This is a genomic window from Arthrobacter sp. 05L421, from assembly GCF_056397785.1.
Genome location: NZ_JBFTOC010000006.1, coordinates 1 through 111740, shown reverse-complemented (window position 1 = coordinate 111740; position 111740 = coordinate 1). Strand labels below are relative to the sequence as shown.

104 protein-coding genes and 3 pseudogenes (1 of these 107 running past the window's edge) are annotated in these 111740 nt (G+C 65.0%); 55 read left to right on the top strand and 52 right to left on the bottom strand.

Annotated features, from left to right (window positions below):
* Nucleotides 1–1173 carry the 5' portion of an MFS transporter gene (locus tag AC1DKQ_RS09570; RefSeq protein ID WP_476883658.1) on the bottom strand. It extends 102 nt beyond the left edge of the window, so 1173 of the gene's 1275 nt are visible here — the first part of the coding sequence; the start codon lies at nucleotides 1171–1173; the stop codon falls past the left edge of the window.
* An 87-nt stretch (nucleotides 1174–1260) separates the two neighbouring features.
* Nucleotides 1261–1566 carry a hypothetical protein gene (locus AC1DKQ_RS09565; protein WP_476918855.1) on the bottom strand — a complete coding sequence of 102 codons (306 nt, stop codon included), beginning with the start codon at nucleotides 1564–1566 and terminating at the stop codon, nucleotides 1261–1263.
* Nucleotides 1567–1745: 179 nt separating this feature from the next.
* Between AC1DKQ_RS09565 and AC1DKQ_RS09560 the strand changes: the two genes are divergently transcribed.
* Nucleotides 1746–2603 carry an alpha/beta fold hydrolase gene (locus tag AC1DKQ_RS09560; RefSeq protein WP_476918854.1) on the top strand — a complete coding sequence of 286 codons (858 nt, stop codon included), beginning with the start codon at nucleotides 1746–1748 and terminating at the stop codon, nucleotides 2601–2603.
* A gap of 39 nt (nucleotides 2604–2642) precedes the next feature.
* Here AC1DKQ_RS09560 and AC1DKQ_RS09555 read toward each other — a convergent pair whose 3' ends face one another.
* The 8 genes from AC1DKQ_RS09555 to AC1DKQ_RS09520 all read right to left on the bottom strand — a co-directional run bounded on the left by AC1DKQ_RS09555 (nucleotide 2643) and on the right by AC1DKQ_RS09520 (nucleotide 12228).
* Complete coding sequence (locus AC1DKQ_RS09555; RefSeq protein WP_476918853.1) at nucleotides 2643–3731, bottom strand: DUF3616 domain-containing protein; 1089 nt, start codon at nucleotides 3729–3731, stop codon at nucleotides 2643–2645.
* Nucleotides 3732–3887: 156 nt separating this feature from the next.
* The gene (ggt, locus tag AC1DKQ_RS09550; RefSeq protein WP_476918852.1) at nucleotides 3888–5714 is read right to left on the bottom strand and encodes a gamma-glutamyltransferase; all 1827 of its coding nucleotides are present in this window, start codon (nucleotides 5712–5714) and stop codon (nucleotides 3888–3890) included.
* A 368-nt stretch (nucleotides 5715–6082) separates the two neighbouring features.
* Nucleotides 6083–6955, bottom strand: coding sequence for a Rieske (2Fe-2S) protein (locus AC1DKQ_RS09545; protein WP_476918851.1), 873 nt, complete (start codon nucleotides 6953–6955; stop codon nucleotides 6083–6085).
* Nucleotides 6956–7085: 130 nt separating this feature from the next.
* A complete protein-coding gene (locus tag AC1DKQ_RS09540; protein ID WP_476918850.1) occupies nucleotides 7086–9059 on the bottom strand; it encodes an aconitate hydratase in 1974 nt (657 codons plus the stop codon).
* Between the two features lie 160 nt (nucleotides 9060–9219).
* Nucleotides 9220–10281: a hypothetical protein gene (locus tag AC1DKQ_RS09535; RefSeq protein ID WP_476918849.1), complete on the bottom strand. Its 1062-nt coding sequence runs from the start codon at nucleotides 10279–10281 to the stop codon at nucleotides 9220–9222.
* Between the two features lie 167 nt (nucleotides 10282–10448).
* The gene (locus AC1DKQ_RS09530; RefSeq protein WP_476918848.1) at nucleotides 10449–11111 is read right to left on the bottom strand and encodes a DUF2182 domain-containing protein; all 663 of its coding nucleotides are present in this window, start codon (nucleotides 11109–11111) and stop codon (nucleotides 10449–10451) included.
* 105 nt (nucleotides 11112–11216) lie between these two features.
* Nucleotides 11217–11822 (bottom strand): DUF1326 domain-containing protein, encoded by a 606-nt coding sequence (locus AC1DKQ_RS09525; RefSeq protein ID WP_476918847.1) that lies wholly within the window; start codon nucleotides 11820–11822, stop codon nucleotides 11217–11219.
* Nucleotides 11823–12024: 202 nt separating this feature from the next.
* A complete protein-coding gene (locus AC1DKQ_RS09520; protein WP_476883548.1) occupies nucleotides 12025–12228 on the bottom strand; it encodes a hypothetical protein in 204 nt (67 codons plus the stop codon).
* Nucleotides 12229–12328: 100 nt separating this feature from the next.
* Between AC1DKQ_RS09520 and AC1DKQ_RS09515 the strand changes: the two genes are divergently transcribed.
* Nucleotides 12329–12643: a hypothetical protein gene (locus tag AC1DKQ_RS09515; protein WP_476883547.1), complete on the top strand. Its 315-nt coding sequence runs from the start codon at nucleotides 12329–12331 to the stop codon at nucleotides 12641–12643.
* 148 nt (nucleotides 12644–12791) lie between these two features.
* Nucleotides 12792–13604, top strand: coding sequence for an IclR family transcriptional regulator (locus AC1DKQ_RS09510; RefSeq protein WP_476883546.1), 813 nt, complete (start codon nucleotides 12792–12794; stop codon nucleotides 13602–13604).
* Nucleotides 13605–13676: 72 nt separating this feature from the next.
* Here AC1DKQ_RS09510 and AC1DKQ_RS09505 read toward each other — a convergent pair whose 3' ends face one another.
* Together AC1DKQ_RS09505 and AC1DKQ_RS09500 are read right to left on the bottom strand one after the other, a co-directional pair.
* Nucleotides 13677–14816 carry an aromatic ring-hydroxylating oxygenase subunit alpha gene (locus AC1DKQ_RS09505; RefSeq protein ID WP_476918846.1) on the bottom strand — a complete coding sequence of 380 codons (1140 nt, stop codon included), beginning with the start codon at nucleotides 14814–14816 and terminating at the stop codon, nucleotides 13677–13679.
* Nucleotides 14817–14886: 70 nt separating this feature from the next.
* A complete protein-coding gene (locus AC1DKQ_RS09500) occupies nucleotides 14887–16122 on the bottom strand; it encodes an NAD(P)/FAD-dependent oxidoreductase (protein ID WP_476918845.1) in 1236 nt (411 codons plus the stop codon).
* 240 nt (nucleotides 16123–16362) lie between these two features.
* Between AC1DKQ_RS09500 and AC1DKQ_RS09495 the strand changes: the two genes are divergently transcribed.
* The 8 genes from AC1DKQ_RS09495 to AC1DKQ_RS09460 all read left to right on the top strand — a co-directional run bounded on the left by AC1DKQ_RS09495 (nucleotide 16363) and on the right by AC1DKQ_RS09460 (nucleotide 27722).
* Nucleotides 16363–16713, top strand: a complete 351-nt coding sequence (locus AC1DKQ_RS09495; protein ID WP_476918844.1) for a bifunctional 3-phenylpropionate/cinnamic acid dioxygenase ferredoxin subunit — start codon at nucleotides 16363–16365, stop codon at nucleotides 16711–16713.
* A gap of 134 nt (nucleotides 16714–16847) precedes the next feature.
* Entirely contained in the window at nucleotides 16848–17732 is an 885-nt protein-coding gene (gene purU, locus AC1DKQ_RS09490; RefSeq protein ID WP_476918904.1) for a formyltetrahydrofolate deformylase, read from the top strand.
* A 70-nt stretch (nucleotides 17733–17802) separates the two neighbouring features.
* Nucleotides 17803–20310, top strand: coding sequence for a GcvT family protein (locus AC1DKQ_RS09485; protein WP_476918843.1), 2508 nt, complete (start codon nucleotides 17803–17805; stop codon nucleotides 20308–20310).
* A 58-nt stretch (nucleotides 20311–20368) separates the two neighbouring features.
* Nucleotides 20369–22066, top strand: coding sequence for a choline dehydrogenase (betA, locus tag AC1DKQ_RS09480; protein ID WP_476918842.1), 1698 nt, complete (start codon nucleotides 20369–20371; stop codon nucleotides 22064–22066).
* Nucleotides 22063–23616 (top strand): aldehyde dehydrogenase family protein, encoded by a 1554-nt coding sequence (locus AC1DKQ_RS09475; RefSeq protein WP_476918841.1) that lies wholly within the window; start codon nucleotides 22063–22065, stop codon nucleotides 23614–23616. The genes betA and AC1DKQ_RS09475 overlap by 4 nt, the downstream gene beginning before the upstream one ends.
* Complete coding sequence (locus AC1DKQ_RS09470; RefSeq protein ID WP_476918840.1) at nucleotides 23613–24647, top strand: quaternary amine ABC transporter ATP-binding protein; 1035 nt, start codon at nucleotides 23613–23615, stop codon at nucleotides 24645–24647. The genes AC1DKQ_RS09475 and AC1DKQ_RS09470 overlap by 4 nt, the downstream gene beginning before the upstream one ends.
* The gene (locus AC1DKQ_RS09465) at nucleotides 24647–26680 is read left to right on the top strand and encodes an ABC transporter permease (protein ID WP_476918839.1); all 2034 of its coding nucleotides are present in this window, start codon (nucleotides 24647–24649) and stop codon (nucleotides 26678–26680) included. Before AC1DKQ_RS09470 ends, AC1DKQ_RS09465 begins: the two co-directional genes overlap by 1 nt.
* 64 nt (nucleotides 26681–26744) lie before the next feature.
* On the top strand, nucleotides 26745–27722 hold the full coding sequence (locus tag AC1DKQ_RS09460) for an ABC transporter substrate-binding protein (protein WP_476918838.1): 978 nt from the start codon (nucleotides 26745–26747) through the stop codon (nucleotides 27720–27722).
* Between the two features lie 100 nt (nucleotides 27723–27822).
* Here the strand turns inward: AC1DKQ_RS09460 and AC1DKQ_RS09455 are convergent, their stop codons facing one another.
* From AC1DKQ_RS09455 to AC1DKQ_RS09440, 4 genes and pseudogenes are all read right to left on the bottom strand, one after another.
* Entirely contained in the window at nucleotides 27823–27978 is a 156-nt protein-coding gene (locus AC1DKQ_RS09455; protein WP_476918837.1) for a hypothetical protein, read from the bottom strand.
* 60 nt (nucleotides 27979–28038) lie between these two features.
* Nucleotides 28039–28221, bottom strand: a pseudogene (locus AC1DKQ_RS09450) (hypothetical protein); the annotation flags it as partial.
* Nucleotides 28218–28838 (bottom strand): MBL fold metallo-hydrolase, encoded by a 621-nt coding sequence (locus AC1DKQ_RS09445; RefSeq protein WP_476883534.1) that lies wholly within the window; start codon nucleotides 28836–28838, stop codon nucleotides 28218–28220. The gene AC1DKQ_RS09445 and the pseudogene AC1DKQ_RS09450, both read right to left, overlap by 4 nt.
* The gene (locus AC1DKQ_RS09440; RefSeq protein WP_476918836.1) at nucleotides 28835–29959 is read right to left on the bottom strand and encodes an S-(hydroxymethyl)mycothiol dehydrogenase; all 1125 of its coding nucleotides are present in this window, start codon (nucleotides 29957–29959) and stop codon (nucleotides 28835–28837) included. The genes AC1DKQ_RS09445 and AC1DKQ_RS09440 overlap by 4 nt, the downstream gene beginning before the upstream one ends.
* A 400-nt stretch (nucleotides 29960–30359) precedes the next feature.
* On the opposite strand from AC1DKQ_RS09440, the gene AC1DKQ_RS09435 reads away from it, so the two are divergent.
* Nucleotides 30360–31094 (top strand): HAD family hydrolase, encoded by a 735-nt coding sequence (locus AC1DKQ_RS09435; protein WP_476918835.1) that lies wholly within the window; start codon nucleotides 30360–30362, stop codon nucleotides 31092–31094.
* Between the two features lie 24 nt (nucleotides 31095–31118).
* Here the strand turns inward: AC1DKQ_RS09435 and AC1DKQ_RS09430 are convergent, their stop codons facing one another.
* From AC1DKQ_RS09430 to AC1DKQ_RS09420, 3 genes are all read right to left on the bottom strand, one after another.
* Nucleotides 31119–31538 (bottom strand): hypothetical protein, encoded by a 420-nt coding sequence (locus tag AC1DKQ_RS09430; protein WP_476918834.1) that lies wholly within the window; start codon nucleotides 31536–31538, stop codon nucleotides 31119–31121.
* Nucleotides 31539–31781: 243 nt separating this feature from the next.
* Nucleotides 31782–34187, bottom strand: a complete 2406-nt coding sequence (gene ppsA / locus AC1DKQ_RS09425; RefSeq protein WP_476918833.1) for a phosphoenolpyruvate synthase — start codon at nucleotides 34185–34187, stop codon at nucleotides 31782–31784.
* A 149-nt stretch (nucleotides 34188–34336) separates the two neighbouring features.
* A complete protein-coding gene (locus tag AC1DKQ_RS09420) occupies nucleotides 34337–35155 on the bottom strand; it encodes a pyruvate, water dikinase regulatory protein (protein ID WP_476918832.1) in 819 nt (272 codons plus the stop codon).
* A 125-nt stretch (nucleotides 35156–35280) separates the two neighbouring features.
* On the opposite strand from AC1DKQ_RS09420, the gene AC1DKQ_RS09415 reads away from it, so the two are divergent.
* Nucleotides 35281–35619 (top strand): hypothetical protein, encoded by a 339-nt coding sequence (locus AC1DKQ_RS09415; RefSeq protein WP_476883528.1) that lies wholly within the window; start codon nucleotides 35281–35283, stop codon nucleotides 35617–35619.
* On the opposite strand, the gene AC1DKQ_RS09410 is transcribed toward AC1DKQ_RS09415, so the two are convergent.
* Nucleotides 35598–36551, bottom strand: coding sequence for an EamA family transporter (locus AC1DKQ_RS09410; protein WP_476918831.1), 954 nt, complete (start codon nucleotides 36549–36551; stop codon nucleotides 35598–35600). The genes AC1DKQ_RS09415 and AC1DKQ_RS09410 overlap by 22 nt on opposite strands.
* Nucleotides 36552–36626: 75 nt before the next feature.
* Here AC1DKQ_RS09410 and AC1DKQ_RS09405 point away from each other — a divergent pair, with 75 nt between their 5' ends.
* Entirely contained in the window at nucleotides 36627–37508 is an 882-nt protein-coding gene (locus tag AC1DKQ_RS09405) for a LysR family transcriptional regulator (RefSeq protein WP_476918830.1), read from the top strand.
* 65 nt (nucleotides 37509–37573) lie between these two features.
* Here AC1DKQ_RS09405 and AC1DKQ_RS09400 read toward each other — a convergent pair whose 3' ends face one another.
* The 4 genes from AC1DKQ_RS09400 to AC1DKQ_RS09385 form a co-directional block, all read right to left on the bottom strand.
* Entirely contained in the window at nucleotides 37574–37807 is a 234-nt protein-coding gene (locus AC1DKQ_RS09400; RefSeq protein WP_476883525.1) for a DUF6480 family protein, read from the bottom strand.
* Nucleotides 37808–38023: 216 nt separating this feature from the next.
* Nucleotides 38024–38545 carry a hypothetical protein gene (locus AC1DKQ_RS09395; protein WP_476918829.1) on the bottom strand — a complete coding sequence of 174 codons (522 nt, stop codon included), beginning with the start codon at nucleotides 38543–38545 and terminating at the stop codon, nucleotides 38024–38026.
* 53 nt (nucleotides 38546–38598) lie between these two features.
* On the bottom strand, nucleotides 38599–40293 hold the full coding sequence (gene mctP, locus AC1DKQ_RS09390) for a monocarboxylate uptake permease MctP (protein WP_476883523.1): 1695 nt from the start codon (nucleotides 40291–40293) through the stop codon (nucleotides 38599–38601).
* Nucleotides 40290–40658 carry a DUF3311 domain-containing protein gene (locus AC1DKQ_RS09385; protein WP_476918828.1) on the bottom strand — a complete coding sequence of 123 codons (369 nt, stop codon included), beginning with the start codon at nucleotides 40656–40658 and terminating at the stop codon, nucleotides 40290–40292. The genes mctP and AC1DKQ_RS09385 overlap by 4 nt, the downstream gene beginning before the upstream one ends.
* Nucleotides 40659–40997: 339 nt before the next feature.
* On the opposite strand from AC1DKQ_RS09385, the gene AC1DKQ_RS09380 reads away from it, so the two are divergent.
* The 3 genes from AC1DKQ_RS09380 to AC1DKQ_RS09370 all read left to right on the top strand — a co-directional run bounded on the left by AC1DKQ_RS09380 (nucleotide 40998) and on the right by AC1DKQ_RS09370 (nucleotide 44028).
* A complete protein-coding gene (locus tag AC1DKQ_RS09380; RefSeq protein WP_476918827.1) occupies nucleotides 40998–41264 on the top strand; it encodes a GlsB/YeaQ/YmgE family stress response membrane protein in 267 nt (88 codons plus the stop codon).
* Between the two features lie 239 nt (nucleotides 41265–41503).
* Complete coding sequence (locus AC1DKQ_RS09375) at nucleotides 41504–42844, top strand: PRC and DUF2382 domain-containing protein (RefSeq protein WP_476918826.1); 1341 nt, start codon at nucleotides 41504–41506, stop codon at nucleotides 42842–42844.
* A gap of 386 nt (nucleotides 42845–43230) precedes the next feature.
* Entirely contained in the window at nucleotides 43231–44028 is a 798-nt protein-coding gene (locus tag AC1DKQ_RS09370; RefSeq protein ID WP_476918825.1) for a hypothetical protein, read from the top strand.
* A gap of 71 nt (nucleotides 44029–44099) precedes the next feature.
* Here the strand turns inward: AC1DKQ_RS09370 and AC1DKQ_RS09365 are convergent, their stop codons facing one another.
* Entirely contained in the window at nucleotides 44100–44375 is a 276-nt protein-coding gene (locus AC1DKQ_RS09365) for a hypothetical protein (RefSeq protein WP_476883519.1), read from the bottom strand.
* Between the two features lie 400 nt (nucleotides 44376–44775).
* Here AC1DKQ_RS09365 and AC1DKQ_RS09360 point away from each other — a divergent pair, with 400 nt between their 5' ends.
* Together AC1DKQ_RS09360 and AC1DKQ_RS09355 are read left to right on the top strand one after the other, a co-directional pair.
* Complete coding sequence (locus AC1DKQ_RS09360) at nucleotides 44776–46464, top strand: FAD-dependent oxidoreductase (protein ID WP_476918824.1); 1689 nt, start codon at nucleotides 44776–44778, stop codon at nucleotides 46462–46464.
* Nucleotides 46461–47708 carry a cytochrome P450 gene (locus tag AC1DKQ_RS09355; protein ID WP_476918823.1) on the top strand — a complete coding sequence of 416 codons (1248 nt, stop codon included), beginning with the start codon at nucleotides 46461–46463 and terminating at the stop codon, nucleotides 47706–47708. The genes AC1DKQ_RS09360 and AC1DKQ_RS09355 overlap by 4 nt, the downstream gene beginning before the upstream one ends.
* 78 nt (nucleotides 47709–47786) lie before the next feature.
* On the opposite strand, the gene AC1DKQ_RS09350 is transcribed toward AC1DKQ_RS09355, so the two are convergent.
* On the bottom strand, nucleotides 47787–48029 hold the full coding sequence (locus AC1DKQ_RS09350) for a hypothetical protein (protein ID WP_476918822.1): 243 nt from the start codon (nucleotides 48027–48029) through the stop codon (nucleotides 47787–47789).
* A gap of 62 nt (nucleotides 48030–48091) precedes the next feature.
* On the bottom strand, nucleotides 48092–48346 hold the full coding sequence (locus AC1DKQ_RS09345; RefSeq protein ID WP_476918821.1) for a Gfo/Idh/MocA family protein: 255 nt from the start codon (nucleotides 48344–48346) through the stop codon (nucleotides 48092–48094).
* A 468-nt stretch (nucleotides 48347–48814) separates the two neighbouring features.
* On the opposite strand from AC1DKQ_RS09345, the pseudogene AC1DKQ_RS09340 reads away from it, so the two are divergent.
* The 3 genes and pseudogenes from AC1DKQ_RS09340 to AC1DKQ_RS09330 all read left to right on the top strand — a co-directional run.
* Nucleotides 48815–50296, top strand: a pseudogene (locus AC1DKQ_RS09340) (sugar porter family MFS transporter); the annotation flags it as partial.
* A gap of 106 nt (nucleotides 50297–50402) precedes the next feature.
* Nucleotides 50403–51425, top strand: coding sequence for a LacI family DNA-binding transcriptional regulator (locus AC1DKQ_RS09335; protein ID WP_476918903.1), 1023 nt, complete (start codon nucleotides 50403–50405; stop codon nucleotides 51423–51425).
* Between the two features lie 104 nt (nucleotides 51426–51529).
* Entirely contained in the window at nucleotides 51530–52222 is a 693-nt protein-coding gene (locus tag AC1DKQ_RS09330) for a DUF998 domain-containing protein (protein ID WP_476918820.1), read from the top strand.
* 3 nt (nucleotides 52223–52225) lie between these two features.
* On the opposite strand, the gene AC1DKQ_RS09325 is transcribed toward AC1DKQ_RS09330, so the two are convergent.
* The 5 genes from AC1DKQ_RS09325 to AC1DKQ_RS09305 all read right to left on the bottom strand — a co-directional run bounded on the left by AC1DKQ_RS09325 (nucleotide 52226) and on the right by AC1DKQ_RS09305 (nucleotide 58906).
* Nucleotides 52226–53689, bottom strand: a complete 1464-nt coding sequence (locus AC1DKQ_RS09325) for a protein adenylyltransferase SelO (RefSeq protein WP_476918819.1) — start codon at nucleotides 53687–53689, stop codon at nucleotides 52226–52228.
* 22 nt (nucleotides 53690–53711) lie between these two features.
* A complete protein-coding gene (locus AC1DKQ_RS09320; protein WP_476918818.1) occupies nucleotides 53712–54995 on the bottom strand; it encodes an RNA polymerase sigma factor in 1284 nt (427 codons plus the stop codon).
* Between the two features lie 22 nt (nucleotides 54996–55017).
* Nucleotides 55018–55437, bottom strand: coding sequence for a YciI family protein (locus AC1DKQ_RS09315; protein ID WP_476918817.1), 420 nt, complete (start codon nucleotides 55435–55437; stop codon nucleotides 55018–55020).
* A 120-nt stretch (nucleotides 55438–55557) separates the two neighbouring features.
* On the bottom strand, nucleotides 55558–56766 hold the full coding sequence (locus AC1DKQ_RS09310; RefSeq protein ID WP_476918816.1) for a S1C family serine protease: 1209 nt from the start codon (nucleotides 56764–56766) through the stop codon (nucleotides 55558–55560).
* A gap of 208 nt (nucleotides 56767–56974) precedes the next feature.
* A complete protein-coding gene (locus AC1DKQ_RS09305) occupies nucleotides 56975–58906 on the bottom strand; it encodes a glycoside hydrolase family 15 protein (RefSeq protein WP_476918815.1) in 1932 nt (643 codons plus the stop codon).
* Between the two features lie 195 nt (nucleotides 58907–59101).
* Between AC1DKQ_RS09305 and AC1DKQ_RS09300 the strand changes: the two genes are divergently transcribed.
* Together AC1DKQ_RS09300 and AC1DKQ_RS09295 are read left to right on the top strand one after the other, a co-directional pair.
* Nucleotides 59102–59950 (top strand): alpha/beta fold hydrolase, encoded by an 849-nt coding sequence (locus AC1DKQ_RS09300; RefSeq protein ID WP_476918814.1) that lies wholly within the window; start codon nucleotides 59102–59104, stop codon nucleotides 59948–59950.
* Nucleotides 59951–60032: 82 nt separating this feature from the next.
* Nucleotides 60033–60323: an antibiotic biosynthesis monooxygenase family protein gene (locus AC1DKQ_RS09295; RefSeq protein WP_476918813.1), complete on the top strand. Its 291-nt coding sequence runs from the start codon at nucleotides 60033–60035 to the stop codon at nucleotides 60321–60323.
* Nucleotides 60324–60407: 84 nt separating this feature from the next.
* On the opposite strand, the gene AC1DKQ_RS09290 is transcribed toward AC1DKQ_RS09295, so the two are convergent.
* Nucleotides 60408–61253, bottom strand: coding sequence for an aldo/keto reductase (locus AC1DKQ_RS09290; protein ID WP_476918902.1), 846 nt, complete (start codon nucleotides 61251–61253; stop codon nucleotides 60408–60410).
* Between the two features lie 283 nt (nucleotides 61254–61536).
* Between AC1DKQ_RS09290 and AC1DKQ_RS09285 the strand changes: the two genes are divergently transcribed.
* Nucleotides 61537–61926 (top strand): RidA family protein, encoded by a 390-nt coding sequence (locus tag AC1DKQ_RS09285; protein WP_476918812.1) that lies wholly within the window; start codon nucleotides 61537–61539, stop codon nucleotides 61924–61926.
* Nucleotides 61927–62001: 75 nt separating this feature from the next.
* Here AC1DKQ_RS09285 and AC1DKQ_RS09280 read toward each other — a convergent pair whose 3' ends face one another.
* Nucleotides 62002–62826, bottom strand: coding sequence for a VOC family protein (locus AC1DKQ_RS09280; RefSeq protein ID WP_476918811.1), 825 nt, complete (start codon nucleotides 62824–62826; stop codon nucleotides 62002–62004).
* 229 nt (nucleotides 62827–63055) lie between these two features.
* Between AC1DKQ_RS09280 and ligD the strand changes: the two genes are divergently transcribed.
* Nucleotides 63056–64300, top strand: coding sequence for a non-homologous end-joining DNA ligase (gene ligD / locus AC1DKQ_RS09275; RefSeq protein ID WP_476918810.1), 1245 nt, complete (start codon nucleotides 63056–63058; stop codon nucleotides 64298–64300).
* A gap of 98 nt (nucleotides 64301–64398) precedes the next feature.
* On the opposite strand, the gene AC1DKQ_RS09270 is transcribed toward ligD, so the two are convergent.
* Entirely contained in the window at nucleotides 64399–64860 is a 462-nt protein-coding gene (locus AC1DKQ_RS09270) for a phage tail protein (RefSeq protein ID WP_476883503.1), read from the bottom strand.
* A 365-nt stretch (nucleotides 64861–65225) separates the two neighbouring features.
* On the opposite strand from AC1DKQ_RS09270, the gene AC1DKQ_RS09265 reads away from it, so the two are divergent.
* On the top strand, nucleotides 65226–65732 hold the full coding sequence (locus AC1DKQ_RS09265; RefSeq protein WP_476918809.1) for a DUF1269 domain-containing protein: 507 nt from the start codon (nucleotides 65226–65228) through the stop codon (nucleotides 65730–65732).
* Nucleotides 65733–65796: 64 nt separating this feature from the next.
* Here the strand turns inward: AC1DKQ_RS09265 and AC1DKQ_RS09260 are convergent, their stop codons facing one another.
* Nucleotides 65797–66183, bottom strand: coding sequence for a nuclear transport factor 2 family protein (locus AC1DKQ_RS09260; protein WP_476918808.1), 387 nt, complete (start codon nucleotides 66181–66183; stop codon nucleotides 65797–65799).
* Between the two features lie 309 nt (nucleotides 66184–66492).
* Here AC1DKQ_RS09260 and AC1DKQ_RS09255 point away from each other — a divergent pair, with 309 nt between their 5' ends.
* The 4 genes from AC1DKQ_RS09255 to AC1DKQ_RS09240 all read left to right on the top strand — a co-directional run bounded on the left by AC1DKQ_RS09255 (nucleotide 66493) and on the right by AC1DKQ_RS09240 (nucleotide 69733).
* Nucleotides 66493–66780, top strand: a complete 288-nt coding sequence (locus tag AC1DKQ_RS09255) for an FmdB family zinc ribbon protein (protein ID WP_476918807.1) — start codon at nucleotides 66493–66495, stop codon at nucleotides 66778–66780.
* A gap of 35 nt (nucleotides 66781–66815) precedes the next feature.
* Nucleotides 66816–68072: a formamidase gene (gene fmdA / locus AC1DKQ_RS09250; RefSeq protein WP_476918806.1), complete on the top strand. Its 1257-nt coding sequence runs from the start codon at nucleotides 66816–66818 to the stop codon at nucleotides 68070–68072.
* A 147-nt stretch (nucleotides 68073–68219) separates the two neighbouring features.
* The gene (locus AC1DKQ_RS09245; RefSeq protein ID WP_476918805.1) at nucleotides 68220–69077 is read left to right on the top strand and encodes a prephenate dehydratase; all 858 of its coding nucleotides are present in this window, start codon (nucleotides 68220–68222) and stop codon (nucleotides 69075–69077) included.
* A gap of 71 nt (nucleotides 69078–69148) precedes the next feature.
* Nucleotides 69149–69733, top strand: coding sequence for an HhH-GPD-type base excision DNA repair protein (locus AC1DKQ_RS09240; RefSeq protein WP_476918804.1), 585 nt, complete (start codon nucleotides 69149–69151; stop codon nucleotides 69731–69733).
* A gap of 75 nt (nucleotides 69734–69808) precedes the next feature.
* On the opposite strand, the gene AC1DKQ_RS09235 is transcribed toward AC1DKQ_RS09240, so the two are convergent.
* Nucleotides 69809–70120 carry an MmcQ/YjbR family DNA-binding protein gene (locus AC1DKQ_RS09235; RefSeq protein ID WP_476883496.1) on the bottom strand — a complete coding sequence of 104 codons (312 nt, stop codon included), beginning with the start codon at nucleotides 70118–70120 and terminating at the stop codon, nucleotides 69809–69811.
* Nucleotides 70121–70243: 123 nt separating this feature from the next.
* On the opposite strand from AC1DKQ_RS09235, the gene AC1DKQ_RS09230 reads away from it, so the two are divergent.
* Nucleotides 70244–70792, top strand: coding sequence for a TOPRIM nucleotidyl transferase/hydrolase domain-containing protein (locus AC1DKQ_RS09230; protein WP_476918803.1), 549 nt, complete (start codon nucleotides 70244–70246; stop codon nucleotides 70790–70792).
* A gap of 90 nt (nucleotides 70793–70882) precedes the next feature.
* Here AC1DKQ_RS09230 and AC1DKQ_RS09225 read toward each other — a convergent pair whose 3' ends face one another.
* A complete protein-coding gene (locus AC1DKQ_RS09225; protein ID WP_476918802.1) occupies nucleotides 70883–71914 on the bottom strand; it encodes an NADPH:quinone reductase in 1032 nt (343 codons plus the stop codon).
* A gap of 236 nt (nucleotides 71915–72150) precedes the next feature.
* Nucleotides 72151–72735, bottom strand: coding sequence for a helix-turn-helix domain-containing protein (locus AC1DKQ_RS09220; protein WP_476918801.1), 585 nt, complete (start codon nucleotides 72733–72735; stop codon nucleotides 72151–72153).
* A 121-nt stretch (nucleotides 72736–72856) separates the two neighbouring features.
* Between AC1DKQ_RS09220 and AC1DKQ_RS09215 the strand changes: the two genes are divergently transcribed.
* From AC1DKQ_RS09215 to AC1DKQ_RS09195, 5 genes are all read left to right on the top strand, one after another.
* Entirely contained in the window at nucleotides 72857–73921 is a 1065-nt protein-coding gene (locus tag AC1DKQ_RS09215; protein ID WP_476918800.1) for an NAD(P)/FAD-dependent oxidoreductase, read from the top strand.
* The gene (locus AC1DKQ_RS09210; protein ID WP_476918799.1) at nucleotides 73918–74727 is read left to right on the top strand and encodes a class I SAM-dependent methyltransferase; all 810 of its coding nucleotides are present in this window, start codon (nucleotides 73918–73920) and stop codon (nucleotides 74725–74727) included. Before AC1DKQ_RS09215 ends, AC1DKQ_RS09210 begins: the two co-directional genes overlap by 4 nt.
* Before the next feature lie 291 nt (nucleotides 74728–75018).
* A complete protein-coding gene (locus AC1DKQ_RS09205; protein ID WP_476918798.1) occupies nucleotides 75019–75648 on the top strand; it encodes a hypothetical protein in 630 nt (209 codons plus the stop codon).
* A 106-nt stretch (nucleotides 75649–75754) separates the two neighbouring features.
* Nucleotides 75755–76480, top strand: coding sequence for a YcnI family copper-binding membrane protein (locus AC1DKQ_RS09200; RefSeq protein ID WP_476918797.1), 726 nt, complete (start codon nucleotides 75755–75757; stop codon nucleotides 76478–76480).
* 198 nt (nucleotides 76481–76678) lie between these two features.
* Nucleotides 76679–78565, top strand: coding sequence for a bifunctional copper resistance protein CopD/cytochrome c oxidase assembly protein (locus AC1DKQ_RS09195; protein WP_476918796.1), 1887 nt, complete (start codon nucleotides 76679–76681; stop codon nucleotides 78563–78565).
* A gap of 24 nt (nucleotides 78566–78589) precedes the next feature.
* On the opposite strand, the pseudogene AC1DKQ_RS09190 reads toward AC1DKQ_RS09195, so the two are convergent.
* From AC1DKQ_RS09190 to AC1DKQ_RS09180, 3 genes and pseudogenes are all read right to left on the bottom strand, one after another.
* Nucleotides 78590–78715, bottom strand: a pseudogene (locus AC1DKQ_RS09190) (fumarylacetoacetate hydrolase family protein); the annotation flags it as partial.
* Nucleotides 78716–78797: 82 nt separating this feature from the next.
* On the bottom strand, nucleotides 78798–79229 hold the full coding sequence (locus AC1DKQ_RS09185) for a hypothetical protein (RefSeq protein WP_476918795.1): 432 nt from the start codon (nucleotides 79227–79229) through the stop codon (nucleotides 78798–78800).
* A 186-nt stretch (nucleotides 79230–79415) separates the two neighbouring features.
* Nucleotides 79416–80027 (bottom strand): hypothetical protein, encoded by a 612-nt coding sequence (locus tag AC1DKQ_RS09180; RefSeq protein WP_476918794.1) that lies wholly within the window; start codon nucleotides 80025–80027, stop codon nucleotides 79416–79418.
* 106 nt (nucleotides 80028–80133) lie between these two features.
* On the opposite strand from AC1DKQ_RS09180, the gene AC1DKQ_RS09175 reads away from it, so the two are divergent.
* The 4 genes from AC1DKQ_RS09175 to AC1DKQ_RS09160 all read left to right on the top strand — a co-directional run bounded on the left by AC1DKQ_RS09175 (nucleotide 80134) and on the right by AC1DKQ_RS09160 (nucleotide 83255).
* The gene (locus tag AC1DKQ_RS09175) at nucleotides 80134–80490 is read left to right on the top strand and encodes a VOC family protein (RefSeq protein ID WP_476918793.1); all 357 of its coding nucleotides are present in this window, start codon (nucleotides 80134–80136) and stop codon (nucleotides 80488–80490) included.
* Between the two features lie 780 nt (nucleotides 80491–81270).
* Complete coding sequence (locus AC1DKQ_RS09170) at nucleotides 81271–81423, top strand: hypothetical protein (protein ID WP_476883484.1); 153 nt, start codon at nucleotides 81271–81273, stop codon at nucleotides 81421–81423.
* 531 nt (nucleotides 81424–81954) lie between these two features.
* Nucleotides 81955–82767, top strand: a complete 813-nt coding sequence (locus AC1DKQ_RS09165; RefSeq protein WP_476918792.1) for an MBL fold metallo-hydrolase — start codon at nucleotides 81955–81957, stop codon at nucleotides 82765–82767.
* A gap of 101 nt (nucleotides 82768–82868) precedes the next feature.
* The gene (locus AC1DKQ_RS09160; RefSeq protein WP_476918791.1) at nucleotides 82869–83255 is read left to right on the top strand and encodes a VOC family protein; all 387 of its coding nucleotides are present in this window, start codon (nucleotides 82869–82871) and stop codon (nucleotides 83253–83255) included.
* A 65-nt stretch (nucleotides 83256–83320) separates the two neighbouring features.
* Here AC1DKQ_RS09160 and AC1DKQ_RS09155 read toward each other — a convergent pair whose 3' ends face one another.
* A complete protein-coding gene (locus AC1DKQ_RS09155) occupies nucleotides 83321–83926 on the bottom strand; it encodes a dihydrofolate reductase family protein (protein ID WP_476918790.1) in 606 nt (201 codons plus the stop codon).
* 462 nt (nucleotides 83927–84388) lie between these two features.
* On the opposite strand from AC1DKQ_RS09155, the gene AC1DKQ_RS09150 reads away from it, so the two are divergent.
* Both AC1DKQ_RS09150 and AC1DKQ_RS09145 read left to right on the top strand, forming a co-directional pair.
* The gene (locus AC1DKQ_RS09150; RefSeq protein ID WP_476918789.1) at nucleotides 84389–84829 is read left to right on the top strand and encodes a VOC family protein; all 441 of its coding nucleotides are present in this window, start codon (nucleotides 84389–84391) and stop codon (nucleotides 84827–84829) included.
* Nucleotides 84830–85019: 190 nt separating this feature from the next.
* Entirely contained in the window at nucleotides 85020–85568 is a 549-nt protein-coding gene (locus AC1DKQ_RS09145) for a putative immunity protein (protein ID WP_476918788.1), read from the top strand.
* Nucleotides 85569–85571: 3 nt separating this feature from the next.
* Here AC1DKQ_RS09145 and AC1DKQ_RS09140 read toward each other — a convergent pair whose 3' ends face one another.
* The 5 genes from AC1DKQ_RS09140 to AC1DKQ_RS09120 form a co-directional block, all read right to left on the bottom strand.
* Nucleotides 85572–85919 carry a UBP-type zinc finger domain-containing protein gene (locus AC1DKQ_RS09140; RefSeq protein WP_476918787.1) on the bottom strand — a complete coding sequence of 116 codons (348 nt, stop codon included), beginning with the start codon at nucleotides 85917–85919 and terminating at the stop codon, nucleotides 85572–85574.
* Nucleotides 85920–86134: 215 nt separating this feature from the next.
* A complete protein-coding gene (locus AC1DKQ_RS09135; RefSeq protein WP_476883479.1) occupies nucleotides 86135–87805 on the bottom strand; it encodes an FAD-dependent oxidoreductase in 1671 nt (556 codons plus the stop codon).
* A gap of 607 nt (nucleotides 87806–88412) precedes the next feature.
* Nucleotides 88413–88613, bottom strand: a complete 201-nt coding sequence (locus AC1DKQ_RS09130; RefSeq protein WP_476918786.1) for a hypothetical protein — start codon at nucleotides 88611–88613, stop codon at nucleotides 88413–88415.
* Between the two features lie 122 nt (nucleotides 88614–88735).
* Nucleotides 88736–90328, bottom strand: coding sequence for a hypothetical protein (locus AC1DKQ_RS09125; RefSeq protein ID WP_476918785.1), 1593 nt, complete (start codon nucleotides 90326–90328; stop codon nucleotides 88736–88738).
* Between the two features lie 4 nt (nucleotides 90329–90332).
* Entirely contained in the window at nucleotides 90333–93083 is a 2751-nt protein-coding gene (locus AC1DKQ_RS09120) for an MGH1-like glycoside hydrolase domain-containing protein (protein WP_476918784.1), read from the bottom strand.
* Between the two features lie 273 nt (nucleotides 93084–93356).
* Between AC1DKQ_RS09120 and AC1DKQ_RS09115 the strand changes: the two genes are divergently transcribed.
* Nucleotides 93357–94016 carry a low temperature requirement protein A gene (locus AC1DKQ_RS09115; protein WP_476918783.1) on the top strand — a complete coding sequence of 220 codons (660 nt, stop codon included), beginning with the start codon at nucleotides 93357–93359 and terminating at the stop codon, nucleotides 94014–94016.
* Between the two features lie 34 nt (nucleotides 94017–94050).
* Here the strand turns inward: AC1DKQ_RS09115 and AC1DKQ_RS09110 are convergent, their stop codons facing one another.
* Nucleotides 94051–94737, bottom strand: coding sequence for a TM2 domain-containing protein (locus AC1DKQ_RS09110; protein WP_476918782.1), 687 nt, complete (start codon nucleotides 94735–94737; stop codon nucleotides 94051–94053).
* A gap of 298 nt (nucleotides 94738–95035) precedes the next feature.
* Complete coding sequence (locus AC1DKQ_RS09105; protein WP_476918781.1) at nucleotides 95036–95245, bottom strand: hypothetical protein; 210 nt, start codon at nucleotides 95243–95245, stop codon at nucleotides 95036–95038.
* 350 nt (nucleotides 95246–95595) lie between these two features.
* Between AC1DKQ_RS09105 and AC1DKQ_RS09100 the strand changes: the two genes are divergently transcribed.
* The 5 genes from AC1DKQ_RS09100 (at nucleotide 95596) to AC1DKQ_RS09080 (ending at nucleotide 101578) form a co-directional block, all read left to right on the top strand.
* Nucleotides 95596–96726 carry an alkaline phosphatase family protein gene (locus AC1DKQ_RS09100; protein WP_476883473.1) on the top strand — a complete coding sequence of 377 codons (1131 nt, stop codon included), beginning with the start codon at nucleotides 95596–95598 and terminating at the stop codon, nucleotides 96724–96726.
* Nucleotides 96727–96863: 137 nt separating this feature from the next.
* Nucleotides 96864–98150, top strand: a complete 1287-nt coding sequence (locus AC1DKQ_RS09095) for an APC family permease (protein WP_476918780.1) — start codon at nucleotides 96864–96866, stop codon at nucleotides 98148–98150.
* Between the two features lie 192 nt (nucleotides 98151–98342).
* The gene (gene gadC / locus AC1DKQ_RS09090; RefSeq protein WP_476883471.1) at nucleotides 98343–99785 is read left to right on the top strand and encodes a glutamate/gamma-aminobutyrate antiporter GadC; all 1443 of its coding nucleotides are present in this window, start codon (nucleotides 98343–98345) and stop codon (nucleotides 99783–99785) included.
* Nucleotides 99782–100228 (top strand): hypothetical protein, encoded by a 447-nt coding sequence (locus AC1DKQ_RS09085; protein ID WP_476918779.1) that lies wholly within the window; start codon nucleotides 99782–99784, stop codon nucleotides 100226–100228. Before gadC ends, AC1DKQ_RS09085 begins: the two co-directional genes overlap by 4 nt.
* Nucleotides 100229–100231: 3 nt before the next feature.
* Entirely contained in the window at nucleotides 100232–101578 is a 1347-nt protein-coding gene (locus AC1DKQ_RS09080; RefSeq protein WP_476883469.1) for a M20/M25/M40 family metallo-hydrolase, read from the top strand.
* Nucleotides 101579–101816: 238 nt separating this feature from the next.
* On the opposite strand, the gene AC1DKQ_RS09075 is transcribed toward AC1DKQ_RS09080, so the two are convergent.
* Nucleotides 101817–102311: a DUF1801 domain-containing protein gene (locus tag AC1DKQ_RS09075; RefSeq protein WP_476883468.1), complete on the bottom strand. Its 495-nt coding sequence runs from the start codon at nucleotides 102309–102311 to the stop codon at nucleotides 101817–101819.
* 233 nt (nucleotides 102312–102544) lie between these two features.
* Between AC1DKQ_RS09075 and AC1DKQ_RS09070 the strand changes: the two genes are divergently transcribed.
* Complete coding sequence (locus AC1DKQ_RS09070) at nucleotides 102545–103720, top strand: glutamate--cysteine ligase (RefSeq protein WP_476918778.1); 1176 nt, start codon at nucleotides 102545–102547, stop codon at nucleotides 103718–103720.
* Nucleotides 103721–104083: 363 nt separating this feature from the next.
* Here the strand turns inward: AC1DKQ_RS09070 and AC1DKQ_RS09065 are convergent, their stop codons facing one another.
* Entirely contained in the window at nucleotides 104084–105223 is a 1140-nt protein-coding gene (locus AC1DKQ_RS09065; protein ID WP_476883466.1) for an aminopeptidase P family protein, read from the bottom strand.
* A 314-nt stretch (nucleotides 105224–105537) separates the two neighbouring features.
* Here AC1DKQ_RS09065 and AC1DKQ_RS09060 point away from each other — a divergent pair, with 314 nt between their 5' ends.
* The 5 genes from AC1DKQ_RS09060 to AC1DKQ_RS09040 all read left to right on the top strand — a co-directional run bounded on the left by AC1DKQ_RS09060 (nucleotide 105538) and on the right by AC1DKQ_RS09040 (nucleotide 111428).
* Nucleotides 105538–106230: a DUF4386 family protein gene (locus tag AC1DKQ_RS09060; protein WP_476918777.1), complete on the top strand. Its 693-nt coding sequence runs from the start codon at nucleotides 105538–105540 to the stop codon at nucleotides 106228–106230.
* A gap of 92 nt (nucleotides 106231–106322) precedes the next feature.
* Nucleotides 106323–107498 (top strand): tyrosine-type recombinase/integrase, encoded by a 1176-nt coding sequence (locus AC1DKQ_RS09055; protein WP_476918901.1) that lies wholly within the window; start codon nucleotides 106323–106325, stop codon nucleotides 107496–107498.
* Nucleotides 107499–107772: 274 nt separating this feature from the next.
* Complete coding sequence (locus AC1DKQ_RS09050) at nucleotides 107773–109896, top strand: tyrosine-type recombinase/integrase (protein WP_476918776.1); 2124 nt, start codon at nucleotides 107773–107775, stop codon at nucleotides 109894–109896.
* A 613-nt stretch (nucleotides 109897–110509) separates the two neighbouring features.
* A complete protein-coding gene (locus AC1DKQ_RS09045; protein WP_476918775.1) occupies nucleotides 110510–110773 on the top strand; it encodes a hypothetical protein in 264 nt (87 codons plus the stop codon).
* A 61-nt stretch (nucleotides 110774–110834) separates the two neighbouring features.
* Nucleotides 110835–111428 (top strand): hypothetical protein, encoded by a 594-nt coding sequence (locus AC1DKQ_RS09040; protein WP_476918774.1) that lies wholly within the window; start codon nucleotides 110835–110837, stop codon nucleotides 111426–111428.
* Nucleotides 111429–111740 lie beyond the last annotated feature (312 nt).

Here is a 111740-nt window from a genome sequence, read left to right as displayed (position 1 = left end):
CAGCTCGATCACGCCGCCGATCGCCAGGGAGGCCGCGTAGCTGTACACATCGGCCGCCCGACCGAGCAGCGGCTGCACCACGACGCCGCCGCTTGAGCCCATGAGGGAATCGAAGCTGAGCACTGTTGCCCGCTGCTTCGACGCGATCATGTCGTTCAAGTACGCCTGCCGGACCGGGATGCCGGCCGACCACACCAGCGCCCAGATCGCCAACAGCACCAAGGCCACCCAGAACACCTGGGTGAACCCGAGCGCCACCAGGATCACCGTGTCCACGATGCTGCTAAGGATCAGCACGCTGGTGCGTCTGCGGACGAGGCGCCGGATACGGGGGGCAATCCAGCCACCCAGCACCTCCGCTCCGGCCACGATGGCCGCGGCCAGGCCTGCAACGGAATACGCGTGTGGATCCCCGAACAGCTCCAGCAGGAACGGCTGCAGAGCGTAGAACACATAGATCCCGACGCCGGCGGTGAATGGCGCGGCCAGCATCACGTAACGTACGGGCGGATTCTTCAAGCCGTTGTCGATCGAGGCGGCGAGCACAGCCCGGGTCGCCTGAAGGGGATGAGTAGAGCGTTCAGGGGTGAACCCGACGTCGCGCATGAGCCCGAAGGCCACAGCGAACATGGCCAGCAGCACACCCACACGCAGCAGAAACGGCACGCCCAGATTGGTGGCCTGCGCGATCACGCCGCCGGCCACGGAGCCGACGAGCATCGCGACGCCGGACACCATCTGGCCCCGCCCCAGCACAGTCTCCATCCCGCCCTCATAGCCGGAGAAGCGCAACGCATCGACAAGCCAGGCCTCGACTGCCCCAGAGAAGAACGTGAAACCCAGGCCGAGCAGGGCCGACACCACTGCCCACCACCAGAACGGCGCGGAAAACTGCCAGAGCAGGTAGTAAAGGTAAGTGGAGACGGCGAGGGTCACGGTCCCGAGCAGGAACGAAACGCGGCGCCCCCAGCCGTCGGCAACCACCCCCGTGGGCACCTCGAAGACCACCATACCGGCTGTGAAGAAGGCGTTCGCGGCAAACGCCTCAAGGTTGCTGAGTCCGGCATCCAACAGGAAGAGGGTGTTGATCCCCCAAATGAACGAGGCCGCAAGGGTATTGCCCAGCGTCAACGTCAAATAGATGCGCTGGATCTTTAGGGCGGCGGCGTTCATCGCGGCGCCGTCCCCGCCAGGGCGAGGAGGGAGCACGAGCCCATTCTCGTCTCCCCCACGGACGCGCGCCAGAGCACGCCAGGACCGCTATTGGGGCGAATCGTCGCCCGCTGGCCGCACTGTCTCGGCGTCGGGGTCCATTGCCAAAAGCCCGGTGTCGTCCGTCACCTCTGTCAGCTCCTGGGCGATGTCAGGCTTGAGCCAGGACGCCACCACGCTGACGCCGCCGCCGTCGTCGCGGTCAATCACGACGTCGATCTCGCTGGCGGCCGCGCCCATGCCCAACAGCTGTTCGCGATACGACGCCGCCAGGGCAACCAGGCTTTCCTCAGTCCACTCCCCCGGCCGGATCCTCGTTGAGATTTCGACCGGTTCAGGCTGGTACAGCGTCATGAAAATCCCTCCTTTGGGGTTGACCCGGGGCGGGCACGAGCCCATTCTCGTCTCCTTGGCCGGTGTGCGCCAGAGCGGTCGGTCCAGCCGCCGTTGCTGCCGGGCGTTCCGGAGGGAACGCCGCGGTGGCAGACTTTTGTTCACCAAGTTGTGCCGATAGGAGGTTCCCGGTGGCGGGCATGGCTGAGGCCCTTTTGCACGACGGCACGGCAATACCGATGCTGGTGAGCGGTGACGGCCGGGCGCTCCTGATCCCTGCGGATATGAAGCCGCATTCCGCGTCGGAGGCCCAGACAATGCGCGATTGGGGCGCCGACCCCGGCCTCGGGCCCAACCTCGTTGCGGCCCTCTCGCAGTCCTATCGCGTGGTGGCGGCCGACTACGAGGGCCACCGGATGGCGCACCCGGCACCGGACACCCTCACGCCGGAGAACGTCACGGCCGATTTCCTGGCCATCGCGGATGCGGCGCACGCAGAAACCTTCGCGTACTACGGCTACTCCTGGCTGGCCCTGTGCGGTTTGCAGTTGGCGGTCCGCACAAACCGGCTCTGGGCGCTCGTCATGGGCGGATTCCCGCCGCTCGAAGGCCCGTACAAGAGCATGTTGGCGCTCACGCAGGCGGCCCACTCGGCGGCCGCCAGCTCCTCGTCCTCGGAACAATCTCCGGCGGTAAACCTGCCCGTCGAACCGGGCGACTGGGATGCCGCGACAATACAGACCACCGAAGCCCAGACCCGCCAGTTCCTCACGCTGTACGAGGCGCTCCAGGACTTCGACGACTCAGCTGTTGCGCTGGCCGGGGACCTCCCCCGGCTTGCGTTTGCCGGCTCCGCCGATCAAATCCTGTACGGACCCCGTTGGGGAGACGTGACGGTGCGGATCGGCGAACCGCTAGCTGCCCGCGAGCGCGAGCTCATCGACGCCGGGTGGGACGTGCAGGTGCTCCCAGCCCTCGATCACCGGGGCGCGATGCATAGCGACGTCGTGGTTCCCCTCCTGAGGGCCTGGCTCGGAAAGGTGGGACGGGAGCACTAAGAACGCCGACAACCTGCGGTGCTTGGCGGGGCTGGTTACCTACGTGCTGAGACGGAAGACATCGGCCTTGATCTCGTGGCGTCCGGTTTTCCGCTTCCCAGCCGGTGTCCCATACAAAACCAGGGCCGACCTGCCGTCGTCGAGTACGGTGATCCCCTCGGCATGGTCCTCACCCTCACCAAACGGCGCGTCAAATTCGCAAGGCAAGTCGTCCTTCTGCAGGACGGCCTCGGCCTGCGAGGTCAGCGCGTTCCGCCAACGAAACGCGGCCGTGCGCCCGGCAAGCTCCATGGTGGGTCCCGCCAAGACGAGCAGGTCCGCTCCGTGACGGCACAGGTCCCGCACGCCCAAACCATGCAGGCGAAGGAAGTGCTTCCGGTAGCGACGATTACCCGGACCGATCGGCTGCGGCTCAATGCCGGACCCGTCACCAACCTGGAGCTCGATGATCACGGCCCACCCGCGCAGCACCGGCCCGCGCAGACCGACGAACACCCGGTCTCCCGCCACGGCGAGGCCTTCGCAGTCAATGCCGTTGTCCTTGCCCGGGATCGGCCGCGACCCGGACTTCGAGGACCGGATGAAGCTCCCCAGGTGAGGGTCATCGGCCAGGAGATCCACCAAGTCCGTGCCCCGGCCGAGGCCCAGCACGGCCGGGCGTTGCTGCTGCCCTGTCCGGCCGCCGCCCGGATCGAGGAGGGACTCAGTGGAGAGGCGGGCCAACACCCGGCGGCGCGGGCTGACCTCCACTGTCGCCAGGGACTTCTGTGCCTCTTCGGGCGTGGCGTTGTTCTTGACCTGTTTGCGGGCCGGGCTGTGCGATCCGAGCAGCCACACCGTGTCGCCCTCGACATCCAGGCCTTCGATGTCCATCTCGCCCCTGTCCCCAGGCAGCTCGAGGACGTGTGTGAGATCGAAGCTGCGATGGGCGCGCGCGTGGTCCCCGGACTCCAGCGTGAGCCGCTCGATGCTGGTTGTCTCGTCATTGGCGACCCAAAGGTGGGAGCCCTGGCGGGCCACGGCGGACAACCCGTCGCGGAGGTCTGCCTTCCGGTCAAGGGTGCTGCGCTGATCGAGTACGAGGGCGATCTCACCGATTGGTTCGTCCGGCCGCGGCCATCCGCTCACCGCGGATCACCCCGCCCTCATCAGCTGCGGTCGGTCTCTCATCTCAGCTCCAATGTTTACTGAAAACATTCCCTCCGGGCGGGCAGGGCGCGGCCATTGTTCCCCCCGCCCAGCCTCCGCCAGTGCTCAGCCGGTGTCCCCGGATCGGGCAGACAATCACCGCGAATGTTTGACCACCATCGCAGAGCCGCCCCCGCGCCTCACCGGCTCAGCCGCGGCGACCATGCGTCCGTCGGAGTTGAACTCGATTGCTGTCGCCGCGCCGATCTCCGCCGCGGACGTCGACGGCGCACCCGCCGGCACGAGCTGATGACCGTACGGTGCCAGCTGGGTGCCGTACGCGGTGATGAACTCCGACTCCGCTGTGACTGTTGCCGCGTTCCGCTGCGACGCACGCGGCGCCGCGATCGCCTCCGAGATGCTCATGCCCAGATCCACCCGGTTCAAGATCGTTTGCAGGACGGTTGTGATGATCGTCGATCCACCCGGCGAGCCGAGCGCGAGGAACGGTTTGCCATCCTTGAGGATGATGGTCGGTGACATCGAGGAGCGCGGACGCTTCTTCGGCTCAATCCGGTTGGGGTCGGTCGGGTCATAGACGGCGGAGAAGTCGGTCAGCTCGTTGTTGAGCAGGAACCCGCGGCCGGGAACCACGATGCCGGACCCGCCCGTCTGCTCAATCGTGAGCGTGTATTCAACCACGTTCCCCCACTTGTCCGCGACGGTCAGGTTGGTGGTCGAGATGTTCTCGGTGTCCCTCTCGACCGCAGGCGCCGCGGCGGCGGCGGGACACACGCCGTCGTACGAGGTCACATCACCCGGCGGGACCGGCTTCGTGGCCGCGTGCCGCGGATCGATCTGGCACAAGCGCTCCTTGCCGAAGCGCGGGTCAGTGAGCGCGGCGGTGGGGACGTCGACAAACGCCGGGTCGCCCACGTATTTGCCCCGGTCCGCGAAAGCCAGGGCGCTTGCCTCGAGGTAATGGTGCAGGGCGTCGGGTTTGGACATCTCGGTGAGGTTGAGTGGGTCGAGGATGTTCAGCGCCTCCGCGACGGTGGTGCCCCCGCTACTCGACGGCGCCATGCCGTAGACGTCCAGCCCCCGGTAGTCCACGTGCGTGGGGGCCTGATCCAGGACGTGATAGGCGGCGAGGTCGGCCGTCGTCATGTGGCCCACGGGAACGGGCAGCGCAGTGCCCGGGGCCTTCGGCGGAGCCTGCACACTGGCCGCGATTTCCGCGGCCAGTGTGCCGCGGTAGAAGCCGCGCGCGCCTTGCTTGGCGAGAAGCCGGTAGGTTTCGGCGAGTTCGGGATTCCGGAAGACACTGCCGACGGCGGGTGCGTCGCCGCCCGGCAGGAACAGCTTGCTGGTCGAGGTGAACGCCGCGAACCGGGGCTTGTTCTCGAGGGTCTGCAGCCGGAACGTGGCGTCTACGACGAAGCCCCTCGTGGCAACCTTGATGGCAGGTTTGAGAACATCTGCGAGGCTCAACGTCCCCCATCGGTCGAGTGCGCGCTCCCACGTGGCCGCCGTGCCGGGGACACCAACGGAGACGCCGCTAGTGACGAGCTCCGGCGTGAAGGGGTACGGCTTACCGGTCGCCGGGTCGATGAACGCGTCATGGCGCATCGCTGCCGGTGCAGTTTCACGGCCTTCGATGGTGCCGACCTTGCGTGAGTCCGCGTTGTAGAACACGAAGTAGCCACCACCGCCGATCCCGGCGCTGTACGGCTCGGTCACGCCCAGGGTCGCGGCTGCGGCGACGGCGGCGTCCGCCGCGTTTCCGCCCTTCCGGAGGACGTCAATTGCCGCAGCCGAGGCCTCGGGATCCACGGTGCTCACCGCGCCGCCGTACCCCGTGGCGGTCGCGGTTCTTTCGGTCTCTCGCGCGTCGGCGAAGGCGGGGGCGCTAACGGTGCCGCTGGCCATGCCCAAGGCCAGAACCGCCGTTACGGCAGCGAGTCGGCGTCCCGCAGGTAGCATGGTCGCTCCGGGGTCAGGGTGATGCGAGTACACGGTGGACTCACCGTACCCCTCCGCGGGGCGACACTCAACACCCTCAGCACGTTTGGGCCGGGCGGTACTGGCTGAGGGTCCTACCGGGTCCGACACGCGTCGGACGTGAGCGTTGCGGCGCGATCGACAGCGCGGCAGACCTCGTGGAAGTCACGCAGGTCGAGCGGCGCACCGGCATTAAAGGCTGGTGCGCTCAGCCCGGCGATGCCCGCCTCAGCGTTCCCGAGACGGTTGTTCCTCCCCGGTGGAAGCAGATGGTGAGTATCTTTGTTGGGGTCCTGGCTCCGCAGGAAGCGCTGAGGGAGCCGGCCGCCGAGCTCCTGGTCGGTTCGCCCTTACCCGGCCCCGGGGAGGGACACCTTAACCAGACCGTTCTCGATGCGTGTGCTGAACCGCGGCTGGGCCGCCGTCGCGGGTCCCCCCATAACCTCTCCGCTACGCAGCGAGAAGGCACTCCCATGCCACGGACAGACAACGCAGGGCTCCCCGCGTTCTTCAACCCGGCCCTCGTGGAGGGGCCCTGACAAGTGGCTGCAGACATCCGACAAGACGTGGACGGCATCGCCCCGGCGGAACACGAGCAGCGGCATCCCGGCCACCATCCTCCGCTCTAGTTTGCCCTCAACGAGCTCGTCCAGCGGCGCCAGGGCGTGCCAACCGACAGGGAAGCGGTGAGGAACATCCTCGCTGTGGTTTACGCCGGCGGCCTGACGATACGTGAGATGGCCACCGAGGAAACCGGCGGCGGCAAGCGTCGCAAACCCCAGATATCCGAGCATCTTGCCTCGTGGCTGCCGCCCGCGGGACCGCTCCACCAGCGACGCGACGTACAAACCAGTGGCCGCGAGGTTCCCCGCGGCGTGGACCAGGCCGACGCGCTGCTGCTGTTCATGAAGTTCCGACCAGTCGGTGAAGCCGGCCACAGCGGAGGGAACCGCGCTGATCACCCCCACGCCAATCAAGACCCCGGCCGCCCGGTCGTTGCCGGGCACGGCATCCAAAATGGCGGCCGATGTCCACGCCCCCATCGGTATCTGTACCCCAACAGGGTGAACCGGATGTCCCAGGGGCACCCCGTGGAGCACATCACGGAGCCACGGGAACCGGACAATGGAGTTCACAGTTCCTTTTACTCCCGCGACCAAAGGATCAAGCCAGGGACTGTCCTCCAGTCGAGAAACGAGATTCAGCAGCGGCAACGGTCTCATGTGTTTCCTCCATCATCTGATCGTTGAGCTGAGCCTAATTTCTCGGCCTTCGTCTGCACAGCCCCCGGAGGATCAATTGCGCGCCGGTAGCCGCACCGAAGCAATGGGAGCCGGGCGCTCACGCCGTTGCTTAGTCGCGCGCGTCCCGCGCCCTCCTTTCACGCAGCCAAGGGATGAGACCACCGGCCAGGAGCATGTCCACCTGGCGACCGGAGAGGCTGTGCCGCACGGGGTAGACCTCGCCGCGGGTCTCGTTCTGCACAAGGATCTCGTTGCCTGCCACGAGGGCGTCGTGTATTCCTGTCAGCAGGAGCACATCGCCTTGTTGGATCCGGTCATGATCGGCGGCATTCGTGAACTCGAGTGCGAGGACCCCGAAATTGGCCAGATTCTGCCAATGGATCCGCGCGAAGGAGACGGCCACCACTGCACGCAGCCCGAGGAAGCGTGGGGTGATAGCTGCGTGTTCGCGTGAGGATCCCTGGCCGTAGTTGGTGCCGCCGACCAGGATGTGGCCTGTCGCGTCGCGGGTCCGTGCGGCGCGGGCGGGGTAGGAAGGGTCGACCTGATCGAAGGTAAATTCGGCGAGCTTGGGGATGTTGCTGCGGTAGGGCAGAACGCGCGCACCGGCCGGCAGAATCTCATCGGTGGAGACATCGTTGCCCACCACCAAGGCGACTGGCGCCTCGATGCGGTCGGCCAGGGCGCCGAATACCGGAAGAGAGGAGATGTTTTCGCCCTTGACCAGGGCCACTTTGCCGGCTTCCTCCGGCGGCAAAGGCTCCTCCAGCATCGCCACGTTCACGCTCGACACCTCGGGAAGTTCGATCACGGGGTATTCCAGGTCGAAGAGCTCTGTCAGGTCCCGCGGGTCTGTGATCGTGCCGGTGAGTGCGGCAGCCGCGGCCGTCTCCGGTGAACACAGGTAGACCGAGTCCTCCTGCGTGCCCGAACGGCCCGGAAAGTTGCGGGGCATCGTGCGCAGGCTGTTGCTTCCGTTGGCGGGGGCCTGGCCCATCCCGATACAGCCCATGCATCCGGTCTGATGCAACCGGCCCCCGGCGCTGATCAGATCAAAGGTGGCGCCCATCCTGGTGAGGTCCTGCAGAATCTGTCGCGAACTCGGATTGACGTCAAGGGACAGCCCGGGGTGGCACTGCCGCCCCTTCATGATTGCCGCGACAATGGCGAAGTCGCGCAGGCCCGGGTTCGCTGAGGACCCAATCACCACCTGCGCCACCGGCCTGCCCACGACCTCACGCACCGGAACGACGTTGCCGGGCGAGCTGGGCAGGGCGATGAGCGGCTCGATCGTGGCGAGGTCGATCTCGTCGGTCACGTCGTAGGAGGCATCGGAATCGGCGAGGAGTTCGGCGAAGTCGCCCTCGCGCCGTTCGGAGCGCAAGAAGACCCGGACTTGGTCGTCGGCCGGGAAAACCGTGCTCGTCGCACCGAGTTCGGCACCCATGTTGGCAATCACGTGGCGGTCCATAGCGCTCAGTGTCGCCAGGCCGGGGCCGTGGTACTCGATGATCCGGTCCCTGCCGCCCTTGACGCCGTGCCGGCGCAGCATTTCGAGAATGACGTCCTTGGCACTGGTCCACGGCGGCAGCTGGCCGGTAAGCCTCACGCCCCAGATCTCCGGCATCTTCAGGTAGAGCGGTTCCCCCGCGATTGCCAAGGCTACTTCGGTGCCGCCGACGCCGATTGCCAGCATCCCCAGTGAACCTGCGGCCGGGGTATGGCTGTCGGAGCCGACCATGGTCTTGCCCGGAACACCAAACCGCTGCATGTGAGTCGGATGCGACACCCCGTTTCCCGCTTTCGAGAACCACAGGCCAAACCGGCGGCAGGCCGAGCGGAGAAAATCATGGTCTTCCGCGTTCCTGCTGTCGGCCTGCAACAGGTTGTGGTCCACGTACTGCACGGATACTTCAGTTTGTACCTGGCCGAGCCCAAGGGCCTCAAGTTCAAGCATGACCAGCGTCCCGGTCGCGTCCTGGGTGAGGGTCTGATCGATATGCAAACCGATCTCACGCCCGGGAATCATTTCTCCGGCGACCAGATGCGATGCGATGAGCTTCTGCGCCACGTTGTAGGCCACGGCGGGCTTCCTTACTCGAAACGCGAGGCCGGACGCAGCCGTCGGCAACGAACCGGCTACCGGGCACTCGCCTTATCCCCAAAATAGCCCACTCCGGGCGCCGGGAACAGCGGAGATCGGACGTCCTCGGGCAGGGATGCCCGGGCGGTCCGTATGCCGTTCATCGCGGCAGTGTCTGCACCGGCACGCTTCTGGTGTTCCAAGAGCTGAGGAAGGCCAGGGCCGCAGCCAATCCCGCACTCAGCACGACGGCTCCCAGCCACATCGACACGGGCCATTGAATCGATGACCCCAGCGCGATGCCGGCCAGTTGGCCCGCCCAGATAAGTGCCGCGAGTGTTGCGGTGACAGCCGGCAGCCGGCGCCGCAGCCACGGTCCCTCCCGCCCTGCCAGCAGCACGTCAGCCGCCACAGCGGCTATCGTGGCTCCGGCCGCACCGGCGACCGCTGCCGGGCGCAGCCCCGACATGGCCAAAGGCAGCCACGCCACCACGGCGACCAGGATGGTGGCAATGCCGTAAGGCGGCCGTCGGGTGCCGGCGAAGGTGTAAAGGAAGGGCCCGGCTATCAGCGCCGTGGTTACCAGATAGCTGGCCAGCCCGAGGGCCGGAGGCAGTTCCGCCTGGGTGTGCCCGGGGCTCCCGATCGGCGTCTGGAGATATGGGACGGCGGGCGGCGTCCGGACAAACGCCGAGCAGTAGATCAGGAAGAAGGAGCCCAGTCCGGTCATAAGGGCGAGAGAAAGCACTGCAGGCGGCGTCCATCTAAAAGCCCCCGGCCCGCCGGCGGCCCGTGCACTACGGATGCCGGTGCCGAGGATGAGGAAGAGGCTGAACCCCAGCAGCAAGTGTGTGGGGCTCACCAGCGCATCGAGGGAGACTTCGATCCCCAGGACCTCGTGCCAGGCCAGATCCAGAACGCCGGCGACGGCGAAGAGCACGAGTCCGATGACCGTGCCCTGGTAGCCGGCCGGCACCGCCCGGGTCAACGGCCGCCCGGGCTGACGGTTCCGCCAGATCACGCCTGCCGTCCACGCGGCGGTGGCCACAAGGCCCGAATAAAGCGCGGCGTGCCAGGGAGTGAAGAAGGTTTCCAGCTCGGGAATGTGCAGGTGGGCCCAGCCGTCCAGGAAGACGGCCAGGAGGAGCCAGATGCCCAGCAGTTCCGTCACAAGGTCGTTCCGCGCGCCTGCCCGGAGTGTCGGTGCCGCCGTGTCCACCATGGTCGCTCTCCTCGCAGTCAACGTGCCACCCCACGCGGCCCGGGCCGCCAGTATGCGGTCCCGCACCGACTGGTTAAAGCTTGGACCTCCCGGTGTCCTACTGCCAGTGCCACCGTCGCCGTTCCTGGAACCCGCGTGGGTCATTCTAAGATGGCGCTTACCGTCCCTCACATGGGTGCGGTCATTTGGAGCCCTGGCAGCAACTCCGGGTGGGCCGGGACGAAGAACGCGAAAACAATCAGCGAGACTCCAGTGACACGGCTAAGGGCGGGCCCGTATTTCCACGTCTTCTCCAGGAAGATGACTACCGTGAGCACCGCCATCCATGCCAGGTTCATCACGCCAACGGCAATCAGCACCACCATGAGCCCCCAACAGCACCCCACGCAATACACACCGTGATACATGCCTACGCGGACATCCCGCAGGCGGCCCTTGTATCCGGAGACGTGCAACAGGAATGCTACCGGCGACCGGCAGTGCCTGAGGCAGAAATCCTTCAGCGGGGTCAGCTGGTAGGCGCCAGCCACCATCAGAACTCCTGCTCCCACCCAGGGTGCGATAGCCGGCCCGTCCTCAGCCAGCAGCGCAGAGAGCGCCGCGGCAGCGTAGGCAACGACTCCGAATCCGATCCACGTCAAAAGGTAACCGCCCACCAGGCCAGTTGTCCGGGTGGCCCGGACCCGGCGGCTGCGGACGGCACGGATGGATCTGAGGTAGGTCGAAGTGAGCGGCGCCAGCGCGGGCAACATCATGGCGGCCATCATCAGTGTCCACACGCCCAAGAAACCCCAGAGCCCCAGTCCCATGGTCCCCGGGCCTGTGGACATGTCGGCGAGGCCTGAGAAAGTGAAATACCACGCCAGTGCGGCGCACCCGATCAACGCCAACTCTGCGGCATGGTGGCTGACTGTCAGGCCGCTCCTGCCCGGCACTTAGGCGGACCAGGCGAAGGGGGCCGAGAAGGAGTTCTTTCCGGCGTTATCCCAGGTCATCCCGAACACGTCGACGCGGGCGGTGCTGGATGTTCCGGCTGCCAGAGTGTCGGCCGGGAATCCGACCCCGCTAAGTTTCACTCCTCGCCCTGTGGAATCAAATGGATTCATGAAGTCCTCGACCACCATCTCGACTGCACTGCCAATACGCACCTGGTGGACACGCCCGTCGTCGGCGTAGGCCATCTCCAGGGACTCCATGCCCGCCATTTCACCGATCAGGGGTGCGAGGCCCTCCATCGGTCCGCCGAGCTGGCCGCCGAAGACTGCACCGAGCGCTTCGGCCTGCTCGGCGGAAGCGGCGGCGTCCATCAGGAGACCGACCTTCCAGCCCCCCTCACTCATCAGGGCAGGTGTATCGGCGAGGACGCAGACTGTCAGACCGCCGACGTCGACACCGTTGACTTCGCCGGTTTCCACGTGGAAGGCCAAGGCCACGTTGCAGCGGTCATTGTCCGCCGGTGCCGTCTGTCCTGTCGCCGTACACGGGCAGACCATATCGCAGTTGCAATTCTCAAAATATGTACCCTCGACATGCCACGGCATTTTGGGCGTCCTTTCGAAGAGGCACCCCCCAAAAATAAAGTCTCCTCGCGGCCCTGAACAGTGTCAACGGTGGATGGTGACCCGTGCATCAGGCCCTTCAGGGGCGCCCCCACGTCGAAGGGATGGGTGCAATGAGCCAAAAGTTTGCTGGTGGGAGAGGCCGAGTGGCGGCCCTGTCACCGCTGGGAATGTGCCGCCGCTGCTAACCGGCCGGCGCCACCACGTCCTCCAGCATTGCCCGGTCGAAGAATCGGATCTCGCCGGTCGCCTCGAAAAACACGGGTACGACTGAAGTATTCGCGTCCTTCGAGGTTTCGTAGATCTCGGGAGCGCTCCCGTGTTTTCGCGCGATGGTGCCAACCAGCTCTGTGCCGCGAACCCGGACGGTGCGATATTTGTAGCTCATTGGACCCCTTTGTCTGCCGCCTTCGTCTGCCAAGGCAAACGCTACTCCTGAGAAGGCGATCGAGATCCGTCCGGCGACGCAGTTCGAGGACGTAAAGACAATGGTCGGACCCAAGCGGCCCGATGCGACCGTGTGCTGGTGCCTGAGCTACCGCATCCCTTCCAAGCAGAACGTTCAGGTGCGTGGCACGGAGCGCGGCGCGTTCGTTGAACAATTCGTGAGGCAGATTCCGCCGCCCGGGGTACTGGCGTACGACGGCGACGAGGTGGTGGGCTGGGCCGGCCTCATCGACCTGACCATGGCCTACGTTGGCACACAGAAGCTCGTCGAACGGGCCGGGTTCACCAGGGCTGCCGACACCGACTCCGTGATCAAGGGCTTCCCCCGCGTGCTGATGCGCCTGGAACTGCGTTGATTGCTGGTCGTGTCAATCGACTTAACCTAATGTCGGCCCCGTTACACCTCACGGCATAGGATCGAAACTGTGGAACTAACCGAGAGGACGCTACAGGCGGCCTTGTGGCGGGTAAGCAAGCCGCAGAAACTACTTGAGAGTATGAATCATGGCTTCGAAAAATGACCCCGAGTCCGACGTCGATGCGGAGTCTGGCCAGCACGGCGGCGTCCAGTCGGTGGACCGGGCCCTGATGGTCCTGGAGATCCTGGCGCGGGACGGCCATGCGGGCGTGAGCGAAATCGCCGACGAGATGGGCATCCACAAGTCCACCGTTTCCCGGCTGCTGGGCTCGCTGGTGAGCAGGGAAATGGTGCACCAGAACAGCGAGCGCGGAAAGTACCAGCTGGGCTTCGGCATCCTGAGGCTGGCAAGCTCGATCCCCGGGCGGCTTAGCCTGGTCCGCGAGGCGCGGCCAGTTCTGGAAAGCCTGGCGGAGGAATTCAAAGAGACAGTGAACCTCGCCGTCCTGCGCTCCAACTACGCCGTCAACGTGGACCAGGCCATGGGCCCGTCAACACTGGCCACCTACGACTGGGTGGGCAGCCTGACGCCGCTGCACGCGACCTCCAGCGGAAAGGTCCTGCTGGCAGCACTGTCCGCGGACGAGCGGGACCGCATCCTGAAGGAGACCGGGCTTCCGGCCCGGACGCCGCGGACCATCACCAACAGGAACAAGCTCGAAACCCAGCTCCTCGACGTCGCCCGCGACGGCTACGGCGTGGTCCGGGAGGAATTCGAAATCGGGCTCAACTCGATGTCCGTGCCGGTGTACAACCATGTGGGGGCCGTAATCGGCGCCGTCAGCATCTCCGGACCAGCCTTCCGTTTTGATCCGGAGACGGCGCCGGGACTCCCCGAAGCGCTGAAACAGGCGGGGCTGCAGATCAGCGCGAATATGGGCTACACCGGCGGCCGGTGATTGGCCCTCAAGCCGAATCGGGAAGGGCCCTCCGCGCTAAGCGACGGCGAAGGGCCGCAACCCGGCGAAGCCTCAACGACCAGTGGGGGTAACGTCCCCAACCTTCTCCTGGACCCAGTCGTGGAAGGCGCCGATGTGGTGCTCGCTCGGCACCAGCACGCCGCCCTTGGCGTAGACCTTTGAGCCCATGGCCGGCTGGCACCGTTCACAGGCGTCGAAATCCTGCTGGTTCACGCGGTGGAACAGCTCCACAGAAGCGCTGACGTCCTTGCCGCTCTCCACGACGCTGGGCACATACAGCCAGTCGCACTCCACGATCGTGCGGTCCGCTGCCATAGGGAACATGCGGTGGATGATCACGTGGTCCGGAACCAGGTTCACGAACACTGTGGGCTTGATGGTGATGGCGTAGTACCTGCGGTCCTGGTCCTCCCCCACCCCCGGAATCAGGTCCAGCCCTTCCGAGCCGTCGATGGTGAAACCCTTGACGTCCTCGCCGAATTCGGCGCCATGGCCCACGAAGTACTGCGCGGCCAGGCCGTCAGCGAATTCAGGCAGCACCTCGGTGAGTTCGGGGTGGATCGTGGCGCAGTGGTAGCACTCCATGAAGTTCTCGATGATGAGCTTCCAGTTTGCCGTCACGTCATACCGGATGCGGCGGCCCAGGCTGAGGTTGGCAACGTCGTAGCCTTCGATCGCCTTGAGGTCGCCGAGCCGCTCCTCGATGGCACCCATAACCTCATCTTCGAATGATGGCGGCTCGTCGGCCAGGCACACCCAGACGTAACCCAGGTATTCACGGATATGGACCTTCACCAGGCCGTACTCGTCCCTGTCGATATCCGGCATCTTGGTCAGGTTGGGGGCCGCGATGAGTTTGCCCTCGAAGTCGTAGGTCCAGGCGTGGTAAGGGCACTGGAACGAGCGTGCGGCTTCGCCTTGCTCTTCCATGCACAGCTTGACGCCCCGGTGCCGACAAATATTGTAGAAGGCACGGATTCCGCCCTTGCGGGTGCGGCTGATCAGCACGCTCTCCCGCCCGATCTGGACTGTCCGCCAGGCGCCTGCCTTGTCCAGGTCGGCGGACCGCACGGCGCAGAACCACATCTGCTCGAAGATCCGCTCCTGCTCGGCCCGGAACACGGCCTCATCCACATATGTATAACCGGGCAGCGTGGGAATCAGACTCGGGGCACTTACCTCAAGAGACAATTTGTCCTCCTAACGAACAAAGATCAACGAAAGCTGGAACTTGTAGGGACGGGTGGTTTACGGACAGGTTTCAGGACGCGACGGCCGCCCCCACCAGCGCGGAGGCGTCCGCACAGGCAGCCTGCCCGCTGGGCTCGCCCAGTGACCTGGCGGGTGAGGCGAGCAGGCGCCGCCACTTGGTGAACAGCCGCGGCTGGTTCATCCCGAGGACCGCCACCGGGACGTCCCCGCGGTAGTACACGGCAAGACAGCTGTGCGTCAGGACGTCGCCCACTTCGATCTCCAGCCGGTCGTAGCCGGCGCAGTGGCCTGCGAACTGCAGCTTGACGCCGTGCTGGTCTGACCAGAAATAGTGCGGCTTGGCCGGCCTCGGCGCGGCGTCAGGGTCCAGCAGCGCCTCAACGGCCAGTGCGGCACGCTCCAGGGCACCGGTCCAGTGCTCCACCCGGCGGTGCGTGCCCGCTGCCTGATCGAACCAGGCGGCGCAGTCCCCCACGGCCGCGATTCCGGGGACACCGGTGCGGCCCATGGCGTCGCACAGAACGCCGCCCCGAAGCTCGAGGCCGGAACCCTTCAGCCACTCCGTGTTTGGCTCGGCTCCAATGCCGACCACCACGACGTCGGCGCCCACATAGCGTCCGCCGGCCAACCGGAGTCCGGTGACGTTGCCTTCGCCGCTGTAGAAGTCCTCGATTACTGCGGAGGAAATGAGTTCCACGCCGTTGGCGGCGTGAAGCCCCGCCACCACGCCGCCCATCTCCGTACCGAGCTGGCCCGCGAACGGGACCGGCTTGGTGTCGATCATGGTGACTTCCATGCCTCGCGATGCGGCGGCCGAGGCAACCTCCGCGCCGATGAAACCGGCACCTATCACGGCCATCCTGCTCCCGGACACTAGCTCGGGCGCAAGGCTCTGTGCGTCGGCGAGGGTACGCAGGGTGAAGACGTTGCATAGCCCGGCCAGGGTGGGCAGCTGCCTGGCCCTCGCGCCGGTGGCAATGACAATGCCGTCCGCCTGCACGGTGCCGCCGTCCTTAAGGAGGATAGTCCGCGAGGAAGCATCCAGGGACACAGCCTCGGTGCCCAGGACCCATTCGGCCTGGAGCTCGTCGGCGTCGGCCTCCAGGAACAGATCCTCCGCCGTGACAGTACCCAGCAGGAAGTCCTTGGACAGCGGCGGCCGGTCATACGGACGGTGCGGCTCTTCGCCAATGATGACCAGCCGTCCGGCGAAGCCTTGGGCGCGGGCTGCCCGTGCGGCCGAAAGGCCTGCCAGGGAGGCTCCGACAATCGCAAGCGTCTGCACTCGACGCCCCCTTTCAATTGCTTCTTACGCAACAACAATCGCTATATGCAACAGAGTGATCCATGCCACGCGCACTGTCAAGGGTCTTCCGCCGGAAGACAAGGGCCCGCAATAGAGGTGAAAAGTCTTGACAACCGATGTGAGCTACCGCACTCTGTTGCTTATTGCGATTGCTGTTGATCACTGCGGAACAACCCTCCGGCGGTTGCACAGGGTCCCCCACGGAAAAGAGGTCCATCCATGCACAAGGCATGTCCGCTCAGCGAACTGGCACCGGGGGAAGCGCTCCGCCTGAACACGTCCCCGCCTATCGCGGTGTTCCACACGGAAGATGGCGAGCTTTTTGCCCTCGACGACACGTGCACCCACCAGGACGCCTCCCTGGCCGACGGCTGGGTGGAGGACTGCTGGGTCGAGTGCCCGCTGCACGCTTCCCGGTTCAACCTGCGCACAGGCGGCGTGGACGCCCCGCCGGCCAAGTTGCCGGTCCGCCGGCACGAAGTCAGCGTGATCGACGGCGACATCATGATCACCGAATCCGACGAGGCACCCAACCTTCCACCCGGCCTAAGGGTTAACGGCCACGTCTAGAGACCACCAGGCAGTGCTCCCTTTCAAGCAAAGAGGTGAAGTTCTTGACCCTACAACTGAGCAACGAGCTGCAGGACCGGACACATCCCGCATCCGACGCCGGCCAGCCACCGGCAGCAGCCAGGCAGCGGGCGGTGCCGTTCGTCCTCACCGTTGCCTGCCCCGAACGAAGCGGAATCGTCCACGCCGTGTCCAGCTTTTTGGCCGTGCGCGGCTTTGACATTGCCGAACATCAGCAATTCGACGACCACGTCAGCAACACCCTCTTCCTGCGCACCGCCTTCACCAGCACGATGACCGGCTCCGCCGGCCCCACGGGTACCGGTGCGGACTGCGGGCACAACACCGCCGCTTCCCTGTCCGCCGACTTCGCGGAGATCGCCGGCGAGTTCGGAATGTCCTATAGCTTTCATGACGAGAAGCCGCAACGCATCCTGGTGATGGTCTCCAAGTTCGGCCACTGCCTCAATGACCTCATTTTCCGCTGGCGCGCCGGGAGCCTGGGGGCGGACATCGCCGCGGTCATCTCCAACCACGAGGACCTGCGCCCGATGGCGGAAAATGCTGGGCTTCCCTTCATCCACGTACCCGTGACGGCGTCCACCAAACCGCTGGCGGAGTCCCGGCTCCTGGAACTAGTGGACGAATACGACGCGGACCTTGTGGTGCTGGCCCGCTACATGCAGGTACTGTCCGACGGCCTCTGCGGTGCACTCCACGGCCGGGCCATCAACATCCACCATTCTTTCCTGCCCGGGTTCAAAGGGGCCAGGCCATACCACCAGGCCTATGAACGCGGCGTGAAGGTGGTCGGGGCCACCGCCCACTACGTCACCGGCGACCTCGACGAAGGTCCCATCATTGAGCAGGAAGTCTTCCGGGTGGACCACGGCGTGGACCCGGATGCCCTGGTAACGGCAGGCCGCGACGCCGAAGCGATCGCGCTCTCCCGCGCGGTGAAGTGGCATTGCCAGCACCGCGTCCTCCTCAACGGCACCCGGACCGTCGTCTTCCGTTAGAGCCACCCCGTAAGCCCTCAAACGGGGCGCCCCACGCAACACGCAGCAAGCAAAGAACAGGAGCTTCCGTATGAGCGCTACACCCCGCGTCGTAATCATCGGCGCCGGCATTGTCGGTGCGAATCTGGCCGATGAATTGGCCACCCGAGGCTGGACCAGCGTCACCGTTTTGGAACAGGGACCACTCAACCTCGCCGGCGGCTCCACGTCGCACGCGCCCGGACTGGTGTTCCAGACCAACCCCTCCAAGACGATGACGCAATTCGCCGCCTACACCGTGGACAAGCTGCTCTCCCTGAGCGACGAGGGTGTCGGCTGCTTCAACCAAGTGGGTGGCCTGGAGCTTGCCACCACTCCGGAACGGCTGGAGGACCTCAAACGGAAGCTCGGCTACGCAACCTCATGGGGCATCGAGGGCAGGATCATCGATCCCGATGAGTGCAGCAAGCACTATCCGCTACTGAACCAGGACTTGGTCCTAGGCGGCCTCCATGTCCCCTCCGATGGCCTCGCCTCCGCCGCCCGCGCCGTTCAGCTGCTGATCCGCAAAGCTACGGCGGCCGGCGTCAGGTTCATCGGATCAACTCCGGTGACCGGTATCGAACAGTCCGGTGGCAAAGTAACGGGGGTTCAGACTCCCGACGGCGTGGTCGCGGCGGACATCGTCGTTTCCTGTGCCGGCTTCTGGGGCCCAAAGATAGGCGCGATGGCAGGCATGGCCGTGCCGCTGCTGCCGCTGGCCCACCAGTATGTCAAGACCACATCTGTGCCGAATCTCGTGGGCGCCAACCTGAGCGCAAACCCCATGGACCCCTCCGACGGCGCCCGCATGCCGATTCTCCGGCACCAGGACAAGGACCTCTATTTCCGTGAGCACGGGGACAGGATCGGAATCGGCTCCTATGCCCACCGCCCAATGCCCGTGGACTTGGACCAGCTACCAGAAGTGGCGCCAGGGCAGATGTCCGAGCACCGCATGCCTTCCCGCCTCGAATTCACCGAGGAGGATTTCCTGCCCTGCTGGGAGGACAGCCGGCTACTGTTGCCCGCCCTCCGCGGCGCGGAGATCGCCGACGGCTTCAACGGCATCTTCTCCTTCACCCCGGACGGCGGCCCATTGATCGGGCAGGCGCCGGAGCTTGATGGCTTCTACGTCGCAGAAGCGGTCTGGGTCACGCACTCCGCCGGCGTAGCCCGCGCGGTAGCCGAATTGCTGATCGAAGGCCAGTCCCGCACCCCGCTCCACGAATGCGAGGTATCGCGGTTCGAGGCCGTCCAAACGGCTGAGAGCTACGTCAGCGAAACCTCCCAACAGAACTTCGTCGAAATCTACGACATTCTGCATCCCCTGCAGCCGCGCGAGTCCCCCCGGAACCTGCGCGTCAGCCCTTTCAATTGCCGCCAGAAGGAACTGGGAGCCTTCTTCCTTGAGGCCAGCGGCTGGGAGCGCCCGCACTGGTTTGAGGCAAACCGCCCGCTCCTGGACGAGCTGCCGCCGGAATGGCAGGCGCCGGACCGCGGCCCCTGGGCGGCCTTGTTCAGTTCCCCCATTTCCGCGGCCGAGGCGTGGAAGACGCGAACCGCCGTCGCACTTTACGACATGACGGCACTGAAACGGTTGGAGGTTTCGGGCCCCGGCGCACTGGCGCTGCTGCAGCGGCTCAGCGCCGGCCAGATCGACAAGAAGCCAGGCGCCGTCACCTATTGCCTGCTGCTGAACGACGACGGCGGGGTGCGCAGCGACATCACAATCGCACGGCTGGACGAGGAGACGTTCCAGGTGGGCGCCAACGGCAACATTGACCTCGACTACTTCACCAGGGAGGCCCGCAGGCAGAGCGCTGATGAGGTCAGCCAGTGGGTCCAGATCCGCGACATTACGGGATCCACCTGCTGCATAGGACTCTGGGGGCCGCAGGCACGGGAAGTTATTGCCAAGGTCAGCACCGATGATTTCACCAACGACGGTCTTCGTTACTTTCGAACCAAGCAAGTGCGGATCGGCGGCATCCCCGTAACGGCCATGCGGCTGTCCTATGTGGGCGAGCTGGGCTGGGAGCTGTACACCACCGCTGAACATGGTCTGAAGTTGTGGGATCTCCTCTTCGAAGCCGGCCAGGAACAGGGCATCATCGCCGCTGGGCGCGGCGCCTTCAACAGCCTCCGTCTGGAAAAGGGATACCGGCTCTGGGGTACGGATATGACGCCCGAACACGAGCCTTACCAGGCAGGATTGGGCTTCTCGATCGCCAAGAACAAGGATTCTTTCGTGGGTGCCGAAGCCCTCGCCGAACGCCGGGCGCAGCCGCCTGTCATGCAGCTGCGCTGTCTGACGATCGACGACGGCACCTCGGTGGTGCTGGGCAAGGAACCCGTGTATGTCCAGGGCGAAGCCGCCGGTTACGTGACCAGCGCGGCCTACGGCTACACGGTGAAGCAGCCGATCGCTTACGCCTGGCTCCCGGCCACGACCTCGGAAGGCGATGCCGTGGAGATTGAATACTTCGGCACCCGGGTCGCCGCAACCGTCACCGCGGAGCCGCTGGTGGATCCGGGGATGGAACGCCTGCGCGGCTGAACCGGACCACCTGGTCCTTCGAAATGACTCCCAGACCACGCCCAAGGAGATTTACCTCATGACGAACGAGAGCTACGACTACGTGATTGTCGGCGGCGGAAGTGCCGGATCTGTCCTGGCGTACAGGCTAAGCGCCGACGGAACACACACGGTGCTGGTCCTTGAAGCAGGCCGCAGCGACTATCCGTGGGACCTTTTCATCCAGATGCCGGCGGCGCTGACCTTCCCTAGCGGCAACAGGTTTTACGACTGGCGATACGAGTCCGACCCCGAACCCCGCATGTACGGCCGCAGGATCGCCCACGCCCGCGGCAAGGTGCTGGGCGGTTCCAGCTCCATCAACGGCATGATCTTCCAGCGCGGCAATCCCCTGGACTACGAAAGGTGGGGAGCGGACGCCGGCATGAAAACCTGGGACTTTGCGCACTGCCTGCCCTACTTCAAGCGCATGGAAACCACGCTGGCCGCAGCTCCGGACGACGACCTGCGCGGCCATGACGGGCCGCTGGTTCTGGAGCGCGGGCCCGCCCGCAATCCCCTGTTCCAGGCTTTCTTCCGCGCCGCCGAGGAAGCGGGACACAAGCGCACCGATGACGTCAACGGCTACCGCCAGGAGGGCTTCGGCCCGTTCGACCGAAACGTGCACAAGGGCCAGCGGCTCTCGGCGTCACGTGCCTACCTGCGCCCCAATAAGGGCAGGAAAAACCTGACGATCCGCACCCGGGCGCTTGCAGCCAAGGTCAATTTCGACGGCACAACGGCCACGGGAGTCACATACCGCCGGAACGGCCGGCTGCACACGGTCAACGCGAAGGAAGTGGTGCTCTGTGGCGGCGCCATCAACACGCCCCAGCTGCTGCAGCTCTCCGGCATCGGAGAATCCGCACACCTTTTGTCGCTGGGCATCAAGCCGGTGGTGGACCTGCCGGGAGTCGGCGAAAATCTCCAGGACCACCTGGAAGTGTACGTCCAACACTCCTGCAAACTGCCCGTGTCCATGCAGCCGAGCCTCAGCCTCTGGCGCTACCCGCTGATCGGACTCCAGTGGCTGCTCGGTCGCAAGGGTCCCGCGGCCACCAACCACTTTGAAGGAGGCGGATTCGTCCGCTCCAACGACGACGTCGCCTACCCCAACCTGATGTTCCACTTCCTGCCGGTCGCTGTGCGTTACGACGGCCAGAAAGCCGACGCCAAGCACGGCTACCAGGTCCATGTGGGCCCCATGTACTCCGACGCCAGAGGCAGGCTGAAGATCACGTCCACGGACCCCGCCGCGCACCCGTCCATGCAGTTCAACTACCTGTCCACGGACCAGGACCGGCGCGAATGGGTGGAAGCAATCCGGGTCACCCGCGACATCCTCTCCCAACCGGCCCTCGCGCCCTACAGCGGCGGCGAACTCTCCCCCGGACCCTCCGTCCAGACCGACGAGGAGATACTCGACTGGGTGGCCCGGGATGCCGAAACGGCGCTCCACCCCTCCTGCACAGCCAAGCTCGGCCCGGCCACGGACCCCCTGGCCGTAGTGGATCCGCTGACCATGAAAGTTCATGGCACCTCGGGGCTCCGCGTGGCGGACGCCTCCGCAATGCCCTACGTGACCAACGGCAACATCTACGCCCCGGTGATGATGCTCGCCGAAAAGGCCGCCGACCTCATCCTGGGACGGGCTCCGCTGGCACCGGAGTACGCGGACTTCTACCGGCACGGTTCCGCTATGGCTCCCGAAGCCGCACAGAGCCTGGACCGCGCATGAGCGGCGTTCAGTTTGCCGGGATCAAAGGCCCGACCGTGCTGGACCCGGAAGCGGCCTTCCTGCGGGGCCTGTTCGTGGACGGCCGGTGGAGCCCATCGAGCGCCGGGAGAACGCGGATCATCACGTGCCCGGCGGACGCCAAAAAAGTCGCCGAGGTTGCCGAATGCACGGCCGCCGATGCCGAGGCCGCGGTTGCCAGCGCCCGCAGGGCGTTCGACGGCGGCGCGTGGCCCGGCACCAGCGAGAAGGAACGTGGACAGGTTCTGCTCCGCACCGCCGAACTGCTGGAACGCGACAAAGCGCTTTACGCCCGGACCGAAGCCCTCGACACCGGCAAACGCTACGTCGAAGCGGAATACGACATCGACGACATCGCCGCATGCTTCAGGTACTACGGCGGCATCGCCGGAACGGACGCCGGCCGCGTGATCGATACCGGGATACCGGAAACGATCAGCCGCGTGGTCCACGCCCCTGTGGGTGTGTGCGGGCTCATCACGCCATGGAACTACCCCCTCCTGCAGGCGTCCTGGAAGGTGGCCCCGGCCCTGCTGGCCGGCAATACCTTCATCCTGAAGCCCAGTGAACTGACGCCCTCCACCTCCATCCTGCTGATGGATACCCTCCTCGAGGCCGGGTTGCCGGCCGGGGTAGCCAACCTCGTCACGGGCACCGGTCCCGTCGTCGGCGCAGTCCTGAGTGAAAGCCCGGACGTTGACCTGGTCTCGTTCACGGGCGGACTGGCCACCGGGATCAGCATCATGAAGGCAGCAGCCACCACGGTGAAACGGGTCGCCTTGGAACTGGGCGGGAAGAATCCGAACATCGTCTTCGCCGATGCCGACCGCGAGTCCGCCGTGGACAACGCCCTCACCGCCGTGTTCCTGCATTCGGGTCAGGTGTGCTCGGCCGGAACCAGGCTCATCATCGAAGAGTCGATTCACGACGAATTCGTGGCGGAACTGGTGCGACGTGCGCAGGCCATCCGGCTTGGCGGCCCCTTCGACGAGTTCGCCGAGACCGGACCGTTGATCTCCGCCGCGCACCGGGACAAGGTCCATGCCCACGTCCTGGCCGGCGTAAACGACGGTGCCAAGCTTCTGTGCGGCGGCTATATCCCCGACACCGGGGCGATGGCACTCGGCAGCTACTACCCTCCCACCATCCTGGACGGTTGCCGCACCTCGATGAACGTCGTCCAGGATGAGTCGTTCGGACCAGTTCTGACCGTGGAGACCTTCAACACTGAGGCCGAAGCCATCATTTTGGCCAACGACACCGCTTATGGACTGGCCGGCGCCGTCTGGACGCAGGACGGGTCGCGCGCGCAGCGCGTGGCCGGGGCCCTCCGGCATGGCACGGTGTGGATCAACGATTACCACCCGTACGTTCCGCAAGCAGAGTGGGGTGGTTTCGGCAAGTCCGGAAACGGCCGCGAACTGGGGCTCCAAGGTCTCGCGGAGTACCGGGAAACCAAGCATATTTGGCAAAACATCAACCCTAAGCCCAGCCACTGGTTCAAGCCTCCACAGGCAGGAGTACAGCAATGAACAGTCCCGATATCTCAGTGCGCAACCTTTGGAAGGTCTTCGGCCCGGGGGGTGACAAGATCCCCGGCAACCCGGAACTCTCGGCCCTCAACTCCGCGGAACTGCTTGAGCGCACCGGCTGCGTGACCGCCGTCCGCAACCTGAGTTTCGACGTCGCCAAGGGCGAGGTCTTCGTGGTCATGGGACTTTCCGGATCCGGCAAATCCACCCTGATCCGCTGCCTGACCCGGCTGATCGAGCCCACCTCCGGGCAAGTCCTGGTGGACGGCAAGGACGTCCTGCAGGCAGGAGTTGCCGAGCTCCGCGAACTGCGCCGGCGCAAGATGTCCATGGTGTTCCAGCATTTCGGCCTCCTCCCCCACCGCACCGTGCTGGACAACGTCTCCTACGGGCTGCAGATCCGCGGGACTGCCAAGAACGAACGCTACGCCAGGGCCCGTGAAATCATCGAACTCGTTGGCCTCAAAGGCTACGAACAGCACTACCCGGACCAGCTGTCCGGAGGAATGCAGCAGCGCGTCGGCCTCGGGCGGGCCCTGGCCGGCGATCCGGACACCATCCTCTTCGATGAGCCCTTCTCCGCACTGGATCCGCTCATCCGACGGGACATGCAAGCCGAAGTCATCCGGCTGCACAAGGAAATGGGCAAAACCATGGTGTTCGTGACCCACGACCTCTCCGAGGCGCTCAAGCTCGGCGACCGCATCCTGATCATGCGCAACGGCGAGACGGTCCAGTGCGGCACCGGAGATGAACTGGTGGGCTCCCCGGCGGACAAATACATTGAGGACTTCGTGTCCGAAGTCCCCCGCGCAGACGTCCTGACCCTGAAGTGGATCACCCGGCCCGTGGCGGCCGGAACACCGGCCGGTGCGCCGGTCCTCAGCTCCCGGATGATAATCCGGGATGCCATTGCGGCGGTCATGCACTCCTCCTGCCCCGTCCTGGTGGAAGATGGCGGCAGGATCACGGGGCAGATCGACCGCGACAGCATCCTTTCGGTGCTGCAGCCCACGGAAGCAGCGGCCTAATGTCTACACTCGTCCGGGATCGGGCAGCGGCGCAGCCCGCACCTGCCCCCGCCCGTGAACCCCGCCGCAGGCCCAGCCGGCGCACCATCCTGCTCGGGGGCGCCACCGTCGTCTGGATCCTGGGGTTCCTCGTCCTGCGCGGAACATCGACCCTGACCTTGCCCGCCTCAGAGCTGACGGATTTGCACCGGTCCCTGAACCAGTTCAACGCCTGGGTGGCAGCCAACCGGGCGGACAATCCTGTCTTCCTCTACGTTTTCACTCCCCTGCGTGCCGCCGTCGACGCCGTAGCCAACCTGTTCATCACCCTCTTTGCCGCCAGTTCCACGGGCCTGCGCCTGCCGGAGATCGGCTGGCTCGGAACCGTGGGCCTGCTGGGCTGGATCGCCTTCGCGATCGGCAACGCCCGGGTCGCCCTGCTGACCGTCGCCGCCTTTGTGTTCTTCGGACTTCAGGGCCTGTTCCTCGAGGCCACCTACACGTTCGCCCTCGTCCTCACCGCCGTGCTGCTGACCCTGCTGGTCGGTATCCCGCTCGGCGTCGTGTCCGGTGTGTCCGGCCGGGTTGCCAAGGTGATCACGCCGGTGCTGGACTTCATGCAGACGCTGCCCACGTTCGTGTACCTGGCCCCGCTTGCCCTGGTCTTCCTGATCGGCCCGGCGTCGGCCGTCATCGCCACCGTCATCTACGCGGCACCGCCCGTTATCCGCCTGACGGCGCACGGCATCCGCTGCATCCCGGAGAACACCCGCGAGGCCTCGGATTCGCTGGGCACAACGGGCCTGCAACGGCTCGTCACCCTGCAGCTGCCCATGGCCCGCCGCACCATCGTCATGGGAATCAACCAGAGCACCATGGCGGCACTGTCCATGGTCACCATCGCGGCACTCATCGCAGCACCCGGCCTTGGCCAGGTGGTAGTCCGGGCGCTGCAATCGCTCGACGTCGGCACGGCAGTCAACGCCGGGCTCTCCATTGTCCTGCTCGCGATCGTGCTGGACCGGGTGACCACCGCCGCCAGCCGCCGTGCGGAACCGGGGGCGGCCCGGAACCGCAGGGTTTCCCGCAGGACGAGGTACATCCTCCTGGGCGCCACGCTGGTGCTTGCACTGGTCATGGTGCAGTTCTCCCGGACCCTGCTGTGGGCTGCGGCGTTCCCGAAAGAGCTCAACATCGGCCCGGCGATCGTCCAGGCCGTCGGCTCGGCCAGCCAATGGATGCAGGCCAACCTGTCGCTGTTCACCGTGTCCTTCCGGGAAGCCGTCACCACGGGGATCCTTAACCCGTTCCAGTCTCTGCTCACGGACACCCCCTTCTATATCCTCGGCGCCGTCATAGCCATCGCCGCCTACGCCCTCGGCGGCTGGAAGCTCGCGGCCCTGACCACGGCCTGCCTGGGCGTGATCATCTACCTCGGCCTCTGGAGCGACTCCATGGTCACCCTGGCCGGAACCCTGGTGGCCACAGTAGTGGTCATGGTCCTGGGCGTCATCTTCGGAGTGGCCATGGGCCGGTCCGAGCGGGTGGACCAGATCATGCGGCCCATGCTGGACGCAGGCCAGACCATGCCGGCCTTTGTGTACCTGGTTCCGTTCCTGGGACTCTTCGGCGCCACCCGCTTCACCGCGATCATCGCCGGCATCATCTACGCCGCCCCCGTAGCCATCAAGATCACGGCCGACGGCATAGGCGCGATCTCCCCCACTGTGGTCGAAGCCGCCGTTGCCAGCGGCTCCACTCCCTGGCAGGTCATCACCAAGGTCCAGCTTCCGATGGCCAGGCAGACCCTGGCCCTCGCTGCCAACCAGGGCCTGATCTATGTCCTGGCCATGGTGGTGGTCGGTGCGCTCGTGGGCGCAGGCGGCCTCGGGTACGACGTCGTCGCTGGCTTTGTCCAAAGCGCGCTGTTCGGCAAGGGCCTCGCCGCAGGCGTTGCCATCGTCTTCCTCGGCATCCTGCTGGACCGGATGACCCAGGCTGCCGCGGCCACCCCGGCGCGGAAAATCCCCTCGCCCAAAATCTCGACAACCTAACCGCATAACCGCCCTGCGCCCGGCACGGAGGACCCCGCATTTCCCCCAACAAGGAGACCTAACCATGAAAAAAGCTGGACTGCTGTTGAAACGAACTGTCCCGGCAGTTGCTGGAGCTGCTGCCGCCGCCCTGCTGCTCGCAGGCTGCGGCGGCGCCTCCGTGAACCAGGTGGCTGCGGCCTCCGGTACCGCCGAGGCGCCGTGCGGAAGTGTCAACGTCGCGATGAACGCCTGGGTGGGGTATACGGCCGATGCCGCCGTGTACAGCTACGTGGCGAAGAACAAGCTGGGCTGCACCGTGGTGCAGAAGGACCTGAACGAGCAGATCTCCTGGCAGGGCTTTGCCTCCGGTGAGGTGGACGTCGTCATCGAAAACTGGGGCCACGATGATCTGGCCAAGCAGTACATCACCGATCAGAAAGTGGCGGTCGACGCCGGCCCCACCGGAAACGTAGGCCACATCGGCTGGTACGTGGCGCCTTGGATGGCGGATAAATACCCCGACATCACGGACGGGAAGAATCTGAACAAGTACGCCTCGATGCTCGCCACCTCCGAATCCGGAGGCAAAGGCCAGGTACTCGACGGCGATCCCGCCTTCGTCACCAACGATGAGGCCTTGGTGAAGAATCTCAACCTGGACTACAAGGTGGTGTTCTCCGGTTCAGAGGCCGCCCTGATCCAGTCGTTCCGGACAGCGGAGCAAAACAAGACGCCGCTGCTGGGCTACTTCTACGAGCCGCAGTGGTTCCTCTCCCAAGTCCCGCTCAAGAAAGTCAAACTTCCGGAGTGGACCAAGGGCTGCGACGCGAACGCGGAAAAAGTGGCCTGCGACTACCCGACGTACACGCTGAACAAGATCATTTCCAAGAAGTTCGACGACAGCGGCTCTCCTGCAGCCAAACTGGCCAGGGCCTTCAAATGGACCAACGAGGACCAGAATGCCGTTGCCACTGACATCCAGGGCGGCATGACGCCCGAGGCCGCGGCCAAGAAGTGGGTGGACGCGAATCCGCAGGTTGTAGATTCCTGGCTCCACTAGACGCGGCCGGACAGGTCAGGAAAAGTCACCCACCCAGGGAGATCCGTGGGTGGGTGACTTCTTGGCTCAAGGTTTTGTCGCGCACTGCAGCGCTGAGTGATCAGTCCGACCCGCCCGGGAGAGCCCACGCAGAAACGGCCCCGCTCCCGAAGGGGCGGGCCCGTTTCTGCGCCTCGTCGCCGCGCGGCGAACTGATCCCGAATTCCTTGACCAGGGCTTCGAGCAGCCATTCCTTGGGCTTTTCCCAGATGCCCATGGTCCGGTCGCCCTGGACGTTGGAGTGCCCGCGAACCGGACAGTCGAACCCGCCGCGCTAATTCAGCCGCAGCAGCGACTGTGTCGTCCGGGACAACCCGGCCTGCGCCACGGCAAGCTCCAGCGCCACCATCACTGCCTTGACGCCGGCCGCTTTGGTCTTGGGTGCGTGGACTTCCAGCTCATCCTCGTTGATGTCCGCGACCGGAGCCGGCTGGCGGCCGAGCTTGGGGACGCCCTTCACTGGCTGACCCTGGCCAGCGTCTCCCGCTCCTCCCCGATGGTGGTGCTGTTCCCGTGGCCGGTGCGCACCGCTGTTTCCGTGGGGAGGGTGAGGAGGCGTTCGCGGATGGAGGCCAGGATGGTGGGGTAGTCGCTGTAGGACCTGCCGGTGGCGCCCGGGCCGCCGTTGAACAGCGTGTCGCCGGTGAACACCGTCCCTTCGTCCTCGAGGTGAAAGCACGTGGATCCCGGCGAGTGGCCCGGGGTGTGGATGGCGCGCAGGGTCGCCCCGCCCACCTGGAACACGTCACCGTCGGCGAGGTAGCGGTCCGGGTTGACGCCGGGATAGACCTGTTCCCAGAGCATCAGGTCCTCGGGGTGCAGATAGATCGGCGCCTTCACGGCCTCCGCCACGGCACGCGCCGCGCCAATGTGGTCGTTGTGAGCGTGTGTGAGCAGGATGGCCACGACCTTCCGGCCGCGGACCTGGCCGATGATCGCTTCCGCATCATGAGGGGAGTCGATGATCACGCATTCGTCGTCGTTTCCCACGATCCAGACGTTGTTGTCCACGTCCCAGGTGCCGCCGTCGAGCGAAAACGTCCCCGAGGTGACCAGGTTCTCGATGGTGACGCTCATGCGGACTCCCCCACGGGCGCGCCGGCAGCGGCCGGGCGGATTTCCACCACGGAACGCAGGACCTTGCCCTCGTGCATCTTGCCAAAGGCCTCCTCCACCTGGTCGATGGTGATGCGCTCGGTGACGAAGGCGTCCAGGTCCAGGTTGCCCAGTTTGTAGTGCGCCACCAGCATCGGGAAGTCGCGGGAGGGCAGGCAGTCGCCGTACCAGGAGGACTTCAGCGACCCGCCGCGGCCAAAGACATCCAGCAACGGCAGCTCAAGCAACATGCCCGGCGTCGGCACGCCCACCAGCACCACGCGGCCGGCGAGGTCCCTGGCGTAGAACGCCTGCTTGTAGGTTTCGGGGCGCCCCACCGCTTCAATCACGACGTCGGCGCCGTTGCCGCCGGTCAGCGCCCGGATGGCCTCGATCGGGTCTTCCTTGCTGGAGTCCACACCGTGGGTGGCGCCGAGCGACTTTGCCATTTCCACCTTGTTGGCGTCGATGTCCACCGCGATGATGGTGGTGGCGCCGGCCAGCTTCGCGCCGGCGATCGCGGCGATTCCTACGCCGCCGCAGCCGATGACGGCGACGGATTCGCCCCGCTTGACCTCACCGGTGTTGATGGCGGCGCCGACGCCTGCCATCACACCGCAGCCGAGCAGCCCGACGGCGGCGGGATCGGCGTCGTCGTCAACTTTGGTGCACTGCCCGGCGGCGACGAGCGTCTTCTCGGCGAAGGCGCCGATGCCCAGCGCGGGCGAGAGCTCCGTGCCATCCTCCAGCGTCATCTTCTGCGTCGCATTGTGGGTGTTGAAGCAGTACTGCGGCTGTCCCTTGGCGCAGGCGCGGCACTCGCCGCACACGGCGCGCCAGTTCAGGATCACGCGGTCCCCGGGAGCCACTTCAGTGACGTCCGGGCCGACGGCGCTGACCACGCCGGTGGCCTCATGGCCCAACAGGATGGGGAAATCGTCGGTGATTCCGCCCTGCTTGTAGTGGAGGTCGGTGTGGCAGACGCCGCAGGTCAGAATGTCCACGAGCGCCTCACCGGGTCCGGGATCCGGCACAAGAATGTTCTCGACCGAAACAGGGGCATTCTTTTCCTTGGCAATGACCGCTCTTACTTTGTGAACCATGATTCCTGTGTTCCTTTCCTGAGTCCCGGGGACTCTTTAGCGACGACTCGCGTTGCCAATCTGGGCCGACTCGTTGCGGTTCGAAATCGTCTGCCAACACTCGAAACTCATAGGCTTTGAGGGTGACGGTACGTCCCGGACCTGGTCTTTGAATTGCGTATTACACAACGCGATGCACATAGCGCGTACTTGAAATATCGCAGTCATCACATCGGGGTGTCAATAGAATCCCAAAGCGGCACCTGCGGGCGGGCCAGCGCGTCGATCTTCCAACTGACGGCGACGCGGGGGGCTACTCCGGCACCGGACCTCCATGTTAAGTAGTCTTACTATGCACGTTCATGGGTCGAGCCTTCGCCGGGTACGGCGGTTGCGGCCGGCCTCAACTTAAGGAGTAACGGTGGCGTCAGACTCAAGATCCGGAAAGAAGCGCGGTGTCCTTTTTGATGTCGATGGAACCTTGATCGACTCCAGCTATTTCCACGCCATTGCGTGGTGGCAGGCGTTCCGGCGGGAGGGGCTGGACATCCAGATTTCCGCCATCCACCGCTGCGTCGGCATGGGAGGCGACAAGCTCATTGAACACTTAGTGCCCGACTGCGCCCAGGCCACGCAGGAAGCCCTCAAATCCGCGCACGGCGCCGTGTTCTCCACGTTCTGGCCTTCCCTGCGGCCCTTCGACTCTGCCCGAGACCTCCTGGCCGCGTGCGCCGACGCCGGGCTGGCCGTGGGCTTGGCATCATCAGCGCAGCAGCGCGACCTGAACGTCACCCGGCGGGTTCTGGACGCCGACACGGCCATCGACGCGTGGACCAGCTCCAACGACGCCGAGGAGAGCAAGCCAGCCCCCGACATTCTCCTGGCGTGTTTGGAGAAGCTTGAGCTCAGCCCGGCGGATGTCGTCTATGTTGGCGACGCCGTCTGGGACGTGTTGGCCGCCTCCGCAATCGGAGTTCCCGCTATTGCCCTGACCTGCGGCGGAATCAGCGAAGCCGAACTGCGGGAGGCCGGTGCCGCGGAGGTGTACGACAATCCGCGGCACCTCTTGGAAAACCTTGAGAGCAGCGCCATCGGCAAGCTGAGCGCCGGACAGTTGAGCGGCGAAGACGCTGGACCTGGGGGCGCTGGGCTCTAGTCGAGCTCCGCCCGGAGAGTCCAATCAGCCGAAGGCCTCCTCCTGCGCATAGGCCCGGATGGCGCCGATCACCGGCGCCGATCCCTGAGTGCGGTAAACATCGATTGGCCTCGAGCCCAGCCGCACGTTGGGACTGCACATCCAGAGCATGGCCTGGGCCGGCGTGAAAGCACAGTGAAGGTGCCCGACAAGGGCGTCCAGATCCGCAAGCTGGAGCCGGCCAGCCGCGTTCGGCGCATCCTGGCCCGATGTCCAGCGGCCCAGAAGATCCACATTGACGCCCAGCAGGGGTGCCGCAGCATCCATGCCCAGCGAATTTACCAGCCGTTCGGCTATTGCCGTTGGGCTATAGCCAGGGGCATCCCTCAATTCCGCGAGACTGGCGAAAACCGTGGTGGCCGACAACTCCGGTTCTCCCGCGCCCGTTTCCTGCAGCTGTTCCATGGCGCAATGATAGGTATTGGCACCACCTTGGAGTAGGGCCACAGGACCTCCCGAGCGTCGTCGCGGATCAACGCAAAGCCTCATCAGCCACCAAGCTGCGCCGGCAGTAATCCCACCCCACGGCAGCACGGGCTGGAATTCGTAGTCCGTGCTGCTGCGGGGTGTCCTGTCTGTCCTTCCCTGGGCGCGGCGCTGTCAGTTCACCGGGCTGTCAGTTCACCGCGCTGTCAGTTCACCGGGCTGTCAGTTCACCTCGGCGCCGACCCCCGCCTCGACTGTCCCGCCGGCGAGCCGGAGCCAGGTGTCCACCACGGTGTCGGGGTTCAATGAGACGGAATCGATGCCTTCCTCGACCAGCCACTCGGCGAAGTCCGTGTGGTCACTGGGACCCTGGCCGCAGATGCCGACATATTTGCCCCGCACCTTGCAGGCCTTGATGGCCATGCTCAGGAGCTTCTTGACGGCGGGGTCGCGTTCATCGAAGCCGCCGGAGACAATCGCGGAATCCCGGTCCAGGCCCAGAGCCAGCTGGGTCATGTCATTGGAGCCGATGGAGAAACCGTCGAAGTAGTCCAGGAACTCGTCGGCGAGCAGGGCGTTGGACGGAATCTCACACATCATGATCACTTCGAGGCCGTTCTCGCCGCGCGTGAGGCCGTTCTCCGCCAACAGTTCAATGACGCCCCGGGCCTCGTCCAGGGTCCGCACGAACGGGATCATGAGCTTGACGTTGGTCAGCCCCATCTCGTTGCGGACGAAGGACAGAGCCTCGCACTCAAGGTCGAAGCAGTCCCGGAAGGAGGGCTCCAGGTACCGTGAGGCGCCGCGGAAGCCGATCATCGGGTTTTCCTCGTGCGGCTCGTAGGCGGGGCCGCCGATCAGGTTGGCGTACTCGTTGGACTTGAAGTCCGACATCCGCACAATCACCGGTTCCGGTGCGAAGGCCGCCGCGATGGTGGACACGCCTTCGGCCAGACGCTTGATGTAGTAGTCGCGCGGGCTGTCGTACGCGGCGATCCGCTCCCGGATTTCCGCGATGACGTCCGCCGGCTGCTCGTCCAGGTTCAGCAGTGCCTTGGGGTGAATGCCGATCTGGCGGTTGATGATGAATTCCAGCCGGGCCAGGCCCACGCCGTGGTTGGGCAGCTGCGCGAACGTAAAGGCCTGCTCCGGGGTGCCGACGTTCATCATGACCTTGACCGGGGCCTCGGGCAGCTGGGTGATCTCGGTTTCCTCGACGCTGAAGTCCAGGAGCCCTTCGTAGATGGTGCCGGTCTCGCCGTCGGCGCAGGAGACGGTCACCTCGAGTCCGTCGGAGAGCACGTCGGTGGCCGCGCCGGTGCCGACGACGGCGGGAATCCCCAGTTCCCGGGCGATGATGGCCGCGTGGCAGGTGCGTCCGCCGCGGTTGGTCACGATGGCGGAGGCGCGCTTCATGATCGGTTCCCAGTCCGGGTCGGTCATGTCCGCGACGAGGACATCGCCGGTCTTGAATGCGGCCATCTGGTCAATCGACGAGAGGATGCGGACTTTGCCGGCGCCGATGCGCTGGCCGATGGCGCGGCCCTCGACCAGCACCCGGCCGGTTCCGTTAAGGCGGAAGCGGCTCAGGCTGCCGGAGGCCCGGCGGGACTGCACGGTCTCCGGGCGTGCCTGCAGGATGTACAGGCCGCCGTCGATCCCGTCCTTGCCCCACTCGATGTCCATCGGGCGGCCGTAGTGGTTCTCGATGGCGACGGCGTGCCGGGCGAGCTGCTCGACGTCGTCGTCCGTGAGGCTGAAGCGGTTCCGCAACGACGCCTCCACGGGTACGAAGTCGATGGTGCGGCCGATCTCGCGGCTGCTCGTGTAGGCCATCTGGAGGGCCTTCTCGCCCAGTCCGCGCTTGAGGATGGCGGGCCTGCCGGCCTGCAGCGCAGGCTTGTAGACGTAGAACTCGTCCGGGTTGACGGCGCCCTGGACGACGGCCTCGCCGAGGCCATAGGAGGACGTGACGAACACGGCGTCCTGGAACCCGGACTCCGTGTCCATGGTGAACATGACGCCGGAGGCCCCGACGTCGGAGCGCACCATCCGCTGGATGCCGGCCGAGAGTGCCACCTCGGCGTGTTCGAATTTGTGGTGCACGCGGTAGGCGATGGCCCGGTCGTTGTAGAGGGACGCGAACACGTCCTTGATGGCGAGCAGGATGTTCTCGATGCCGCGGACGTTCAGGAAGGTTTCCTGTTGCCCGGCAAAGGAGGCGTCGGGAAGGTCTTCCGCGGTGGCGCTGGACCGGACGGCCCAGGAGAGGTCCTCGGAGCCGCCGTGCTTGTCCACCAGCTTCCGGTAGGAGTCCCGGATCTGCGCCTCAAAGTCCGGCAGGAAGGGCGTCCCGCGCATCAAGGACCGGATCTCCTGCCCGGCCGAGGCAAGGGCCGTCACATCGTCGGTGTCCAGGCCGGCCAGCCGGTCGGCGATCTTCTGGTCCAGGCCGGAATCTGCCAAGAAGGTGCGGTAGGCATCCGCGGTGGTGGCGAAGCCGTCCGGGACCTGGACGCCGGCAGAAGTCAGATTCTGCACCATTTCACCGAGGGAGGCGTTCTTTCCGCCCACCCGGTCCAGGTCCTTGAGTCCGAGTTCTGAGAACCACAGGATGTCTGTTGTCATGGTTACTGCTCCTTTGCAGATGATGGCATGCAGATGGGCCGCCCGCTTGCGACGATAGCCGTTGGCGGGCGCGAATCCTGTCCACAGTGACAGGTCTCGAGCGCTCTTTCCACATGATGTGCGCCACACCGGGTTTGTGAAACTTTTCCCTAATGCTTGAGGTTCATGCGCTGCAAGATGGTCGCCGCCATTTCCTCCACGGACACGGTGGCTGAATTCAGGTACGGAATCCGGTGGGAGATATACAACTGCTCGGCGCTGCGCAGCTCAAAGCCGCACTGCCGCAAAGATGCGTAGGGTGAGCCGCGGCGCCGTTCGGTGCGGATTTGGCTGAGGCGCAGGGGGTTGGAGGAGAGGCCGAAACATTTCTCAACGAACGGCCTCAGCGGTTTGGGGAGCCCCTCCCGCTGGAAGTCCTCGTCCACCAGGGGGAAGTTCGCGGCGAAGATTCCGTGCTGCAGCGCCAAATACATGGTGGTGGGTGTTTTACCGCAGCGGGACGGTGCCACCAGGATGACCTGGGCCTTTTCCAGCGCGCGCAGGCTCTGGCCGTCGTCGTGTTCCATGGCGTACTCGACGGCTGCCATCCGGGACTGATAGCGCTCCGCATTTCCCAGGCCGTGGGCCCGGCCGGGCTCGCCGCTGGCCGCTGAGCCCAGGGCCTGCTCCAGCTGTCCCAGATGCGTTCCGATGAGATCCACAATGATCCCCCGGCATGTCGCCAGGACCTGGCGGATGTCACTGCTGACGGCTGTGGAAAAGACGATCGGCGGCAGGCCGGTGGCGGCCAGTTTGTCGATGGTTTGGACCACGGTCTTGGCCTGTTCGACGGTGGTGATGAAGGGGACCGTGATGCGGTCAAAGTTATTGGCGGGGAACTGCGTCAACAAGGTGTTGCCGAGCGTTTCCGCGGTGATGCCGGTGCTGTCCGAAAGGAAGTAGACAGGCCGAAGATCGTCATTGGTCATGAACGCATTCTCCACCAGGAGCGGTCCCCGCCCGGAATCGGGCAGCCGGCGGGTCCCTTTCCGGGCCTCCGGACACAGACGTAGACTGCTCGCGTACAACGCCACCAACTGTCGGGGAGATTGACATGAGCTATGCAGGCACCGGAAACGAGAAGGCCGTCGCAGCAAGCGACCTTAACCGGACACATGTCGGACTGACCGTGAGCTTCCAGCCGGACGAATTCACCGTGGTCTTCGGCCGGATCGGCGCCATTGCGCGCAAGGAGGGCGGGGTGACCATCGCCCTTGCGGGGGTGGACGGCACAGGTGGGCTCCCTTCCCACTTCAGCCTGCCTCCCGCCCAACAGGTCTACGTCCAGCCGGACATGCTCACCAATACGGAATCGACCATCAAGGATCTGTTCGGCAAGGTGCAGGAGAATCTGCGGAGCCACAAGGGAGATCAGCGGCCCGACGCCGTATAGCGAACCTTGCCTGCGGGTCCAATCTCGCGTCGCTCGGATGTGATGTGGCGCCTGGGGGCGTTGGCAGGCGATGCTGTTCGGATGGCGCCTATGCTGGCAGCCACTACGAGGGCAACCGCCAGCGCGTCCATGTATCCGAACCGCTGCCCGAGAACCGCAAAGCCGGCCAGTGCCGCCACGGCCGGCGCCATGCAGGTCAGCACCGAGAACGTGGCGGCCGGGAGGCGGCGCAGGGCCATGAGCTCCAAGGAGTACGGGACTGCCGTCGAGAGCAGTGCGACGCCGACGCCAAGGCCAAGGACCGTCGGCTCCAACAGGGCAGTGCCGGCCGTCAGTATCGAGCCAGGCAGCGAGACGACCGCCCCGATGGCCATTCCGAGGGCCAGGCCGCCCAGCCGTGGGAACGTTGCTCCGGTCCTGGCGTTGCAAAGGATAAACAAGGCCCAGCACGCCGCCGCACCGAGAGCGAAGCAGACACCGGCGACGTCGAGATCGGCCAGCCCCTCCTGTCCCAGCAGGGCTACCCCGATGAAGGCCAGAGCCGCCCAGAGCAGGGCTTTGGCGCGTCGGCTGACCACGACGGATAGGGCCAGCGGGCCCAATACCTCGATGGTGACCGCCGTCCCCAGGGGAAGCCGCGCAATGGCCTCGTAGAACAGTGAGTTCATCGCTGCCATGGTCACTCCGAGCCCGATGGCTGCCCGCCATGCCCGTGGGCTGTGACCGTGCAACCTAGGCCGGGCAACGGCCAAAAGGATGATGGCGGAGAACGCCAGGCGCAGCGTCACGATGCCCAATGGCCCGGCTGCGGGAAAGACGAGCACGGCTACTGCTGCTCCGAGCTGCTGGCACAGCACAGCGGCCATCACGAGCACGGTTGCCGGGGCGTAACCGGGTGCGGCCGTGCCGGAGAAGGCCTGGGATGTGGTCATTCGCATGGTTCCAACGTTAGGAAAGTCAGCAGGCGGCGGGAAATACCAATTGGGTTGCTGTTATAACCTAGACGCATGAGCGTTGAGGCGCGACATTTGAGGGCATTCCTGGCAATCGCCGAAGAAGGCGGGTTCAGTTCCGCTGCTGCCGTGTTGCGGGTCAGCCAACCGGCGCTGTCCCGGACGCTGAGACAGCTCGAGGCACACCTGGGCGCCAAACTCTTTGACCGTTCGACCCAACACGTGTCCATCACTCCTGCCGGTGAGGCGCTGCGTCCGCGCGCCGCCGCCGCGATCACCGCCCTCGACGCGGCACTGGACCCCGCTGGGATACCTGTCCGGCCGCTACTGCTGGGATATCCGTGGTCCGCACTCGGCCGCCGAACGGGACCCCTGCTACGCCGCTGGCACGAACTGCACCCGGGGACGCCGGTGGAGTTGCGACGCGTGGACGACCGTTTCGGCGGTCTAGCCGCCGGGCGTGCCGACGTCGCTCTGATACGCGGGGATCCACCTGTGGCCGGCGGCCCGGCCGGCATGCGGCAATGCGAACTGGCCGAGGAGCCCCGCTTCGCTGTTCTACCCGCCGCCCACGAACTGGCCGCCCACGACGAGGTCCGTCTGGCGGACCTGTCCCACGACGTTGTAGTCGTCAATACGCTCACCGGGCTCACACGGCTGGACCTGTGGCCGGTGATGATACGCCCGAAGCACACGGTGGCCACGGACAACACTGACGACTGGCTGGTCGCGATCGCCTCCGGCCGCGGCATTGGCATCAGCGGCAGCTCAACTGCGGAAACCTACCAGCACCCTGAGGTCATTTATCGGCCACTCGTTGACGCGCCGCCGGTCACCGTGTCACTGGCATGGCTGGAGCCTGTGTCGCACACGGCCGTGCCGGCGTTCATGAACTTCATGGTGAACGAAGTGCCGCCCGACCTCGCGGCGGACTAGGACAGGCCGGACCGCAGAAGCACCGCCGGGCTGGTGTCGTGGCCCGCGGGAAGTACGGCCATCCTCTATTCCTCGTGGCCCTGGTCCCCGCTCATCGAGTCTTCGGCCGGGGGCGTTTCTCCCGGAGGCACTCCCCCGCCGGGCTCCAGGCCGGTGATCTTGCCGCTGAGCGGATCCGGGTTGGCCGAGGCGGCGGGATCGGCCGGCCCGTCACCGCGTGTGTCCGGATGCTCCGCGTTCCCCGCCTCCCCAGGAGGATCCGGGTTGGCCGGGTCATTTTCGGGATGATAGGTGCTCATCGTTGTTCCTTCCCTCGAGTGGAGACTCTGGACTAATTGTAAGCATGCTGATAATTCGGGAACCGTCAACGCCGGGACTCGGATACGAAGCCGCATGCCGGAAAGATGACCCGAACGGACTTAGTGCGATGGAACCGGGTAGGGGCGCCCCTCCACGTTGCTGACTTGGCAGCGCTGTGTCCTCAGGCCGAAGGATCGTCGACGAACGTCCGGGACTTACTGACCGGCGTCGGTGAACCGCTCCGCCGCGGTCTCCAAGAGGAGACCCTCGAGCTCGCGGAGCTGTGCCGCTGCCCGGTCCAGCAGATTCGCCACCGGCCCCTGTCCAATACGCGGGTCCGTGCGGGACAGGAGACCCATGGTCTTCCAGAGCAGCGACTTACCCGTGACGGCACTGATCAGCGCTTCGAGCTCCAACTGTTCGGCCGCGCCGGTCCTGGCGTGGAGCGGATTGAGCGGGCCAAGGGACGCGAGGTGCGCCCCTGTCCAGGCGAAGGGCTTTTTGTAGGCCGGGATGCCTAGGCCGAGCCCCTCGGTGATGCCCTCAAGGGTTGCCCTATCGGCACTGACTTCCATCGCGAGCCGCGCGATCGTACTGCCGCGTGGCGAGTCCTTCCACGTCTTGGCCGCCTGTTCGAAGAGACGCTCCCCCGCCGCCGCGGCTATCAGGTGGCTGTGCAAGTACGCAGCCAAGGAGCTTTCCCCGGTTGTGTCCTTGCCATGCTGTTTGGCGTTCATGGTCATATACCTTTCGTCCCTCGGGCTCCTTGACGGTAAGCGTCCCACATGACCTAGAACGAGGGGGCGCCGGGTTCAGCGAGCGGGCGCTCGCGCTCGATCTGGGCGACCTTCGGATCGTTCTCGTCTGCGCCGTAGTCCGAGCTGCGAGTGATGTCCTTCCCGCCGGGGAGCTTCATAGCGTGGAAGAGCAGAGTGAGTCCGGCGGCAACGATCAGGTTTATCGCAAACGCAACGACGGCGATGTAGACCTGTATGTCGGTACCGGGGATGGCCGCAATGGAGCCACCAAAGTTGGCTTTCGTGACGGGATTGACCACGTTGTAGGCGGCAATAGTGCCGTAGATGATTCCGGCTGCCCAGCCGCCGAAGAGCGCCCACCGGTGGAACCAGCGGGTGTAGAGCCCGGCCACGATCGCCGGGAAGGTCTGCAGGATCCAGATACCGCCAAGGAGTTGCATGTTGATTGCTGCCGACTGGTCCATGGCAATGACGAATATCAGTGCACCGAATTTCACGACGAGCGAGGCGATCTTGGAGACTTTTGCTTCCTGCCGAGGTGTGGCGTCCGGCCTGATCAGATCGCGGTAGATGTTGCGGGTAAACAGGTTCGCCGCGGCTATTGACATGATCGCTGCCGGCACGAGGGCACCGATGGCAATGGCGGCCAGGGCGATACCGGCAAACCATTCGGGGAAGCTATCCAAGAACAGCTGCGGCACCACCAGTTGGGGGTTGATGGCGCCGTTCAAGTCCACGGGATTGGTACCGGCGTAGATGGCCACATAGCCCAGGAGCGCCAGGAACCCCAGCATCAGTGAGTACAGGGGCAGCACGGCAGCATTCTTGCGGATCGTATTCCTGCTCTTGGTCGCCAGGACACCGGTGATTGAGTGCGGGTACATAAACAGCGCCAAGGCCGAGCCCAGAGCCAGTGTCCAGTAGGCGGAGTAGCTGGCGGCGCCAGGAATGAATATTCCATTGGGTTTGCCGGTGGCCGGGTTGGGCGCACCCATTTTCGCCTCCGCGGAGTCGAAGATGGGGCCCCAGCCGCCGAACTTGATCGGTAGGTAGATGACCGCAACGATCACAGCCAGGTAGATCAGCAGGTCTTTCACGACGGCGATCAGGGCCGGAGCCCGCAGGCCCGACGTATAGGTGTAAGCGGCCAAGACCACGAAAGCGACGATCAGCGGCAGGTCCGTCAGCAATACATTCTCTGAACTACCCAAGCCCAGCACGGTGAGCACGGCCTTGATGCCGACCAGCTGCAGCGCGATGTAGGGCATGGTTGCGACGATGCCGGTGACGGCGACGGCAAGGGTGAGCGCCGTGCTGCCATAGCGGCCGCCAATGAAGTCAGCCGGTGTGACGAACCCATGCCTATGCGAGACGGACCACAACCGGCTCATCAGGAGGAACACGATGGGGTACAAAACGATCGTGTACGGCACCGCGAAGAAGCCGCTCACGGCTCCAGTGGCCCACATCGCAGCCGGAACGGCCACGAAAGTATAGGCCGTGTAGAGGTCGCCGCCCAGAAGGAACCAGGTTACCCAGGTCCCAAAACCGCGGCCGCCGAGGCCCCACTCGTCAAGGCTGTGCAGCCCAGTCCCATCATTCCGGCGCCACCGCGCAGCAATGAATCCCAAGGCCGCCACCAGGACGAAGAGAATGATCACAATGGCGAGTGCCACGCCGCTAATGGGCCGGTCCGGCGCTGCCAGCGGCATGGTGGCCCCGCTCATTTCCCCTCCCCGGGGTTGGTTACGACGCGCACGGAATCGCGGCGGCGGCGGTCCTCCTTGCCGACCAGCCAGTAGGAGACCCCGACGAGGGCCGAGGTGAACGGGATCCACATCATCTGATACCAGTAGAAGAACGGCATACCGGCCAAGCGCGGCTCATCCATGGAGTAGGCGGGCACATACAACGGAACCACAACGGCGATGGTCAGCAGGATTCCTGTGATGATATATGGACCGGGTCTGGCCGGCCCGCGGGTCGGCACATCAGGACTGGACATCGACGCCTCCTCATCGAGACGGCGCCGGAGCGGGAGGGCTTCCCGGGACGCGCCGGCGGCCTGTAAACCGCGTGTCGCAGCGGTCATTACACACAGGATAGACACTGGATTTATTCTCCAACAGGGCAAATGCACCCGCGTCCGACGGCGTGGAGCAGGGCCATCAGCAGCGCCAGTGTCCCGAATTCAGGTTAGTTGCCCAGACCGTCTCCCTAGGCCCGACTTCAGGCCGTCGGCTCGAGCTGCCTGGCATAGAAGGGTGGCCCGGCGGAGTCCCAACGATCCAGCCTGATCTGTGAGGCCACTAGAGGCGGATATTGAGCACTGACGGGCCACAGTCCACGAGGTATTGCGCGCTACTAAGCATGCTGATTAGATCTTGACAACGGCCGCATTCCACGACCGGCACCGAAAGGACGGACAGTCATGGGAATTCTTGCATTCCTCATTCTCGGCCTTATCGCAGGAGCTATCGCCAAGGCGATTCTTCCCGGCCGGCAGGGAGGCGGATGGGTGATCACACTCGTTATTGGCGTCGTGGGCGCCATCCTCGGGGGCTGGATAGGTTCGTTGATCTTCGGCGGAGGCCTCGCTGACTTCTTCGACTTGCGGACCTGGCTCCTCTCCATCCTGGGGGCCGTTATCGTGCTCCTGATCTATGGCGCCGTTGCCGGCCGCAGAAACAGGGCATAGGGGCCACCGTACAACGGCTGCCCGCGGGGCGTTCGGGGAATCGCTGGAGGGTTGCCTAAGAACCCAGCAAAGAGCCCGATCCAGCGCTCCCGGGCGGCCTCTCCAGGCAATACTCAGCGCCGCGGCGCCTTCAAAGCACTGGTCAGCATCGAAGGACTCTGCCCAGTATCGGTCAGGCACTCCATCGAGAGTTCCCGATCAGACGCACTATTCCAATCTATGAGATCCAAGGAAACGTGATGTTCACCACCGAACAAATTGATCGTCTGCTCAACCAAGGCGCAAATGTTCTCTCAGAGGACGGAGAAAAGATCGGCACCATCGGCCAGGTCTTCGTGGACAACCAAGACGGACAGCCGAGCTGGGTAACCGTCAGGACGGGTCTATTCGGAATGTCCGAGTCCTTCGTGCCCCTGGAAGGAGCCCGAACAGAGGGAAATGACATCGTCGTCCCCTACAGTAAGGACCACGTCAAGGACGCGCCAAGGATCGACGCCGATCGGCCCCTGGAGCCTGCCGAGGAAGACCGGCTCTACAAGCACTATCAGCTCGACACCGGACACACCTACACCGAAGCCGCTACAGATACCGCAGATTCCGGGCCCGGTCCCGGGCGTACGGGCGCACCCGCCGCACCAGGCGTCACCCGACCCACCGCACAACGAGACACCACCGACGACGCCACAATCCCCACCGCACAACGAGACACCACCGACGACGCCACAACCCCCACCCCACAACGGGATTCCGCCGCACCAGACCGCACCCAAGCACCCACCGCCGCTGCCGGATATGACACCGCAACCGCCACCGAACAACGAGACACTGCCCCAGAGCGCAGCGCAGCACCCACCGCAGCCGGCACCCCCGGATACGGCACCACCGCACCCACCGAACAACGCGAGACGACCGCATCAGACCGCACCGGCGCGCCCGCCGCCGCCGGAGACGACACCACCGCACCAGACCGCACCGCGGCAACCGGCTCCCCCGGCACCCCCGGAAATGACCCCACCGCACCAGACCGCACCCAAGCACCCACCGTCGCCGCCACCGCCGCTGCCACCGGCGCATACGACACCACCGCACAACGAGACGCCGAACGTGAAGCCAGTGCCGCACCGGACCGCACCCAAGCACCCAACGCTGCGGCTGCCGGCAGCCCCGGATACGACACCACCGCTTCCACCGAACAGGGAGACACCGGACGAGCAGACACCGCACAACGAGACACCGCACAAGGAGACACCGGCGCAGCCGCGGCCACGGCCCGGGGACGCCTGCGCAAATACGTCACTACGGAACAGGTCACCAAGACGGTTCCGGTACAGCGCGAAGAAGTCCGAATCGAGCGAGAACCAATCACGGAGGAAAACCGTGACGAGGCGTCGAACCGTCCGGACAAAGACGACGAGCACGACGTGATCCTCCACGAGGAACGAATCATAGTCACCAAGGAAACCGTCCCGGTCGAACGGGTCCACATCGGTACCGAAACGGTCACCGAGGAAGTCACCATCAACGAGGAAGTCCGCAAGGAACACATCGACACCGACGGACCCGAAGAGGGCCGCGGCTAAAACCCGCCGAACCCTCAAATGCCGGGGCTAGGAGCCCGTCGCCCTTGCCCCGGCGTCTGAACACCGGAACGCGATAGTTTCCGTGGCGTTGCTTCGCCTGCCCTGGTGTGGGGGGCCTCCCGGCCAGGGTTTCGTCGCCGCCACCCACCCACCCAACCGAACACTCCACTGCGGCGGCCAGGCAAAAGCCGAACAGCCCTGCGGGCGCATCCGCAACGTTGAGGCTTGCAGCGACGCACCCCGAACATGCCTTTCCAGCACTCAGCACTATTTCCCGGACCTGCTCGGTCGACGACGCGACACCGCCCTATCGTGGGGCAGAGGCTCTGGCTAGACTTAAATTGCGCCGGACTAGACGCATGAATTCGTCTCGGGAGGACAGGATCATGACAGACCGCAGCGACTCTGAATTGCCCGCGGACCAGGCGCCCACGGAAAAGAAACCAGAAGAACGGGAGCTCCGGGGCCGGTACGTCGAGGGCACCTATGGCAAGGCCGGCGTGCAGAGAGGTCGCCGCGCGGAGGACGAGGAAGGCCAATACGTCCAAGGTGACTACGGAGCGGCCGGCAGCGAGGGCGGACTTCCCGAACCCTTGGGAGACCGGGCCAAAGAATCCGGACGCTACGTGGCGGCCGACTACGGCGACGCTGGTGCGGCTCCGGGACGTACGGCGGCCTCGGAAATTGGTCAGTACACCGCAGGTGACTACGGTGCGGACGGTACTGTGGATCCCCTGCGCAAGGCCGGCACAGGTACGCGCAACGATGAGCCGATGGCCGAGAATCCGCACGTCGGCCAAAAGGCTGCATTGCAGGACCGGGACTCCTCGTCCGGTGCCGACACCCAGGCCGATGACACCCGCAGCGGCACAGACGTGGGAGAGACGGTCGACGTCGCGGAGCGGGGCACCGAGGCGCAGGGGGATCACTCGCATCCGGAACGGGCCAAGACGGGCGAGGCGCCCGTGGAGCAGGTGTTCAACGACGCCGCCATGACCGAGGGGCAGCGGACCGTGACCGGCTCCGCAAAGTCAGCCGGCGACGTACCGCCCGGACCTTCACCTGCCGAAGCCGGCTCCGGCGGAGCCCAGTCCGTTGTTGGGGCCCGGGAGTCGGACCGCCTCGCGGCGGGTGAGCCGCCGGCCGCAGGCAAGCCCTTCGATACCGGCACGAAGGAGAAATGAACAGGCGGCGGCCTTTCGATCACATGGAAAAGCCCCGGACCAGCATGGTCCGGGGCTTGCCAGTGCGTCTCTTAGTGACCGATGCAGACAGTGAGATCCAGATGGATGTCGTTATCGGCGACAAGGCGGTCCTGGAGGTAGCGGGCAAGGCTCGCGTCGGTGGCTGTGTGAATGCTTTGCGCGATCGCTCCGCGCAGCACCGCCTGAGTGTTAGTGGACTTGACGACGTCCAGCGGCGCCCAGCCACGATGGCCGCCGGTAAGACGTTCTATGTCCGTGCGGAAGGAACGCTTGTGGTCTTCGCGGACGGTAGCGCGCATGGTGAACGGAATAAAGGGAGTGGGCAAGGAAGTCCTTTCACGAGGCAGTCGGTCATCGACGCCCCAGTCTGGTCAAGACCTCTGCAGCCACCGTTATTCCCTCAAAGCAGCCGCAGAGTCCGGAATCACAACGCGGGATTTCCTCCGACGGGCAGCTTTTCCCGGTTTAGTCGGCGTTCGCCCTGACGTGAGCGTCGCGACCGGACTCAGTCGCAGTCCCTGCCCCGTTCTGTCCGACCGCAGGCCTCTTCCACCGCGTGCGCCCGGGGCCTACACTCTTGAAATCAAATCGAGGGCCAGCCCCGTTCAGTTGCCCAACTTAGGAGGAAGCGGAAGTTCCGACAGGAGTGCTGCCCGGTCGGATCGGAAGAGGCGCCGGCTGGTTGACGGACGGCCGGCGCAAGCTCGCTAGAGGGAGAAGAGCGGCATGAGGATCCTCGTCGATCTCACCAAATGCCAGGGCTACGCCCAGTGCGCCTTCCTCGCCCCGGAAGTCTTCACCATCCAGGGAGACGAGGCACTGACTTACGACCCGCACCCTGACGTGGCTCATCTGACCGGGATTCGGCGGGCCGCCGCTGCGTGTCCGGTCCAGGCCATCCGGCTCGAACAGCCAGACGGGCAGGACGAATGGCTGCACCCGGCCACAGCACCCGCGACGGCTGCTCCGGTCGAAGACCGCGGAGGCACTTTCAAGAGGACTGGACGGATCGTCATCGTGGGGGCATCGATGGCGGGGCTGCGCGCGGCGGAACGCTTGCGCGAGGAAGGGTTCACCGGATCGCTGACCTTGGTTGGCGAGGAGCCGCACGAGCCCTACGACCGGCCTCCGCTGTCCAAACAGGTCCTGGCCGGGTCGGTGCCCTTGGAGGACACCTCGCTGCCACGCCACCGGGACATCCGCGCCACCTGGCGTCTAGGTATGGCGGCGACCGGGCTGGATCTAGCTGCGAAGCAAATCCACCTCGCCGACGGCAACCGGATCGGATTCGATAAACTGTTGATCGCCACCGGCCTGCGGTCCCGCCCCTGGCCTAACCCTGTGGAGGCGGCCCTTGCGGGAGTAATGACACTGCGTACCCGGGAGGATGCCGCAACCTTGCGACAGCACCTCGCGGGCCGTCCGCGCCGGGTGCTGGTCATCGGCGCCGGGTTCATCGGGTGCGAGGTCGCGTCCGTGTGCCGGGAACTAGGCCTGACGGTCACGGTGGCAGAAGCTGGACCGGCTCCGCTCGTCGCTGCCCTTGGCGGGGTGGTCGGCGCAGTCGCCGGGGAGCTGCAGATCGAGAACGGCGTGGACCTGCGATGCGGCGTCCGCGTCCTGTCCCTTGAGGGGGACCCCGCCGGACAGCTGCGCCAGGCCGTTCTGTCCGACGGCACAACGCTTGAGGTAGATGTGGCGGTCGCGGCGCTGGGGTCCGTCCGGAACGTCGAATGGCTCGCAGATTCGGGCCTGGCGTGCGGTGTATGGGGAGTCGCCTGCGACGCCGGCTGCCGCGCGTTCGATGCCAACGGACTGGTCACCGATGACGTGTTTGTCGCCGGCGACATCGCGCGCGCTCCGCAGCCGATGTACGGCTATCAATACCTCGCCGTCGAGCACTGGGGAAACGCCATCTCCCAGGCCGAGGTCGCGGCACACAACATGGTCAGCGGCGAAACCGAACGGTGGCCTCACTTGGAAGTGCCGAAATTCTGGTCCGTCCAGTTCGGCACCGAAATAAAGAGCGTCGGGGTACCTTCGGTTGCCGATGAGGTAGCCATCGTTCAAGGATCGGTGGACACGCGGCGGTTCCTGGCCGTCTATGGCTACAAGGGCCGCATCGTGGCGGCAGTCGCCTTCAACCAGAACAAGTGGCTCGACTTCTACGAGCCACTGATCGAGCAGGCCGCACCCTTCCCGCCGGCATTCCACCACATCGATGAGTCAGACCAGGGCCGGCCCTTGCCGGCCGGGTTCAAGCCCGCTGTGAGCCCCACCCAGGACGCGACCGTCGTTGTGACCGGCCACGATCCCAATGAACGCCGGGCCAGGCTGACGAACACCGCGGCCGGCGAAACGCCGTCACGGAGACCCACAGAAACTGCCCCCCGATTGAAGGAGCCTTCGCCATGACACAGGCCAGCACGTGGGAGCAGATCCTCGACTTCTCCAACCGGGATAACCCCTACCCGTTTTACGACGAGCTCCGCCGGACCCCCGTGGCACGGCTAGAGGACGGAAGCTACCTCGTCAGCACTTACGCGGAGATCGCCGCCCTGCTGCACGACCCGAGGGTCAGTTCCGACATCACCCGCAACCCGGCTGCCGCTGCCGCCGGCGCCGGCGTCGGCGACGACAGCGACGGCGACGGCCCGGGCATGACTCCAACTTTCCTCAGCATGGATCCTCCTGATCACGACAAGTTTCGACGGATCACCATGCGCCACTTCGGACCGCCTACGACGCCGGGCAGGGTCGCCGGGATGGAGCCGAGGATGGCGGAAATTGTCACCGACTTGGTCGACAACATGACGGCCCACTCCCGGATCGACGTCGTCGATGATCTGGCGTATCCGCTGCCCGTCACGGTGATCTGCGAATTACTTGGGGTGCCCCCGGGCGACGAACAGCGCTTCCGGGTCTGGGTGGACGTGGCCCTGCAATCCACGGATCCCGGACTCGATCCCGAAACACAGCAAGAAAAGAGGGCCGAGGCCGGAAAGGAACTGCGCGCGTTCATGGAAGAACTGGTCGAAGCCCACCGGCGGACACCGGGACCGGACCTGCTCTCGGCGATGGCCACTGATGACGGCCCGGAAGGCCGCATGCCGGAGGAACAGCTGGTGAGCACGGGGCTCCTTCTGCTCATCGCCGGACACGAAACCACCGTGAACCTCATCTCCAACGGCGCGCTGACGTTGCTCCGCCACCCGGCCGAACTCCAACGGCTACGCGACGATCCCGGCCTCGCTATCCCGATGGTCGAGGAATTGCTCCGCTACGAGCCGCCCGTCCATTTCGTCCCTTTCCGCACGGCCCTTGACGACATCGATATCGCCGGCACCACCATCCCTGCCGGTGCCTCCCTCACGTTGGTCCTGGCCTCGGGGAACCGCGACCCCGCCCACGTCGCCCACCCCGACCTCTTCATCCCGGACCGGCGTAACAACCAACACCTCGGCTTCGGCGGCGGCATCCATCTCTGCTTCGGCGCACCCCTGGCCCGGCTCGAAGCCCAGCTCGCCCTCACCGCGTTCGCCACCAGGTTGGAGAACCCGCGGCTGGTCTCCGATCCGCCCCCATACCGGCCGAGCCCGTTCCTCCGCGGCCCCTCGCATCTCCTGGTCGACATCGACGGCATCACCGCCCGTCAGTAGTCACTAGTCATTAGTCAACAGCGAACAGCGAACCTTGGCCGTCGGCGAGCGAGGGACGATGTGGAAGTGCCCGCGGGTTCAGGGATTTGGTGGCCGTTCGCCGGGGAACACGATTCCGTGCTGGTTCCTGATGGCGTCGGCGACTGCCATGGTCCGGATTGATCCGGCCAGCGGCCGCTGCGGGACTTCCAGCTGGCCCGCCGAGATGGCAGGGGCGACGGCGGCAGCCTCGTAGTGCAGGCCCTCAAAGTGTGCCGCCGCAGGATCCTCATAGGCCAGCCGGGTGCCGTCCGGGAAACGGACGCTGAAGTTGCCGGGCATGCTGAGACATCGAACTTGGGCAGGAAAAACGTCCACATCCCTTCGGCGGCGAACAGGCCGGCTCAGGCTGCCCGGCCGGCGATACCTGCCGCCTGTTCGCGGTTGATGCCGATCGGCTTCTCGATCAGGACGTGCTTGCCGGCGTCGAGCGCAATGAGGGCGGCTTCGTAGTGGGAGTTGTGCGGCATGGCCACGTAGATGATGTCGACGTCGGCGGCGGCCAGCTCCTCATAGCTGCCAAAGGCCGCAGGAATGCCGTGCCGTTCGGCAAACATTTCGGAACGGTCCAGAGAGCGGGATCCGATCGCGGCAATCACTTGCGAGGTGTGCGCCTGGACGGATTCCGTGAAGCGTTCCGCAATTCAGCCGGGGCCCATGATCCCCCACCGGAGCGCAGGTGCGTCGCGGAAATCCGGAACCCTGGACGCTGGGAGCGAGCGGTTCCCGGTCCTGTTAAGTCCGCCTTAGTGTCGATATCGATTCTGACGAGAAACGCAGTCGTCTTCGCAAAGCTTTGTCCTGACATAATAACAAGTCTGGTTTGCTCCGGACAAGTCTCCGCCGGCCAAATTCCGCCAGAAACCTCCCGCCCCACAGGCGCCAGTCCCCCACTCGATGCCGAACCACCCAGCTCTGGCTGCACGGTCGGGACGTTCACTCTGGGACCTAGGGTCAACTTTGATGGTATGTCAGGACAAACTCTTGACTGTTCCGTTAGAGCGCTCTAACGTAGAAGTCAGTCACGTGACCCAGCACACTCCCGGAAACGCTCTCCAAATTCAAGTCCGCCCTTCAGGTCGGCCGAATCAAGGAAGTCAACAATGTCGTTGCACACAGCAAGCTCGCCCGCATCGGGCTCAAAACATCGCGGATATCTCGCCCGCCTCACCGTCATCTCCACGCTCGGCGGACTCCTGTTCGGCTACGACACCGGTGTCATCTCCGGTGCGCTGCTCTACATGCAGGACTCCCTGAGCATGAGCCCCGTCGAAGAGGCCACGGTGGTCAGCGCACTGCTGTTTCCCGGTGCCGCGGTCGGTGCGCTGAGCGGCGGCCGGCTTGCCGATAAGCTCGGGCGGCGCGGCACGCTGCTTGTCTGTGCTTTGCTCTTCCTCCTCGGAGCGATCGGCTGCGCCATCGCTCCGACTGTTGAATTCATGATCGTGGCCCGCGTCATCCTGGGCCTGGGCGTCGGTGCCGCCGCGGTGACCTGCCCTCTCTACCTTGCAGAAATGGCGCCGGCGCATCTGCGTGGACGTATGGTCACGATCAACGAACTGATGATCGTGACTGGTCAGATGCTCGCTTTTGCCATCAACGCACTCCTCGACGCCGTCATCCACGACACCGAGGTCTGGCGCATCATGCTCGGCGTTGCCTCCATCCCCGCCATCGCACTCCTGATCGGCATGCTCGCCCTGCCCGAATCGCCGCGCTGGTTCGCTATCCGCGACAGGTTCGACGACAGCCGGCGCATCCTCAACCTCAGCCGCAGCCCGGAGGAAGCCGACTTCGAGTACAAGGAAATCGTTGAGTCCGCGAACCTGGACCGGAATGAGCGCTCCAGTGCATGGCGCGACCTGAAGAACAATCCCTGGATGCGGCGGCTCCTCTGGGTGGGCATCGGGCTCGCCGTGGCCCAGCAGGCAACGGGCATCAATACCGTGAACTACTACGCACCTACAATCCTCGAGCGCAGCGGTCTCGGCGTGAGCGCATCGCTCGTGGCGACCATCGCCGTCGGCGTGACCTCGGTGCTAATGACTGTCCTGGGTATCTGGCTGCTGGGCTTCATCGGGCGTCGCCGCATGCTGGTCATTGGCTTTTCCGGGGTCGTGGCTTCGCAGGCACTCCTCGCCGTCGTTTTCACGCTTCCCCAGTCGGACCTCGTCAGCTACACCATCCTGGCGGCAATGATGCTGTTCGTGGCCTTCGTGCAGTGCTTTATCGGAACGTGTGTGTGGCTGCTGCTTTCCGAGATCTTCCCGCTGGCCATCCGCGGCTTCGCGATGGGCATTGCGGTGTTCGCACTCTGGACCGTGAACGCGGCCATCTCCTTCCTGTTCCCGATCCTGGTGGTCGCCCTGGGCTCAACCGGCACGTTCACCGTATTCGTGCTGGTAAACATTGTTTCCCTGATCTTCGTGGCGAAATTTGTTCCGGAGACCAAGGGGCAATCGCTGGAAGAACTGGAGGTGCACTTCCGCACCGGAGGCATACCGATCATCGCCCCCACGGGGTCTGGCGAGAAGGCGACAGCCCTGTAAGCCCGGCCGCAGTGCTGCCAGTTCGCGGGCCATAGGGCGGCGGCAGGAAGCCGCCGCCCTTCCCGCGATACGCTTGCTGGCAGGAGGCCACTTGTCCGGGAAAGTAGTGAATCAACAGGGAGCGGCCAGGCGCGCCACTATTGAGGATGTAGCGCGGGAAGCCGGCGTATCGCGAGCACTCGTTTCCCTGGTGCTGCAGGGTTCACCAAAGGTAAGTCAACAAAAAAGAGACGCCGTGGCCCTCGCCATGGCTGCCCTCGACTACCGGCCCAGCAACGCCGCCCGCTCGCTTGCCAGCGGACGTACGCGAACGGTCGGCGTGCTGCTGGATGACCTTGCCAATCCGTGGTTCGTGGAGCTGCTCGATGGCATGCAGAGCATCTTCCGGGAGCAAAAGCTGAGGATGGTCCTCGGCGACTCCCAATATTTGGCCCGCCCGGGGGAAAGCCCGGTTTCCGCGTTCATGGAAATGCGCGTCGACGGTCTCGTCATCGCCGGGGACCTCGACGCCGATGACGACCTCACCCGTGCCACACTGCATACGCCAGCCGTCGTCGCCGGCACCCGAGCCTTCGACCTCCCGGCAGCGGACCTTGTCACCAACGACGACGCCGCTGGCGCCCGCGCGGCTGTCGAACACCTCATTGGCCTCGGCCACACAGACATTGCATTCCTCACCGCTCCCACGGGATCCGCTGCCGTGCGGGCCAACTCCTACCGGGACACGATGACCCGCCACGGCCTGCAGGACAACATCCGGGTGGAGCCCACGGACATGAGCGAACAGTCCGGCTTTGCGGCAATGAGCAGGCTTATCGACAGCGGCCGGACGCCCACAGCGGTCTTCGCTGCCAACGACATCCTCGCCGTCGGTGCGCTCTCGGCTGCCGACGACCACGGCATCAGCGTTCCTTCACAACTCTCACTGGTCGGATACGACAACACCTATCTCGCTGGGATCCGGCACCTGTCCCTGACCACCGTCGACCCGGTCAGCCGGGACGTGGGCATCCGAGCAGCGGAGTTTCTCCTGGCACGCATCGCCGACCACTCCCTGCAGCCACGCACCGACGTGCTGACCCCGCGCCTCGTCGTTCGCAACAGCACCGCTCACGCTACCTACATCTAGCGCACCGCTTGTCTCAGACCGCATCTGCGTGATGAACATCGGCCGCTTAGTCGAAAGCGGCGAGATGTCGTCCGGCGTCTCCACCGAACCGTAGACTTCACCGTGTGGTGTCAGTTTCAATCGCCAGCCAGGCGGAGGCCCGACGTCGGCACATCGGGCTGGCCGCCATGGCCGGCATGATCGGGGCGGTCCTCTTCGTGTCCGTCTTCACAGTGTCGGGGTGGCTGTACCCCGGCTACTCCGCGACGCGAATGTTCGTCAGCGAGCTGTCCCTGGGCCCCCACGGCTGGGTTCAGATCCTCAACTTTGTCCTCACCGGCGCCTTGATGCTCGTGTTCGGCCTAGGGCTCGCGGCGCACTTCAGCGTCGGGGCCGCGTCCCGCGCCGGTCCCGCGCTGATACAGGGCATCGGAGTCAGCCTCATGGCCTCCGGGCCGTTCACTACCGACCCGTCTGCGATGTTCCAGCAAGCCAGTATTCACGGTGTCGTGCACGGCATCTTCGGTGCGCTGGTCTTCACGTTCGCGCCGATCAGTTGTTTCGTCTTCTATCGGCGTTTCCGCCGTGACGCCGGCTGGCGCCCCCTGGCGGGGTGGACACTGGCCACCGGTGTTGTTCTAGCTGTCGGAGTCGTCCTGCTCAAGATCAGTCAGCAGCCCGAGAGTGTACTGTTCGAGTGGAAGGGCCTCGTGCAACGCGTCATCCTGTTCGCGTTTATGGCCTGGATCTTCGCAGTTGCATTCCACCTTCGCCGCCAATACCGGAGCGGGGAAGGCACCCCGCCAGCGCGGCTGTGATGCTCAGGTTCCGCAGAAGGTCCGGTAAGGGCCGAAACTTTCCGGGGCGGCAGCGGCGTAGTGCTCGAGACCGGCCCGCTCGTCGAAGGGTGAGGCAACCGCGTCCACCAGCCGTTCCAGCGGACCCGTGTTCCCGCCGGTAGCGGCAGCCAGGGCCTCCTCCACCAGGTGGTTCCGCGGAATGTAGACAGGGTTGACCCGGTCCATGGCGTCAGCATCCGGCGCCAGGTCGCGCCAGCGCGTTACCCAGGCATCGAACCGTGCCGGATCCAGGACCTGGCCCCCCGCAGCTTCGGCTTGGCCACGTGCGACTTTGCCGAGGTTCCGGAAAAACGATGTGTAGTCCGCCCGTGACTCCTGGATCAAAGCCACAAGTTCGTCCACAAGAGGCGAGGTCACTTCGTCGTCGAGCCCTTGACCAAACCCCAGCTTGGCTTTCATGCCGGCCGACCAGGCTTCGCTGTACTGAGGGCGGAACTCGCTGAGTGCTTCCACCGCGAGGTCCACCGCCTGCTCCTGGTCATCGTGGAGCAGAGGCAGGAGAGATTCCGCGAGCCGGGCGAGGTTCCACTCCGCCACCACCGGTTGATTGCGGTAGGCGTACCGTCCGGTCTCGTCGATCGAGCTGTAGACCGCGGCGGGGTCGAAGCCTTCCATGAAGGCACACGGTCCGTAGTCGAGGGTTTCGCCCGAGATCGTCATGTTGTCAGTGTTCATGACGCCGTGAACGAAGCCAACAAGCATCCACCGGGCCACCAGTGAAGCCTGGGCTGATATGACCGCCTGGAGCAGTGCGAGATAGCGGTTCCCGGCCTCCGCGGCGGCCCGGTAGTGACGGGTTATTGCGTATTCGGCGAGGCGGCGAAGGAGGCCGATGTCGCCCGTGGACCGGGCGTACTGGAAGCTGCCGACGCGCAGATGGCTGCTGGCAACCCGGGTGAGAACGGCGCCGGGCAGGAGGGTCTCGCGCTGTACCGAACGCCCCGTCGCGACGACGGCGAGGGATCGTGTGGTGGGGATGTTCAGCGCGTGCATAGACTCGCTCACGATGTATTCGCGCAGCATAGGACCGACCACTGCCTGGCCGTCGCCGTTTCGCGCAAACGGCGTCCGTCCTGATCCCTTGAGGTGCACGTCACGGAGCTGCCCGTCCGCCTGCTCGATCTCACCGAGCAGAAGTGCCCGCCCGTCGCCGAGACGGGGTGCGTACCAGCCAAACTGGTGGCCAGCGTAGGCCTGCGCCACCGGGCTGGCCTCCGCAGGGATGGCGTTGCCGATCAGTAGAAGAAGACCCTCAGGGCTCCGGAGAAAGGCCGGATCGAGACCTAGCTCGGTGGCGAGGTGTTCGTTGAGTACCAAGAGGCGCGGATCGGGAGCCTCCTCCGCGCGCCATGGAATGGCCATCTCCTTGAACTCGCGGGCGAAGCGGCCATCAAACGTGACGGTTGAAGGCGCGATGTCACTCATAGTTCAAGGATACGGGCGACGCTCACGCACCAGCGCCATCGGAGATCGGGACCGACGGGCGGGCGAGCTCCTCGATCTTTCGTTCCAGCACTGCGCGTTCGGCCGCGTTCGAGCACAGCGCGACCGCCTGCTGCAGGGCGGACTTCGCTTCTCCGCGGCGGCCCAGCCGTGCCAGCATCTCGCCCCTGACCGCAGGCAGCAGGTGCGAGCCCTTGAGCTCACCCCGTGACGTGATCGCGTCGACCAGTTCCAGCCCGGCCGCCGGACCCGATGCCATGGCCACCGCCACCGCGCGGTTCAGTTCGACCACCGGAGAGGGCGCCAGCCGCCCCAAGGCCTCGTAGAGGATCACGATCCGCTGCCAGTCCGCTTCCGCAACGGAGAGGGCCACCGCGTGGCGTTCGGCGATGGAGGCCTGCAGCCCGTACGCGCCGAGCCCACGGCCGGCAGCCACGGCCCTCGCCAGCGCAGCACGGCCGCGCCGGATCGCCGACTGGTCCCACAAGCGTCGGTCCTGGTCCTCCAAGAGAACCGGCCGGCCGGACGTATCGAGCCTCGCAGGGAAGCGGGCGGCCGTCAGCTCCATCAGGGCCAGCAGGCCGAACACCTCGGGTTCCGGTGCCAGCCGCGTCAGCACACGGCCCAGGCGGCGCGCTTCACCCGCCAGGTCTACGCGCATCCAGGAGTCACCGCCGGACGCGAAGGACCCCTCCGTGAAGATCAGGTAGATGACTTGGAGCACCGATCCTAGCCGTTCGGGCATTTCTCGCGTTTCTGGTACGGCGAACGGGATACGGGCGCCGGTAAGGGTCTTTTTGGCCCGTGTAATGCGTGCCTGGATAGTCGGCACCGGAACCAGGAAGGCCTTCGCGATCTCGTCGGTGCCCATTCCGCCCACCACCCGCAACGTCAAGGCGATCCGCGCTTCCTTGGACAACACCGGATGGCAGGAGATGAACATCAGGGCCAGCACGTCGTCGTCGATCGCGTTGGGGTCGAAGAGGGAATCCGCGCCCGGAAGCTCCTCCGAGAGGTCGCGGGCCAGGAGCGCGTACTTTTCGTCGCGGGCGGCACGGCGCCGGAAGGAGTCCACCGCCCGGCGCCGGCCGGTGGTCAGCAGCCAGCCCACCGGCTCGGCGGGGATCCCGTTCACCGACCACGACACGAGGGCCTCGGCGAGCGCCTCCTGTGCGAGGTCTTCGGCCAACGGGAAATCGCCCGTATAGCGGGCCAGGGCACCGACGATGCGGGCTGACTCCATGCGCCACACCGCTTCGACGGCGGCCCTTGCCTGGTTGCTGCTCACTGCCGGTTCCGGGCTGGCTGTTTCAGAGCTGGCCGGTCTGTTCCCGCCACGCGCGTTCCTTCTGGATCCATTCGTTCTCCTGCGGGAACTCGTCGATGGAAGGTACCCTGCGAATCTCGGTCTTGGTTCCTGCCGTGAGGGGTGCCCGTTTTGCCCACTCGATCGCTTCCTGCTTCGAGGCGACATCGAGGACGTAGTAGCCGGCGAACAGTTCCTTGGTTTCGCCGTAGGGCCCGTCAGTGACCACCGGGGTTTCGGCGGTAAAGTCCACCACGACGCCCTCTTTCGGATCATCCAGACCTTCGGCTGCCAGCAAGACACCAGCGCGGATCAATTCGTCGTTGAATTTGCCTATGGTGTCAAGGACCTCGTTGAAGTCGGCATTCTGAAGGTTGGCGTACGACTCGTCGGTTCCGCGCATGATCAACATGTACTTTGCCATTTCAATCTCCTAGGTTTTTGGAAGGTCGCCCTTCGACCTTCCCACCCACAGGTCGAACAGCGCGAGAGCTAATCGACAGGTGCCAGGAAATTCATTCAGTGGGGGCAACGGACCCCCTCGTCAGCCAGCAGTGGCTGCGCCGAGGGTGACGTCCTTGCTTTGCTCCTGGCCGTCGCGGACAAAAGTGACTTTGACCGTGGCCCCGGCAGCCTGCTCCCGCGTCGCCGCCGTGAGCTCGGAAGCATCGGTGACACTGCGGCCGCCCAGCCCGGTGATCACATCGCCGGCCTTCAAACCGGCCTTGTCGGCTGCGGAGCCCGGTGTCACGGATGATGCCCCTGCCCCGGCCGCGAACTCCGAAGAGGCGCCTGAGGCTTTGTCCCGGACCGAGACGCCGAGTTGGCCGTGCGTGGCCGTGCCCGTAGCGATGATCTCCTGGGCGACGCGTTTCGCGTCGTTGATCGGGATGGAGAAGCCGACCCCGATGTTGCCAGCCTGGTCCGAGGAAGAAGACGTGGATCCGGCCGAGGCGATCGCCACGTTGACTCCGATGATCTCACCGTTCGCGTTCACCAGGGGACCGCCGGAGTTTCCCGGATTTATGGCCGCATCCGTTTGGATGACGTTAATGCTGATGGTGTCCTGCGCGGCGTTGGAGGAGCCGTTCTGCAGCGCGGACGTGGCCGAGGACGCTGTCTCAATGGTGCGGTTCGCTGCCGAAACGATGCCGTCAGTGACCGTTCCACTCAATCCCAGGGGCGCTCCGATGGCTATGGCAGTGTCGCCGACATTGACCTTGCCGGAGTCGCCCAGGGCCGCGGCGACCAGCCCCGGGGCAGTGATTTGGACGATGGCCAGGTCCGAGAGCGGATCCGTTCCTACGATTGTCCCCGGGTAGACGCTGCCGTCGCTGGTCCGAACCTCGATGGCCGCGTTGGCTGCCTGCCCGTCCAGCGTGACCACATGCGTGTTGGTCAGAATATGGCCGGAGGCATCCAGAATGATGCCCGACCCGGTACCGCCTGAAGTGCCGGAACTGGCGCTGATGGTGACCACACTGGGTGAGGCCTTCTGCGCGGCGGCTGTCACCGCGCTGACACTGTCGGGATTGTTGACGATCACCGGCGTGTATTGCGTCGTTTGCACAGTGCCGGATGCCGGCCCGCCGGTGTTCCACATCGCCGTCGCCCCTGCCGCCACGCCCCCGCCTATGCCGCCCGCAGCCACCAGACAGGCAACATAGAGCCCGGCGCCAACGCGCTTCCGGGTTTTCCGGCCTGCAACGGCTCCGGTGTTTTCGCCGAGGGTGGGCTGTTCATGCTCGTTCATGGGTCATCCTGATCTCGTCGTTTTGCCGGTGTCGACCTCACGCCTCTTGATCGCGCTCGGGGTCGCCGCCCCGCGGATTTCGAAGCTGTATCCCATCCTCAAACCCCGGACTGTCGACGGTCTGTCGTGCCGCTGTGAACGGACTGTGAGCAGCGGACTGGAAGTGGACCGCGAGCCCCCTGATTGGGGTCAGGTTGTGTCGCTGCTGTCATGTGGTGCGGTGCGCCGGGGCGAACTGCGCCGAAAGATTGGTTTCTTCGGCGCGGATGAGGTGGACGAGCGCGTTGATGAGGGCCAGGTGGGTGAATGCCTGTGGGAAGTTACCGAGGTGGCGGCCGCTCACCGGATCCAGCTCCTCGGCGTAAAGGCCCAAGGGACTGGCGAGTGACAGCAGACGTTCGCACAGTGCCTTGGCGCGCACCACTTCTCCGATCTCGACGAGGGCTGAGACAAGCCAGAACGAGCAGGTGGTGAAGGTCCCCTCGTCGCCGGCGAGTCCGTCGTCGGTCTGCTCGGGGCGGTACCGCAGGACGAGCCCGTCCCGGGTGAGTTCATCGGCAATGGCCAAGACAGTGGCGCCCACGCGTGGATCGTTGGCGGGCAGGAACCGGACGAGCGGAACCAGGAGAAGCGAGGCATCGAGGTTCGTCGTGCCGTAGGACTGGACGAACACGCCGCGGTCGTCGACGCCATTGCGGCAGATGTCCTCATGGATCTCATCGGCGATGGAATCCCACTTCCGGGCGTAATCAGCTTGACCGTGCAGGCGCGCCAGCCGGGCACCACGGTCCAGGGCGACCCAGCACATGAGCTTTGAGGAGGTGAAGTGCTTCGGTTCGCCACGGACCTCCCAGATGCCGTGGTCGGCGTCCCGCCAATGGGCGGCCGCCTGCTCGACCTGGCGCAGGAGGACCGGCCAGAGCGGCTCGGGGAGCTGGTCACGGGACTTTGCGTGGAGGTAGACGGAGTCCAGCATCGTGCCCCAGACGTCCAGCTGCCGCTGGTGGGCGGCAGCGTTGCCGATCCGGACGGGGCGGGCGCCGTCATAGCCGCCGAGCTCCTCGACGGTAACCTCGGGAAGGTCCCTTTCGCCGTCGATGCCGTACATGATCTGCAGGTCGTCCTCGGCGGCGACGTCGCGGATGAAGGCGAAGAAGTCGTCCGCTTCCCGGTCCAGGCCGAGTGTGTAGAGGGCCCAGAGCGCGAATGTGGAATCGCGCACCCAGGTGTACCGGTAGTCCCAGTTCCGCTCTCCCCCGGGCGTCTCGGGAAGTGACGTGGTGGGGGCCGCGACCAGAGCTCCGGTCGGCGCGTAGGTGAGACCCTTCAACGTCAGTGCGCTGCGCTGCAGCTGCTCCCTCCACGGATGGTCGGGGAACTCGCCCGCGGTGATCCATTGCCTCCAGAACTCAGTGGTCTGCCACTGCTTGCGAGTGGCTTCCTCCCACGTCCGCGGCGGGGGCAGCGACCCCCAGGAGAGCGCGATAAAAGCCTCCTCCCCCTCGGTCATCCGGGTGCGGATGACTGCTATGGAGTCCTCGATGCCCAGCCGGCGGTCGGTGGTCAGACGCAGCACCGGATTGCCCTCATCGCCCCTGACGGTCACGACCTCCCCGTAACCGGGACCGGAAAACTCCCACCGTGCACGGCGCCGGCCGTAGTCGAAGACCGGCTCGCACAGCACGGACAGCTCAACTGCACCGTTGACGCATCTAACAGTGCGCAACAGGCAGTGCTCAGCCTCGTAGTTCATCGGCGGGCGGCGGTATCGGCGGGCCCTCTCGTCGGTGTGGTGCCACGGACCCATCACCAGGGCATCCCTCACGATCAGCCAGCCCGTCCTGGTCTGCCAGGTGGTCTCCAGGATCAGGCTGCCGGGGAGATAGCGGCGCGCGGTGGGCTCCCGGACGCCGTACGGCGCCACCTTGAAGCCACCCGCGGCGCGGTCGAGCATAGTGGAGAACAGACTCGGCGAGTCGTGACGTGGCACGCACATCCACTCCACCTGCCCGCTCGATGCGATCAAGCAGTTGGCCTCACAGTCAGACAAAAACCCATAGTCGGCGATCGGCGGGTACGGGCTCGTGCCTGCCCCTGGCCGCCGCCGCCCCTGGGACCCTGATCCGGCGTCGATCCTCACTCCACCAGTATGCTCGCCCTGACTGGAAGCGGGAATCCTGATTCCATGCGGACCCTTCCCGTAGGTGAGCGCGCAGCCTTGACACTCGTGGAGAGACGGGTCTAGAACTGCTACAGCGATCGCTCCAGGCAGCGTGTCGGGACAGATCCGGTGGGCGATCCGGCCGATAGCGGGTTCAACGAAGAGAGTTCTCAGATGGGTTCCTGGACGGTCTCGACGATCAGCACGTACTTCCGGGTTTGTGACGGAGTGCGCGTGAGGTTCGCGGATAACAAGGCAGACTCGGACATCACCATGCTGCTGCTGGCGCCGTGGCCGGAAAGCCTTTGGGCCTTCCGCCGCATCTGGAACCGCGTTGCAGCGGTGGGGCGGGTGGTCGCCGTCGACATGCCCGGTTTCGGCCATTCAGATGGCCGCCCGGAGTTGATCGCCCCGGACGGTTCCGGAGCGTTCCTGGCCCGCCTCATCGAGGAATGGGGTCTGGGAGTTCCGCACGTCGTCGGCCCGGACGTTGGCACGGCCGCGGCGCTGTTCCTTGCTGCAAATGCTCCAGAACGGGTCACAAGCCTGACCATCGGCGGCGGCGCCGTCGGCTTTCCGATTGATGCGGGCGGCGCCCTCAAGGAGATCATCGAAGCGCCGACTCTGGATGACGTGCGCGCTCTCGACGCCAGAACTAATATCGGCTACGCGGTGGAACTGCCCGCCCCGAGCGTCAGCGAACCGGAAGTCCACGAGGACTACGTCAGCGCCTACGACCTCGGGCGCTTCGCAGAGTCGGCGCGGTTTGTGCGGACCTACCCCGAGCAGAACCCGCTGCTGCACGACCTGCTGCCGTCCATCACCACGCCCACCCAGATCGTCGCGGGCCGCCACGATGACCTCGTGCCGTGGTCGAACAGCGAGTACCTGGACGGGCTCCTCCCCCACAGCGAGATGCATCCTCTCGACGCCGGCCACTTCGCGTGGGAGGAAGCACCGGAGGAGTACGGCCGACTGGTCGCCGACTGGGTCAGCGGCGGATATCGACGCGTCGCGGGCTAGGCGGCCCGCCGCACCGCACCGCGCATCCTCCAGGCCGGGAACGGCAGTCACGCGGGGGATTTCTCTGTGTGAAACTGATCCAATGATTACCGAACACGCGCTATTGCCAGTCATCCCCGGTCAGGAAGACGACTTCGAACTGGCATTTAGCGAGGCGAGGCCCATCATTGCTTCGATGGCTGGCTTCAGGAAATTGTCGTTGTCACGTTCGATCGAGTCGCCGAGCACGTATCTGCTGCTCGTTGAATGGGATCGGCTCGAAGACCATACCGTTGGATTCCGACAATCCGACCATTACGGCAATTGGCGCGCACTACTGCACCACTTCTACGATCCCTTCCCCGTCGTGGAGCACTACGAGAGCATCCTGTAAGCGCTCGGCCCCACGGCTTGATGAAGCCGAAAGCCGGAGACGGTCCCGGCCGAGGGGCCCTCTCCGGCTTTGCTGCCGCACGGGCTAGAGCTGGCTGTGCGCGGCAACGGCCGGATCGGAGCCGGCGCGGGCGCCAGACTCCAAGGCGGATATCTGGTCTATTTCAGCCGGGGTGAGCCGGAGCGCCGCGGCGCCCAGGTTTTCCCGCATGCGCTCGCTATGTGCCGACTTGGGGATGACGATGGTGCCCTGGGCGAGATGCCAGGCGAGCACGATCTGGGCGGGGGTGGCACCGTACCGGGCCGCCAGCGATTTCACGGCGGATGCATCAAGATCCGCGCCCTGGCCCAAGGGACTGTACGCCTCCACTGCGATGCCCAAGGACCGGCTCTTGGCTGCCAGGGCCTGCTGCTGGAAGGTGGGGTGGATTTCGATCTGGTTGACTGCCGGAACTATGTCCGAGTTCTCAAGAAGCGTGTCCAGGTGGTCAGGGAGGAAATTCGACACTCCGATGGCGCGGATCTCGCCGCCGGAATGGAGCTTTTCCATGGCCTTCCAGGCCTGGGTGAAGAGTCCTTGGGATGGCACGGGCCAGTGGATCAGGTACAGGTCCACGTAGTCGATGCCGAGCGCCTCGCGGCTGTGCTGGAACGCCTCGAAGGCTGTGCCCTGTTCGCCGTTGCGGAGCTTGGTGGTGACGAAGATTTCCTCGCGCGGGACTCCTGACGCCGCAATGGCGGCGCCGACGCCGGCCTCGTTCCGGTATGCGGCGGCGGTGTCGATGTGGCGGTAGCCGGCGTCCAAGGCATCCTCGACGATCCGCTGGGTGTCTTCCGCCGGGACTTGGAAAACGCCGAAGCCGAGCTGCGGGATCTGGACGCCGTTGTTGAGGGTCACCGTGGGGATGTTGGTTTCACGTGTCTGGGACATCATCACTCTTCCTTGTGGGTGGGTATCTGGTTTGGGCGCAAGGCACCGGCGGCCCCGCGGCCCTCGTGCTTCATTGAATTGATGACCAGCAAGGCCATCATCAGTGAATTATCCATCGTCTTCTTCCTGTCATCGGTTGTGCGTTGAACCGTGACTCGCCATGGAAAGCAAGGACCCGGCCCGGCAAAATGGAAGACATGGGTCAAAGCGCAGAGTTTGGAAAATTCCTGAAGGCCATGCGGTCACGTAAACAAGACCTTCTGCATCATCAGGAGGACAACACATGACCATCAAGCGCACGACGTCCGGGCCGGGACTACCCGGAGGCTTCCCCTTTAGCCTGGCTAGCGAAGCAAATGGTGTCTGCTTCGTCAGCGGGATGCCCGCACTGGATCCCGACGGCAATTATCACGAGGGAACCTTCGAGGAGGAGACGGCGCTGGCCTGGCACAATGTCACGATGATCGCCCACGCTGCCGGCTACGGCGTCGAGGAGATCGTGTACGTGCAGTGCGTCGTCGCTGACATCACCGACTACAGCAGCCTGAATGCGTGGTGGCGGCGGCAATTCCCGGACCCGTCCACGGCTCCGGCCCGGTTCACCTTCCAGGCCGGCGCCCTTCCTTTCGGCGCCAAGGTCGAGATCCAAGCGGTAGCCGCGCACGGCACCTGAGGCGTCGCCGACAGGATGCCGATTGAGGCAGAGTCGGCGAAACCTGCCATCAGCGGCCGACGACCATTGAATCGCTCACCCGGACGGGGGCGTGAACTGGCTGGCCGTGAACTCGGCTCCCTGGGGGTCCCGGATCAGTGCCGTGCGCGTCCACTCGGTGTCGGCCTGGCTTAGGACCTGGGCGCCGAGCCGCTGCGCATCAACCACCGTCTGATCCCGGTCGGCCACGGTGAACGAGACGTGCCAGTGCGGCGGTTCGTCGGGGGCGGTGGTCGCGATCCAGGCGATCGCGTCCGCGAAGCCTGGCGGGGCGGCCAGCCCGGACTGCCTCTCCCTAATACCCGGATCGACTGTCGCTTCAAGGTGATCACCATAACCGGGCCTGCGGATCATCATCGCGTAGCCGAGGTCGTCGACCTGCCAGCCGAACGCCTCTTCGTAGAAATTGGTGGCCGCGCCGGGATTAGCCGTGTGGAGATCGCTGAAATTCCACGAACCTGGCTGATTGGCCACCTGTGCCCCTAAGCGACGCCTAGCCTGCCAGAGGCGGAACTCGGCGCCCTCCGGATCGGTCAGCGCCGCACTGCGTCCGCCCTCTCCCGCATCGGCAGGCGCCGATCGCACCGCAGCGCCGGCAGTGACCAGTCGCTGCAGCGTTGCATCCGCGTCCTCGACCGATATGTAAGTACTCCACGCCGCGGCACTCTGGGTGCTGGCCACCCCGGCGACGTCCTGGCCGTCGAGCTTGGCAATCAAGTAGCGGCCCGGCGCTCCCGCCGGCATGACGTCCTCGAACGTCCACCCGAAGATTCCGGCGTAGAACTCGACGGCCGCCCCGATGTCAGGCTGCTCGGTGTCGATCCAACACGGGACGCCCTGCGGGTAGGTCCGTTGGGTCATGTCTCGCTCCCTTCCGTGGGACACAGCCTAGCGAGCCAGGATCCGGCCGGATACCCCACCCGTCCCCTGACCCGGCCACCCACTCCAGGAAGCCCCGGCGCCGCCGTCGCACCTTCCCCATTCCTAATCCTGCCGCTGGTCACGGCCGGGCCGGGGCGCGTTCCAGATTAGTTTCGCGTGCCGCACGGCTGGTCTGGCTGGGACATCCGGTTATTGCTAGCGTGGCGGAATGAACTCGTCGAAGACCCCCGGTGAGATCCTCACTATTGACGGTAACGAGGTTCGCATCTCGAGTCCGGACAAGGTGGTGTTCCCCGAGCCCGGGCTGACGAAGCTCGACTTGGTGCGCTACTACCTCGCCGTCGCCGATGGTGCGCTGCGGGGCGCCGGCGGGCGGCCCATGGTGCTCAAGCGCTTCCCGAAGGGGATCGGTGCTGAGCCGTTCTTTCAGAAGCGCGTGCCTGAAAACCACCCCGACTTCGTCGACACGACGACGCTGCACTACGCGTCGGGGACATCAGCCGAAGAGGCCGTCATCCGGGATGCTGCGGGGTTGGCATGGGTGGTGAATCTTGGATGCCTGGACCTCAACCCGCACCCCGTGCGGGCCGAGGACCTCGAGCACCCCGACGAGCTCCGTGTCGACCTCGACCCGATGCCGGGGGTCGACTGGTCGCAGATCGTTGACACCGCCTATGTCGCGCGGGAGGTGCTCGACGACGTCGGGCTGGTGGGGTGGCCGAAGACGAGCGGTTCGCGGGGACTCCACATCTTGGTGCGCATCGCGCCCCAGTGGTCGTATCGCGACGTGCGGCTCGCCGCCGAGACCCTCGCCCGCGAGGTCGAGAACCGTGCTCCGGGCCTTGCCACCGCCCGGTGGTGGAAGGAGGAGCGTGGCGAGAGCGTGTTCGTCGACTTCAATCAGAACGCCAAGGACCGCACCGTGGCATCGGCGTACTCGATCCGGCCCCTGCCCGACGCCCGAGTCTCGACGCCGCTCACTTGGGACGAGGTCACCTCCACCCGGCCGGAACAGTTTACGGTGCCCACGGTGCTTGAGCGCTTCGCTGCAATGGGCGATCCCCACGCCGGCATCGACCACGCAGTCGGGTCACTCGACAAACTTATCGCCCTGGCTGCCGAGCTCGGGCCCGCCGAAAAGCCGCCGCGGGCAGGCGACGGCATGGGCCGCCGGCAGTCGGTGATGCCGCTCATCGAGGTGGCACGTACCAAGACCAAGCCCGAGGCGCTCACGGCGCTCGACGAATGGAAGACCCGGCATGCGGACCTCGTCCCGGCCCTGCATCCCGCCGACATCCTCGTCGACGGAATGCGCGGATCGAGTTCGCTCTGGTACCGGGTGCGGGTGAACCTGCAGCATGTTCCCGAAAATGAGCGTCCGCCCCAGGAGGGGCTCATCGCTGACTACGACCCGTGGGCGGGCAAAGCGTGGCCCGGGCACCCTGGGTCCTGACACGAGAAGATATTGCCCTTTCCAGCCAGAACCCGACCTGTGCGCAGACGATCCTGTTCAGTCTCGCGAGTCGTGTCCAACTGGCTCGGTTGTTGCGGTCAGTACTCTCCCTTGATCACGAAGTACGAGCCGCGAATAACGCCCGCCAGCTTCGATTTTTGCCGGGCGAACTTGAAGCGCGTCGCCAATTCCTCCGGAATCTCCATTCCTTCGGCGAGTTTGAACCCGACCGCTCTCTTCCCGGCGTCGATGCTGTACATGACGTTGATCGACAGCCCCGACTCGAAGAAAACGTAGGCCATCCGCAAACCGTCGACTTCGAAGGAGGTCGCTTCGAGCGGGCGGGAATCGATGACGATTTCACGCTCGTCCCGGAGTATCCTGCTCACCCGGTCAACCACCTGCGGAACCTCGCTCGCAGGGCTCACTGTGAAGACGTGGTCATACTTGTTTCGGAAATAGCGAGCCTCGTTGGCGCGCAACCCGGCGAGGGCCTCAGCCACGGGAGACGATTCCAAACCGACAGTAGAAACGTTCTTGAAGTCAACGGTGTACGGCATGCACCCTCCTGGTACGACGTGTTGGAACCAATGCTAACGCGACGACGTGCTGCCCTGACGTCAGAACGTTCGCGCGTAGGGTGCCGGGTCCCGTGACAGAGGCTCAGCTGTAGTGATGCTCATCCATGAACGGGCCGACGCGGCCTTGGCGCATGAAAGTGGAGGACTTAAGGCCCTGACGGGGCCCGTCTGTCGGGGCAAGAGTTGGACCTACGCGACGGCCGGTGTGCGAACCGCCCCGGTGCGGGCGGCCAGGCCGCCCGCCGTCGGGAGTTCGGTCATTTCCAGCACCGTCGGGACCGACAGCGTCGACCAAAGAATTGGAGTGGCCGCAGCGCCGGCCGGAACCGAGTGGAGGGCACACCATGTCAGAACGCAACTACACCTTGTTCGTGTCGTCATACACCGACGCGGGCTCGGCGGCAGACGATTTCAAGGCGATCAAGAGCATGGACGACGCCGCCGTGGTGGCTGCGGTCGACCTGTCGCGTGACGCCTCGGGCCAGACCGAGGTCAAGGAGCACGGGGGCGGACTGGTCGCCGGCGGCACCACGGCCGGCGCCATCGGCGGGCTCGTGGTCGGTTTGTTCGCTCCGCCGCTCCTGCTGTCCGGCGTGATCGGCGCTGGTGTTGGCGCCATCGCGAAGCGTCACGAGGAGAAGTCCATCGGCGTCAACGCGGACGAATGGCTGCCGCCGGGCTCCTCGGCGATCATCGCCGTCGTCGACGACCTCTACCTCGACCGGGTCGACAAGGCGGTGGACAAAGCTACCAAGAAGGTCAGCAAGGCCGTCGAAAGTGGTGACTACGATGCCGTGGTCAAGGCCGTGAACGAAGGCGACGAGAAGATCATCGAAGCCGCTTCGTCCTGATCGGCCGACGCACCCAACTGGGAGACGGCCCACTGCTTCTATGAAGTCAGCGGGAGGCTGACCTTTACTGGACGGGGTGCACCCTGGCCTTCAGGGCCTCATTGACGGGCGCGAAGGCGACCCGATCCAGGACAAGTTCAATCTCGCGGATTTTGTCTGCGCTGATGGTGAGCAGCTCGATGCACCTGACGGCACCAGCAGCCGTGTCGGTGACGAAGTCATACACGACGCAGGCACGGTCCTGTGCGGTGAAGACCTCCCGGATCTCGTTGCGGACCAGCGCCGGGAGAAGGCGCTTGAGTGCAGTGGTCCACCCGGCCTTGTCGAGTGCGGTGCCTGCGAAGGTGGCCACGAGATCCTCCCCGAGCAGGTTTTCAAGGGCGTTCATGTCGTGGGAGCCAACGGCCTGGATGTAGGAGCGTGCGATCCCTTCGACGTTGGAGTCCGGCATGAGAGATCCTTTCCTGAGCAGCCGACGGGACCCGCCAAAAGGAGGCCCCCGCCATTGGGCCATGGGCAGCCAAAAATCCGCGGGGGTCCACGTCGTTTCTCAGAAGCCTAGCGGCCGCGGAACGGGACGGGGAAGCCCCCGCCCACGTGAGGTTTGGGGCATCCAACCGTGCCACCAGTGCTGCTTGGGGAAGGGCCCAAAGCCCCTGACCCCGCTCCGGGGCTCAGCCTAATCTGGCACCAGACTCTGGGGTGGTTTTCCATCTTCGTCGCCTGCGCCCTGGTGATCGGAACGGAGAGGACCCAGACCATGGCCACTTATGAGTACCGTTGCTCCGATGGTTCGCTTTTCGAAGCATCCCACCCGATCGGCGACGCACCAGACACCCTTCCGTGCCCCTCCTGCGGTGAGCCGTCCCGCCGGGTATTCAGCGCACCGCACCTTTCCCGGGCCGGTTCGCAGGCCTTCCGACTCATTGACTCCACCAAACGCAGTGCAGCCGAACCCGAGGTGGTGAACTCTCGGATTCCGGGCAGCCCCAGGCGTGTACAGCAGTATTCATCCAACCCGTTACATCGGACACTGCCGCGACCCTAACGGGCAACACGCGGCGACCAGTCAAAGGAGATGAAATGCCAGCAAGGATATTTTCCCTGGACTCAAGCAAGAAGTTCGAGGATCAGGAAAAGATCGGGCACAACCGATGGCACCCCGACATTCCACCCGTCGCGACGGTCAAGCCGGGGGATTCCTTCCGGGTCGACTGCCGGGAATGGTTTGACGGCGCGATCGTCAACAACGACTCCGCCGACGACATCCTCAACGCCCCGCTACTGACCGTCCACAAACTCAGCGGTCCCTTCGCCGTCGAGGGCGCCAAGCCCGGCGACCTGCTGGTGGTCGACATCCTGGACGTCGGTCCCATCCCGCAGGAGGATTCAGGCCCACTTGCCGGACAGGGCTGGGGCTACACCGGCATCTTCGCCACCAGCAACGGCGGCGGCTTCCTCACCGAGCAGTTTCCCGACGCATACAAAGCCATCTGGGACTTCACAGGACAAATCGCAACATCCCGGCACGTGCCCGGTGTTTCCTTCACCGGGCTGATCCACCCCGGCTTGATGGGGACGGCTCCCTCAGCCCAGCTGCTGGCGAAATGGAACAAGCGCGAAGGCGACCTGATCGCCACGAATCCGAACAGGGTCCCTCCGTTGGCGCTGCCGCCCGAGGCCGAGCACGCTGTTCTCGGGCACCTGGCCCCGTCGGAATTCGACAGGGTGGCCGCGGAAGCGGCCAGGACCGCACCGCCACGGGAAAACGGCGGGAACCAGGACATCAAGAACATGTCCAAGGGCACCCGTATTTTCTACCCCGTGTTCGTGGACGGAGCCAACCTCTCGATGGGCGATCTCCACTTCTCGCAAGGCGACGGTGAGATCACGTTCTGTGGTGCCATTGAGATGGGTGGCTTCATCGACCTCAGGGTGGAGCTCATCAAGGGCGGCATGGAGACGTACGGAGTGAGCGAAAACGCCATCTTCATGCCCGGCAACGTCGACCCGCAGTTCAGTCAATGGCTGGCGTTCTCCGGCACCTCGGTGACTCTGGACGGCGAGCAACGCTACCTCGACTCGCACCTTTCCTATCAGCGGGCCTGCCTCCACGCCATCGACTACCTGACCAAATTCGGTTACAGCAGCGAGCAGGCATACCTGCTCCTGGGTGCCGTACCGATCGAAGGGCGCCTCTCCGGCGTCGTGGACGTCCCGAATTCCTGTTCCACGGTCTACATCCCGACGGCCATCTTCGACTTCGACGTACGTCCCTCAGCTGCCGGCCCCCACAAAATCGACCCAGGCACCGGGGCGCCGAAGGCCAGCAACAAATAGCAGCCGCCGACGGCGGTGGCGGCCTTGGTCGGTAAGGTTGCGTCCTCAACCGCGCCACGGGCTGAGGCTGAAGCAGGAAGAGTCACGGTGGGCCTCGGTGCGACCCGGTTTGGGTGGGCGGGGGTGGGACGTGACACCATACGGATCGTGACCCAAAAGATTGCGTACCAAGGTGAGCCCGGCGCCAACTCCCATATCGCGTGCAAGCAGATGTTCCCCGAGCTGGAAAGCGTCCCGTGCGCCAGCTTCGAGGACGTCTTTGAATTGGTGTCCAGCGGCGGGGCCGATCTGGCCATGATTCCGATCGAGAACTCGATTGCCGGCCGGGTGGCGGATATCCATATCCTGCTCCCCGAGTCCCGTCTGCAGATCGTCGGCGAGTTCTTCCTGCCCATCCACTTCGACTTGCTTGGCATCCCCGGCAGCACCATCGAGGCTGCCACGGAGGTCCACAGCCACATTCACGCCCTGGGCCAGTGCCGGCGCCTGATCCGTGAAGCCAGGCTACGCCCCGTCATCGCCGGCGACACGGCGGGTTCTGCCCGCGAAGTGCGGGAGTGGAACGATCCCGCCAAACTCTCCCTCGCTCCCCCGCTGGCGGCCCAGATCTACGGCCTGGAAGTGCTGGCCTCTCGGGTCGAGGACGATCCGTCCAACACCACCCGCTTTGTCGTCCTGGCGCGGGAAGCGGAACTGCCGACCCGGGATGAGTTGCCCGGACCGGCAGTGACCAGTTTCGTGTTCCGCGTCCGGAACGTCCCCTCCGCTCTCTACAAAGCGCTTGGCGGTTTTGCCACCAACGGCGTGAACATGACCCGGTTGGAGAGCTACATGGTGGGCAACGAGTTTGCTGCCACCATGTTTATGGCCGATGTCGAGGGCCACCCCGCGGACCTATACCTGCAGCTGGCCTTGGAGGAACTGGAGTTCTTCACCGCCGAGGTCCGGATCCTGGGTGTATATGCCGCCGCAGAGTTCAGGACCCGGCAGGCAGCCAGCGGCTGACCGGAGTGGACGGCAAGGCCCCGCTGTCGGCAGGCAATGACGCGGCTCGGAGCAGGTGGGAGGATGGGCGCATGGAACTGCACATCACTGGCGACCCCGCCGCCGACCAACTGCTCAGCAACGACGCGTTCGCACTCCTCGTCGGCATGCTGCTTGACCAGCAAGTGACCATGGAGTCTGCGTTTGCCGGACCCGAAAAGATCAGGACGCGGATCGGATCCACGGCTCCTGCCGCAATCGCCGAATATGACCCAGCAGGGTTGGTTGAGATCTTCAAGGAGCGTCCGTCCATCCACCGCTTCCCCAGCTCCATGGCTGGCCGCGTCCAAGACCTCGCCGCGGCCGTACAGCGCGATTGGAACGGGGACGCAACTGCCATCTGGAACCAGGACGACCCTGACGGCCAGGAAGTGCTGCGCAGGTTGAAGGAATTGCCGGGCTTCGGAGAGCAAAAGGCAAAGATCTTCCTCGCACTACTCGGCAAGCAGTGCGGTCTCCGGGCACACGGCTGGCGTGAGGCTGCTGGTTCCTATGGCGAGGAGAGCGCATTTCTTTCTGTCGCCGACATCGTGGACCCCGAGTCGCTGAAAAAAGTGCGTGCCAATAAACAGGCTGCCAAGGCCGCCATCAAAGCCGCGAAGGCATCCGAGCGCTGACAAGAAACGGCAAGACCCAAAGCGTTCCGCTACGTTCGCTGATCGGTTAGGCGGACCCGGGCAATGCCCCGGCGCTTACCTGCCAGCTCCGCCGCCAGCCAAGCGATAGGACTCCTGCAGCAGCTCGTCCAGTTCCTCGACGTCGATCCTGTCCAAGGTGACAAGCACCAGTTTCGGGGACCGTTCGTGGTGGGGCGTCCAGAAGTAGGTGCCAGGGGCGGTGCCTGCGAGTGCTTCCCGTTCCTCGGTTTTCACGGTGAGAACGCCATCTTGCCAGATGCGTGCCATCAGGGTCTTCCCGAACCACGCCGGCTGGCCCCAACTGGGTCGCTCGCTAACCCCCGGCAGGCCACGGCAGATCTGCCGGACATCTTCCTCTGTGGCCATGGTTCACTCTTGCATCGGAGCCCCTGGCCCGGCAATGCTTGTCCTCCCCCGGACGACGTCGAAAACGTACTAACGGCGCAGGTCGAGGGGCCGCCACGGCTGGGCGTCCGACATACTGGTTCCATGCAGGCGACGACGGTGTTGGTTGAGGGCGAGAGTGACCGGCTGGCGGTCGAGACGCTGGCCCTTCGCCTTGGCCATGACCTGAGCGCCTTGAGGGTGTCGGTGGTGCCAATGGGTGGCGCGACCAGCATCGTGCACTTCCTCGACCGCTACGGCCCAAATGGCGCGGGCCACCGGTTGTTCGGCCTGTGTGATGCCGGGGAATCTCGCGGCATCGCCCGCGCGCTCGGCCGGGCAGGCATCGGGACCGGTTCGCTGGCCGAGCTTGGGTTCCACGTCTGTCACGCCGATCTCGAGGACGAACTCATCCGCTGCCTTGGGATCGATGCCGTGCTCAGCGTCATCGCGGATCAAGGCGAGCTGGCCTCATTCCGGCTCCTCCAACGCCAGCCCTCACTGCGAGAACGGCCCATAACGGCGCAGTTGCGCCGGTTCTTCGGCGGACGCAGCGGCAACAAGGCCCGATACGCGCCGCTGCTGGTCGACGCGTTGCCGGCCGGACATGCGCCTCCGCCGCTCGCTTGCCTCGTTGCATCATTTTCGCTGTGATCTGACGCGTCCGCAGTCCGGACTACCCGGCCCGCTCAGTCCGGCGGCTGCGCCGCGTGATGACCCCCGCTCACTCCGAAGCTTTATCGGCTAGCCCGCCGACACATCGATCAGCACCTTGCCGACGATGCCCTCTTCCACCGCCGCGTGGGCCGCAGCCGTGTCAGCCAGGTCAAAGCGATGCAGCGGCAGGCCTGCGGCCTCTCCCACCGGAAGGGCGCCGTCGGCGATGGCCGCATTGATGTCCTCGGCGGCGGCGTGCACCGCCGCCATGCCAACGGTGTAGAGCAGCACGAACTGGTAGCGGACGTTGAGGCTGAAATGCCTGCGAACGTCCAGGCTCATCTGGTCGCCGCCGTTGTTGGCGTAGACGGCGACGGAGCCGCGGTTGCGGATCACTGCCAGGTCAAGTTCCGCGTTCTGCGCGGGTGCCACTTCCACGACCTGGTCGACGCCGTCGGGAGCGATCCGACGGATCTCCGCGGCCGCGTGGCTTTCCCGGTAATTGATAACGTGATCGGCGCCGGCGGCAGTGACCAGCGCAGCCTTCGCCGGTCCGCTCACGGTGGTGATCACGACGGCGCCGGCCCACTTGGCGAGCTGGATCGCCGCATGGCCTACGGCGCCGGCCCCTCCAGCGACAAGAACCACTTTGCCGTCCAAGGCTCCGGGGTGCAGCCGGCGCGGGCCGTCCTCGGCGATGGTCAGGGCCCGGTGGGCGGTGATCGCGGGAACGCCCAAGCTTGCGCCGAGGTCGAACCCGGCGTCCTCCGGCAGCGGAAAGACTCGCTCGGCCGGTAGGACGGTGAACTCCTGGGCTGTCCCGCCGTCGGCGCGCTGGTAGGCGGCCAAGGCCAGCCAGACCCTGTCACCGACGTGGAGATGCTCGACGCCTGGTCCGACGGCGTCCACCACACCGGCGCCGTCCTGGTTTGGCACGACCTCCGCGAAGGGCAACGGCTCCCCCGGTTTCGCGCCGCGGCGCGACTTCCAGTCCGTGGGGTTCACCGCCGAGACCATGATCCGCACGCGCACCTCCCCGGGCCCCGGGTCGCGAATCTCGCGGTTGACGAGCTCGAGAACAGACGGATCGCCGGTGGCACGGTACACGATTGCTTTCATACTCAAACCTAACGCCCGCCCGGACCGAAAATTCCCGCCGGGAATTCGCAAGTTCAAGGCATTGCGGCCCCACTCCCCAAGCCGGGTACGGCTGTCCTGTAGTCTGCGCCAGGAGCCTTCCGGCCGGACATCGAGTCACCCACAGCATCAGGCGCTCCCTGCCACGGCGGGCAGAAGATCCGTTAGCGGCGCTAAGAGTCCGGAGTCCCGGCGGGTGCGCAATCGGACCTCTTGGGCTATGCGGGCTTGGACCGTGCGCGTACGTGCATCCGTTCCCCCTGCTGTCCAAACAGACTGATGAACTCAACGTCTCTGCCGTCAGCGCTGGCGAACCAGTGCGGTGTGTGGGTGTCGAATTCCGCGGCTTCGCCAGGACGGAGTTCAAAGTCCTTCTCGCCCAGCACCAGTCGCAATCGTCCGTTGAGGATGTAAAGCCATTCGTAGCCCTCATGGACGCGTGGGTCGGGCTCGGCCCGGCGGGTCTCGCCGTCGAGCACCATCTTGAAGGCCTGCAATCCGCCTGGGCGGCGCGTGAGCGGAACGGCCGTCATGCCGCCATGGGTGATGGGGCGCAGATGAATTCTCGGATCCCCGGTGGGCGGGGCGCCGACCAGATCATCGAGGGGAACACCGTACAACCTCGCGAGGGGCAGCAGGATTTCGAGGTTTGGCCTGCGTTGGCCCGCTTCTAGGCGGGACAGAGTGCTTACGGATACCCCGGAAGCGGCAGAGACCTCTCCGAGTGTGAAGTTGCGTTCAGTACGAAGTGCGCGAAGCCGGGGGCCAACTGCCCCGAGTACATTGTCAAGGTCATTTGCCATCCCCCAATTTTGCCATATCGGCAAACTCTTTTGTCAAATATCGTCGATGCGATACAAGCTGATGTGACCGCACGCGGACGCTGGCGGCGAACTCTTAGTACGCATCGAAGGGCAAATCAGTATGGACACCACACGGTACGACGTTGTGATTGTTGGCGGCGGCTCGGCAGGACTCAGCGCGGCCACGACGCTGGGCCGGGCGCTGCGGTCGGTGCTGGTCATCGATTCCGGAACTCCCCGGAATGCACCAGCGGCGGGTGTACACGGTTATCTCTCCAGGGACGGTATGAACCCCGGGGAACTCCTGTCTGTCGGGCGCAGTGAAGTGCTCTCCTACGGCGGCACTGTCATTGACGGCGAAGCCGTTTCGGCACGGCGAACCCCCGACGGGTTCGAGGTGATCCTCGGAGACGCCCGCCGGTTCTCCGGCAGGCGTCTCCTGGTCACCACTGGCTTGACGGACGAACTCCCTCCCATCGACGGGCTGCGGGAGCAATGGGGAAAGGGCGTTGTGCATTGCCCCTACTGCCATGGCTGGGAAATCCGCGGGCAACGGATTGGAGTGCTGGGCACGGGCCCGCTGTCCGTCCATCAAGCACTGTTGTTCAGGCAGTGGTCCCGGGATATCACCCTCTTCCTCAACGACACCGTGCAACCCACTGACGAGGAGTGGGACAAGCTCGCCGCCCGGTCCGTAAAGGTGGTTGATGGCGCCGTGGCGTCCGTTGACTCTGTCGACGGCGTCCTCACGGGGCTCACGCTCCGCGAGGGTCGTTCGTTCGACCTGCAGGCCCTGGCAGTCGGAGCACGGATGGAGGCCAGATCCGCGCTGCTGGAATCACTCGGGCTAATTTCCCAGGTGCACCCGTCGGGGGCCGGACGGTTCATTCCGGCCGGGGATATGGGTGGTGCGACGGCGGTCCGCGGTGTGTATGCGGCGGGCAATGTCACCAACCTAATGGCTCAGATGATCACCGCGGCGGCCGAGGGTGTCATGTCCGGCGCAAGGATCAACGCCGACCTCATCGAAGAGGAAACCCGATGGGCAGTCGAGGGGCACTTCGGCTCCTTCTCCGCCGCCTCCGAAGCAGCCGTCTCTAAGATCGTGATCGGTCACCGACGCCACGACCTTGAAGTCGGGCAGAAAGCCGCCAACACGGGCCCTGCGGCCACAGTAGAAGGATGATGAGCATAGACCACCAGCACCAGCAGCGACTTGGCAGTCAGGATCAGCATCGCATCCTGGACCTCGACGCCGAAGTGTTCGGTGACCACCTCGCAGCCGTCCTGGGCTTGACCGGGGTGCCAACTGCGCGCAGCGTCGTTGACCTCGGCGCCGGCACCGGCGCAGGTAGCCGGCTGCTGCGCGAGCGGTACCCCGCCGCCACGGTGACGTGCGTCGACAACGACCCGCAGATGCTGGAGCTGCTTCGCGAGCAGGGCTTCGCCGTGATCGAGGCGGACCTCGACGACGGCCTCCCTACGCCTTCCGGCGCCTCCATGACGGCGGATGCAGTCCTGGTCGACCTCGTATGGGCATCGTCCTCACTCCACCACGTCACCCACCCCACCCAGCTCCTCTCGGGAGTCCGCCGGGTACTGTCGCCCGGTGGGGTCCTGGTCGTCGTCGAGCTCGCCGCTCTGCCCCGCTTCCTAAGCCACCCTCGCGAAGCGCTTTTGGAGCAGCGCTGCCACGCCGCCGCGGCGGCCGACGGGTGGAACCAACACCCGAACTGGGCGCCGGTCATCGAGGCGGCCGGGTTCAGCGTCACCCAGTCCGAAGTGACCGCCATTGCACCCGTGACCCCGGCCGCACGGGAGTACGCCAAACAGTGGTTCGCGCGCTTCTCACACCTGGCAGCCCTGACCGCGGACGACCGCCACTCCGTCGAAGATCTGCTGGAGCGGTTCCCCGACGACGTTCAGCTTGAACCCCGCGCCACCCGAACCGTCTGGGTGGCCACCCCCGACCAGACCCAGGAGCAGCCCTGAGCCAGCGCGTCCCCCGGTACCGCCTGAAACCCCTCGATCCAGGGAAGAAAGGCGGCGGGATTCATGGGCAACGTGTCCGGCCATGTTGGCTCCCCGCAACGATCATCCGGGCGTCGTATTTTGCGGCTTGTCTTGGCCGTGAACCCGGCGTAGTGCGCGAACGTCAAGGCGAGCGACGAGTCCGGGGCGGCCTTTGGGACGAATGGCTATTGCGGTCCAAGGATTTCCCACGCTGACCGGCTTAGCGTCGGAGTTGTTACACCGGTCCGCGCCCTACGGGAGGAGGCACAATTGGATCTTCGCGAAAATCTGCCGCTGTTCCGGGCGGTCCTGATCACGGGCACGACGATGTCCTTGGCTGCCGCCGGGCATGTGCTCGGAGGCGGCACGCTTCCCGAACCGGCCCTCATGGCCGCCCTGGCTGGCCTTATGCTGGCACCAGTCACCTGGCTGGCGCGCCGGCAGTTGTCATTCTTGACCCTGGTGGGCATGCTGGGATCCGGCCAGTTGACGCTGCACGAAGCATTCACGTCCCTGTTATCACGGGCCCTTTGCCTCCCATCACTGACTAACCGGATGTCGCATCACGACGGCCGGATCATGGGCCCGGAGTGCTCCGCTGCCGTGCCGCCGTCCATGACCGTGCATGCCAGCGGTGCCGATTCACCGGTTATGCTGGCCGGCCATGTCCTCGCTTTAGTCTCCACGGCGTGGCTGCTGCGCAAGGGCGAAGTGGCCCTGTGGCAACTCGTGGCATGGCTCCGCCCGCTCGTGCAGCTGCCCGGGCCCACAGGATTCATTCCCGTCCGCCAACGGCCCGTCGCCACGGGCCCGGTCGCCGTTCCCGTGCCCCGGCGGAACCTGCGCGCTGACAGCCTGCGGGCGCCGCCCGCCGCGTCTTCCCCGTGCGCCATGCCCTGACTGCCTGCCCGGTCTGCGGTTGGGTGCTCGGGACGCACATTACGTTCCACCCATCACCGCGCTGTCCGCCGTGTGAATGCGGCAGCACCCCAGAAAGGCTTGCGTCATGAACATTTCAACTCCTCGCGCCCTGAAAACCGTCGCCGTATTCGCCACCGCAGCCGGCTTCATGGCACTGGGCGTCGGTGCCGCATCCGCCCACGTCCGCGTGGACCCGGCTTCTACAACCGCCGGCGGCTACTCCCAGCTGACCTTCAAGGTCCCCAACGAATCCGAAACGACCAAAACCACCAAGCTGACCGTCACCCTGCCCACCGGAACCCCGTTCACTTCGGTCTCGGTCAAGCCCATGGACGGCTGGACGGCCGAAATAACCGAAGCCAAACTCCCCGCCCCGGTCACCGTGGAGGGGGCGACCATCACCAAGGCAGCGGCCTCGGTCACGTGGACAGCGGACGCCGCCCACCAGATCGGCCGGCACGAGTACCAGACTTTTTCGATCTCCGTCGGCCGGCTCCCGGCCGCGGACACGACCGTGTCGCTGCCGGCGGCGCAGACCTACTCCGACGGAACGGTCGTGAACTGGAACGAGGCATCAACCCAGGGCCAGGCCGAGCCCGAGCACCCGGTTCCTTCCTTCGTCACCACCGCAGCGGCCGACGCGAACGCGAAGGCGGCGCTCGTAGGCGACACCACTGCCGCATCCTCTACCACGCCGCTCTCGCCCGCGCCCGACAATACCGTCGGCATCCTCGGACTCGCCGCTGGAGCACTCGGCCTGGCGGCCGGGGGCACGGCCCTGGTGCGGACGCGCACCCCGCGTAAGAACTGACCCGGGGCAACCCTGGTCCCACCGCGGCCAGGCCAACCGGTGGGATGTGCAAGGCATTCCACCGGCTGCGGGCACCATGCCCTCCACGGTTCTCCAAGGAGGGTCCCTCAGAGGTACACGCAGCGCCGCGCCATTAGGTGCGGTGCCCGCTGCCGAAGCGTTCGCCCTGGTGCGGACTGGAACGAGTATGCGATGTCAATGATGGCGAAGATCGGGGGTGCGGTGGCGCTCCTGGCAACCGGTGTACTGGCGCTGGCATGGGCCTACGGCTATGGAGGGAGCGCCGATCCGGGCCTTCTTGACCGCACCGGCCCGGCCGTCACGTGGGGGTTGCCGCTGGGGAAGTTGGTGTTCAACCTCGCCTGCGCCTGCACCATCGGGACACTGGTGCTCGCCGTCTTCGCACTGCCGCCCAACGCTCCCGTGCAGGCGGCAGCGGTCCGCATTGCCGGCTGGTCCGCCGTTGTCTGGGCCGCCGCTGCCGCCATATACACAGGTGCCAGCTTCCTGTTAATCGCCAACAGGCCGCTTTCCGCCGGCTTCGGCCCGGAGTTCGTGGCGTTTCTTACCGACGTCGAAGCCGGGCGGGCCGGGACTCTCACCGCGGTGATGGCAGCCACTGTCGCGCTGGCCTGCTTCTGCCTGGAGGGTCCGCACGTGGCGGCCATGGTGGCATTGCCGGCGTTCGCCGGTCTGGTGCCCCTAGTGCTGAGATCCCACGCGACCGGCGGAGCCGGCCACGCGGACACCACCACTGCACTCATCCTGCACACGGGCACCGCGGCCGTCTGGGTCGGCGGCCTGCTGGCGCTGATGATGCTCCGAACGTCGCTGCCGGCCCGCCGCCTGGGTCCGACCGTGCAGCGATACTCCACTCTGGCCCTGATTTGCTACATCGCACTGACAGTTTCCGGGGTCCTTGCCGCCGTCGCACGCATCCGCTCGATCGACGACCTGCTCAGCCCCTACGGAGTGATCATCCTGGCCAAGGCTGTGACCCTGATTGGCCTAGGCGTGTTCGGGGCGCTCCACCGGGGGTGGACTCTGAAACGCCTCGACCGGGACCCTCACCGGGCCGCAAGGCCCTTCCTTCGGCTGGCACTAGCCGAACTGGCCGTCATGGGCGCTGCCTCCGGGATGGCGGCCGCCCTTGCCCGTACGGCACCGCCTGCCACGGCCGGAGCCCCACCCCCGGATGCCGTGCTGCTGCCCGAACCCGGAGTTTGGGCATATATCTCCCAATGGGTGCCCGACCCTCTGTGGTCCCTGGTCTGCGGGTTCGCCGTCTTCCTCTACCTCGCCGGCGTCCGCAGGCTCCGCGCCGCCGGGCAGTTATGGCCCCCACACCGAACGGTCCTGTGGCTGGCCGGCGTCGTGGTCCTGTTCACCGTCACCAACGGCGGTCTCCACGTCTACCAGGGCCTTCTGTTCGAAGCCCATGTCCTGACGCAGATGATACTCACCGCCGTCGTCCCCCTGCTGCTCGTCCCGGCAGCGCCACTGACACTGGCCGAACTGGCCATACTTCCCCGGGCGGACAGCAGCATCGGGGCCCGGGAGTTCGTGGCCGGTACCCGGCGGCACCTGCTGACCCCTCTCGGCAGAGACCCTTACCTGGCAGTTCTCGTCCTCGGCGGGGCCGTCCTCGTCATCTACTACAGCCCCCTGTTGGAATGGTCCGCCCTCACCCAGCTCGGCTACAGCAGCACGACCCTGCTTGCCCTGGTGGCCGGCTGCCTTTTCACCCATGCAATGATCGGGCCGGGCCTACTGGGCAGCCGCCCGCTGGGGCGACTGGCCCTCTTGGCAGCCGCCGCCGCACTGTATGAGATGAACGGGTGGTGGCTATCGGTCCAGCGATTCACCAGCGAGCCACCGTGGAACAGTGCGCCCAGCCCTTCAGCAGTCGCGGTGGCAGGTTCCGCCACCGGACCGGGGGGAACCATCATGTGGTCCATAGGCGCCTTGGGTCTGGCAGTGATTGCCGCCATCGTGCTCACCCGCCGGGACGCCACCGCTGATTCCCACACCGCCAAGACACTGCCGCCCGGGAGTAAAGAAACGACCGCCATCAAGAAAGCCTAAATGTTGGGCTGGAGCGAAGCACCGTTGGATGGTGAGCAGCTGGAACAGATCGGCCACGAGCCGGGCGAACGGGAACAGGAGGTCCCCGGTGGTGTCGTCCTGGACCATCTCGCCGTTTTCCCAGGTGCGGATCCGCAGTTTTCCGGGGTCATGCGTCTGCCGCGAAGCCCGGCCCCTGGGACGGGACAACAATCTTGGGTCGCGGCGTACTCAAGCAGTGATCCACGCTAGTTCAGTCGTCACTGCCGTGACCACCGCCGCCTCCCCCGCGGAGACCTCCCTTGTCATCACCGGGCTGGGTAGCGATGGTTGCGCCTCTGCCGGGATCCGGCTGGACCGTGACGGGGGCCGCCCGGATGCTGGTCGGCGCCGGAGCGGGGGAAGGCTTCTTGGACGGTGCAGCTTTCCCGTTGACCCCGTTTTTGCCGGTGCCCGCTTCGCTCGGCGCCTTTGGTGCTGCTTTGGGGCTGGCCACGGGGTTGGTCGGGACGTGGGCTGGGGCGCGGGTTGTTGAGACCGAAGGGTCCGGCAGCAGGACATTGCCGGCGTTGCCGAGGGTTGAGGTCTGTGAGCCGTTGAGGGTGTAGGTATTCACCGCGAGGGCGGCGGAGCCGATGACGAGGATCCCGGTTATTGAAAGTGCGAGGGCTGCCCTGCTTTTCATGGCTCAACTGTAGGACGGCCATAGAAAAGAATGAAGCGCGGGAGATCCAAGGTTTGTCCAAGACTGGTGCCCGCCTCTTGGTGTCCGCGCAGAGGGCCGGCACCAAAAGACGGTCCTTCTGTACGTCAGGTACAGGAGGACCGTCTTGGGGTTGCAGGATTGCCGGACGGTCAGCCGGGTCAGGGTTCAGTCGTCGCTGCCGCGGCCACCATGGCCACCGCTGTCATCTCCCGGTTCCGGCGCCTTCCGGAGTCCGCCCTTGTCATCGCCTGGTTCGGGCGTCGTGCGCAGCCCGCCCTTGTCATCGCCTGTCTGATCCGCCCGGGGCGCCTTTGCCTTACGGAGGCCGCCGTTGTCGTCACCTGGTTCGGGCGTTGTCCGCAGCCCGCCTTTGTCATCGCCCGGTTCTGATGCGACGGTGCCGCCGTTGCCGGCGAACGTTTTAGCCGTCACCAGCCGACTGTGGCCAGCGCCAGGTTCGGGCGTGGTTCGGGCCCCGCCGTTATCGTCGCCTGGTTCGGCCGGGAAGGCCTTCTTGGCTACTGATGCTTTCTTGTCGTCGGCCTTCACATTGTCGCTGGTCTTGGTTGCCGCCTTCGGTGCCGCCGTAGGGACGGCTCTGGCTGGTGCAGGGGCGGCGGTTCTGGTGGCCGAATCGTCCGTGACGAGAACGTTCCTGGCGTCGTCGCTGGTACCCGCAGTGGAGCTGCTGAGGGTCTGGGTGTTGGCGGCGAGAGCGGCGGATCCGGTGAGGAGGATGCCGGTGAGGGAGAGCGCGAGGGCTGCTTTTGTTTTCATGGTTCAACGGTAGGAATCCGTTGGAAAGGATAGGTGCGGGAGAAATCCAAGAGTTAGCCAAGATTAGTGCCGCACTCAGCCCACATGCCGGCGGTAGGCTCAGGAAATGATCGGACGTGTTGATGAGATCGTCGTGGATTGCCAAAACCCGGCCGCGCTCGCGGAGTTCTGGGCCGCGGTCCTCGGTGGCGAACCAGTCCATCGAAACGATGCCTGGTCCTTCATCGATCCGCCGGGTTGGACACGCCTTGCCTTCCAACGAGTCCCCGAGACCAAACATGGGAAGAACCGTCTTCATATTGACGTGCACGTGGACGATCTGCCGGGAGCGGCTGCCGCAGCCGAAGTCCTCGGAGCAGTCAGGATCGGCACGATCCAGACAAGTACGCTGGGCACCTTCCAAGTGCTCCAGGATCCGGAAGGTAACGAATGGTGTGTTGTCCGTTCAGCCACAGGGGAATGACCACGCCTCGGCTGTCGCAGTCCGGAGTCCCGGGTACATAGCCAGATCAGGAACGACGCCGAAGCGCTGGCAGTTGCCGCCGCGGACCTCGCACACCGGACCGGCCTGCGGGACCAGGCCGCCTTCCAGGTTTCCCGGCAATCTTTGCCCGAAACGACGCGGCGCGGCTTCCGGAAGTTCCATTGGGACGGCGTGGTCCTTCACGTTCTCGTGTCCTTCAGCACCAACGTTCAAAAGATGGAGGCGGAGGGCGCCGGCAGGTACTCAGCCCGCTCTCGCGTTGACTTCACGGCGGACTCCCAGGCTGTGAAGCTGGTGCCGGCCAACTGCCCGGCAGATGTTCCGCTCGATTATGGCAGCAGTGACGTGGCCGATTGCCGGCTGCCAGAATCAGCCCGATAGGGACGCAATCACTGTGAACCGGTTCGGAGACCTCGTTTGCGTCGCGTTGACCAGACGGCCAGCATCACTTCCGGTCAGGGCTCCCGCAACGGAGCAGGTGGTATTGGATGGGGCCTCACTCCGGTCCTGAATCAACTTGGCATACTCAGCAACCTCTTTCACAGCAGTCTCACAGACGATCCGTACTAGTGAACACAGTCGTCGAGCCCAATGTTATTCAAACCCGGGTGTTCCCGGACTCGACGGCCGGTGCGACATATTGGAGCGTCGGTGGCGGGCGGTATGACCTCTCGACGCAAGAGGAATGGCGCCGGTACCAAGGGTGTCATTCAGGGATGAAACGCCAGCCAAGTATCCCCGAGCAGTGAGGTGCCAACGATGTCAACAAAACGCGAACGGCCCGTCTGGAACCGTCAAAATGTTCCCTTGATGCTCTTGGGCATCGGCATTCTCCTGGTACTGATCGCCGCTGGGATGGTCGTTTGGGTTGTCTATGCCGCCCCGGTCATCTCTCGCCTCACGGGAACCTAGGGACCGGGTCCTCGTTGGATTAAACATCCAGCGAGGACCCTGAACAGGGAAGAAATGTGCCCCGAGGTGGGACTCAACTGCATTCGGTCCCCGCAAACACGGGACGCGCGCGGAAACATGCGGAGCCCGGCCCGATCCGACCCACAAACGGCCCAATCCGAGGCCAAGGTGTTCACGTTGTAAACACCTCCCTTCCCACAACCTGGATGAGACGGAATGAGGCCCTGTCTTCTCTTCCACAAGGCAAAGTCATGAATCCGGGCACGCGTTTGATGCATGCATGCCACACAATGCACCTGCCTCTGGTTTGCACGAATCCCAACGGCCGACCTCACCGATATGCCGAAACCCGGGGCGCCGGCTTCACGCCCGTCGCCCGGCCAACGAGAACCCGGCCCGCCAAACGAATAGACACCGCAAGGATCTCTCTTCCTAGGAGACTTTCGCGTGCCATAGTCTGGGCACGTCAGCCTGCGGCCGAGGGTGAAGAAGGCGGAAAGCAGGGCACATGACGCTTGGAAGGGTCAGACCATGCTGATCTGCGCGACTTGCGCCGTCGAACGCGACGAACCTACCCCGGAGGTCTGTCCGATCTGCGCCGACGAGCGGCAGTATGTGCCCGGGGACGGACAAAAGTGGCTCTCTCTGGACGGGCTGGCGCAGGAGGGCCAGCAGATAGTGTCGAAGGAGAACGAGCCGGGCCTTTTCGGGCTCCAGACAGCACCAACGGTCGGGATCGGCCAGACCGCTCAGCTCGTGGTGACACCCGAGGGTTCGCTACTGTGGGATCCGGTCGGATATGTCGATGACAGCGCTGTGCAGGCAGTGCTTGAGCGGGGGCCGGTCCTCGCGATCGCCGCTAGCCATCCACACATGTTTGGTGTGCAGGTCGAATGGTCGCATCAGCTCGGTGGTGTCCCTGTACTTGTGGCGGACGCAGACCGGGCATGGCCGGGGCGCAACGATACTGTCATCGAATACTGGTCCCGCCGTCGAACGATCGCCGAAGGGTTGACACTCCACCAGACCGGGGGGCACTTCCCGGGAAGCGCCGTGGTGCACTGGGCTGCAGGAGCGGACGGCAAAGGAGTACTCCTTACCGGTGACAGCGTGTATCCGAATCCAGACCGCGGCTCCATCTCGTTCATGCGCAGCTACCCGAATCATTTGCCGCTATCCGGCACGGTGGCGCTACGAATCGCCGCCCAGCTGGGAGAGCTCACATTCGACCGGATCTACGGCAACTTCAACAACGTCATCGCGTCCGGAGCCCAGGCCATCCTCCACGATTCCGCCCAACGGCACGCTGGTTGGGCACGCGGAGACTTCGACCATATGACCTGAACCGTCCATGCCCCTTTAGCGTCAGTTTGGAATCGAACAGAGGTTCAACCTGAAGGGCGCTGGACGTAGTGGGTCGCAGACAAACACCCGAGGAGGTCACCATGACGATCACTTTCAACCACACCATCGTCTACGCAACGGACAAGCGCCGTTCGGCGGAGTTCCTGGCCAACGTGCTCGGACTGCCACAACCCCAAGCAATGTGGTCTTTCATGACCGTGCCCCTCGACCACGGGGTGGCCCTCGATTTCGCCACGACGGACCGGCCCATCTCCCCGCAGCACTACGCCTTCCTGGTCAGCGAAGAGGACTTCGACGGAATCTTCGCAAGGATCCAGGCCCTGGGCATCCCCTACTGGGCGGACCCCGGACGGTCCCGCCCGCAGCAGATCAACCACAACGACGGCGGACGTGGCGTCTACTTCGCGGATCCTGACGGGCATTTCCTCGAGGCGATCACGCGTCCGTACGGATCGGGCGCTGCGTGAAGTCCTAGGGGACGACGCCGACGACCGCCTTTGGCAGCTCGCCCTAACTTCTGTGACCTGCGGAGTTAGCTCACGCGGCGATAGCGGATGTGAGTGGCCAGCGGTGAGTGAAGCACCTCGGCGGGTTCGAAGCCGAAGGATTCAACCCCGTCGAAGATGCGCTGGCCCGAACCGAGCAGGACCGGAGAGATGTCGAGGGTGAGTTCGTCGATCACGCCGGCGATCAGTGCCTGTCGGACGGTCGAGGCCCCACCGGCGATGTCCACGCCTTTGTCTCCGGCCGCTTGGCAAGCTGCGGAGTACGCCGCGTCGAAGCCCTCGGTGACGAAGTGGAAGGTCGTCCCGCCGTCCATCTGGATCGGGTCATGTGCGTGATGGGTCAGTACGAACACCGGCGCGTGGTACGGCGGTTCGGCTCCCCACCACCCTGTCCATTCCTCATCCCAGTCCCCGCGGATCGGGCCGAACATGTTCCGACCCATCACGTACGCGCCCCGCGGGCGCATGAGCCACTCGTTCGCGACCTTGTCGGCATCGTTGGCTCGCGGGTCGCCGATGTGCCAGCCGTGCAGCTCCCGCCCCCGTTTACCTAGGGGGTTCTCACGGCTCTGGTCCGGCCCGGCGACGAAACCGTCCAGCGAGATCGACATGTGGCACGTGGTGTCCGACACGGCGAACCTCCTTAGTGATTGCGACTTGCATGCGGTCGTGTGGGGATTCTGGGGGTCGTAGCACGTGATGGCCGACCCCCACAGGGGAATGACCACGCCTCGAGCAAGCATGGTGGACAGGGCGGACGCGACCTCAGAGGTCATTCGAAAGAGTGCATCGCTACCCTGGCCATCGGTCAGCGCCTGGGCGGACTCCGCGGGCTGCACGCAGAATTGCGACGAATCACTGCCCGGACTCCGCACACCGGGGGCCACGGCGACCCTATGCCGAAGCCGATTCGGCCGGGGCGAGTGGTGGGCGATTTGTGACATAGCCGGCCGAGCCCGGCGACTGCCTCAGAATCACCCCCGGGAAGGTCCCTGGTCATCACGGCGTAACCCTGCGGGTCATCGTGGACCAAGCTACGTTTCGACCCGGCTCACCACTGGAGCTAATCGGCCCGACTCGGTAGCGTGCAAAGCATGGCCACTAAACTTGAGAACGTCGGCATCGCCGTTCGCGACCTCGAAGCAACGATCGCCTTTTTCACCGACCTCGGTCTCACTGTCGTCGGCCGAGACACGGTCAGTGGTGAGTGGACCGACACTGCCGTGGGCCTTGATGGCAACCATGCCAAAATTGCGATGCTCCAGACACCAGACGGTCACGGACGCCTCGAGCTCTTCGAGTACATCCACCCCGAAGCAATCGAGACGAGCCCCACTCGTCCCAACGAGATTGGCATGCACCGCGTCGCCTTCTCAGTCGACGACATTGACGAAGCCCTTGAGATCGCCGCGAGGCACGGCTGCCGGCCGCTACGCGGCGTGGCGACCTACGAGGACGTCTACAAACTCACGTACCTCCGCGGTCCCAGCGGCATCATCGTGATGCTCGCCGAAGAACTGAAGACGAAGAACTGACGGCCGGATCGGCCCAATTAGCCTGTGGTGCTAGGCCTCAGGCCCTAAGGCCACTACTTTTCGACTCAGCCATGGACGGTCTTCCAGGCAAGGGCCAGCTCATCGCTCCATGGCGGCGTTCCCCGGCGCTGCGTGTCACACCTGGCGTCGCGTGCGAGACCGGTCCGCGAGCCCTGTGTACGGTATTGATATGGCTTCTCCGCAGACGCTAAGCGAGACCGAGCGCCGCCTCCTCGCGGTTTGGGCCGCAGACTGCGCTGAGCGAGTCGTGGCCTTATTTGAGGCAGAGGCGCCGGCAGACGGTCGCCCCCGCGACGCCATCGCCCGGGCCCGGGCCTTCGCTCGCGGTGAGCTCAGTGCCGCGGAAGAGATTCGCCGGCGGTTTGTTGCTGGCCTGGCCGCGCGCGAGGTAAATGGCCCCGCTGCGGTGGCTGCCGCCCGGTCTGCCACTCAAGCCGCAGCCGTCGCCCACATGGGAGCGCACGCCTTGGGCGCAGCCGCATATGCAGCGAAGGCGGCCGGACTGGCGGCGCCCGATGGGCCTCAGACGGTCGACGACGAGGTCCGCTGGCAACTCGAGCACATGACCGCAGAAACCCGGTCCACGCTCCGGCGCTTGCCACCGCTGGGGGAGAATTCCGCCGGTCCGCTGGGGCCAGGGCTGCTCGCGTCCGGAATCCTCGCCTCAGTCATCCGCGCGATCCAGGCCGACTTGGCTCGCCCCGACCAGCCTGCCTAGGTGTCAATGCAACTGGTTCTCCCAGTCGCTGGGCACCCGCGAGGCCGGTCCAGGGACTGTCTGGTCCGCCGGATGTTGTACCGGTGGCGCCAGTTCCGGACCGACGAAATAGGTTGAGCTGCGGTAGTCCCAGAACCAGTCCTCGCCCGGTTCGAAGCTGCGGATGATCGGGTGCTGCGTTGAGCGGGCGTGGGCGGTGGCGTGTTGGGCCGGCGAATTATCGCAGCAGCCGATGTGGCCGCACTGAGCACACCGCCGCAGGTGCAGCCACCAGCCGCCGCCGGCTTCGCATTCAACGCAGCCCGTCCCGCTGGGCGGGACCGAAACATCGATGCCGGGGGCATCGCCCATGGCCGCCTCCTCATCCGGGTATGCGTGGATCAACTTTACGCCGGACGGCACGCCCACGGGAGAGGTAAATCCTTGGATGACAGGCCGGGCATAAGCCGCAACCTGTCGGGATTCGTCTCGCGCGCAGCGCGGTCCAGCGGTCGCTCGCGACATCGGAAGTCTGGTGGGATTGACGTACCACGGGTCCTTCTACCGATTCTCGATTTGGTTCATGGCTAAACGTGGAATCCTATTGAGGCATGGACTGATTGGACGGCGCTCGCTCCCTCTCCGACTGCCGCGGCGACGCGCTTCATTGAGCCCCGGCGGACGTCGCCCGCCGCGAACACCCCAGGGATGCTGGTTTCGAGAGGCAGCGGCCGCCGCCCGAGAGACGACCAGCTTCCACCGAGTTCGGACGGAACCAGGTTCGAGTCGGTAAGGATAAAACCTTCGTCGTCGAGCGCGACTCCATTCAGCCAGGTCGTCGCGGGAACTGCGCCGATGAAGCAGAAGAGGCCTGCGCATTCGATAAGCGTGCGGATCCCCGATTCCCGTTCCGTAATCTCAACAGCAGCGAGATGGGTCTGGCCCCGGAGGGCCGACACCTCAGTCGCGGTGTGGATAGAGACCAGCGGTTCTGCGGCCAGCCGGTCTACGAGATAGCGGGACATGTCAGCCGCGAGATCTGCACCGCGGACCACGAGATGGACGGCGCTTCCGCGCGACGCGAGATACAGCGAAGCCTGACCGGCCGAATTCGCGCCGCCGACAACTGTGACCGGCTTACCGGCACACCACTTGGCTTCGAGTTCAGTTGCAGCGTAGTAGATTCCGGCGCCTTGGAACTTCTCCCAGTGAGCCAGGGGAAGAGACCTGTACCGGGCACCCGTGCAGATGATCACCGCGCGACTTTCGAGGCTGGTGCCGTCAGTCAGCGCGAGACGGATGACCCCGGTGTCAACGTCGAGGGCTGTGACCCCGCACGGCGCCGAGAGCTGAGCGCCGAACTTCAGCGCCTGCACGATCGCCCTCCCGGTCAGGTCCGTCCCGCTTATGCCGGTGGGGAAACCGAGATAGTTCTCGATTCGTGAACTTGCCGCAGCTTGTCCGCCAGGACCGACCATGTCGAACAAGACAGTTACTAGGCCCTCAGATGCGCCGTAGACAGCAGCGGCAAGTCCCGCCGGGCCTGCGCCAATCACCGCCAGATCCACCTTTTGGTTGGCGGTTCGACGGTATGAGAGGCCGAGTTCGCGGGCCATGATCTCTGCGGTCGCGCGGCGCATCACCTTGTCGGGCGTGATGACGACCGGGAGGTCTCCGGTCTCGACCTGCACGGCCCGCATCAGCGCCTGCCCGGCAATGGAATCGGCCTCAAAATAGAGATGGGCAAGCCGTAACCGCGACGCGAATGTCCGGAGTTCCAGTGAAGCTGCGGACAGACGGCTCCCCACTATCTCGACGACTCGGGCAGCTGAGTTACTCCGAAGGAGTTCTCTCCGAGCGAGAAAAGCGCGCAACAGGATATCGGAAAGCTCGGCGTCCTCAGCCATCAGCCGACGAAACTGGGCCGGTGGAATCCTATGAATTCGGCCCGCTTGCACCACCAGCCCAGTCAGGTACACGGCCTGACCGGTGAGCAAGCTCAACTCACCGATGAAACGGCCCGGCCCATGGCTGACCACAACCTCCTCCGGTGCATCGTGGGTGGCGGCACGGACCAGATCCACCGCTCCCCGTTCAATGACGATGAGATCGTAGGTCTCGTCGCCTGCCCGGAACACGGTGTCGCCGACGGCAACGTCCTGCACGACGGCGTAACTCCGGAGGCGTCTGATCTGCTCGGCTGAAAGGACCGGGAAGGCGACCCCTGCGGTCGCGTCGACCGGGGTTTCTTTGGGCATCGGAAAACCATTCTCACCGGCCGGGACTTTTTGTCCTTGACCTTCGTCCTGGAGCGGGACAAATTGTGGGGTTCCGAGGGCAGGGTCCCCGGTCCGCACACCGGGCCTAACCGCCGTCCCCTCACATTGACTTTGTTGTGACGTGACCGGAGATCGCTATCTCCGAACCGGCGTCGCCCATTCGGACGAGGTGATCCCACCGTCCCTTCTACACTCAACCTCGAGCTCGCAGACATTCAGGGCCGAAAGTCCTATTGAACGTGCGTGCACGCCCGAGGCCAGCCTCAGTCTCCCGCGTGCCTAGCTGTGTGTCGGACAGCGGCTTCACCTGGCACCCCTAGCCCACGGCGGGCGCAGATGGAATACAGCCCCAGCACCGCGCCCCAGGCTGGCTCAACTCCCCTACTCCCCTGAGTAACCCATTGCGGATCAGGCCGGATTTTTTCTTGCGGCAACCATTCCGGTTCCAGAATCGAGCTGCCGAGGATCAGCACGAACAGGTTCGGCGCCACCGCACTCGTCACCGCCCCGACCCCGTACAGCGAGAGTCCTACGATGCAGAGTCTTTTGCGGCCCCAGATGCCGGTCAGTTTGCCGCCCGGAATCATCAGCGCCGCCATGACCAGCAAGAAATCGTGATGGCTGTTTGGATTCCCCTGACGGAGGTGTTCAGATCCTCGCTCATGTCGTTGATCATCACGTTCATGTTCGAACCCGCGAAGCTGCAGATGAACTGCGCCAGTGCGAGCGGCACCAGCACCCTGCGCAGCTCCCGCTTCGTCCGGGCTGTGACGACGTTTCCGGCCATTCCGAGATCCTTTCCTGGTCTCCGCGATGCCTCCGACAGCGGGCAGTCGGAGCGCTGGAGTGCGAGGCTGGCGATCGTCGACTCTCACTGGACGGCACGACGGCGGTCGCCCCGGGGCACCGTCAGGCGTGGTCAGGGCATTCCGGGGACCGGTCGAGGCGGAGCAAATGCCATTGCCATGCGTCCAGTCCGACGAACAGCCCCTCGACCAGATCGTCACCCGCACGGTCGAAACTCATATCCCGGGTCGGGTCGGTAAGCTGCCACCGGTGGCCGCGCAGGTCCGGCCACGGCGCTCTCACATGACCTTTTGCCGGTGCATCGCTCAGATTCACGACGATCAGCCACCGAGTGGCACCGTCCCAGCTCCAGGCGACGAGATGTTCGAAGCTGTTGTCCCCCGGCCACCCCGACCGTTCACACAATTGCCAGTGCCCGTCCCGAAAGGTCGGCTCGGCGACAGCCGCCAAGAGCCGGCGGTAAAAGGCCGCCAACTGGTCATCGATCGCCTCGGCGGGGAAACGACCGAGGAACACCGGAAGGCGTACCCGCCACCCCTGCAACTGGCCGTGGTGAATGAGCCGGGCACCGGTCTGGGTCAGTGCCGTCACCGCCGCCGCCTCTCGACGGCCGGCGGTGAACGCCGTCGCGGCCCGAGGCTCGTCGTGATTCTCCACGAACCGAACAAGGGCGTTCTGATACTCTGGCTCTGCCATCAGGTGTAGCCGCACCTCGTCGGCACTACCGCCGAGAAGGCGGTCATACAGACGTTTGTCGTAGCAGTAGTCGAAGCCCTGCTGCATGAGGGACCACTCAAGATCCCAATAGGCTTCGGCGATGAATACGAAACCGGGGTGGGTTTCACGAACGGCGGTGATCACAGTCGGCCAGTACTCCGTGCTCGGTGCAGGACCGACCCGGGAACCCCAGGTGCGGGCGAAAACGTCGTTCATGACCAACATCGCCATATCGCACCGCGCCCCGTCGCACTGATCGGCGATCGACCTCACCGTATCCACCGCCGCCGATCGCAAGGCCGGGTCGAACGCGTTGAGCTGAACGACGTCGGGCCACGCCGGGAAGTAGGGGTCCCTTCCGTTGGCGAGCACCCGGCCGCCGACCTCGACGAAGGACGCCGGATCCAGGTCCCGGTCCGCGGCGGTCCCCTGTACGAACAGCTCGGGATCCCCCGTGGTCCACGGATGATCCGGCGCGACATGGTTGGGAATGAAATCCAGGATCAACCGGAGACCTCGCACTGCCAGCGCTTCCCGGGCGGCGGCAAGCCCGGCAGTGCCACCCAGGCGGTCATCGACCACATAGTCCCTGACGCAGTACGGCGACCCGACAACATCCTCGGCACGCCAATCGGGAAGAGCGGCCTGGAAATCAGCCCGCAAGGCGGGATTTGCCAATGCGATTCCGATGCCGGCGGGGCTGCGCCGCCAGACCCCCATCAACCAGACCGAATTGAAACCCAGACCGGCGATCTCGTCCCAGTGTCGTCCCGGGACGGAGCCCAACTCGATTCGCCGGCCTTCCTCGGTGCTGATTGATTCAAGCCATGCCCAGGTGTTGATCTCGTAGATATAAGGGTGAGCCACCGGCGGCGACAGGCCGGGTGCTCGGGTCGCCGCCACCAACTCGTCCGTCACGGCGCCGTCGCCCCCCATGGCTCTCCGGAAACGGCCTTGGCCCTCGGTGTTGTCTGACATTGGTTCACGGCTCCGTTTCCGGCGGTCCTGTGGTGGTGGTCGCCTCCGGATTCTCCTCGAACACCAACCGATGGCTCTGGCGGGGTGGGTCGAGGAGGAGGTCCGCGACCAAGGCGGTCCATCCGGTCTGGTGCATGGCGCCGAGTCCGGCCCCGTTGTCGCCGTGGAAGTACTCGAAGAACAGCAGGTTGTCCTTCCACGCGGGATCATTCTGGAGCAGGTCGACGCCCCCATAGACCGCTCTGCGTCCGTCCGGTCCGGGGAGCCAAATGCCCACCAGCCGATCGGCGAGGTCGCCGGCAATCTCCCGCAGGGTCAGGTGGTGACCAGACCGGGTGGGGTATTCGACGGTGAAGTCGGGGCCGAAGAACTGGTCGTACTGCAGCAGGGCCCGGATGATGAGGTAGTTGACCGGCAACCACACCGGCCCCCGCCAGTTGGAATTGCCGCCGTACATCGCGGTCCGCGATTCGGCCGGTTCGTACTGGATCGCGGCGGTGGGCAGCCCCGGAACCGTGTAGGGGGTGTTGTGCCGCTTGGAGATCGATCGCAGCCCGTAGGGAGACAAGAACGCCTCCTCGTCGAACAGGGTGCCGAACAGCCGGGCGAGTTTGTCCGTCGTGACGACCGACAGCAACGTCCGCCGGGAGTCCCCGGTGCCACGGACCCGCCAATCGAGGATCTCGTGCCGATCGGTCCGTTCCAACCGGCGGGCGAACCGCTTCCGCAACCGGCTGATCCGCTCTGTGTTCTGGGTGGGGACCGCGACCGCGGGCAGCGCCGGAATCAGCCCGACGAGGGTCTGCACCTTGATCGGGACGCCGGTCCCGGAGGGGTCAGTGAGCCGGTCGTAGAAAAAACCGTCCTCGGTGTCATAGCAGCCTGAATCCTCCAGCGCGTCCATGATCAGCACGGTCTGTTCCAGGAATTTCACGACCATGTCCTCATAGGCGTCGTCGTGTTCGGCGAGTTTGGTGGCCAGCGTAAGCATGGCCACGGAGTAGTACGCCATCCACGCGGTGCCGTCGGCCTGGTCCAGCCTGAAACCGGGCGGGAGGTGCGAGCGGTCGACGGGGCTGATGTTGTCCAAACCCAAAAAGCCACCACCGAACAGGTTGTTCCCGTCGGGGTCCTGCCGGTTCAGCCACCAGGTGAAATTCAGCAGCAGCTTGTGGAACACCCGTTCCAGGAACTCCAGGTCGGTGCCGCCGTCGATGACGAATACTCTGATGGCGGCCAGCGCATGCACCGGCGGATTGACGTCGTCGAAGCTCCACTCATAAGCCGGGATCGCTCCGTTCGGATGCTGGAACCACTCCCGAAGGAGCACCAACAGCTGGTATTTGGCGAAGGCTGGATCCAGGTGCGCCCAGGTGATGGCGTGAAAGGCCAGGTCCCAAGCCGCGAACCATGGATACTCCCACGGGTCGGGCATGGCAAGGACGTCGAACGAGTCCAGGTGCCGCCAGCCTGTGTTCCGGCCGTTGCGGTGCCCGGGCGGCGGCGCCGGTTCCCCGGAGTCGCCATCCAACCACCGGCTGACCCGGTACGGGTACATTTGCTTGCTCCAGATCAGCCCCGCGCAGGACTGGCGCATCACCCGCATCGGCTCGGCACCGATTTCAGCGGGGGCAATCGCCGCATAGAACTCGTCCGCTTCCCGCTCACGGTCTGTCATGACGTCATCGAAATAAGAGTCGAACCAGCGGTCCGGGGCTTCGGCTTGGTCCGGGACGGGCCGGTGCAACCGCAGCCGCAGCTCGACCCGGCCCCCGCCCGGCACGGCCAGCTGATACCACCAGGCTGCCTTGGTCCCCTGATGTTGCGGATTCACCGTGTCCGCACCGGAGACCACGTGGTCGTTGATGCCGTCCTTGGGATAGGCAGTGACCGGAGCCGCACCGAACAGTCTGGCCGTGTTCGTCTCGTTGTCGCAGAACAACGCCCGCGGCCGCACTCCCTCCTTGGTGGGAGCGGCATCGAGCCGGTAACCGGACAGTCGTGGGTGTTCGACCCCGACACCGTCCCCGTCCAGGAACAACGACGACGGCGCCTCCCTGCCCTTGACCCGCCACGTGTTGCGGAACCAAAGGGTAGGCAACACCGAAAGCACTGCTTCTCCGGGCGCATGGTTCTGGATGGTGATCCGGGCAAGCACCTCGGTCGGTGAGGCCTTAGCGTACGCGACATCCACTGACCAGTATCGGCCGCCGTCGAAGACACCGGTATCCATCAACTCGAACTCTGGTTCGTCCCGTGAACGACGGGCGTTCTCATCGATCAGCTGCTGATAGGGAAACGTGGCCTGCGGGTAGTGATACCGCCACCGCAGCCATGCATGGCTGGGCAGCGCGTCCAGGTACCACCAGTATTCCTTGACGTCCTCCCCGTGGTTGCCCTGCGGACCAGTCAGCCCAAACATCCGCTCCTTCAGGATCGGATCGGCCCCGTTCCACAGCGCCAACCCCAGGCACAGGTCGTGGTGAATATCGGACAGCCCCGCCATGCCGTCCTCGTTCCACCGGAACGCACGGGACCGGGCGTGATCATGCGGAAAATAATCCCACGCGTCGCCATTGTCGCTGTAGTCCTCCCGCACGGTGCCCCAGGCCCGCTCCGACAGGTACGGCCCCCACTCGTACCAGGGATTCGCCTCGAACAGGACATCCTCCGCCGCTCCCGTGGCCTCGGCCAGCCGGGCATGTTCAGTGGTCACACCCCGAGGCGCCGCGGGCGGAACCGTGTCCTCGGTCATGACGTCCTCCTACGAAGCGCTGACAGCCGAAACTCTCAGACAAGCCCGATTCGTAACCACTACCTTGGTCGTCGTCGAACTTCAACGACGCCATGCACCGCGCCAAGTATGCCCAATTAGCCCGATATTATCAAGCGGCGCATCGCCTCGGTCGCCCCCGGAGCAACAATTCACCTGCCGTTCACGTCCTCGAATCTGGTCCGACAGGATGGGGACCGACGGATGCTTGAAACGCTAGCTCCTGGTCGTTTGGTGGGTCTGGATCTATAGCGCATGGATATCCAGCCGGGTTCTGATCTGGCTCAGCCTTGCGGCCGTAATTTGGATCCTCGGCGGACTCGCAGCCAGTCCGCGGGCGACTACATCGCCCGATCAGGCAACCCGGTAGCCGTCGCCATCGTGGCCTGCACGTGGGTACAAGTGCCGCTGGTGGTCGGCATTGTCCTGACGGCAGTCGCCGACGCACTTATCGTCGACGCACCGCTCGGACCCAGCGCGCTGGCAGTGGCCCTCCTCATCTGCGGCGGACCGGCCGTCTTCCTTATCGGAACCCTACTGTTCCATCGGTCCATCAGCCGCACGTGGATACCCTGGCGGATGGCCTCAGTAGCGGCCGTTGCCGTCATCTTCGCGTCGCATCCCTATTCCTCCCCACTTGCGCTTTCATGGTTGACGAACGCCGCACTGCTCTCAGCCGCGGTGTTCGACGTTCGTGCGCCCCGCCAGCCATATCAAACACCGCAGGCAGTCAACCGGTCCCATCATTCGATCCGGAGGCATGCGCCTAAAAGGGGGGCTGAAACCCGAGACGGCGCCGGCCTGTGCGTAGCGCGGGGGGCCCCGCCACCCAAGCCTCTGAACCCGCCACCCACGCGACTTCACAGGCCACGTGGCAGCCAGGCCCCGCCCGCGACAACCGTCAAGGGGACCTAACCCGCGGATGGCGTCCCCTGCAGGCACCGTGTCGTTACCCGGGGAGTCGGTATTCCTCGGCCGTAAGGTGCCAGATGGTGCCGGTAGTGCTGACGATGAGTGTGTAAGTCCCCGGCGGCACGGGGACGCCGATCGCCCCTGCGCGGGCCTTGACCAGGGAAAGAATGGTGAGGGCCGGCCCTTTGGCCGGTTGGAGGTAGGCGACGGCCGGCCCGGTAAAAGCGTATTCGATGTGGAGCTTGCCCGTCACGGTCACCACCGGCCCCGGGGGTTTCGTGCCGGAGGCCTCCGCGACGGTGACCCACTCTTTCATCGGTGGCGGCGGGGACGGGTTCAACAGTGCGTTCATGGCGGTGATGGTGGCGGTGATAGTCCCCGCAACGGGGGCCGCGGAGACGTAGGCCGCCGCACTAACAAGGGCGGCTACCACGAGGACCGAGGCCAGCCGCAGGCCGCGGCGCTGGGAGTTGCTCCCCACCAACGGCATGGATGCTCCGTCGGCGGCAAATTCTTTGGTGATCCGGAAGAGGTCAATGAGCCACCAGATGCCGGCCCCGCCGAGTGTCAGTAGCTTCAGGGCGCCGGTGACGGGCTTGCGGAGGTAGAACCGGTCCGCGCCAGAGAAGCCCAGGAACAACGCCAGCAGCCATGCGGTGCGTAGGGACCGCCGCGGCGGGAGGTCGCGTTCAAAGAAGAGCCCGTATTGCTCGGTCAGGGGCACATTTCGATTCTCGAACCGCCCGAACTGGATGTCCACGGTCTTTCGGCCCGGCGGCGCAGGACAGGAGGGCGCCCCGGCGCAGGGTTCGGGCGGGCGCCAGGCGTCCCTATTTGTGCCCAAGGCGCCTCGCCGCTCAACGCCCGGAGGAAGGCGACGCATACACGCAGAAAATCCATCAGAAAATGTCCCGAAGTTTTCCCGGAACTCATTTTGCCTTCCCTGTTTTCAAGTGGAACGGCTAGGGCGGCCTGATGCGGGGCGTAAGGCTAAGTGCGTTCCGCCCGCAAGATTCCCGGTCTTAGCACCTGGCCGCCGTTTGGAGTTCGCTGACCGCGGCCTGGACGTTGGCTGCGTCATCGCGCAGGGAGTTGACCGCCTGGGTCAGGGTGGCGTCGTCAGGAACAGCCTTGACGGCTCGGACGAACTTGTCTTCGGCCGCTTTAACCGCGTCCACCTCGTCCTTGGCGACGTCCTGGCTCGCCTTAATCAGATCGTCATAGGTCTTCACGACCTGATCCCGTGCAGAATCGAGCTGACCCACCGTGACACCGGGCTTAAGCGTCTGCTTGAAATTGGTACACCGAGGGGTCCGCGGCCCTTGCCATCTTTTGGAAACTGCTTTGGGCCTGAGGCTAAGGCTGTGCCGCGAACCTGATCGGAGAGGTTGGCGGGACGCGAATTCTGGGCCTCGCGGAGTATCCTGAACGTCCTCATGGGAAAGACATGTTTGGTGCCACGATCACCACCGCGACCAGACCAATCAGCCTCGTGGTTTCAGCGCAGTCGAGCGGTTCTCACTCTCTCGTTTTGTCCGACGATTCTCGGGGCAAGCAGGAGGGCAGAAAGAAAGGCGGACGGATGAGCCGGAATGCCGGAAAGTTCCCGGGACTGAACCGCGCGGCACGACCCGCGGCGCTGCTCCTTACGGCGATCCTCGCCGTCGCGGCAACGGGGTGTGAGCCCTCGCCGCCGGCGGGCGGACCATCGCCGGGTCAGAGCCAGACAACGGCCCAATCCCCGCAGGCCTCGGGTAGGCCCGGTCACGTCTTCGTGATCAATCTGGAGAACCACGACTACGACGAGGTCTGGGGCGCCGAGTCGGCGGCCCCCTATTTATCGAAGACCCTGCGCGCGCAGGGCGTGCTGCTCTCCCAGTACTACGGGATAGACCACAACTCCCTCCCCGACTACCTGGCCCAGATTTCGGGGCAGGGCTCGAACATCATGACGCGCGCCGATTGCCCGGTATACGCCCGGTTCAGACAAACCGGAACATCCGAGCCGGGCCAGGTGCAGGGTTTCGGCTGCGTTTACCCGGCCTCGGTTCCCACCCTTGCAGGCCAGCTCACTGCCGCCGGTAAGACCTGGAAAGGCTACATGGAGGACATGGGTGCTCCCTGCCAGCATCCCGAGCCCGGCTCGAAGGACGATCATCATAAGGCGAAGGAGGGCGACCAATACGCGACGCGCCACAACCCGTTCGTATACTTTGAGGAGATCACGTCGTCCCCGGACTGCCAGAACAACGTGGTGGACTACACCCACTTCGCTGAAGACCTGAAGTCCACGGACACGACACCGAACCTTGCCTACATCACCCCCAACCTGTGCAACGACGGGCACGACAGCCCCTGCGTCGACGGCAGCCCGGGCGGCCTCGAAAGCGCCGACAGCTGGCTGCAGCAGCAGGTCCCCGCCATCCTGGACTCCCCGGCCTACAAACACGACGGGGTGCTGGTCATCACCTTCGACGAATCCGAAAACAAGACCTCAGCTCCGTCGGAGGGGGTTCCCGGAGGCACGGCGGGCGGGCGGGTCGGCGCGCTGGTGATCTCGCCGTTCACCAAAGGCGGGACGACGTCGGACACGATGTACAACCACTACAGCCTGCTCGCCAGCATCGAGGACATCTTTTCCGTACCCCGACTTGGATACGCGGGGGCGCCGGGCCTGAACAGTTTCGGCCCGGACGTCTTTAACGCCCGGTGACCGCCCGCTAACCGGAGGGGCCCGGGTTGTGCGTCGGGTGCCACATCCAGCCATTTGACCTGTTCCGCAGACCGGAGGCGCGGCGGTAGCCTCCATGCGAGGCCGCTCACAAGGCCCGACGACGGGGAGGTGCGCCGGTGTCGACAACGGTTCCGAAGAAGCAGATGACCGTCGTTCAAGCGGCCTTCATCGGGGTGGGGTCGATGGTGGGCGCGGGAATTTTCGCGCTGCTGGGAGCAGCCGGCGCCGTCGCCGGATCCGCAGTGTGGGTGTCCTTTCTGGTTGCGGGCGTCATCGCCGGTCTTCAGGGCTACTCGTTTGCGAAGCTGGGCGCCACGTATCCTTCCGGCGGCGGCATGCTCGCGTATCTGGCCCGCGGCTTCGGGGAGGGGCACGTCACCGGGATCGTTTCGTGGCTGTTCTATATGACCGGTGCGATCGTCGGGGCCATGGTGGCGTCGTCCTTCGGCGGGTATGCCAGCGCAGTCTTGGCCGGCCGCGACCCGACCTGGGCCAAAATATTCGCAGTCTCGCTCATTGTGGTCATGGCCTTCCTGAACGCTGTCGGCTCCACTGCGGTCGCAAGAGTGCAGTCCCTGATCGTAAAGGTGGTCCTGGCCATCCTGTCTGTGTTCGCGATCGTCACGATCGTGAATTGGAACTCCGCGCTCCTGGACCCAGCCGGCTACCCGAGCGTTCGCGAGATCATCGCTAGCGTTGCCCTGACGTTCTTCGCGTTCCTTGGGTTCGGGGTCATCACCTTCACCGCAAAGGATCTGCCCGACCCGTCCCGTCAGCTGCCGCGGGCCATGTACCTGGCGCTGGCGATCGCCACGACGGTGTACGTCGCGGTGTCCCTGGGTGTCTTCGGGACCCTGACCGCAGACCAGGTCGTCGCATACGGCACCACCGCTCTGGCCGAGGCGGCCAAGCCCACCCTTGGCCAGTTCGGATTCGTGCTTATGGTGATCACAGCCCTGTTCTCCACTGCCGGGGCCGTGAACGCCAGCCTCTACCCGTCCGTGGGGATGACCCGGCACCTGGCCTCGGTGGGGCAGTTTCCACCGGTGTTCGGTCGCTCTCTGGGCCGCCGGCAGGTGCCAGTCGGGCTGCTGGTGATGGCCGGACTCGCAGCTGTGATGGTGCTGGGCTTCAACCTGAACAGCATCGCGTCGCTCGGAAGCGCGGTTGCCCTGCTCATTTTCTCGGCCGTCACCCTGGCCCACTTCAAGGTCTACCGGGAGACCGGCGCCCTGCTTTTCATGCTCACCATCGCCCTGGTCGCGACCCTGGGAACGTTCGTCGTGTTCTGCACAACCACGCTCGTCAACGAACCCGTCACAGCGGTTGCCCTGGTGGTCATCCTTGCCCTTGCCCTGCTCGCCGATCTGCTCGGGAAGCGCGCTCAAAGCCGGACAAAGTAGCACCCCTCCGACTTGACGTAAAGAGGAGATGGGGACTATTCCCGGAGAATTCCGAGGTCCATGCTGTAGGCACCGAGCACTTTGTGTGATAGGGGGCAGTGGCATGTTCCAACCGTCAACTACTCGCCTCAGGCGGTGTAGCTCCGCCTGGCCCGGAGCACCAACCATGGGGCATCACGGGATGTGGCTCCGGTGAGCGAACAGGCAGTCTCCCGGCCGAAGGCACCCCCGGCCGTGTGGATCTCCTGGGTGGCGCTGGCACTGATGACCACCAGTTCTGTGGCCAGTCTGCGAGCCGCCCCGACCATGGCCGTCTACGGCCTCGCCTCAGTCTTCCTCTACGTGGTACCCGCGATTGTCTTCCTCCTACCCACTTCCCTCGTGTCCGCTGAACTGGCGTCCGGATGGAAGGGCGGCATCTACAACTGGGTGTCGTCCGGGATCTCCAAACCGATGGGCTTCCTGGCGGTGTGGTGCCAGTTCGCGATGACGATCTTCTACTATCCGACCCTTCTGGGATTCGTCGCGAGCACGCTCGCCTACGTCTTCAACCCGGCACTGGCCAGCAGCGGCGTGTGGACGGCCTTAGTGATCGTGGTGTTCTATTGGGCCGGCGTGTACGTCTCTTCCCGCGGCACGAAGGGTGTGGCAGGCCTGGCCGGCGGTGGCCTGATCATCGGCACCCTGATTCCGGGCGCCGTGCTCGTCATTCTGGGCGCGGTCTTCCTCGGCCAGGGCAATCCGTCGGCCGCTCCGATGACCGCGGCGAACTTCTTTCCCGAGTGGGCCGGGCTGGCCAGCCTGGTGCTGATCGTGAACAACTTCCTGTCCTACAGCGGCATGGAGATGAACGCGGTGCACGTGTCCTCGCTCAAGGACCCGTCCAAGGAGTACCCGAAGTCGATGTTTCTGGCCATGGGACTCGTATTGCTGATCTTCATCCTGCCGGCGCTGGCGATCAGCTGGATCGTCCCGGCCGACGAGCTCTCCCTCACGGCCGGTGTCATGCAGGCCTTCGACGCGGTGTTGGCGTCGTTCAACTTGCAAGCCCTCACGCCCCTCTTCGGCATCATGCTGGTCGCTGCCTCCCTCGGCGGCATGCTGACCTGGCTGGCCGGTCCGTCGAAGGGTCTGCTGCTGATCTCGCGTCAGGAAGGCTACCTCCCGCCGTTCCTGCAGAAGCTGAACAAGAACGGCGTCCAGCAGAACCTCCTGGTCGTCCAGGGGCTCGTCACCACCGTGATCGCCCTCGGATACGCGCTGATCCCGGATGTTTCGAGCACGTACTGGATCTTCTCGGTGATCACCACGCAGGTCTATCTGATCATGTACCTGCTGATGTTCATCGCCGCCGTCCGGCTGCGCCGCAATGACCCCGACCACCCGCGCGGCTACCGGGCGCCGATGCTGGTCGGGCTGTGCGGCGTCGGATTCGCGGCCTCCCTGGCCGCCCTTCTCGTCGGGTTCGTCCCGCCGTCGCAATTCGGCAGCGGCGATCCGCTCGTCTATTTCCTGATCGTCGCCGGCGGCGCACTAGGCCTCGGCCTGCTCGTTCCGTTCCTCTTCTATAAGTTGCGCAAGCCCTCCTGGAAGCTGCCTGAACACGAGGCGCAGACGGAGGTGCCGGAGTCATGAGCACCCATCTGGAGTCCTCAACCAAACGGGGCCGATCGGTCATTTACATCGTCTCCATGATCTTGCTCGTGCTGTTCGCCGTGACTGCCCTGGTGATGTTCCGGCATGCGAGGGAGACCCAGCAGTCCCTTTCGAAGGCCGACCAGCTGATCGCGGAGATCAATGCGGCCGGGGGGACGGCCCCCACGCGCGAACAGATAGCCCGGGTGCTTGGCGACGACGGCGGCGCGGTCTGCGCGAACCCGAACGACGCGCTGAGCCGGGCCATCTTCCACAGCCAGCTGACGAACGGCGCAACCGGGCCCGGAAACAGGCCGGTGATCGCCAACGACCGCGTCGCCAACGGCGAGCTCGCGATCATCAAGATCTACTGCCCGGACAAGTTGGCTGACTTCCAGCAGTTCATCGACGGCCTCAATACCTACAACTCAGGCGGTGGGTGAGCCGTGGACCTACGCTCCCGCATTGCAGATCTGATGGGTCCGGCGCAGGGGGAGCTCGCCGAATTTGTGGACATCCGCTCGGTGGCGGACCCGCGGCAGTTTCCCCCCGAGGAGTGCGAAAGGGCGGCGCACTGGGTGCTCGACAAATTCGCCGAACTTGGATTTGCGGATGCCCACCTCGAGCGGACGCCGGACGGCTCCGACGCCGTGGTCGGATCGAGACCCGGATCCAACCCGGATTCGCCCACTGTGCTCCTCTACGCGCACTATGACGTGCAGCCACCCCTCGATGATGCCGCATGGCGTACCCCTCCCTTCGACCTCACTGAAGTAGACGGCCGCTGGTACGGACGCGGCGCCGCCGACTGCAAGGGCAACATTCTCGCCCAGTTACTCGCACTGCGAGCGCTCGGCGACGACGTGCCGGTGAACCTGAAGCTGGTGGTCGAGGGTTCGGAGGAACAGGGCACTGGGGGGCTCGAGGCGTTCGTGGTGAGCAACCCTGACTTGTTCCGTGCCGACACGATCCTGGTCTGTGACACGGGCAACGCCGCCGTGGGACGTCCCGCGGCGACCGTGACCCTGCGCGGAATGGTCAACGTCGTGGTGACGGTAGAGGCGTTGACATCCGAACTCCATTCCGGGATGTTCGGCGGGGCAGCCCCCGACGCGCTTGCCGCGCTGATCTCGATGCTGGCATCCCTCCGGGACGCACAAGGCAGCACCACTGTCACTGGATTGGACAACACCCAGACCTGGACCGGCGCGCCTTATCCGCCGGAACAGTTCCGCTCCGACTCCGGCGTTCTCGACGGCGTCACACTGTTGGGCGACGGCAGCGTATCCGACATGCTCTGGGCGCGGCCGGCCGTCACCGTGCTGGGCATCGATTGCCCGCCGGTGACGGGTTCGACGGCGGCGATCGTTCCCCGCGCCGCCGCGCGGCTGAACCTGCGCGTCCCGCCAGGCATGGCCGCCGAAGACGCCCACACCGCGTTGGCGGACCATCTCCGGGCCGCCGCACCCTGGGGAGTCCATATCGCTGTGGACCTCGAGGCCATCGGGTCCCCCTTTCAGGCGGCAGTCGGCGGGCCGGCTTTTGACGCCCTGAGTGCTGCAATGCTCGAGGCCTACGGGCAGCCGATGACGACCCTGGGACAAGGGGGATCGATCCCGCTGTGCAACGTGTTCGCCGACACCTATCCCGATGCCGAGATCATCCTGCTCGGAGTCGAGGAACCGCTGGCACTCATCCACGCACCGAACGAGAGTGTCGACCCGGGCGAGATTAGGGCCCTGGCCGAGTCCCTGGCCCTCTTCCTCCAGCGGTACGCCACCCTGCGCGGTTAGGGACTCGAACTGCATTCACTCCCCCGCAAACACACCCTTTTTGTCACCTTTTAGACCTGACCGTTCGGGCAGTCGACGCCCTCGTCAGGCGATCTGCCACCGCGCCGTAATTCCGCAAAGCATCGACCTGGGCACGATCGATGTCACCGTGCTCGATGCGGGACACCCCGTTCTGGCTGACATCCTCACGTGTCATGCGCTTGGCGGCCACCCTTTGCCTCGGCAGCAAGCCTCGAGTTCAACGCTTCTTGCCCCCAACACCCGGCACGGACGCGACTTGCTTCATCCACGCCGCGATCTGGCGCTCGTCGATGTCGTCCAAGGATTCGAGCTCCACACCCCGCGTCGACTTGCCCATCCCGACCGGTGTCACCGGTGGTACAGGCTCGAGTGCCGTGCCATTCACAAACATGAGCTTGACATGGCCAGCAAAACCGCCGCAGCTGAAGCACCACCCATCGCCGACACCGTAGTACGACATGCCCCACTTCACGGAGCGCCGGAGGTCGGGCAGCGTCTTTGCCGCCAGCGCATCGACCGTTTCGGCGATGCCGCGCTGCGGCTGTGGCAGGCTGGCAATATATGCTAAGACCGGTTTGTCGCCGACCGCCGCTTTCGCGGGGCTGGCCCTGCCGGTCATGGCTTCCGGCAGAGTAGTGGCGCCATCGACATGTTCCGCTGTGCGCGTGGCCGGCTTTTCGGCTTCCCCCGTACCGATCTCCCTGCTGGTCATGGAGACGATTATCCCTCACGCAAGGTTTGGCCGATGGGGCACTTGCGTCTGGATGAGCGTCATACAGGCTTTTCCTTCCGGCAGGCGGTTGTCGGGGATATTCTGGGGAAATCAGCAACGCCAGCGAGCCGGTCATCATGGCTCGTCGAGGAGAGCTGAATAGCTTCATTGGCAGCCGCTCTGCCGTCTCACGAGTGGAGGCCTTCCTGTTAGGAGCTGCCTTGAATTCTTCAATGACGAGACCACCCAACCGTTCTGGCGGCGGGGTTCAAAGGACGTTCGGCGTCGAGGAGGAATTCCTGCTCGTCGATGCCACGACGGGGCAGCCCGTACCCGCCGCGGAAGCGTGCTTGGCCAGGGCCCCACAGCGCCCTGAAACCAGTGGCGGCCCATCCTTGGCTTTGGAGGTCCAGCAAGAGCAGCTTGAGGCCGTTGGCCCTGTCTGCACCACGCTGCAGGAAGTGATTGCGGGCGTCCGAGAGGGCCGGCGGCTTGCCGACGAGGCGGCCCGCTCGGTGGGTGCACGAGCGGCCGCCGTGGCCACCAGTCCCGTCCCGGCCACCCCTACCCTCGTACCGCAGCCCCGATTCCTGAACATGGCAACGCGGTTCGGGTTGACGCTCCGGGAGCAACTCACCTGCGGCTTCCATATTCATGTCGGCATCACCAACGGTGAGGAAGGGGTAGCAGTCCTGGACCGAATCCGGGTCTGGTTGCCCGTGCTGCTGGCGCTGAGCGCGAACTCCCCTTTCTGGCAGGGGGCCGACACCGGATACGCAAGCTTCCGGTACCAGGCTTGGAGCCGCTGGCCGACCGCCGGGTCCTGCGAAAGGTTCGGATCAGAACGGGCATACCACCGGTACGTTCAATCCCTGCTGACAACTGGCGTACTCCTCGACGAAGGCATGGTGTACTTCGACGCGCGTCTCTCCCGGAACCACCCGACGGTGGAGGTCCGCATTGCCGACGTCTGCATGGAGGCCTCACACGCGGCCGCGATAGCCGCGATAGTGCGGGCGCTCGTTGAACGGGCCGCCCAAGAATGGCGCGCCGGGATTTCTGCGCCCCGGCTGTCCGCCGGGCAACTGCGCCTGGCGGCGTGGAAAGCAAGTCAATCAGGAGTCGACGACACCCTCCTGCACCCCCTGCTGAACATTCCATGCCCGGCGGCAGAAGTGGTCCAGGTCCTCCTCTCCCATATCCGGCCAGCCCTGGCCGACAGTGGAGACGAGGAGCAAGTGACCGCGGAAGCGGCCCGGATATTGACCTCCGGCACAGGATCACGCCGGCAGCGCGAGATCATGCTGAGCACCCAGAGCCTGCCCGCGGTGGTGCTCGACGCCGTCGTACACACCCACGGGACCGCCCCGGCCCCGCATCGCCGGTCCCGGCGCCTGCAAACTAGCTAACTGACCCGGCAGGACACGAAAGGACAGCCACGACGGCGTTCGGTGGACGCTCACGCGAGCCGGGCCACCGTCCACAGCCAGCTGACGAACGGTGCACCCTGCCCCGGAAACAGTCCGGTGACCGCGAACGACCGGGTCGACAAGGGCCACTTCGCGATTTTTAAGATCTACTGCCCGGACAAGCTGGCTGAGTTCCAGCAGGTCATCGGCGCTAGTACAACCGAATCCGAAGCAGGATGTGCACAGTAATAATGGATTTGGCTTGTGTGCTCAGCCAGGCCAATGCGAGATCGCTCGCTCCTGAGGGCTCTCAGGAGCCATCTCGTTCCGGGTCCACGTCAGATCGTGAACTACGTCGGCTAACTAGTGGACGATTCTCATCTCGTGCGAGGTCTGATTGAGTCGCCGTCCGCCGCCGGGAACGACCGTCACAATGTCCTCGATCCGCACGCCGAACCTGCCCGGCAGGTAGATTCCGGGTTCGATCGAGAAGCACATACCGGGGTGGAGGATCTGGGTTTCGCCCCCGACCATGTACGGCGGCTCGTGAGTCGTCAGTCCGATTCCATGCCCGACGCGGTGAATGAAGTAGTCGCCGTAACCGGCTTCAGTGATCACCGCGCGGGATGCGCGATCGATCTCCTGGCACTCGACGCCTGGCCGCACGGCCTCGAACCCGGCCTGCTGTGCGTGTCTGACGACGTCGTGAACCTCCTGCTCTTCGGCGGTGGGTTCGCCGACGTGCACCGTCCGCGTCGTGTCTGATCCGTAGCCGTGTTTGAGGCCCCCGAAGTCGAGCACCACCATGTCGCCGTCCTCGATGATCCGCGGGCCGATCTCGTGGTGAGGGTTGGCGCCGTTCGGACCCGAACCGACGACGGTGAAGTCCACTTGCGAATGACCGAATTGGCGAAGTAGGTCGGCGAGATCAGAGCCGACGTCGGTCTCGCTGCGCCCAGCGAACCGCACCGTGACGATCTCCTCGTACGCCTGGTCTGCGGCCGCGCCGGCCGCCGCCAGCCGCTCGATCTCGTCGTCATCCTTGATCGCCCTAAGCATCGGCAGGGCGTTCGTCATCGAGACGTAGGAAGACTTGGGCAGTCGATCCTGCAGGCCCAGGAGGTGCATGGCCCAGGCCGAGTCAGAGACGGCATAACGTCCGGTGCCAGCCATCAGCGTCGCAGATTCCGTGTAGGGGTCGCTCCCGTCGGTCCAGTCGGTGATCCTCAGAAGCGAGGCGCCGGCGGCCGCTTCCGCGTCGGGTCTCTCGAGCCTCGGAACGATCATGGCGGGCTCCGCGTCGACGGGGATCACGAGCATGGTGATGCGTTCAGTGACGGCCACGGGTGCATACCCCGTGAGGTACAGGAGGTCCGGTCCGGGAGTGACCAAGATGCCGTCGAGCCCGGCGTCCTGGGCGGAGTGGGCTGCTCGCCGCAACCGCTCGGCGAAGTCATCGGCGGTGAACGGAGCCGGCTCGGAAAGGCTGCGATGATCACTCATGTTTCGCATTCTCGTGCGCGGGGCATCACTGGTCAACCCACCGCGTTGAGCAAGCAACCTATGAGGTTAGAGGTGCCGAAGGTAGCGCTCCGCCGATTCCAGGAAGGACCGCATATTCGTGAGTCCCGTCTCGAAGGATCTCCGTGCCCACTCCATCCCGGACTGTATCCGATGAGGCATCGTATCCGGTTCCGCGGACCTCTCCTGAGTCAACGCGCACCCTAGCCCGGGACGCGTCCCGGAACTACGCTGGGGCAGGCGTCGTCCCGCTTCCGGGCAGGCGGCGGGCACGTGGTCGGGGAAGGCGGCGGTCCATGAACGCACAGAACATTACCCACTGGATCCGGGCGGGGTTGTGGACGTTACCCCTTTACGGCCTAATCACCGTCTGGGCCACGCTTGAGCCCCAGCCGGACCAGCAAAAGGATCCAGACGCCTGGGCACGGTTCGTCAGCTCGGGCTCGTATCAAACCAGCCACTTGCTCGGCAGCACCGGAGGCACCATCCTCGCGATCTTCGGGGTGTTCGCGCTGGGCTGCTGCCTGGCCACCAGCCGCGCCGGCCGCCTGGCACTGGCAGCAACCGTCATCACCGTCGCGGGAACTGCCTTGTTAATAGTCCCCGCTGCCCTCTCCACTTTCGCCACTCCCGCGATCGGGAAGGCCTATCTGGAAGGAAACCGGGACGTCATGCTTCTGGAGTTTCCATCCGCCATGACGGTCTCGTTCCTGCTCGGGCTCCTGCTCGCGTTCCTTGGCAACGTCTTGCTCGGAGTCGCGGTCTGGCAGTCCCGGACGCTCCCCCGCTGGGCCGGGGCCCTCTGGATTGCCGGCGCCGTACTGTTCTACCTCCTCGGCGTCGTGCTGGGGCAGGCGACCACGGGCAGCAGCCTTCCGACGCAGCCGGCCGGCGCCCTGCTCACGGCTGCATCGGGCGGCTGGATGGCGTGGAACCAGTCACGGCAGGCCCAGCCACCCGCGGCTGTCTATGCGGCCGGCACGCGCTGACGGCTTACGGTTCGTGGAGGCCGGCGTCCTGTTGACTGAACTTCGGGGAGACTGAACCCAGGCTTTCCGGAGAGGTGGTCATCGTGGACGAAATGCGGCTGAAGCTGTTCGAAGGTCAGATCGGATTACCCGGCATTGGCGCGGTCCGGCAAAACGCGGCAGGCCTGCTGCCCTACGCCGTGGTCGACGAGGCAGGGCGTGAGATCGAGGCGTTCTCGGTGTTTCTCCGCGACCTCGTATTGACGGACATGAGCCCGTTGACCGTGCGTTCGTACGGCAATGACCTGCTGCGCTGGTGGCGGGTGCTGGAACTGATCGGGCTCCCATGGGACCAGGCGGGCCGTCTGGAGGTTGAGATCATGGTGGGCTGGATGCGCTCGGCGGTGAATCCTCAGCGACGAGGGACCAGGGCACGGGCGATGAATCCGCGGACCGGGAAACGGCCGCTGGCTGAGGGGTATGCGCCGGCGACAATCAATCACGCACTGGCGGTTCTGGCCTCTTTTTACGCGTTCCATGCCCGCTTTGGCCGCGGGCCGGTGTCGAACCCGGTGCCGGAGAGTCCGGGCCGTCGGGCGAGACTGGCCCACCGCAGCCCGCTGGAGGAGACCCCGGGAATGCGTCGTGCTCCGTTGAGGCAGAAGGCGGCCGTGCTGGCGCCGCGGTCCATTCCGGATGATCTGGTTGATGAGCTGATCGGTGCCTTACGGACAAGCCGGGACCGGGCGCTCGTGAGCCTTTATCTGTCATCGGGTGCCCGGGCGAGCGAGCTTCTCGGTGTCCGGGGTGACCAGGTGGATTGGGCCAGGCAGCGCGTCTGGGTTGTTTCGAAAGGGTCCCGGACCCTGGAACCGGTTCCCGCCTCGCCGGAGTCATTGCAGCATTTGGCAGCGTACTTCCATGAGCACGGCACCCCTGGACCGGGCGAGCCGATCTGGCGTGCCCTGCATGGGAAGCCGCGACCGTTGAATTACCACGCGGCGCGCAGGGTCCTTCAGCGCGCGAACACGGCGCTTGGAACAGACTGGTCGCTGCATGATCTGCGGCACACGACAATCGACCGGATGGTGACCGACCCGAATCTGACATTGCCGGAGGTGATGGCCGTGACCCGCCACCGGCGGGTGTCGTCAATGGCACCGTATCTGCGGCCGCGGATTGACGAGGTCTTTCAAAAGGTACAGGAGCACTTTGCCGCACCGCGGCCGGAGCCGAAGCTGACGCCCGGGTATGACGCGGACGACTTCACGGTCGTGTTCGGTGGTTAAAGGACTCACGCATCCGGAACAGCGGCGCCTCGAGCCTGCATCGGCCGGAAGAACGCGGCCCCGCAGCGTCATCACGGCCGCCCCGGCAACCCCGCCAGCAGTTCCGCCGCGCCCGCAGGGAGACCTGGACACGGCGACTCTCGAGACGATCAGCGGTCTGGTCGATAAGATTTGGCCGCGGTCCCAACCGAGGTGCTCACTGCGACGCGCGGGTTTGCGGTGGCTGCTCGGCTACCTCGAGGGGCACCCGGGGCGGTCATGGCAGCAACGATGGGTGGCATCGGGTCTGAACGACGGGGACCGCCGGATCCGGGAATTGACTACAGGGGATCGTCGTCTGGACGGGGAGCTGGGTCACGCGCTCCTGCTCCTCTGCTGCCTGCGTGTGATCCGGCCATCGTTGGCGGCGTTCCGGGTCAACAGCTTCGTGCGCTATCACGAACTTTTCGAGGTAGCGCAGAAGGATCCGGATCTGGAGCGGTTTCTGGCTTTGGTCGACGGCCACGAAGCCTCGGCGCATTTCAAGCGGTGCGCCCGTTTCGATGTTGCTGCCGCGCTGACTACCCAGGGCATCGCTTTCGCCGATCTGAGCGCTGAAGCGCTGCTTCATTATGCGATCGCCACCCGCGAGGGCGGCTGGGGTGCCGGCTACGAGTCCTACGTTGGTCACCTCGCCTGGAAGGTGATGGCCGAGTCCGGTCACTTCCCCGCGCACGTTCCCGCCACGTTGCGAGGAGCGAAGCGTGCCCCGGCGATGACGCCCGCAGAGCTCGTTGACTGGCACAACATCACCGACCCGGACATTCACGCATTGTTCGTGGCTTACCTGACGCGCCGCAGCCATGACATCGACTATTCGACTCTGCGCGATATTGCAGCGGACCTTTGCGGAAAGTTCTGGACTGGGGTCCGGAAGGTCAACCCCGGCCAGGCGGATCTCGTCCTCGCGCCGGAGGATTATCAGAGCTGGCGGGCCGTACTTGAGATCCGCGGCGATGGGCAGCCGCGTCTGAGCGCGGACGGTGTCCTGACGACGATCCGGGCTTTCTACCTCGATATCCAGGGCTGGGCAGCTCAGGAACCCGAGCGCTGGGCCCGATGGGTTGCGCCCTGCCCCATTGGCAGCAGGGAAACCAGGTCACAGGCGAAAACGAAACGCCGAGCCAAGGAACGCATGGATGGTCGGATACGCCTGCTTCAACCGCTCCTTCCCGCCTTCCTGGCCGCTGTGACCGCCCGCCGGGACCACTTGCATGACCTTCTGAACGCAGCGACAGATGCCGAACCCGACCAGGTGCTGACGGTCGGGGCGAAGAACTATCGAAGGCTTTTCACTGTCGGTGATGCCCGGCACGCCGAGCGTCACGGCCATGCCAACATCCGGGTGCTCGACGAGTCGACCGGACGGAAACTCAACGTCACGTTCCTGGAGGACTCTGCGTTCTGGCAGTGGGCAACCGTTGAGACTTTGCGGCACACCGGGTTGCGTTGCGAGGAACTTCTGGAGCTATCCCAATTGAGCATCCGCCAGTATGCCCGGCCCAACGGGGAAGTTGTGGCCCTGTTGGTGGTCGCCCCGTCCAAGACCGACCGTGAGCGCGTGATCCCCATGACCGCCGAGCTGTTCCACGTGGTCGCGACCATCATCCGCCGCCTCACCCGGAACCGGCGCAGCGTGCCCCTGGCGACCCGCTTTGACCCGTACGAGCGCATCACGAGTGAGCCGCAGCCGTTTCTGTTCCAGCGCACGATCGGGCAACGCACCGAGGTTATCCATTCCGGATCGTTGCGCGCAGAACTCGGCAAACTCAGCGATGCCCTGGCAGTCGAACACCCCGAACTGGCCGGATGCCGGTTTACCCCGCACGACTTCCGCCGCCTGTTTGCCACCGACCTCGTGAACCACGGCCTGCCGATCCACATCGGTGCAGCTCTCCTTGGACACCTGGACGTACAGACCACGCACGGCTACGTCACCGTCTTCCAGGAAGACGTGATCCGCCACTACCAGGCCCACCTTGCCGGCCGTCGGGCGGCACGGGACGCCCGGGAATACCGGACCCCTTCCACCACGGAATGGGACGAATTCGAAGAGCACTTCGACAGGCGCAAAGTCGAGCTCGGCAACTGCGGGCGACCGTACGGCACCCCCTGTGAACACGAACACGCCTGCATCCGCTGCCCCCTGCTCCAGGTTGACCCTGTCATGATCGGCCGCCTCGACGAGATCAACTCTGACCTCATCGCCCGACGCGAGCTCGCCCAAACAAAAGGCTGGCTCGGCGAGCTCGAAGGTATCGACCTCACCCTCCGGTTCCTCCACGACAAGCGCGCCGACGCGGACCGGCTCGCTGGACTCGGTCCCACCAACCTCGGCATGCCAGCGATCCGCACCTGAAAAGTCCAGAGAAAACCAAAGCATACGGCTGCGGTGAAGGAGGTTGCTCGTGTCAGTCACTATGGGCTGGCGTGGTCGCTGTGCGGAGTTGTCGCTAGCTTCGTAAGCAACGCAGCGACGGCGATGGCGAACGTATCAAATCCGGCAACCGGTCCGTGTTCCCGGTCGACTTCAGCGTACGGTCCATGGTCAACAACTGAGCCGTGCTCTTCTGGTTCTGGCATTTCTGATCGGCTATTCGTGATATTTCTCAGCCAGCTGACCAGCCAGCATTTCGTCAGACTCTGCAAACCGGCATTTGCGATCACTTTTCAGAAATCTTGTCAATCGCTTGTATTTCTGATTTCGGAACGTTATTGTGAGCGCAGTTAGGCGCGTCAAGGACCGTCAAACTCATAAATTCATGCATTACGACTGTACTTGGGGGTATCAGTGAAAAGGCATTTTTGGGGAAATAGCTTTGCCGCCGCTGTGTTGGTCTGTCTTCTTGCGCCGGCATCCGGTGGAGTAGCCCAGGCCAGTCCAGAGTCGGACGAAACAAAGGGATCGGCGTCGGTTTACACGACTCAGCCCTCCCGCTGAGGTTGTTCCATCGGGAACGTCCACGACGGAAATGTTAATCACCGGGTTCGACGAAAAAGTGGCCCGCGACAATGGTTACGAGATCGTAAAAGACGCTCATGGCAAGGCGGTAGGCAGCAAGAAAAAGGGTGGTGTGACCCCCTACGCCAACATCATATGGGGGAAATACGGTGAATCTCATGTGTACTACCGCGCCACCGGCGGCGGCTGGACCACGGCGACAACGGGATTCACGTTGTACAACGGTTCGATTTGTTCGACCGGTCATCCTTCAGATGGTGCGACGGTCTACTGATAGACCGCCGCTCGGTTGACGGTTGACGGTTGACGGTCGTCGGCGAAAGGAGAACCTACAAGTGCATTCCGAGGCTTTGCAATGGTCTATCCACGAGTCGCGCTGGGATCTCGACCTCGATATTGCCCTCTGGTTCCGGGAGTATCTGTCGATCAAACCAGCGCGTCCAGAACACATGCCGGGCGAACTCGTCCCTACACCAGGAATCCGTTCAGCAGATCCATCTCCGCTTGAATTCCAGCAGGGGTGGGAATCCTGGTGGTCGGGTCTGACGCTCTCTCCGCCGATTGCTGAGCCCGGGGGCCCGGCAGGATACGCTCGGGACGAATTCGTTGCCCTGAGTCGATGGCCGACATTGAGGTATGCGGTGTTAGGTAATCTGCCGCAAGCAAATATTTGGCATAACGATAGAAAAAGCGCGGCAATGGAAGACTGGCATCCTGATATGGCACTACTCGACATCGTAAAAGATATTGAGGTGTCAATGGGACGTGAGTTGGCGCCTTTCCGTCTTGACCTTTTGCTGCTTCCCGTGCCAACGTCGACAATTTACGAAGTGATGCCGGGCCGGTTCATGCTGTCAGAATCGCAAAGGGAATCATTCCTGCTTTCTGACCGGTTCAGGAATGTCATAAGAACACTAGGGTCGAGCTGACACCCTTCCAAAGCCCAACCAGGCAAAGTCGACGGCAGGGCGTATCTGTGCGCTGCCGTCGACTTTTCCCGGCGCAGGTTCGGGAGGAGCCTGGACCGCCGGTCGCGGAACCGACAGCCAGAACATGTGCTGGGCTCGTTCGCTCAGCAGTCCGGCCAACACGTGCAAAGCCAGTGACGATCCGCGCCGCGTCCGGGCCCTCTCCGCGTCTGCTCCGCTCGTGGTCCTCTCGGCCTGTTTCATCTTCATGATGACGGGCAGGAGCGGCGGCCGTCTGCCAGCGCGGTGCACTTGAAAAGTGCAGAGAAGCCA

What these genes read in the sequence shown, in the direction of transcription:
- AC1DKQ_RS09515 (WP_476883547.1), top strand. Translation starts at nt 12,329, where the DNA reads ATGGTCGGACCCAAGCGGCCCGATGCGACCGTGTGCTGGTGCCTGAGC.
- mctP (WP_476883523.1), bottom strand. Translation starts at nt 40,293, where the DNA reads ATGAGCGGGGCCACCATGCCGCTGGCAGCGCCGGACCGGCCCATTAGC.
- AC1DKQ_RS09285 (WP_476918812.1), top strand. Translation starts at nt 61,537, where the DNA reads ATGACCATCAAGCGCACGACGTCCGGGCCGGGACTACCCGGAGGCTTC.
- AC1DKQ_RS09140 (WP_476918787.1), bottom strand. Translation starts at nt 85,919, where the DNA reads ATGGGCGATGCCCCCGGCATCGATGTTTCGGTCCCGCCCAGCGGGACG.
- AC1DKQ_RS09545 (WP_476918851.1), bottom strand. Translation starts at nt 6,955, where the DNA reads ATGAGACCGTTGCCGCTGCTGAATCTCGTTTCTCGACTGGAGGACAGT.
- AC1DKQ_RS09530 (WP_476918848.1), bottom strand. Translation starts at nt 11,111, where the DNA reads ATGTCCACAGGCCCGGGGACCATGGGACTGGGGCTCTGGGGTTTCTTG.
- AC1DKQ_RS09150 (WP_476918789.1), top strand. Translation starts at nt 84,389, where the DNA reads ATGGCCACTAAACTTGAGAACGTCGGCATCGCCGTTCGCGACCTCGAA.
- AC1DKQ_RS09145 (WP_476918788.1), top strand. Translation starts at nt 85,020, where the DNA reads ATGGCTTCTCCGCAGACGCTAAGCGAGACCGAGCGCCGCCTCCTCGCG.
- AC1DKQ_RS09465 (WP_476918839.1), top strand. Translation starts at nt 24,647, where the DNA reads ATGTCTACACTCGTCCGGGATCGGGCAGCGGCGCAGCCCGCACCTGCC.
- AC1DKQ_RS09430 (WP_476918834.1), bottom strand. Translation starts at nt 31,538, where the DNA reads ATGGAACAGCTGCAGGAAACGGGCGCGGGAGAACCGGAGTTGTCGGCC.
- AC1DKQ_RS09235 (WP_476883496.1), bottom strand. Translation starts at nt 70,120, where the DNA reads ATGGCCACAGAGGAAGATGTCCGGCAGATCTGCCGTGGCCTGCCGGGG.
- AC1DKQ_RS09135 (WP_476883479.1), bottom strand. Translation starts at nt 87,805, where the DNA reads ATGCCCAAAGAAACCCCGGTCGACGCGACCGCAGGGGTCGCCTTCCCG.
- AC1DKQ_RS09115 (WP_476918783.1), top strand. Translation starts at nt 93,357, where the DNA reads ATGGATATCCAGCCGGGTTCTGATCTGGCTCAGCCTTGCGGCCGTAAT.
- AC1DKQ_RS09445 (WP_476883534.1), bottom strand. Translation starts at nt 28,838, where the DNA reads ATGAGCGTCACCATCGAGAACCTGGTCACCTCGGGGACGTTTTCGCTC.
- AC1DKQ_RS09265 (WP_476918809.1), top strand. Translation starts at nt 65,226, where the DNA reads ATGTCAGAACGCAACTACACCTTGTTCGTGTCGTCATACACCGACGCG.
- AC1DKQ_RS09395 (WP_476918829.1), bottom strand. Translation starts at nt 38,545, where the DNA reads ATGAACGCCAAACAGCATGGCAAGGACACAACCGGGGAAAGCTCCTTG.
- betA (WP_476918842.1), top strand. Translation starts at nt 20,369, where the DNA reads ATGACGAACGAGAGCTACGACTACGTGATTGTCGGCGGCGGAAGTGCC.
- AC1DKQ_RS09200 (WP_476918797.1), top strand. Translation starts at nt 75,755, where the DNA reads ATGAACATTTCAACTCCTCGCGCCCTGAAAACCGTCGCCGTATTCGCC.
- AC1DKQ_RS09485 (WP_476918843.1), top strand. Translation starts at nt 17,803, where the DNA reads ATGAGCGCTACACCCCGCGTCGTAATCATCGGCGCCGGCATTGTCGGT.
- AC1DKQ_RS09045 (WP_476918775.1), top strand. Translation starts at nt 110,510, where the DNA reads ATGTTAATCACCGGGTTCGACGAAAAAGTGGCCCGCGACAATGGTTAC.
- AC1DKQ_RS09220 (WP_476918801.1), bottom strand. Translation starts at nt 72,735, where the DNA reads ATGGCAAATGACCTTGACAATGTACTCGGGGCAGTTGGCCCCCGGCTT.
- AC1DKQ_RS09470 (WP_476918840.1), top strand. Translation starts at nt 23,613, where the DNA reads ATGAACAGTCCCGATATCTCAGTGCGCAACCTTTGGAAGGTCTTCGGC.
- AC1DKQ_RS09380 (WP_476918827.1), top strand. Translation starts at nt 40,998, where the DNA reads ATGGGAATTCTTGCATTCCTCATTCTCGGCCTTATCGCAGGAGCTATC.
- AC1DKQ_RS09535 (WP_476918849.1), bottom strand. Translation starts at nt 10,281, where the DNA reads ATGGTGGACACGGCGGCACCGACACTCCGGGCAGGCGCGCGGAACGAC.
- AC1DKQ_RS09520 (WP_476883548.1), bottom strand. Translation starts at nt 12,228, where the DNA reads ATGAGCTACAAATATCGCACCGTCCGGGTTCGCGGCACAGAGCTGGTT.
- AC1DKQ_RS09300 (WP_476918814.1), top strand. Translation starts at nt 59,102, where the DNA reads ATGGGTTCCTGGACGGTCTCGACGATCAGCACGTACTTCCGGGTTTGT.
- AC1DKQ_RS09400 (WP_476883525.1), bottom strand. Translation starts at nt 37,807, where the DNA reads ATGAGCACCTATCATCCCGAAAATGACCCGGCCAACCCGGATCCTCCT.
- AC1DKQ_RS09510 (WP_476883546.1), top strand. Translation starts at nt 12,792, where the DNA reads ATGGCTTCGAAAAATGACCCCGAGTCCGACGTCGATGCGGAGTCTGGC.
- AC1DKQ_RS09170 (WP_476883484.1), top strand. Translation starts at nt 81,271, where the DNA reads ATGTCAACAAAACGCGAACGGCCCGTCTGGAACCGTCAAAATGTTCCC.
- ggt (WP_476918852.1), bottom strand. Translation starts at nt 5,714, where the DNA reads ATGCTACCTGCGGGACGCCGACTCGCTGCCGTAACGGCGGTTCTGGCC.
- AC1DKQ_RS09415 (WP_476883528.1), top strand. Translation starts at nt 35,281, where the DNA reads ATGAGCTATGCAGGCACCGGAAACGAGAAGGCCGTCGCAGCAAGCGAC.
- AC1DKQ_RS09065 (WP_476883466.1), bottom strand. Translation starts at nt 105,223, where the DNA reads ATGAGTGATCATCGCAGCCTTTCCGAGCCGGCTCCGTTCACCGCCGAT.
- AC1DKQ_RS09385 (WP_476918828.1), bottom strand. Translation starts at nt 40,658, where the DNA reads ATGACCGCTGCGACACGCGGTTTACAGGCCGCCGGCGCGTCCCGGGAA.
- AC1DKQ_RS09130 (WP_476918786.1), bottom strand. Translation starts at nt 88,613, where the DNA reads ATGGCCGGAAACGTCGTCACAGCCCGGACGAAGCGGGAGCTGCGCAGG.
- AC1DKQ_RS09280 (WP_476918811.1), bottom strand. Translation starts at nt 62,826, where the DNA reads ATGACCCAACGGACCTACCCGCAGGGCGTCCCGTGTTGGATCGACACC.
- AC1DKQ_RS09185 (WP_476918795.1), bottom strand. Translation starts at nt 79,229, where the DNA reads ATGAAAAGCAGGGCAGCCCTCGCACTTTCAATAACCGGGATCCTCGTC.
- AC1DKQ_RS09215 (WP_476918800.1), top strand. Translation starts at nt 72,857, where the DNA reads ATGGACACCACACGGTACGACGTTGTGATTGTTGGCGGCGGCTCGGCA.
- ligD (WP_476918810.1), top strand. Translation starts at nt 63,056, where the DNA reads ATGAACTCGTCGAAGACCCCCGGTGAGATCCTCACTATTGACGGTAAC.
- AC1DKQ_RS09260 (WP_476918808.1), bottom strand. Translation starts at nt 66,183, where the DNA reads ATGCCGGACTCCAACGTCGAAGGGATCGCACGCTCCTACATCCAGGCC.
- AC1DKQ_RS09165 (WP_476918792.1), top strand. Translation starts at nt 81,955, where the DNA reads ATGCTGATCTGCGCGACTTGCGCCGTCGAACGCGACGAACCTACCCCG.
- AC1DKQ_RS09195 (WP_476918796.1), top strand. Translation starts at nt 76,679, where the DNA reads ATGATGGCGAAGATCGGGGGTGCGGTGGCGCTCCTGGCAACCGGTGTA.
- AC1DKQ_RS09565 (WP_476918855.1), bottom strand. Translation starts at nt 1,566, where the DNA reads ATGACGCTGTACCAGCCTGAACCGGTCGAAATCTCAACGAGGATCCGG.
- AC1DKQ_RS09295 (WP_476918813.1), top strand. Translation starts at nt 60,033, where the DNA reads ATGATTACCGAACACGCGCTATTGCCAGTCATCCCCGGTCAGGAAGAC.
- AC1DKQ_RS09455 (WP_476918837.1), bottom strand. Translation starts at nt 27,978, where the DNA reads ATGGGCATCTGGGAAAAGCCCAAGGAATGGCTGCTCGAAGCCCTGGTC.
- AC1DKQ_RS09160 (WP_476918791.1), top strand. Translation starts at nt 82,869, where the DNA reads ATGACGATCACTTTCAACCACACCATCGTCTACGCAACGGACAAGCGC.
- AC1DKQ_RS09405 (WP_476918830.1), top strand. Translation starts at nt 36,627, where the DNA reads ATGAGCGTTGAGGCGCGACATTTGAGGGCATTCCTGGCAATCGCCGAA.
- AC1DKQ_RS09410 (WP_476918831.1), bottom strand. Translation starts at nt 36,551, where the DNA reads ATGACCACATCCCAGGCCTTCTCCGGCACGGCCGCACCCGGTTACGCC.
- AC1DKQ_RS09350 (WP_476918822.1), bottom strand. Translation starts at nt 48,029, where the DNA reads ATGCCCGGCAACTTCAGCGTCCGTTTCCCGGACGGCACCCGGCTGGCC.
- AC1DKQ_RS09120 (WP_476918784.1), bottom strand. Translation starts at nt 93,083, where the DNA reads ATGACCGAGGACACGGTTCCGCCCGCGGCGCCTCGGGGTGTGACCACT.
- AC1DKQ_RS09100 (WP_476883473.1), top strand. Translation starts at nt 95,596, where the DNA reads ATGAGCCGGAATGCCGGAAAGTTCCCGGGACTGAACCGCGCGGCACGA.
- ppsA (WP_476918833.1), bottom strand. Translation starts at nt 34,187, where the DNA reads ATGACAACAGACATCCTGTGGTTCTCAGAACTCGGACTCAAGGACCTG.
- AC1DKQ_RS09175 (WP_476918793.1), top strand. Translation starts at nt 80,134, where the DNA reads ATGATCGGACGTGTTGATGAGATCGTCGTGGATTGCCAAAACCCGGCC.
- AC1DKQ_RS09270 (WP_476883503.1), bottom strand. Translation starts at nt 64,860, where the DNA reads ATGCCGTACACCGTTGACTTCAAGAACGTTTCTACTGTCGGTTTGGAA.
- AC1DKQ_RS09495 (WP_476918844.1), top strand. Translation starts at nt 16,363, where the DNA reads ATGCACAAGGCATGTCCGCTCAGCGAACTGGCACCGGGGGAAGCGCTC.
- AC1DKQ_RS09440 (WP_476918836.1), bottom strand. Translation starts at nt 29,959, where the DNA reads ATGGTTCACAAAGTAAGAGCGGTCATTGCCAAGGAAAAGAATGCCCCT.
- AC1DKQ_RS09290 (WP_476918902.1), bottom strand. Translation starts at nt 61,253, where the DNA reads ATGTCCCAGACACGTGAAACCAACATCCCCACGGTGACCCTCAACAAC.
- AC1DKQ_RS09060 (WP_476918777.1), top strand. Translation starts at nt 105,538, where the DNA reads ATGAACGCACAGAACATTACCCACTGGATCCGGGCGGGGTTGTGGACG.
- AC1DKQ_RS09420 (WP_476918832.1), bottom strand. Translation starts at nt 35,155, where the DNA reads ATGACCAATGACGATCTTCGGCCTGTCTACTTCCTTTCGGACAGCACC.
- AC1DKQ_RS09370 (WP_476918825.1), top strand. Translation starts at nt 43,231, where the DNA reads ATGACAGACCGCAGCGACTCTGAATTGCCCGCGGACCAGGCGCCCACG.
- AC1DKQ_RS09315 (WP_476918817.1), bottom strand. Translation starts at nt 55,437, where the DNA reads ATGGCAAAGTACATGTTGATCATGCGCGGAACCGACGAGTCGTACGCC.
- AC1DKQ_RS09475 (WP_476918841.1), top strand. Translation starts at nt 22,063, where the DNA reads ATGAGCGGCGTTCAGTTTGCCGGGATCAAAGGCCCGACCGTGCTGGAC.
- AC1DKQ_RS09230 (WP_476918803.1), top strand. Translation starts at nt 70,244, where the DNA reads ATGCAGGCGACGACGGTGTTGGTTGAGGGCGAGAGTGACCGGCTGGCG.
- AC1DKQ_RS09125 (WP_476918785.1), bottom strand. Translation starts at nt 90,328, where the DNA reads ATGTCAGACAACACCGAGGGCCAAGGCCGTTTCCGGAGAGCCATGGGG.
- AC1DKQ_RS09085 (WP_476918779.1), top strand. Translation starts at nt 99,782, where the DNA reads ATGAGCACCCATCTGGAGTCCTCAACCAAACGGGGCCGATCGGTCATT.
- AC1DKQ_RS09070 (WP_476918778.1), top strand. Translation starts at nt 102,545, where the DNA reads ATGACGAGACCACCCAACCGTTCTGGCGGCGGGGTTCAAAGGACGTTC.
- fmdA (WP_476918806.1), top strand. Translation starts at nt 66,816, where the DNA reads ATGCCAGCAAGGATATTTTCCCTGGACTCAAGCAAGAAGTTCGAGGAT.
- AC1DKQ_RS09180 (WP_476918794.1), bottom strand. Translation starts at nt 80,027, where the DNA reads ATGAAAACAAAAGCAGCCCTCGCGCTCTCCCTCACCGGCATCCTCCTC.
- AC1DKQ_RS09240 (WP_476918804.1), top strand. Translation starts at nt 69,149, where the DNA reads ATGGAACTGCACATCACTGGCGACCCCGCCGCCGACCAACTGCTCAGC.
- AC1DKQ_RS09075 (WP_476883468.1), bottom strand. Translation starts at nt 102,311, where the DNA reads ATGACCAGCAGGGAGATCGGTACGGGGGAAGCCGAAAAGCCGGCCACG.
- AC1DKQ_RS09255 (WP_476918807.1), top strand. Translation starts at nt 66,493, where the DNA reads ATGGCCACTTATGAGTACCGTTGCTCCGATGGTTCGCTTTTCGAAGCA.
- AC1DKQ_RS09375 (WP_476918826.1), top strand. Translation starts at nt 41,504, where the DNA reads ATGTTCACCACCGAACAAATTGATCGTCTGCTCAACCAAGGCGCAAAT.
- AC1DKQ_RS09355 (WP_476918823.1), top strand. Translation starts at nt 46,461, where the DNA reads ATGACACAGGCCAGCACGTGGGAGCAGATCCTCGACTTCTCCAACCGG.
- AC1DKQ_RS09525 (WP_476918847.1), bottom strand. Translation starts at nt 11,822, where the DNA reads ATGCCGTGGCATGTCGAGGGTACATATTTTGAGAATTGCAACTGCGAT.
- AC1DKQ_RS09460 (WP_476918838.1), top strand. Translation starts at nt 26,745, where the DNA reads ATGAAAAAAGCTGGACTGCTGTTGAAACGAACTGTCCCGGCAGTTGCT.
- AC1DKQ_RS09560 (WP_476918854.1), top strand. Translation starts at nt 1,746, where the DNA reads ATGGCTGAGGCCCTTTTGCACGACGGCACGGCAATACCGATGCTGGTG.
- AC1DKQ_RS09210 (WP_476918799.1), top strand. Translation starts at nt 73,918, where the DNA reads ATGATGAGCATAGACCACCAGCACCAGCAGCGACTTGGCAGTCAGGAT.
- AC1DKQ_RS09360 (WP_476918824.1), top strand. Translation starts at nt 44,776, where the DNA reads ATGAGGATCCTCGTCGATCTCACCAAATGCCAGGGCTACGCCCAGTGC.
- AC1DKQ_RS09055 (WP_476918901.1), top strand. Translation starts at nt 106,323, where the DNA reads ATGCGGCTGAAGCTGTTCGAAGGTCAGATCGGATTACCCGGCATTGGC.
- AC1DKQ_RS09325 (WP_476918819.1), bottom strand. Translation starts at nt 53,689, where the DNA reads ATGAGTGACATCGCGCCTTCAACCGTCACGTTTGATGGCCGCTTCGCC.
- AC1DKQ_RS09310 (WP_476918816.1), bottom strand. Translation starts at nt 56,766, where the DNA reads ATGAACGAGCATGAACAGCCCACCCTCGGCGAAAACACCGGAGCCGTT.
- AC1DKQ_RS09225 (WP_476918802.1), bottom strand. Translation starts at nt 71,914, where the DNA reads ATGAAAGCAATCGTGTACCGTGCCACCGGCGATCCGTCTGTTCTCGAG.